This is a genomic window from Rhizobium sp. 268, from assembly GCF_036571585.1.
Classification (GTDB): Bacteria; Pseudomonadota; Alphaproteobacteria; order Rhizobiales; family Rhizobiaceae; genus Rhizobium; species Rhizobium redzepovicii.
In genome coordinates this window covers 1-115,343 of sequence record NZ_JAPPSO010000009.1, presented here as the reverse complement: position 1 = coordinate 115,343, position 115,343 = coordinate 1, and the positions used below count along the sequence as shown (strand labels likewise).

Annotated in this window: 102 protein-coding genes, 2 tRNA genes and 1 pseudogene (1 of these 105 running past the window's edge); 55 read left to right on the top strand and 50 right to left on the bottom strand. The window is 60.0% G+C overall.

Translation table 11 applies throughout. The features are described from left to right. From scpB to OS035_RS18720, 6 genes are all read right to left on the bottom strand, one after another. Nucleotides 1-143 carry the 5' end (the start) of an SMC-Scp complex subunit ScpB gene (scpB, locus tag OS035_RS18745; protein WP_097625284.1) on the bottom strand. 574 nt of this gene lie to the left of the window's left edge, so the window shows 143 of its 717 coding nt (coding positions 1-143); it begins with the start codon at nt 141-143; its stop codon lies beyond the left edge, outside the window. Further along, on the bottom strand, nt 140-997 hold the full coding sequence (locus OS035_RS18740; RefSeq protein ID WP_097625461.1) for a segregation and condensation protein A: 858 nt from the start codon (nt 995-997) through the stop codon (nt 140-142). Before OS035_RS18740 ends, scpB begins: the two co-directional genes overlap by 4 nt. A gap of 18 nt (nt 998-1,015) precedes the next feature. After that, nucleotides 1,016-2,029 carry a beta-N-acetylhexosaminidase gene (gene nagZ, locus OS035_RS18735; protein ID WP_310805366.1) on the bottom strand — a complete coding sequence of 338 codons (1,014 nt, stop codon included), beginning with the start codon at nt 2,027-2,029 and terminating at the stop codon, nt 1,016-1,018. A 114-nt stretch (nt 2,030-2,143) separates the two neighbouring features. Further along, nucleotides 2,144-5,458 (bottom strand): SPOR domain-containing protein, encoded by a 3,315-nt coding sequence (locus tag OS035_RS18730; protein ID WP_310805365.1) that lies wholly within the window; start codon nt 5,456-5,458, stop codon nt 2,144-2,146. 61 nt (nt 5,459-5,519) lie between these two features. Continuing rightward, on the bottom strand, nt 5,520-7,277 hold the full coding sequence (argS, locus tag OS035_RS18725) for an arginine--tRNA ligase (RefSeq protein ID WP_310805364.1): 1,758 nt from the start codon (nt 7,275-7,277) through the stop codon (nt 5,520-5,522). 64 nt (nt 7,278-7,341) lie between these two features. After that, a complete protein-coding gene (locus OS035_RS18720) occupies nt 7,342-8,559 on the bottom strand; it encodes a deoxyguanosinetriphosphate triphosphohydrolase (RefSeq protein ID WP_097625281.1) in 1,218 nt (405 codons plus the stop codon). Between the two features lie 222 nt (nt 8,560-8,781). Between OS035_RS18720 and erpA the strand changes: the two genes are divergently transcribed. Further along, nucleotides 8,782-9,114 (top strand): iron-sulfur cluster insertion protein ErpA, encoded by a 333-nt coding sequence (erpA, locus tag OS035_RS18715; protein WP_012557478.1) that lies wholly within the window; start codon nt 8,782-8,784, stop codon nt 9,112-9,114. Between the two features lie 124 nt (nt 9,115-9,238). Beyond that, the gene (gene xth / locus OS035_RS18710; RefSeq protein ID WP_331813972.1) at nt 9,239-10,030 is read left to right on the top strand and encodes an exodeoxyribonuclease III; all 792 of its coding nucleotides are present in this window, start codon (nt 9,239-9,241) and stop codon (nt 10,028-10,030) included. A gap of 179 nt (nt 10,031-10,209) precedes the next feature. On the opposite strand, the gene exoR is transcribed toward xth, so the two are convergent. The 7 genes from exoR to OS035_RS18675 all read right to left on the bottom strand — a co-directional run bounded on the left by exoR (nt 10,210) and on the right by OS035_RS18675 (nt 18,697). Beyond that, a complete protein-coding gene (exoR, locus tag OS035_RS18705) occupies nt 10,210-11,013 on the bottom strand; it encodes an exopolysaccharide production regulator ExoR (protein WP_097625278.1) in 804 nt (267 codons plus the stop codon). A gap of 19 nt (nt 11,014-11,032) precedes the next feature. Further along, complete coding sequence (locus tag OS035_RS18700) at nt 11,033-11,503, bottom strand: hypothetical protein (RefSeq protein WP_097625277.1); 471 nt, start codon at nt 11,501-11,503, stop codon at nt 11,033-11,035. Between the two features lie 231 nt (nt 11,504-11,734). Next, a complete protein-coding gene (locus tag OS035_RS18695; protein ID WP_097625276.1) occupies nt 11,735-13,000 on the bottom strand; it encodes an OmpP1/FadL family transporter in 1,266 nt (421 codons plus the stop codon). A 399-nt stretch (nt 13,001-13,399) separates the two neighbouring features. Then, entirely contained in the window at nt 13,400-16,243 is a 2,844-nt protein-coding gene (locus OS035_RS18690) for a valine--tRNA ligase (RefSeq protein ID WP_331813971.1), read from the bottom strand. Between the two features lie 115 nt (nt 16,244-16,358). After that, entirely contained in the window at nt 16,359-17,252 is an 894-nt protein-coding gene (locus OS035_RS18685; protein ID WP_183777746.1) for a DUF2497 domain-containing protein, read from the bottom strand. Between the two features lie 306 nt (nt 17,253-17,558). Then, nucleotides 17,559-18,224, bottom strand: coding sequence for a protein-L-isoaspartate O-methyltransferase family protein (locus OS035_RS18680; protein WP_179867102.1), 666 nt, complete (start codon nt 18,222-18,224; stop codon nt 17,559-17,561). A gap of 399 nt (nt 18,225-18,623) precedes the next feature. Then, nucleotides 18,624-18,697: transfer RNA gene (locus OS035_RS18675), tRNA-Cys, on the bottom strand. 256 nt (nt 18,698-18,953) lie between these two features. Between OS035_RS18675 and OS035_RS18670 the strand changes: the two genes are divergently transcribed. Continuing rightward, nucleotides 18,954-19,286, top strand: a complete 333-nt coding sequence (locus tag OS035_RS18670) for a KTSC domain-containing protein (RefSeq protein WP_097625273.1) — start codon at nt 18,954-18,956, stop codon at nt 19,284-19,286. Between the two features lies 1 nt (nt 19,287). On the opposite strand, the gene OS035_RS18665 is transcribed toward OS035_RS18670, so the two are convergent. After that, complete coding sequence (locus tag OS035_RS18665; protein ID WP_097625272.1) at nt 19,288-19,626, bottom strand: hypothetical protein; 339 nt, start codon at nt 19,624-19,626, stop codon at nt 19,288-19,290. Nucleotides 19,627-19,637: 11 nt separating this feature from the next. Further along, on the bottom strand, nt 19,638-19,955 hold the full coding sequence (locus OS035_RS18660) for a hypothetical protein (protein ID WP_097625271.1): 318 nt from the start codon (nt 19,953-19,955) through the stop codon (nt 19,638-19,640). Here OS035_RS18660 and OS035_RS18655 point away from each other — a divergent pair. Both OS035_RS18655 and OS035_RS18650 read left to right on the top strand, forming a co-directional pair. Further along, nucleotides 19,875-20,072, top strand: coding sequence for a hypothetical protein (locus OS035_RS18655; RefSeq protein WP_165503884.1), 198 nt, complete (start codon nt 19,875-19,877; stop codon nt 20,070-20,072). The genes OS035_RS18660 and OS035_RS18655 overlap by 81 nt on opposite strands. Then, nucleotides 20,073-20,147: transfer RNA gene (locus OS035_RS18650), tRNA-Asn, on the top strand. A gap of 319 nt (nt 20,148-20,466) precedes the next feature. Here OS035_RS18650 and OS035_RS18645 read toward each other — a convergent pair. Further along, nucleotides 20,467-20,781 (bottom strand): hypothetical protein, encoded by a 315-nt coding sequence (locus tag OS035_RS18645; RefSeq protein ID WP_097625270.1) that lies wholly within the window; start codon nt 20,779-20,781, stop codon nt 20,467-20,469. A gap of 250 nt (nt 20,782-21,031) precedes the next feature. Here OS035_RS18645 and OS035_RS18640 point away from each other — a divergent pair, with 250 nt between their 5' ends. Beyond that, a complete protein-coding gene (locus OS035_RS18640) occupies nt 21,032-21,274 on the top strand; it encodes a hypothetical protein (protein ID WP_097625269.1) in 243 nt (80 codons plus the stop codon). A 463-nt stretch (nt 21,275-21,737) separates the two neighbouring features. Here OS035_RS18640 and OS035_RS18635 read toward each other — a convergent pair whose 3' ends face one another. Further along, nucleotides 21,738-21,917, bottom strand: coding sequence for a hypothetical protein (locus tag OS035_RS18635; RefSeq protein ID WP_003586986.1), 180 nt, complete (start codon nt 21,915-21,917; stop codon nt 21,738-21,740). A gap of 340 nt (nt 21,918-22,257) precedes the next feature. On the opposite strand from OS035_RS18635, the gene OS035_RS18630 reads away from it, so the two are divergent. From OS035_RS18630 to OS035_RS18620, 3 genes are all read left to right on the top strand, one after another. Beyond that, complete coding sequence (locus tag OS035_RS18630) at nt 22,258-23,169, top strand: hypothetical protein (RefSeq protein ID WP_183777748.1); 912 nt, start codon at nt 22,258-22,260, stop codon at nt 23,167-23,169. Nucleotides 23,170-23,326: 157 nt separating this feature from the next. Beyond that, nucleotides 23,327-25,441: a catalase gene (locus OS035_RS18625; RefSeq protein ID WP_097625267.1), complete on the top strand. Its 2,115-nt coding sequence runs from the start codon at nt 23,327-23,329 to the stop codon at nt 25,439-25,441. Nucleotides 25,442-25,582: 141 nt separating this feature from the next. Continuing rightward, nucleotides 25,583-25,933, top strand: coding sequence for a low affinity iron permease family protein (locus OS035_RS18620; protein ID WP_183777749.1), 351 nt, complete (start codon nt 25,583-25,585; stop codon nt 25,931-25,933). Between the two features lie 24 nt (nt 25,934-25,957). Here the strand turns inward: OS035_RS18620 and OS035_RS18615 are convergent, their stop codons facing one another. Beyond that, nucleotides 25,958-26,365: a low affinity iron permease family protein gene (locus OS035_RS18615; RefSeq protein ID WP_097625458.1), complete on the bottom strand. Its 408-nt coding sequence runs from the start codon at nt 26,363-26,365 to the stop codon at nt 25,958-25,960. 210 nt (nt 26,366-26,575) lie between these two features. Here OS035_RS18615 and OS035_RS18610 point away from each other — a divergent pair, with 210 nt between their 5' ends. Then, complete coding sequence (locus OS035_RS18610) at nt 26,576-27,667, top strand: extracellular catalytic domain type 1 short-chain-length polyhydroxyalkanoate depolymerase (protein ID WP_183777750.1); 1,092 nt, start codon at nt 26,576-26,578, stop codon at nt 27,665-27,667. Between the two features lie 72 nt (nt 27,668-27,739). On the opposite strand, the gene OS035_RS18605 is transcribed toward OS035_RS18610, so the two are convergent. Continuing rightward, nucleotides 27,740-28,039, bottom strand: coding sequence for a DUF6074 family protein (locus OS035_RS18605; RefSeq protein WP_003586992.1), 300 nt, complete (start codon nt 28,037-28,039; stop codon nt 27,740-27,742). A gap of 200 nt (nt 28,040-28,239) precedes the next feature. Here OS035_RS18605 and OS035_RS18600 point away from each other — a divergent pair, with 200 nt between their 5' ends. After that, a complete protein-coding gene (locus tag OS035_RS18600) occupies nt 28,240-29,505 on the top strand; it encodes a glycerate kinase type-2 family protein (protein WP_183777751.1) in 1,266 nt (421 codons plus the stop codon). Nucleotides 29,506-29,510: 5 nt separating this feature from the next. On the opposite strand, the gene OS035_RS18595 is transcribed toward OS035_RS18600, so the two are convergent. The 5 genes from OS035_RS18595 to OS035_RS18575 all read right to left on the bottom strand — a co-directional run bounded on the left by OS035_RS18595 (nt 29,511) and on the right by OS035_RS18575 (nt 35,450). Beyond that, nucleotides 29,511-30,458, bottom strand: coding sequence for an NAD-dependent epimerase/dehydratase family protein (locus tag OS035_RS18595; RefSeq protein WP_183777752.1), 948 nt, complete (start codon nt 30,456-30,458; stop codon nt 29,511-29,513). A 96-nt stretch (nt 30,459-30,554) separates the two neighbouring features. Beyond that, on the bottom strand, nt 30,555-31,511 hold the full coding sequence (locus OS035_RS18590; protein ID WP_097625261.1) for a lytic transglycosylase domain-containing protein: 957 nt from the start codon (nt 31,509-31,511) through the stop codon (nt 30,555-30,557). 149 nt (nt 31,512-31,660) lie between these two features. After that, entirely contained in the window at nt 31,661-32,320 is a 660-nt protein-coding gene (locus tag OS035_RS18585; protein WP_049734242.1) for a peroxiredoxin, read from the bottom strand. 289 nt (nt 32,321-32,609) lie between these two features. Next, nucleotides 32,610-33,608 carry a TRAP transporter substrate-binding protein gene (locus OS035_RS18580; protein ID WP_097625260.1) on the bottom strand — a complete coding sequence of 333 codons (999 nt, stop codon included), beginning with the start codon at nt 33,606-33,608 and terminating at the stop codon, nt 32,610-32,612. A 15-nt stretch (nt 33,609-33,623) separates the two neighbouring features. Further along, a complete protein-coding gene (locus OS035_RS18575) occupies nt 33,624-35,450 on the bottom strand; it encodes a TRAP transporter large permease (RefSeq protein WP_183777753.1) in 1,827 nt (608 codons plus the stop codon). Nucleotides 35,451-35,708: 258 nt separating this feature from the next. Here OS035_RS18575 and OS035_RS18570 point away from each other — a divergent pair, with 258 nt between their 5' ends. The 6 genes from OS035_RS18570 to OS035_RS18545 all read left to right on the top strand — a co-directional run bounded on the left by OS035_RS18570 (nt 35,709) and on the right by OS035_RS18545 (nt 44,717). Continuing rightward, the gene (locus tag OS035_RS18570) at nt 35,709-36,296 is read left to right on the top strand and encodes an ANTAR domain-containing response regulator (protein ID WP_037073146.1); all 588 of its coding nucleotides are present in this window, start codon (nt 35,709-35,711) and stop codon (nt 36,294-36,296) included. Between the two features lie 34 nt (nt 36,297-36,330). Beyond that, nucleotides 36,331-37,614 (top strand): CmpA/NrtA family ABC transporter substrate-binding protein, encoded by a 1,284-nt coding sequence (locus tag OS035_RS18565; RefSeq protein WP_183777754.1) that lies wholly within the window; start codon nt 36,331-36,333, stop codon nt 37,612-37,614. A 396-nt stretch (nt 37,615-38,010) separates the two neighbouring features. After that, nucleotides 38,011-39,252: an MFS transporter gene (locus tag OS035_RS18560; RefSeq protein ID WP_097625257.1), complete on the top strand. Its 1,242-nt coding sequence runs from the start codon at nt 38,011-38,013 to the stop codon at nt 39,250-39,252. A 17-nt stretch (nt 39,253-39,269) separates the two neighbouring features. Next, complete coding sequence (nirB, locus tag OS035_RS18555) at nt 39,270-41,720, top strand: nitrite reductase large subunit NirB (protein ID WP_097625256.1); 2,451 nt, start codon at nt 39,270-39,272, stop codon at nt 41,718-41,720. A gap of 4 nt (nt 41,721-41,724) precedes the next feature. Further along, nucleotides 41,725-42,060 (top strand): nitrite reductase small subunit NirD, encoded by a 336-nt coding sequence (gene nirD / locus OS035_RS18550; RefSeq protein WP_097625255.1) that lies wholly within the window; start codon nt 41,725-41,727, stop codon nt 42,058-42,060. Further along, on the top strand, nt 42,060-44,717 hold the full coding sequence (locus OS035_RS18545; RefSeq protein WP_097625254.1) for a nitrate reductase: 2,658 nt from the start codon (nt 42,060-42,062) through the stop codon (nt 44,715-44,717). Before nirD ends, OS035_RS18545 begins: the two co-directional genes overlap by 1 nt. Nucleotides 44,718-44,739: 22 nt before the next feature. Here OS035_RS18545 and OS035_RS18540 read toward each other — a convergent pair whose 3' ends face one another. Beyond that, complete coding sequence (locus tag OS035_RS18540; protein WP_183777755.1) at nt 44,740-45,417, bottom strand: HAD family hydrolase; 678 nt, start codon at nt 45,415-45,417, stop codon at nt 44,740-44,742. Between the two features lie 131 nt (nt 45,418-45,548). Further along, a complete protein-coding gene (locus tag OS035_RS18535; RefSeq protein ID WP_097625252.1) occupies nt 45,549-45,968 on the bottom strand; it encodes a DUF2000 domain-containing protein in 420 nt (139 codons plus the stop codon). A gap of 138 nt (nt 45,969-46,106) precedes the next feature. Between OS035_RS18535 and OS035_RS18530 the strand changes: the two genes are divergently transcribed. Next, the gene (locus OS035_RS18530) at nt 46,107-46,586 is read left to right on the top strand and encodes an Lrp/AsnC family transcriptional regulator (protein ID WP_183777756.1); all 480 of its coding nucleotides are present in this window, start codon (nt 46,107-46,109) and stop codon (nt 46,584-46,586) included. A 55-nt stretch (nt 46,587-46,641) separates the two neighbouring features. Here the strand turns inward: OS035_RS18530 and OS035_RS18525 are convergent, their stop codons facing one another. After that, nucleotides 46,642-46,956: a hypothetical protein gene (locus OS035_RS18525; RefSeq protein WP_097625250.1), complete on the bottom strand. Its 315-nt coding sequence runs from the start codon at nt 46,954-46,956 to the stop codon at nt 46,642-46,644. A 198-nt stretch (nt 46,957-47,154) separates the two neighbouring features. On the opposite strand from OS035_RS18525, the gene OS035_RS18520 reads away from it, so the two are divergent. From OS035_RS18520 to OS035_RS18500, 5 genes are all read left to right on the top strand, one after another. Continuing rightward, entirely contained in the window at nt 47,155-47,481 is a 327-nt protein-coding gene (locus OS035_RS18520) for a hypothetical protein (protein WP_097625249.1), read from the top strand. A 183-nt stretch (nt 47,482-47,664) separates the two neighbouring features. Beyond that, entirely contained in the window at nt 47,665-49,116 is a 1,452-nt protein-coding gene (locus tag OS035_RS18515; RefSeq protein WP_097625457.1) for a cryptochrome/photolyase family protein, read from the top strand. Beyond that, on the top strand, nt 49,113-50,444 hold the full coding sequence (locus OS035_RS18510) for an NAD(P)/FAD-dependent oxidoreductase (RefSeq protein ID WP_097625248.1): 1,332 nt from the start codon (nt 49,113-49,115) through the stop codon (nt 50,442-50,444). The genes OS035_RS18515 and OS035_RS18510 overlap by 4 nt, the downstream gene beginning before the upstream one ends. Next, nucleotides 50,441-51,292: a DUF1365 domain-containing protein gene (locus tag OS035_RS18505; protein ID WP_097625247.1), complete on the top strand. Its 852-nt coding sequence runs from the start codon at nt 50,441-50,443 to the stop codon at nt 51,290-51,292. The genes OS035_RS18510 and OS035_RS18505 overlap by 4 nt, the downstream gene beginning before the upstream one ends. 198 nt (nt 51,293-51,490) lie before the next feature. Next, nucleotides 51,491-52,750 carry an SAM-dependent methyltransferase gene (locus OS035_RS18500; RefSeq protein ID WP_003587031.1) on the top strand — a complete coding sequence of 420 codons (1,260 nt, stop codon included), beginning with the start codon at nt 51,491-51,493 and terminating at the stop codon, nt 52,748-52,750. On the opposite strand, the gene OS035_RS18495 is transcribed toward OS035_RS18500, so the two are convergent. Together OS035_RS18495 and OS035_RS18490 are read right to left on the bottom strand one after the other, a co-directional pair. Beyond that, the gene (locus OS035_RS18495; protein WP_097625246.1) at nt 52,751-53,584 is read right to left on the bottom strand and encodes an SDR family NAD(P)-dependent oxidoreductase; all 834 of its coding nucleotides are present in this window, start codon (nt 53,582-53,584) and stop codon (nt 52,751-52,753) included. Between the two features lie 99 nt (nt 53,585-53,683). Continuing rightward, nucleotides 53,684-54,343 (bottom strand): ChrR family anti-sigma-E factor, encoded by a 660-nt coding sequence (locus OS035_RS18490; RefSeq protein WP_179867100.1) that lies wholly within the window; start codon nt 54,341-54,343, stop codon nt 53,684-53,686. Between the two features lie 226 nt (nt 54,344-54,569). Between OS035_RS18490 and OS035_RS18485 the strand changes: the two genes are divergently transcribed. From OS035_RS18485 to OS035_RS18470, 4 genes are read left to right on the top strand one after another with little or no spacing between them, the layout of a single operon-like run. Then, entirely contained in the window at nt 54,570-55,607 is a 1,038-nt protein-coding gene (locus OS035_RS18485) for a cysteine synthase A (RefSeq protein WP_097625244.1), read from the top strand. 6 nt (nt 55,608-55,613) lie between these two features. Next, a complete protein-coding gene (locus tag OS035_RS18480) occupies nt 55,614-56,351 on the top strand; it encodes an alanyl-tRNA editing protein (protein ID WP_097625243.1) in 738 nt (245 codons plus the stop codon). An 18-nt stretch (nt 56,352-56,369) separates the two neighbouring features. Next, a complete protein-coding gene (sseA, locus tag OS035_RS18475) occupies nt 56,370-57,239 on the top strand; it encodes a 3-mercaptopyruvate sulfurtransferase (protein WP_097625242.1) in 870 nt (289 codons plus the stop codon). A gap of 5 nt (nt 57,240-57,244) precedes the next feature. Continuing rightward, the gene (locus OS035_RS18470) at nt 57,245-57,805 is read left to right on the top strand and encodes a GNAT family N-acetyltransferase (RefSeq protein WP_131711709.1); all 561 of its coding nucleotides are present in this window, start codon (nt 57,245-57,247) and stop codon (nt 57,803-57,805) included. Between the two features lie 30 nt (nt 57,806-57,835). Here the strand turns inward: OS035_RS18470 and OS035_RS18465 are convergent, their stop codons facing one another. Beyond that, on the bottom strand, nt 57,836-58,072 hold the full coding sequence (locus OS035_RS18465) for a hypothetical protein (protein ID WP_183777757.1): 237 nt from the start codon (nt 58,070-58,072) through the stop codon (nt 57,836-57,838). A gap of 78 nt (nt 58,073-58,150) precedes the next feature. Between OS035_RS18465 and OS035_RS18460 the strand changes: the two genes are divergently transcribed. Further along, entirely contained in the window at nt 58,151-58,654 is a 504-nt protein-coding gene (locus OS035_RS18460) for a DUF1203 domain-containing protein (protein WP_097625240.1), read from the top strand. 125 nt (nt 58,655-58,779) lie between these two features. On the opposite strand, the gene OS035_RS18455 is transcribed toward OS035_RS18460, so the two are convergent. The 5 genes from OS035_RS18455 to ald all read right to left on the bottom strand — a co-directional run bounded on the left by OS035_RS18455 (nt 58,780) and on the right by ald (nt 63,023). Beyond that, nucleotides 58,780-59,064 (bottom strand): DUF1330 domain-containing protein, encoded by a 285-nt coding sequence (locus tag OS035_RS18455; RefSeq protein WP_027684966.1) that lies wholly within the window; start codon nt 59,062-59,064, stop codon nt 58,780-58,782. Between the two features lie 61 nt (nt 59,065-59,125). Then, entirely contained in the window at nt 59,126-59,623 is a 498-nt protein-coding gene (locus tag OS035_RS18450) for a flavin reductase family protein (protein WP_239620416.1), read from the bottom strand. Between the two features lie 118 nt (nt 59,624-59,741). Beyond that, the gene (locus OS035_RS18445) at nt 59,742-60,491 is read right to left on the bottom strand and encodes an SDR family oxidoreductase (protein WP_097625239.1); all 750 of its coding nucleotides are present in this window, start codon (nt 60,489-60,491) and stop codon (nt 59,742-59,744) included. Nucleotides 60,492-60,747: 256 nt separating this feature from the next. After that, entirely contained in the window at nt 60,748-61,677 is a 930-nt protein-coding gene (locus OS035_RS18440; protein WP_097625238.1) for a helix-turn-helix domain-containing protein, read from the bottom strand. 227 nt (nt 61,678-61,904) lie between these two features. Next, complete coding sequence (gene ald / locus OS035_RS18435) at nt 61,905-63,023, bottom strand: alanine dehydrogenase (RefSeq protein ID WP_097625237.1); 1,119 nt, start codon at nt 63,021-63,023, stop codon at nt 61,905-61,907. A gap of 155 nt (nt 63,024-63,178) precedes the next feature. On the opposite strand from ald, the gene OS035_RS18430 reads away from it, so the two are divergent. The 4 genes from OS035_RS18430 (at nt 63,179) to OS035_RS18415 (ending at nt 67,355) form a co-directional block, all read left to right on the top strand. Next, entirely contained in the window at nt 63,179-63,640 is a 462-nt protein-coding gene (locus tag OS035_RS18430; RefSeq protein WP_003587050.1) for an Lrp/AsnC family transcriptional regulator, read from the top strand. 62 nt (nt 63,641-63,702) lie between these two features. Further along, nucleotides 63,703-64,584, top strand: a complete 882-nt coding sequence (locus OS035_RS18425) for a DMT family transporter (RefSeq protein WP_097625236.1) — start codon at nt 63,703-63,705, stop codon at nt 64,582-64,584. An 85-nt stretch (nt 64,585-64,669) separates the two neighbouring features. Further along, a complete protein-coding gene (locus OS035_RS18420) occupies nt 64,670-65,077 on the top strand; it encodes a PilZ domain-containing protein (RefSeq protein ID WP_097625235.1) in 408 nt (135 codons plus the stop codon). A 289-nt stretch (nt 65,078-65,366) separates the two neighbouring features. Next, complete coding sequence (locus OS035_RS18415) at nt 65,367-67,355, top strand: bifunctional 2',3'-cyclic-nucleotide 2'-phosphodiesterase/3'-nucleotidase (protein WP_097625234.1); 1,989 nt, start codon at nt 65,367-65,369, stop codon at nt 67,353-67,355. Nucleotides 67,356-67,392: 37 nt separating this feature from the next. Here the strand turns inward: OS035_RS18415 and OS035_RS18410 are convergent, their stop codons facing one another. After that, nucleotides 67,393-68,361, bottom strand: coding sequence for a LysR family transcriptional regulator (locus tag OS035_RS18410; protein WP_097625456.1), 969 nt, complete (start codon nt 68,359-68,361; stop codon nt 67,393-67,395). 137 nt (nt 68,362-68,498) lie between these two features. On the opposite strand from OS035_RS18410, the gene OS035_RS18405 reads away from it, so the two are divergent. After that, the gene (locus OS035_RS18405) at nt 68,499-69,113 is read left to right on the top strand and encodes an FMN-dependent NADH-azoreductase (protein WP_097625233.1); all 615 of its coding nucleotides are present in this window, start codon (nt 68,499-68,501) and stop codon (nt 69,111-69,113) included. Nucleotides 69,114-69,166: 53 nt separating this feature from the next. On the opposite strand, the gene OS035_RS18400 is transcribed toward OS035_RS18405, so the two are convergent. After that, nucleotides 69,167-69,739: a TetR/AcrR family transcriptional regulator gene (locus tag OS035_RS18400; RefSeq protein WP_331813970.1), complete on the bottom strand. Its 573-nt coding sequence runs from the start codon at nt 69,737-69,739 to the stop codon at nt 69,167-69,169. A gap of 160 nt (nt 69,740-69,899) precedes the next feature. Between OS035_RS18400 and OS035_RS18395 the strand changes: the two genes are divergently transcribed. Next, the gene (locus OS035_RS18395) at nt 69,900-70,676 is read left to right on the top strand and encodes a glucose 1-dehydrogenase (protein WP_012557430.1); all 777 of its coding nucleotides are present in this window, start codon (nt 69,900-69,902) and stop codon (nt 70,674-70,676) included. A gap of 40 nt (nt 70,677-70,716) precedes the next feature. Here the strand turns inward: OS035_RS18395 and OS035_RS18390 are convergent, their stop codons facing one another. The 4 genes from OS035_RS18390 to ilvA all read right to left on the bottom strand — a co-directional run bounded on the left by OS035_RS18390 (nt 70,717) and on the right by ilvA (nt 75,225). Further along, nucleotides 70,717-71,907 (bottom strand): MFS transporter, encoded by a 1,191-nt coding sequence (locus tag OS035_RS18390; RefSeq protein WP_097625231.1) that lies wholly within the window; start codon nt 71,905-71,907, stop codon nt 70,717-70,719. Between the two features lie 181 nt (nt 71,908-72,088). Further along, entirely contained in the window at nt 72,089-73,360 is a 1,272-nt protein-coding gene (locus OS035_RS18385; protein ID WP_097625455.1) for a GGDEF domain-containing protein, read from the bottom strand. Nucleotides 73,361-73,610: 250 nt separating this feature from the next. Continuing rightward, nucleotides 73,611-73,937, bottom strand: a complete 327-nt coding sequence (locus OS035_RS18380) for an HlyU family transcriptional regulator (protein ID WP_003587069.1) — start codon at nt 73,935-73,937, stop codon at nt 73,611-73,613. Nucleotides 73,938-73,974: 37 nt separating this feature from the next. Beyond that, nucleotides 73,975-75,225, bottom strand: a complete 1,251-nt coding sequence (gene ilvA / locus OS035_RS18375; protein WP_097625230.1) for a threonine ammonia-lyase — start codon at nt 75,223-75,225, stop codon at nt 73,975-73,977. Between the two features lie 192 nt (nt 75,226-75,417). Between ilvA and OS035_RS18370 the strand changes: the two genes are divergently transcribed. Then, on the top strand, nt 75,418-75,774 hold the full coding sequence (locus OS035_RS18370; RefSeq protein WP_097625229.1) for a VanZ family protein: 357 nt from the start codon (nt 75,418-75,420) through the stop codon (nt 75,772-75,774). 486 nt (nt 75,775-76,260) lie between these two features. Here the strand turns inward: OS035_RS18370 and OS035_RS18365 are convergent, their stop codons facing one another. The 3 genes from OS035_RS18365 to OS035_RS18355 all read right to left on the bottom strand — a co-directional run bounded on the left by OS035_RS18365 (nt 76,261) and on the right by OS035_RS18355 (nt 81,194). Then, nucleotides 76,261-76,479 (bottom strand): hypothetical protein, encoded by a 219-nt coding sequence (locus OS035_RS18365; RefSeq protein ID WP_097625228.1) that lies wholly within the window; start codon nt 76,477-76,479, stop codon nt 76,261-76,263. Between the two features lie 27 nt (nt 76,480-76,506). Further along, nucleotides 76,507-78,438, bottom strand: coding sequence for a hypothetical protein (locus OS035_RS18360; RefSeq protein ID WP_331813969.1), 1,932 nt, complete (start codon nt 78,436-78,438; stop codon nt 76,507-76,509). Between the two features lie 761 nt (nt 78,439-79,199). Continuing rightward, the gene (locus tag OS035_RS18355; protein ID WP_183777759.1) at nt 79,200-81,194 is read right to left on the bottom strand and encodes a hypothetical protein; all 1,995 of its coding nucleotides are present in this window, start codon (nt 81,192-81,194) and stop codon (nt 79,200-79,202) included. Nucleotides 81,195-81,604: 410 nt separating this feature from the next. Between OS035_RS18355 and OS035_RS18350 the strand changes: the two genes are divergently transcribed. The 9 genes and pseudogenes from OS035_RS18350 to OS035_RS18310 form a co-directional block, all read left to right on the top strand. Further along, nucleotides 81,605-82,381, top strand: a complete 777-nt coding sequence (locus tag OS035_RS18350; protein WP_097625225.1) for a competence/damage-inducible protein A — start codon at nt 81,605-81,607, stop codon at nt 82,379-82,381. A 108-nt stretch (nt 82,382-82,489) separates the two neighbouring features. Further along, on the top strand, nt 82,490-83,332 hold the full coding sequence (locus OS035_RS18345) for a universal stress protein (protein ID WP_097625224.1): 843 nt from the start codon (nt 82,490-82,492) through the stop codon (nt 83,330-83,332). A gap of 204 nt (nt 83,333-83,536) precedes the next feature. After that, on the top strand, nt 83,537-84,031 hold the full coding sequence (gpt, locus tag OS035_RS18340; protein WP_097625223.1) for a xanthine phosphoribosyltransferase: 495 nt from the start codon (nt 83,537-83,539) through the stop codon (nt 84,029-84,031). Nucleotides 84,032-84,224: 193 nt separating this feature from the next. Further along, the gene (locus OS035_RS18335) at nt 84,225-84,812 is read left to right on the top strand and encodes a hypothetical protein (RefSeq protein WP_097625222.1); all 588 of its coding nucleotides are present in this window, start codon (nt 84,225-84,227) and stop codon (nt 84,810-84,812) included. 590 nt (nt 84,813-85,402) lie between these two features. Then, entirely contained in the window at nt 85,403-89,218 is a 3,816-nt protein-coding gene (locus OS035_RS18330) for a vitamin B12-dependent ribonucleotide reductase (RefSeq protein ID WP_097625221.1), read from the top strand. A 225-nt stretch (nt 89,219-89,443) separates the two neighbouring features. Next, a complete protein-coding gene (locus OS035_RS18325; protein ID WP_331813968.1) occupies nt 89,444-90,700 on the top strand; it encodes an SMODS domain-containing nucleotidyltransferase in 1,257 nt (418 codons plus the stop codon). After that, nucleotides 90,681-91,172: a hypothetical protein gene (locus OS035_RS18320; RefSeq protein WP_331813967.1), complete on the top strand. Its 492-nt coding sequence runs from the start codon at nt 90,681-90,683 to the stop codon at nt 91,170-91,172. Before OS035_RS18325 ends, OS035_RS18320 begins: the two co-directional genes overlap by 20 nt. 49 nt (nt 91,173-91,221) lie before the next feature. Beyond that, nucleotides 91,222-92,214, top strand: a complete 993-nt coding sequence (locus tag OS035_RS18315; protein ID WP_331813966.1) for a CBASS cGAMP-activated phospholipase — start codon at nt 91,222-91,224, stop codon at nt 92,212-92,214. 159 nt (nt 92,215-92,373) lie between these two features. Further along, a pseudogene (locus OS035_RS18310) lies at nt 92,374-92,572 on the top strand (transposase domain-containing protein); the annotation flags it as partial. Here the strand turns inward: OS035_RS18310 and OS035_RS18305 are convergent. Both OS035_RS18305 and OS035_RS18300 read right to left on the bottom strand, forming a co-directional pair. Then, on the bottom strand, nt 92,511-93,497 hold the full coding sequence (locus OS035_RS18305) for a recombinase family protein (protein ID WP_331813965.1): 987 nt from the start codon (nt 93,495-93,497) through the stop codon (nt 92,511-92,513). The pseudogene OS035_RS18310 and the gene OS035_RS18305 overlap by 62 nt on opposite strands. Before the next feature lie 131 nt (nt 93,498-93,628). Further along, nucleotides 93,629-94,492 carry a hypothetical protein gene (locus tag OS035_RS18300; RefSeq protein ID WP_331813964.1) on the bottom strand — a complete coding sequence of 288 codons (864 nt, stop codon included), beginning with the start codon at nt 94,490-94,492 and terminating at the stop codon, nt 93,629-93,631. Between the two features lie 183 nt (nt 94,493-94,675). Between OS035_RS18300 and OS035_RS18295 the strand changes: the two genes are divergently transcribed. After that, nucleotides 94,676-95,485 carry a metallophosphoesterase gene (locus OS035_RS18295; RefSeq protein ID WP_331813963.1) on the top strand — a complete coding sequence of 270 codons (810 nt, stop codon included), beginning with the start codon at nt 94,676-94,678 and terminating at the stop codon, nt 95,483-95,485. Between the two features lie 63 nt (nt 95,486-95,548). On the opposite strand, the gene OS035_RS18290 is transcribed toward OS035_RS18295, so the two are convergent. Next, nucleotides 95,549-96,004, bottom strand: coding sequence for a very short patch repair endonuclease (locus OS035_RS18290; RefSeq protein ID WP_331813962.1), 456 nt, complete (start codon nt 96,002-96,004; stop codon nt 95,549-95,551). Nucleotides 96,005-96,072: 68 nt separating this feature from the next. Here OS035_RS18290 and OS035_RS18285 point away from each other — a divergent pair, with 68 nt between their 5' ends. The 5 genes from OS035_RS18285 (at nt 96,073) to OS035_RS18265 (ending at nt 104,952) form a co-directional block, all read left to right on the top strand. Further along, a complete protein-coding gene (locus OS035_RS18285) occupies nt 96,073-97,602 on the top strand; it encodes a DNA cytosine methyltransferase (protein ID WP_331813961.1) in 1,530 nt (509 codons plus the stop codon). 74 nt (nt 97,603-97,676) lie between these two features. Next, complete coding sequence (locus OS035_RS18280; protein WP_331813960.1) at nt 97,677-99,170, top strand: ATP-binding protein; 1,494 nt, start codon at nt 97,677-97,679, stop codon at nt 99,168-99,170. Continuing rightward, the gene (locus OS035_RS18275) at nt 99,167-101,899 is read left to right on the top strand and encodes a Z1 domain-containing protein (protein WP_331813959.1); all 2,733 of its coding nucleotides are present in this window, start codon (nt 99,167-99,169) and stop codon (nt 101,897-101,899) included. The genes OS035_RS18280 and OS035_RS18275 overlap by 4 nt, the downstream gene beginning before the upstream one ends. Further along, nucleotides 101,886-102,869: a PD-(D/E)XK motif protein gene (locus tag OS035_RS18270; protein WP_331813991.1), complete on the top strand. Its 984-nt coding sequence runs from the start codon at nt 101,886-101,888 to the stop codon at nt 102,867-102,869. Before OS035_RS18275 ends, OS035_RS18270 begins: the two co-directional genes overlap by 14 nt. Continuing rightward, a complete protein-coding gene (locus OS035_RS18265) occupies nt 102,856-104,952 on the top strand; it encodes an AIPR family protein (protein ID WP_331813958.1) in 2,097 nt (698 codons plus the stop codon). Before OS035_RS18270 ends, OS035_RS18265 begins: the two co-directional genes overlap by 14 nt. Before the next feature lie 54 nt (nt 104,953-105,006). Here the strand turns inward: OS035_RS18265 and OS035_RS18260 are convergent, their stop codons facing one another. From OS035_RS18260 to OS035_RS18250, 3 genes are all read right to left on the bottom strand, one after another. After that, nucleotides 105,007-105,996 (bottom strand): S1 family peptidase, encoded by a 990-nt coding sequence (locus tag OS035_RS18260; protein WP_331813957.1) that lies wholly within the window; start codon nt 105,994-105,996, stop codon nt 105,007-105,009. Nucleotides 105,997-106,231: 235 nt separating this feature from the next. Further along, the gene (locus OS035_RS18255; protein ID WP_331813956.1) at nt 106,232-107,347 is read right to left on the bottom strand and encodes a hypothetical protein; all 1,116 of its coding nucleotides are present in this window, start codon (nt 107,345-107,347) and stop codon (nt 106,232-106,234) included. Between the two features lies 1 nt (nt 107,348). Then, complete coding sequence (locus OS035_RS18250) at nt 107,349-107,903, bottom strand: DUF4365 domain-containing protein (protein WP_331813955.1); 555 nt, start codon at nt 107,901-107,903, stop codon at nt 107,349-107,351. A gap of 214 nt (nt 107,904-108,117) precedes the next feature. Between OS035_RS18250 and OS035_RS18245 the strand changes: the two genes are divergently transcribed. From OS035_RS18245 to OS035_RS18225, 5 genes are all read left to right on the top strand, one after another. After that, complete coding sequence (locus OS035_RS18245; protein ID WP_331813954.1) at nt 108,118-110,052, top strand: DNA cytosine methyltransferase; 1,935 nt, start codon at nt 108,118-108,120, stop codon at nt 110,050-110,052. Nucleotides 110,053-110,271: 219 nt separating this feature from the next. Then, entirely contained in the window at nt 110,272-110,862 is a 591-nt protein-coding gene (locus OS035_RS18240; RefSeq protein WP_331813953.1) for a hypothetical protein, read from the top strand. After that, nucleotides 110,859-113,129 carry a hypothetical protein gene (locus OS035_RS18235; protein WP_331813952.1) on the top strand — a complete coding sequence of 757 codons (2,271 nt, stop codon included), beginning with the start codon at nt 110,859-110,861 and terminating at the stop codon, nt 113,127-113,129. Before OS035_RS18240 ends, OS035_RS18235 begins: the two co-directional genes overlap by 4 nt. Before the next feature lie 9 nt (nt 113,130-113,138). Beyond that, nucleotides 113,139-114,176 (top strand): TniB family NTP-binding protein, encoded by a 1,038-nt coding sequence (locus OS035_RS18230; protein WP_331813951.1) that lies wholly within the window; start codon nt 113,139-113,141, stop codon nt 114,174-114,176. Then, a partial coding sequence (locus tag OS035_RS18225; RefSeq protein ID WP_331813950.1) for a TniQ family protein occupies nt 114,173-115,343 on the top strand: 1,171 nt, incomplete at its 3' end. The genes OS035_RS18230 and OS035_RS18225, both read left to right, overlap by 4 nt.

Genomic DNA, 115,343 nt, shown 5'->3' with positions numbered 1-115,343 from the left:
GCGAGGAAGCCTTCGGACACCGGTTGCGAGGAGGCAAAAACCAACGCCTCGGCAATGCGTTCTGCCTCGATCTCGGCCTGCAGGTCGCGGCTCCTGCCTTCGAAATCGTCCTCGAAATCCTCGTCGCTCTTCGGATCGATCAAGCCGGCTGCTCCTGCTCCACCACCTGCAGCGTGGCGTGTTTTGGTCCGCGGCGCATGTATATCGGTTGAAAGGCGCCGTCCTGGCGGATTTCCAGCTTGCCCTCGCGCACCAGCTCCAGCGAGGCGGCAAAAGCGCTGGCAATCGCCGTGACGCGTTCCTCGGGCGCAGCGAGATAACGCAGCAGATAATGCTCCATCGCCGTCCAGTCGCCGATCTCGCCGATCATTTGGGTCAGCAACTCACGCGCATCGGTCAGTGACCAGACGTTGCGCCTCTCGATCGTCACCTGGGTAACGGCATTGCGCTGGCGCAGCGCCGCATAGGCGGTCAAAAGATCATAGAGGCTTGCCGCGTAGGCGGATTGCTGCCGGTCGGGAATATGCTCGGGCGCACCGCGCACGAAGATGTCGCGGCCGAGGCGGTTGCGGTTGACGAGGCCTTCGGCGGCCTGGCGCATGGCTTCGAGGCGCTTCAGCCGGAAAGCGAGCGTTGCCGCCATCTCTTCGCCCGACGGACCGTCATCCTTGATCTGCTGGGGTATCAGCAGCCGCGATTTGAGATAGGCAAGCCAGGCTGCCATGACGAGATAATCGGCGGCAAGCTCGATGCGGATACGCCGGGCGCTTTCGACGAACTGCAGATATTGCTCGGCCAGTGCCAGCACCGAAATGCGCGACAGATCGACCTTCTGGTTGCGGGCGAGATAGAGCAACAGATCGAGCGGCCCTTCGAAGCCGGCGACATCGATCACCAGCGCCGGCTCGTGGCTGGCGCGCTCGGCGCCGTTCTCCTGCCACAACTTGTCCATCGGCGTTGCCGCCTGCGGACGCTCCGTGCCCTTGACCGTGATCACCACCCTGCTCCTCTTCGATCACACGATCGCAAACATCGCCTCGAATTCCGCCCGCAACTCCGCCTCATCGGCGGCATCCGGCGCGGCAAAACCTGCTTCCACCGCTTTTGCACGGACAAGCGATTGACCGGCGAGCGGCGGAACATTTGCCACGACATCCAGCATCTCGTCCATATGGCCATTGCAATGCAGCACGATATCGCATCCGCCTGCAATAATATTCGCCGCACGTTCGCCGATCGTGCCGGAAAGAGCATTCATGGAGCTGTCGTCGGATAGAAGCAGACCGGTAAAGCCGATTTGCTCGCGGATGACGCCATCGATCACCTTTCGCGAGGTCGTCGCCGGATTGTCGGGGTCGATGGCGGTGAAGACGACGTGGCAGGTCATCGCCATCAGCTCGTCCTTCATGGCGATAAAGGGCGGGAAATCATGAGCCTCCAGCTCATCGCGCGAGACGGTGACGACAGGCAGTTCCAGGTGTGAATCCGCGAAGCCGCGGCCGTGCCCGGGCATATGCTTCATCACCGGCAAGAGGCCGCCGGCCTTCAACCCTTCGGCAGCCGCCCGGCCCATGGCGATGACTGTCTGAGGGTCGTCGCCATAGGCGCGGTCGCCGATGACGCTGCTGCTGCCCTCGACCGGCACGTCGAGCACCGGCAGGCAATCGACATCAATGCCGAGGCTCGAAAGGTCGAAAGCGTGCAGCCGCGACATCGCCCAGGCAGCGCGCAGCCCAAGCGCCGGGTCTCGGCGATAGAGATCTCCGAGCGCCTGGCCGGAGGGATAACGTGCGAAAACCGGCGGACGAATGCGCTGAACGCGGCCACCCTCCTGGTCGATCAGCACCGGCGCATGCCAGCCGACGCTGTCGCGCAGTTCGGCGACAAGATCGGCGATCTGCCCTGCTTCGGAGATGTTGCGCCCGAAGAGGATGAAGCCCCAGGGCCGTTCGCCCCGGTAGAAGGCTTTCTCTTCGGATGTGAGGGCAAGGCCGCTGCAGCCAAGGATCATCGCTTTTGATTCGGTCATATCGGAATCATAGACGGCGCCCGGCCAAATGCGAGCAAGCTCGGGCGCCATGCACAAAAAAGAGCGGCGGGCCGATCCGGCCCGCCGCTCCTGTTATTTCGTTGAAAACCGATCCTACTTGGAGATCAGGCAGCTTCCGCCCGCCGCGCGATACTGTTCGCAGAGCGCTGCGGCCTCGTCCTTGGAACCGGCCGGAATACGGACACGGTAGAAAGTGCCCTTGCCGGCGATATCGGCCCTGCGGATTTCATGAGCGCGGCCACCAAGCACACCGGCGAATTTCTTCGACAGGTTGGCATAGGACTTGGTCGCCTCGTCCTGCGATGGCAGCGAGGCGATCTGGATGCCGTAGCCGCCGGCGGAGGCGGCCTGCGACTGCGGCTGGGCGGCGGCGGGTGCTGCAGCAGCGACTTCAGTCGTCTTCGGCTGCTGCGCGGGCTTCGGCTGCTGTGCGGGAGCGCGAACGTTGCCCTTTTCGGTCACCGTGCCGACGACGTTGACGGGCTGATCGACCGGGCGCGCGATCGGAACCGGAGCGGTATCGGTGAGCGCCGTGGTCTTGACCGGGCGCACCGGCGTATCGACCGGGGCGGGATTTGCGGCCTGCGCATCGGCGTCGGCTGCAAGCGGCGGCTTTGCCGGCGCGGTTTCGGCAGGCGTTGCGGAGCCAGCATCGGCTGAAGCAACCTCAGCGCTCGCCGGGAAGCTTGCAGCCGTTCCGACGACCGGCGGCACGGGTGAAGCCGATTGGGCCGACGGGGCCGTCAATGCCGGCATTGGCTGAGCGGCTTGTACAGACTGCGTCGCTGGCACAGAGGGTGTCGCCTGAGCAGCCGGCTGATCGACGGGTGCTGGTTCCTCGCGGGCGACCAGCGTGCCGTCAGGCTTGACGATCATCGTGCGGACCTTGCGCGGTGAAACCGATGGCGTCTTCTCGGCATCGCCGGCGGCAGCGTTGTCGGCGCTGTCCTGGTTCGGCAGCAAACGCGGATCTTCCGTCTCACCGACTGCGGTCGGCGAGACCTGACCACTGGCGTTGGCGTTCTCGTCGTCCTCGGGCAACGATTCCGGTGTCAGCGTCCGCTGGACGACATCGACCGGTGCCTCATCCGAAGAAACCAGCGCCTTCTGCTTCGGATCCTCGGCAGAACCGGCAACACGATCGTAGACGGCCTTGTCCTGGTTCGGCACGGTCTTGCCGCCGGGATTTTCCGGAACGACCTTGACCGGCTCCTTGTCGGCCGTGATCACGCGCGGCTCGCCGGATGCGACGATGCCAAGCCCCTCGCCGTTCCAGACGGAGGAATAGACACCATAAGCGACACCGGCGAAGACCACGAGCACGACGGCTCCGGCCAGCAGCCGGCGCATCGACCGGGCACGGCTGAAATCAGCCGCCTGGCTTGCCGATTCGATGCGGACCTCAGAGGTCTCACGGCGCTCGACCGGCTCGCGCACGCTGCGGCGGAAATCTTCTTCCAGCGCTCGTTCGAAATCATCGAGGCCGTCGGCGATGGTCGGCTTGACCGGCTTTGCCGCTGCGGCAGCAGTATCGCGAACCGGGGCCGACGTTTCCCGCGGCTTGGCCGGTTCAAAGAAGCTGGCAATCTCCGCATCGAGATCGAAATCGAAATCCTGCGTTTTCGCGACCGGCGCGGGCTGCTCGACCGGCGGCAGCGTCGGCACGTGCATATCCTCGACCGTCTCGGGACGATCCTCCGGATCGGAGATCATCGCCGGATCAAACGGCAGGTCTTCGGTCGAGTCGGCGACAGAAGACCAGTTGACGGCCGGAGTCGGAGTTGGAGCCTGGGGCTCTACGAAGGCCGGAGCAGGCCGCGCATCGGCCGATGTCGCCTGCAGGAAAGCAGGATTTTGCGGCTCAGGCGCAAGACCGGAGGCAGATCGGGGAGAGACGGCAGCGGCCGGCTGGGCGGCACGGATTGGCGGCTCCGGCTGCGGCGCGGGCTCAGCCGGAGCCAGCTCGGATTCGGAGAAATCGAGATCGGCAAGTTCCAGCTCGATACCGGCAAGATCCAGCTCGAAATCATGACCGGCGAAGGGATCGTCGGCTTCCGGCACAGGCTGCGGCGCCCGCGAATATGCCATTGCGCCGGGCTGGGGTGCAACAACCTCGGCAGGCTGCGGTACGACCGGCCTTGCGGCTTCGGCAGCATAGACCGGCGCCGGTTCGACCGGAGCAGGCTGAACGGGGGCTGCGGCGAGCGGCGCTGGCGCGATCACCTGCGGCCCGGCAAATGCGGCGACCATAGGCGCGACAGCAAGGGGAGCGGCAGCAACGGGCGCAGCCTCGATCGATGCGGCCTGCGGCGAAACGGGCGCCGTATTGGGACGTTGCGGCACCGGATAACGCGAGACGTCGGCGAGCAGATCGTCCAGATCGAAAGTGCCGACAGTGTGCGGAACTTCAGGCACGACCTCGGTCAGCGCTGCATCGGCCTGGATCTCGCCTTCGACGGCAGCGGCGATGAGATCGAAACCGGCGTCGGATCCGAAATCTTCGAGTTCGTCTTCGATTTCGACGAAGTCGTCGGCCTCGGCAATCTCTTCCGACGCCACTACCTCGTCATGGCGATCGTGCTCGGCGGGAAAGCCAAGCGACGGAGACGCGGATTCGAATTCTTCGGACGGCTCGACAGTGACGGCCGGAGCCAATTGCTCGACGACCGGGGCGGACGGCTCGATCGTGGGCTGCTGCTCTGCCGAGGCAAGATCGGCAGACGGCACTTCAGCCGCCGGCGCCTCGACCGCTTCGGCCACAGGCGCTTCTGCCACCGGCGCTGGCGGAACAACCGTTTCCTCGCGTTTGGAGGCGTGGAAATTGGCAAGCGGCAGCCTGATGCTGGCGGCCGACCATTGCGGCGCCTTGGCGGGCTGCGGCAGCGAAGAGACCGGAGCAGAGCCGATCGACAGTTCAAGCTCCTCGATTAAGTCACGTGCGCCACCGAAGGCCGATTGCACCGGCTCCTCGGAAGCGGGCTCGACGGAAAGCTGCTGCGGCCAGGCGGCCTCACCGGCGGGCGCATCCCAGTTGCTTACAGCCGGTCCAGCTTCTTCCTCAGCCTCAACGGAGGCAACGGAAACCGGCTCGGGCACTTCGGCCCTCTCGGCGGCGGTAGACACATCGAGAACGGGCTCGATGTAATCTTCAAGCGTGTCGTCATCGGAGATCGGTTCGGCGGGCCGGTCGAGCTCTGCGAGCGGACGTGGCGAATCGTAACGGTCGAACTCGCGTCCCAACTCGTCCTCGAGATCAAGGGCGGGCTCGTGCCGCATGGACTCGGTTATCGTGTTTGCTGCAACACGCGGTTCGAAGCCGACGATACGGGCAAGTTCGGCCAACGGATCATCGTCGGCAAACAGGTCATCTTTTCCGCGCGTATCATACGCAAGTTGTTTATCAGCCATGCCTATCCCACTCGCAAACGCCAACTCTGAAATGCCAGCGCATTGTGGGGAAATGGTGACGTTATCGCATTTCGTCCGGTGCGGCAGTGCCTGTAATGGCAAGTCCCGACTTCAAAACCGACGCGACGGCGTACACCAGCCCAAGTCTGGCAATAGTTGATTCTCGGTTTTTATCATTAACAAATCGTAATTCCGGCTGATCTTTACCTTTGTTCCAGTGGGCGTGGAAAGAACTAGCGAGGTCGTAGAGGTAAAAAGCGAGCCGATGCGGCTCCTGCGACTGGGCCGCCGCCTCGACGATCCGCGGGAATTCGGCGAGCTTGGCAACGAGCTGCAATTCGGCCGGATCGCCAATGCCTGCAACGGTTTGCGCGAGTTCCTTAGTGGAAACATCGAGGTCGCCGAAAGCCTCCCTCGCCTGCCGGAAGACCGACATGCAGCGGGCATGCGCATATTGCACGTAAAAGACCGGATTATCTTTCGACTGTTCCGTCACCTTGGCGAAATCGAAGTCGAGCGGCTCGGAATTCTTGCGGTAAAGCATCATGAACCGGACCGAATCACTGCCGACTTCCTCGACGACGTCCCGAAGCGTGACGAAATCGCCCGAGCGTTTCGACATCTTCACCGGCTCGCCGTTGCGATAGAGCTTGACGAGCTGGCAGAGCAGCACCGTCAGCTTCGCCTTACCGTCCGAAACGCCGCGTGCAACCGCTTCCAGACGCTTGACGTAGCCGCCATGGTCGGCGCCGAGCACATAGATCATCTCGTCGAAACCGCGATCGAACTTGTTCTTGAAATAGGCGACGTCGGCGGCGAAATAGGTGTAGGAGCCGTCCGACTTGATCAGCGGCCTGTCCATGTCGTCGCCCACTTCGGTCGAGCGGAACAGCGTCTGTTCACGGTCTTCCCAATCCTCAGGCAGCTGGCCTTTCGGCGGCGGCAAGGTGCCCTTGTAGACATAGCCCTTGAAGGTCAGATCGTTGATCGCCGTGCGGATCGCGGCCGCGCCATTGGCATGCAGGGTGCGCTCGGAAAAGAAGATATCGTGATGGACGTTCAGCGCCGCCAGGTCTTCGCGGATCATCACCATCATCGCATCGATGGTGCGGTCCTTGACGATCGGCATCCATTGGTCTTCCGGCATGTTGTGCAGCCGCACGCCATAATCGGCGGCAAGCGACTGTCCCACAGGTACGAGATAGTCGCCCGGATAGAGACCCGAGGGAATTTCGCCGATCTTTTCGCCGAGCGCTTCGCGATAACGCAGGAAGACGGAACGGGCGAGCACGTCGATCTGCGAGCCGGCATCGTTGATGTAATATTCCTTCTCGACGTTGTAGCCGGCAAAGGCGAGCAGGTTGGCGAGCGCGTCGCCGACGACGGCGCCGCGGCAATGGCCGACATGCATCGGCCCGGTCGGATTGGCCGAGACATATTCGACATTGACCTTCCGGCCCTCGCCGAGCGTCGAGCGGCCGTAATCGGTGCCGGCGCCGATCATCGCGGCGAGCAGCCGCTGCCAGTAGCCGACGGAGAGACGGATATTGATGAAACCAGGACCGGCGACCGAAACATCGGCAACGTCGGCATCCTCCCTGAGCTTGGCGATGATGATGTCGGCCAGCGCGCGGGGATTGGTTCCAAGCGGTTTTGCCAGCACCATCGCGGCATTGGTCGCGACGTCGCCGTGGCTCGCGTCACGCGGCGGCTCGACGGCAATGCGGCCGAAATCGAGCTCGGATCGCTTTTCCCTGACCAGATCGATCTGTTCAAGGGCGGTTTTGATCCTGGCTTCGAAGTCGGTAAAAAGGTTCATCGCACTCTTCCATGCATAGGCTGTGCCAAAGGCCCAAATCGGCCCTTGGCGGGGCGACCGCTGCCTATCGCAAATCCGGAGTGTGGTCAAACAATCGCCTGTGGGCGCTGATCGCATAGGTGTCGGTCATGCCGGCCAGATAATCGCCGACATGGCGGGCCTTCGGCGCATCGGCGAGGCCGGCGATATGATCGACCCAGTAATGGCTCTGCATCTCCTTGGGATTGGCCATATAGGCGGCAAAGAGATCGGTGACGATCTGGGCGGCGCCGGCGCGGATGCGCATGATATCGGGATTGCGATAGATGCGCTTGAACAACATCGCCTTGATCTGGCTATCGGTTTCGGCCATGCGGCCCGAGAACGTGGCGATGACCCGGTCGGCAGCGCGGACGTCGGCGGCGCTCTCCGGACGCAGCAGCGAAAGGCGCTCCTGCGCAACGGCGATCACGTCTTCGACCATGCGGGTGATCTGCCGCCGCATGATCTCATGGGTGAAGCGGCTCGGCTCCAGGTGCGGATATCGCCCCCTCACCTCGGCCATCAGCCCGGCAAGGAACGGGATTTCCTCCAGCATGTCGAAAGTCAGGTAGCCGGAACGCAGGCCGTCGTCGATATCGTGGGTGTTATAGGCGATGTCGTCAGCGATCGCCGCGACCTGGGCCTCGAGGCTGGCATAGGTAGCCAGTTCGAGATCGTGCAGTTCGCAATAATCGAGGATCGGCTGCGGAACCGGGCCGCGTGTGCCCACACCATCCGGCGTCAGCAGCGGACCATTGTGCTTGACCAGGCCTTCGAGGCTTTCCCATGTCAGGTTGATGCCGTCGAATTCGGCATACCGCCGCTCCAGCTTGGTCACGATGCGCAGCGATTGGGCATTGTGGTCGAAGCCGCCATAGGGCAACAGCACCTCGTGCAGCGCGTCCTCGCCGGTGTGACCGAACGGCGTATGGCCGAAATCGTGCACCAGCGCCACGCCCTCGGCCAGATCCTCGTCGAGCTTCAGGGCGCGGGCAAGCGCGCGGGCAATCTGCGCCACCTCGATCGTGTGCGTCAGCCGGGTGCGGTAATGATCGCCGTCCTGGGCGATGAAGACCTGGGTCTTGTGCTTCAGCCGGCGGAAGGCGGTGGTATGGACGATGCGGTCGCGGTCGCGCTGGAAATCGGAGCGCGTCGGGCTGCCTTCCTCCGGATAGAGCCTCCCGTGGCTCGTCCATGGGTCTGCCGCATAGACCGCTCTTTCACTGCTGCCGAAACCTAAAGCACGCGTATCGATTGTCATTCTTCACCGTCATCCTGCATGTTGCCGCATCTGCCCATTGACGCCGCTTTGCGCTCTTCATACCTATAGCCCGAAGAAACGGCAAAGAGGCGCTTTCTCAACCACCTCGGCGCATCATGGCCTTTTTCCGAGGATCATGATAAGTTTGTTTGATATCAGGCATTTGAACATTCAAGTGCCAAAACCCATTCTCTCCGGATCTTGACCCCGGCAGGAGGAAACATGACGGATACGAGTGTAACCCTTTCAGATGCCGCCGCAAAGCGTATCGCTGCGATCGTCGGCGCCGAGGCCGGCAAGAGCGCGCTGCGCGTCTCCGTTGAAGGCGGCGGCTGTTCGGGCTTTTCCTATAAGTTCGATCTTGCCGACAGCGCCGGCGATGACGACGTCGTCGTCGAGAAGAACGATGCCAAGGTGCTGATCGACAGCCTTTCGCTCGTCTACATGGCGGGTTCGGAGATCGACTTCGTCGACAATCTGCTCGGTCAATCCTTCCAGATCAAGAACCCGAACGCAGTGGCAAGCTGCGGCTGCGGCACCAGCTTCTCGATCTGAATATTCAGACGCATCGCACTGTCCTCATGAACTGGCCGACGAAGTGCCTCCGGCCAGTTTATCGTCTTGTCCTGTTATGGAAGACCACGATAAAAGAAGCGCACGAAGCGAACAGGATAGAGAGATGAAGATCGCGACCTGGAACATCAACGGCGTCAAGGCGCGCATCGACAATCTCACGCAATGGCTCAAGGATTCCGATCCGGATATCGTCTGCCTGCAGGAGATCAAGACGGTCGACGAAGGTTTTCCCAGGCTGGAGATCGAGGCGCTCGGCTATCACGTCGAAACACACGGCCAGAAGGGCTTCAATGGTGTGGCGATCCTCTCCAAGACTTCGCCGTCGGAAGTGAACCGCGGCCTGCCGGGCGATCCGCTGGACGAACAGTCGCGTTTCCTCGAAGCCGTATTCACGCTGCCCGACACACGCATCCTGCGCGTCTGCTGCATCTACCTACCGAACGGCAATCCTGTCGACACGGAGAAATATCCCTACAAGCTCGCCTGGATGGAGCGCCTGCGGAGCTTTGCCGCCGAGCGGCTGGCCTATGAGGAGATGCTGGTGCTTGCCGGCGATTACAATGTCATCCCGGAACCGCACGACTGCTTCGATCCCAAAGTCTGGGAAAGTGATGCGCTGTTTCTGCCGCAGACGCGGGAGGCGTTCCGCCGGCTGGAAAATCTCGGGCTGACGGATGCTGTGCGCGCGACCACGGATGCGACGCAGTTCTATTCCTTCTGGGATTATCAGGCCGGCGCCTGGCCGAAGAACAACGGCATCCGCATCGATCATCTGCTGCTGTCGCCTGAGGCCGTCGACCAGATGACGTCGGCTGCGATCGAAAAACATGTGCGGGCCTGGGAAAAGCCTTCCGACCACGTGCCTGTGATCGCCTATTTCGATTTCGCTGCCTGATTTTTCCCTGTCTTAAAGCGCGTCGCGATCTTTCAGATTCGCTGCTCGCGCTTTAACTCCTTGTTTTGCGCATGTCGTTATCCCGGAACCGCTGCACACTTCCGGGCGACATGCTTTAGCTCTCTGTTTTGATGCATGTCGTTATCCCGGAACCGCTGCACACTTCCGGGCGACATGCATTAGTCGTCGGAGCCGCTGGCGATGCTATGCGAGAGGGATACAGCCGTGCGGCGGTCGGCCTCGTTGGCAACCGAAAAGGCCTGCTCCTGCAACGCTTCCATCCAGCCGCAATCCTTGGGCTTGCAGCGGTCGAGTGCGGCCGTCATCATCGCCAGGCCGCGGGCCGACTGGCCTTCGTCGAAAAGAATATTGCCGAAGACCGCCATGGCGCCGGGATGACCGCTCTTGCGGGCCTGGTTCAGCCATTTCTTCGCCTGCTGCGGGCTGGCATTGCCGCCCTCGCCGGCCAGCATCATCTGCGCTAGCTGGAACTGCGCCTCGGGGACGCCAAAGGTTGATGCCACCTGAAAATAAAGCTGGCGCGCCTGGGTGAGGTCGATCCGGACCGGACTGCCTGATATGCCGTGTTTGTAATAATTGGCGAGCGACAGCAGCGCGTTGACGAAGAAGCCGGTATCTTCCGAGCCGGGCTCGACGCCCTGCTGGGCGATCTCGCTGTAAATCTTGAAGGCTTCGAAATCGTCCTGCGTTACGCCGTCGCCGTCGGCATACATGTTGGCAAGCGCCCAGCGCGAGCCGGTGTGGCCCTTTTCGGCAGCGTATTTATAGGCTTCGACCGCCTCTTCCTTCTGCCCGTTCTTATAGGCTTTGAAGCCGAACTTGAAGAGATCGAAGGGGCCGGATTCCTTGCTGACGCCCGCCTTGATGTCGAATGCGCGGACCGGGCCGGACAGCGACAGCGCTACGGCCATAGACATGCCCATCAGCATGAATTTGAACAGTTTGAACTCGGACGTCACCATTTCAACCGATTTCTTTCGCTCATCGCAGGCAGGAAGCAGCAGGGCTCGCGCCGTGCATTCCGCGGATGTATTTCGTCGAGGCGAGCGATCCCGCGGCGAGCTCCATGGCTCCTTTGCCCGCGTCGCATCCAGCCCAGTGGCCTTCTCTCGAAGGCCTAATTCTCAGCGCATCATTCAGAACCACCCGGCTCCCGGCATGGTCCGACTGCAATCTCCGTGGCACTCTTTCGGCAGGCGCGGCATCCGCCTTCCCGCCTTCACCATATTCGTAAACAGCAAATGTGACGAAAGCGGTATCGACATCTCCGGCAAAGCCGGGCCGCGCATCCGAGCGGGCCGAAAACGACAACAACCAACGGTTCGACGGCGCCGCCGCGAAGTCGGATTGGCGGCCGGAACAGCCTTGTCCAGAAAGCGAAACGACCACAATCAAACGACTGCCGCCAATCGTCCTGCGCGATCTCGTGTTACCGGAAAAAAATCGACCCATGCTACTATTTACACGCACCGTAAGCCTGCCCATCTCCTCGCCTGCCAATAGCGCTGCGCTCTCTTTGTGGCGGGAAATGGACAATTTCACCCCGCTGCCATCTTACGCCAATCGTCGTAAAAAAGTGTTGCGGAATCGTCACAAAACGGGATCAGAAAATGGCATGATTAACGGCCGTGAATAAAGAAGAGCCCGGCGGTGCCGGGCTCCTCAATTCTTCACATCGGGGAATTAGAACTTGATCTTTAGGCTCGTCGACAGTGCCGCGACCAGATCGTTGCCAAACGAATAGGAGACATCGTCGCCATAGGTCTGGCCATTATACTCGAAGGTGCCGGACGAACCGCTCGTCAATACGCCAACGGCTCCGGCAAAACGCCATTCGATATGTTCAGTCGGCGTGTAGGCGGCGCCGAGACCGAGCGTCCAGCTGTCGGTCTGTGCGCCATAACCCTGACTGGTGCCGCGGTCCCACGTGACGCTGACTGCGCCGGCCCACTGATCGTTGAACTTGTGGCCCACGCCGCCGGAGATGGTCCAGCCGTCACGATAGAGAAGGTCGAGCGAAGTGAGTTCCGTAGCGCCGCCCGCTGTGCAGGCAGCCACGCCCTTCGTCGACGTCGGGCAGAAAGGCACGGATTGCAGAACACTCCAGTTCGTCCACTTGACCGATCCGAAGGCAAGCCAATCCGGAGCGATGCCGCTTTGCAGCTTCATCTCCAGCGAATCCGGTGCTTCTGCGGAGCCGAAGACGTTGGTGATTTTGCCGCCATATATCGGCACAACTGGAACCTGACGGAGATCAACAGTCCCCGTCAGGTTGTCGTACTTGACGCGGCTGTTGTAGACGAGGCTCGCGCGCATCGCATATTCCGGAATCTCGTAAGCCAGACCGGCGCGCCAGCCCCAGCCGCTGTCTTCGAGATCGAGGCGGCCAACGCCGGTGCCGGTGCCGAGCAAAAGTGGGAGCGTTGAAACCAGACGCTCTTTGAAACCTTCAACTTCCTGATAGAAAGCGCCGCCAATGAAGCGAAGCTGTCCAGGGCCCATATCAAAACGATAGGAGCAAGTGCCGCCATAGTTGCGGGTTTTGATTTCCGTCTCGATATTGTTGTTGGCGCCAGCCCAATTCGAACCCGGGTCGGTATGCCCGCCAAAGGGTTCGGAATAGTCGACAAGGCAGTCGACTGCATCGGCGAAACCGGCCTTAAAGCCGATGTAAGGAATGGTGTAATTCGAGGTGTCGTCGGCACTGTTTGGGCGGGTGTTGAGATTGCCACCCCCCGTTAAGACGGAGGTATTCGTGTCACGGACATCCTTCAGCTTGCGCTGCGGCGTGACATAGGTAACGCCCGACTGAAACGAGAAAGGCGAGGTATCGAACAGCTGATCGATATTGTAGCCGCCGCGCTCCAGGCCGCCGGCGAAGGCCGGCGATGCAAGCGACGAAAGAAGGACGAGCGACGTTACGCCCTTGGAAAACCTACGTGATGCCATTGTGTCTCCCCCACTCCAGCAATTGATGTGACGCCACTCTAGTAAGTGTTCGCTCGACATGGCAACGCGCCCCACGGCGGCATTCCCAGGCATTACATTGGCCAACTTACGTAAAGAAATTGACGGACACGTCAAAAAATCTGGTTAATAAAATTTTATTCCAGAGTTACCGGTTTTGAGATGGGCTTTTGGGTTTTCATTCCACACATTGTGGAAGCTGTATCAATCCGACAACAGTGACAGTTTTCGCCCGCGGGAGGCCATTGGAGCCACAATCCACAGGCTCAGCGCCGGCAATCAGCCGCTTTTCAAGACCGAATCACGCGTGCCCAAAACGACAAAGACGCGCCCTTCTTGGAGCGCGTCTTTGAAATAACTTACCAAAACGGGCGATGAAACTTATCCGGCTTCGCTCACTCTGGAGAGTGCGGTCTTCAAGCTGGCGATCTGCCCCTTCAGTTCCTCGAGGCGCTCGCGTTCGGCCTCGACCACCTCGGGATTGGCATTGGCGACGAACTTCTCGTTGGAGAGCTTGCCGTCGATGCGCGAGATCTCCCCTTCCATTTTTCCGATCGCCTTTTCAAGCCGAGCCTTTTCAGCGGAAAGGTCGATCAGATTGCCGAGCGGCAGGCAGATGGTGGCCTCGTCGACGACGATCTGAGCGGCCCCCTTCGGCGCATCGTCGGCCAGCGATATCGCCTCGACACGCGCAAGCCGCTTGATGGCGGCGTCGTGGCGGAACAGCCTTTCGCGCGTCAGGTTGTTGGCCTTGACGACGACGAGCGGCGCTGTCGCCGACGGCGGCACGTTCATTTCGGCGCGCACTGAGCGGATGCCGGAGACGAGGTCGATCAGCCAGTTGATCTCGTCGGCGGCGCCGTTATCGGCATAGGAGGGAGACGGCCATTCGGCATGGCAGACCAGCGTATCGCGCTCTTTGCCTTCGCCCGCCGTATGCGCCCAGAGCTCTTCGGTCATGAAGGGCATGAAGGGATGCAGCAGCTTGTAGATCTCTTCGAGGATATAGGCGCTGCAGGCCTGAGCCTCGGCCTTGGCGCCCTGGTCCTCGCCGTTGAAGACCGGCTTCAAAAGCTCGAGATACCAGTCGCAGACCTCGTTCCAGACGAAGCGATAGAGCGCGCCGGCGGCATCGTTGAAGCGGAAGGCTTCGAGTGCTTCCGTAACGTCACGTTCCGTACGGGCAAGCTCCGTCAGGATCCAGCGGTTGATGGTGAGTTCAGCGGCCTCCGGCACGAAATGCCGATCGCTTTTCGCCCCGTTCATCTCGGCGAAACGCGTGGCGTTCCAGAGCTTGGTGCCGAAATTGCGGTAGCCGGCGATGCGGGCCGGATCGAGCTTTACGTCACGGCCCTGCGCCGCCATGATCGCCAGCGTGAAGCGCAGCGCATCGGCGCCGTATTCGTCGATCAGCTCAAGGGGATCGATGACGTTGCCCTTCGACTTCGACATCTTCTGCCCATTCTTGTCGCGCACCAGCGCGTGAATGTAGATCGTGTGGAAGGGTTCGACGGGATCGCCATTCTCGTTCTTCATGAAATGCAGGCCCATCTGCATCATGCGAACGACCCAGAACGGGATGATATCGAAACCGGTGACCAGAACACTCGTCGGATAATAGCGCGCGAGTTCCGGCGTCTGGTCGGGCCAGCCGAGCGTCGAGAAGGGCCAGAGCGCGGAGGAGAACCATGTGTCGAGCACGTCCTCGTCCCGCGTCAGGATCTCGCCCGGCTTGAAGTTTTCGAGCAGGTCCTCGACATAGGCCTTCATCGGCCCCTCATGCGACAGGTAATGCTGAATCGCCGCCTGCAGCGCCTCTTCCTCGGTCTGTTCGACGAAGACCTGACCGTCCGGGCCATACCAGGCGGGAATCTGGTGCCCCCACCAGAGCTGGCGGGAAATGCACCACGGCTCGATGTTCTCCAGCCAGTTGAAATAGGTGTTTTCCCAGTTCCTCGGAATGAACCTGGTTTTTCCCTCGCGTACGGATTCCAGCGCGGGCTGTCCCAATGTCTTGTTGTCGACAAACCATTGTTCGGTCAGCCGCGGCTCGATCGGCACGCCGCCGCGGTCTCCGTGCGGCACCATATGCTTGTGCGGCTCGATCTTGTCGAGGAGCCCGGCCTCTTCGAAAATCTCGACGATGACCTTGCGCGCAAAGAAACGGTCCTGCCCTTCCAGACGGTCCCACGCGCCATGCAGTGCGGCAGGATTGTCGAGGCCTTCGAGGAAGTCCTCGTTGTCCTTGATGGTAATCGTGGCATCGACGTTCATGACGTTGATGGCCCGCAGCTTCGCGCGCTTGCCGACCTCGAAGTCGTTGAAGTCATGCGCAGGGGTGATCTTCACCGCACCCGTGCCGGCCGTCGGATCGGCATAAGAATCGGCGACGATCGGAACCTTGCGGCCGACGATCGGCAGAATGACATGCTTGCCGACGATCGATTTGTACCGCTCGTCTTCGGGGTTCACGGCAATGCCGGTATCGCCGAGCATCGTCTCCGGCCGCGTCGTCGCGACGACGATATAGTCGCGCGTCTCGAATTCGGTCGGCTTGCCCTCCTCATCGAAGGCGATCGGATATTGATAGGTGACGCCCGGCTCGAGCGGATAGCGCAGATGCCAGAGATGGCCCTTCACCTCGTGCTGCTCGACTTCCATGTCGGAGATAGCCGTCAGGAGCTTGGGGTCCCAGTTGACGAGGCGCTTGTCCTTGTAGATCAGGCCTTCCTTGTAGAGCGTGACGAAAACTTCGAGAACGGCCTTCGACAGGCCTTCGTCCATGGTGAAGCGTTCGCGCGACCAGTCGCAGGAGGCGCCCAGGCGCTTCAGCTGGTTGAAGATCAGGCCGCCCGATTCAGCCTTCCATTCCCAGATCTTGTCGATGAAGGCGTCGCGACCCATTTCGCGGCGGCCGGGCAGCTGCTGTTCCATCAGCTTGCGCTCGACGACCATCTGCGTGGCGATGCCGGCATGGTCCATGCCGGGTTGCCAGAGCACATCCTTGCCGCGCATGCGCTCGAAGCGCACCATGATGTCCTGCAGCGTGTTATTCAGCGCATGGCCCATGTGCAGCGAACCGGTGACATTCGGCGGCGGGATCACGATAGTGAAGGTCTCGGCGCCGGGCTTGGCGTTCGCGCCGGCGCGGAAAGCGTCCTCCTCATCCCATTTCGCGGCGATTTTGGGTTCGACGGCAGCAGAATCATAGGTCTTGTCGAGCATTTTTTGACCAATTTCGAGGTTCGAGGATGGCGTTTGTAAATAGGATGGGCACGGGCAAGTCAATAAAAAAGCCGCCCCGGAGACCGGAGCGGCTTTTCAGGAAAAAGCAATCCGATCAGCGGCGCGGGCCGCGCGCCACGCGCTCGATTTCCTCGCGCACCAACCGCTCGACCAGCGTCGGCAGATTATCGTCAAGCCACTCGCGCAACATCGGACGCAGCATATCCTCGGCGATCTCGTCCAGCGAGCGGCGCTCCGCACCGTCGATGGCGGCGGCGAGTTCCTCGAAGGAGCGGCTGATCTGCAGGCCGGCATTCTCCGAAAGCAGGGTCGGCTGGACCTCATCCACAAGGCTCGGCAGGAAAGCTTCGGCCGAGGACTGAGCGGGTTCCAAAGGCGGCAACGTCGTTTCGACCGCGGCGGCGGGTTCGGCGACTGAAAGCGCCGATGCGGCGACTTGGACCCGCGGTGCTTCCGCAAATACCGGCTCGGCCAGCTGCTCGATCACGGCCTGCGGAACCGGCGCTACAGCAGCCGGAGGGAAAACAGGCTGTGTCGGCTGCGGCTGCGGTGCAGCCGCGCGCGGCGGCTCCGGCATAACCGCCGGCTGCGGTTCGGGCTGACGGAAGCCGCTCGGAATTTCACGCAACGCCTGACCGGCCTGCACGGCGCTGCGCTCGGAAGCGGCGCGGACGCGGGCGGCGACATCGGCAAGCGACAGGGCGCGGGCCGGTACTTCAGCTTCGGGGGCAGTGCCAGCCGAGTTGGCGGCGACGAAACGCGGATCGGAGGAGCGCATGGCCGGTTCGGGGAACTCCACGCCGGCATAAGTGTCATCCACGGTCAGATGGATTTCGGAACCGTTCTCATCCTCATCGGCGCCGTAAACCGGCGGCAGGGATGCGGAAATCGCCTTGCCGGCGCCGGGCTCATTGCTTTCGATGATCTGGCGGATGGAGGCCAGAATTTCTTCCATGGACGGTTCACGCGCTACACTTGGCTGAGCCATTTCTATCCCCGTTATCCAAAAACAACGACCGGACGATGTGGAGCGGTCATCCGAATCACCGCGACCTTAGAATACCTCAGACGGGAAAAAAATCATCGCGAATCAAATGAATGCGGCCATGCACAGTTTTGTTACCCGATGTTTTCGACCTGGCAGCCTCAGGATAAATGATGTTTGTGAAGGCTTTCCGGCGATGCTTGGATTTCAAACTGTTGCAGCGTCCTTTGGGCGTCGGAGAAGACGCGGCTGCGCTGTTATAAAAATGGGCGCCAGTGGCGCCCGTTGCTGATTCATCGACAAACGGCGTCAGAAAACGAATTCGCGCGCCTTGGCGAAGCCCGGCAGGGGCTTGACGGAGGCATTGAAGAAGACGTTTTCCGAAACGGCGCCCCGCTCGGCGACGAACACCTTGGCGCGGGCGGCATTGCCGTAACCTTCGACCGTGATCAAACGACCGCCATCGCGCAATTGATCGAGAAGGGCCGCGGGCACCTCCTCCACTGCGCCGTTGACAAAGATCAGATCATAGGGAGCGCCGGCAGCGTAGCCCTTTTCGAGCGGTCCGGTGACCACCTCGACCTTGGCGTAGCCGGCGAGCTGCGTCTTCGCCTCGGCGGCCAGCGCCTCGTCGCATTCGAGCGCGATGACCGAGCCGGCAATGATCGACAGCAGCGCCGATGTGTAACCGGTGCCGCAACCGACTTCGAGGACGAAATCATCCTTGGTGATTGCGGCCAGCTGCAGCAGCTTGGCGAGCGGCGATGCCTCCATCAGGAAGCGCGCCGGCTTTCCGGGTGCGGCGGCCGATATCTCGACATCGTTGTCGATGTAAGCCAGCAGCTTCGCCTTCTCCGGCACGAATGCCTCACGCGGGACCGTGAGAAACGCCGTCAGCACGGAATGCGAGGTAACGTCCGTCGTGCGAACCTGGGTGTCGACCATCTTTACGCGCGCTGCTTCGAAATCCATCATGTCCTCTCGCTCTTGAAAGCGGTTCCTGTCTCTCGTCTCTTAATCCCCGCCACCGATGCTTTCAAGGCTTGGCAGCCGCCGGCGAAAAGAATCCGGCAGGCGCTTCTTCCGCGCAACAGAGGCAATGAGGCTCTGCACGCAAACGTGGAATTCCCTGCCCCTTCATGTTATGATCTTCAACGGAGGAAATAGGAGGAGCAGGCCATGTCTGCGATTTTCGAATATCTGACGCTGTTCGATTTTTTCATCGTCGCAGCGCTCATCGGCATCTTCTGCTGCGGGCTGCTGGACGGCGAAACGACCCTGAAGTGATAAGGGCGCGGAAGCGTGCAGACCACTCATGGGGTCTGCGACGATCTTATGCCGACGGACGGCAGGGCATGCGATGGTGGGAGATGTTGGAGGCCTCGCCCGGAATTGAACCGGGGTACAAGGATTTGCAGTCCTCTGCGTCACCACTCCGCCACGAGGCCTCACAAGCTCGTTATCTGAGCCGTGGCGAGCGTTTAGAATGATCGTAAGGAAATCGCAAGAGGGCATTTCGGAAAAACGCCATTCCGCGGCAGCCGAAAAGTCCATTTTTCAGTGCCGGCCGGCACGAGCGCAGGCTCGAATTCCCTCATCGTAGCGGTGCCCTTCCCGGCAGTGATCGCATTTGAAACAAATTGTTAGCTTGACGATCGTCCTGCGGGCTTCATATTGGCCCTGGGAGGGCGATAGGAGCTGCAAATGGAGTGGGCTGCCCTCAAATCGAAGCACGTGCATGCGGCCTATGATGCCGACAGCCGCGATCTTCATGTTAAATTTCCGGGTTCTCCACCGATGAAGCATGTGGACATTCCGCCGCATGTCTACGAGAACCTGCTGGAAACGACTGATCCATACTTCTACTACAACTATTATATCGCGCCTTCCCGCGTCTCACAGAGCAGCCGACATGTCTCCCTATCCTACGCGCTGAAGCTCGTCCTCCTCCTTGCCGTCAGCAGCTTGTTGATGGTGACCAGCCTCGATCAGGGTCCCAACGGCGTTTTTGAAGAAAGCGAACTCAGGTCCAACTAGATTAGGTTCGCGTGGGCGATACACCCGGCTCAACGGCGATAAGACCTGCCGCCACACGGTTGGTCAGGCCATCGAAATTGTCGCTTCTGTTCTGATTGCGAGAGCGGCGATCGTTCCGGTCGCGATCGTTATTGCCGTCACGCTCATTGCGGCCGTTGAAGTTGCGGTAGTTGCGAGGCCCGTTATAGCTGCCGCCCTGGCCGTGATCGACCACGCAGCCTTCAGGACGGCGGCAGATGCCGCGAGCGTCAAAACCCCGGCTGTCGACAGCCTGGGCTTCAGCGGGAACGCCTGAGAGAATCGTCGCCACTGACAGGGCGACAACAAAAAATGCCTTCATGTCCTCACCTCTCAGCCAGCCGGTTTCCCACGTCTGTGCCACCAGACCGCTAGGCGGCGGCGGAGCCGGCGCGCGACAGGAAGATCGTGCGAGAGCACAAGGAAGCCGAGCGGCAACATCCAGAAGCCCAGTATCGGCAGGAAGCCCAGGAAACCGCATAGAATGAGGGCGACGCCGATCGCCATCCGCGCGATGCGGGAGCGCGGCATACCGATGCTGAAAGAGCCGAGCATGAGCCTGCCGCTTGCATGATCGATGCCGAAGCGCCCTGCCCGCTTCCTGGGCTTTTCGCCGCCCCTCGTCTCTTCTCGCTCATTCCGGTTCGTCATTCCCCAGAGATGGGCACAGACAACCCAAATACAAGTTCATTTCATTTTTTTGAAAAAACTGCTTGGCAAATCGAACAAGCATTTGTATTAGCCCACTCACACCGCGCCAAGCAGTGATCCCTGGTAGCTCAGCGGTAGAGCATTCGACTGTTAATCGACAGGTCGCCGGTTCGAATCCGGCCCGGGGAGCCATTTTCAAGTTAATCGCCTGTTTCGTTGAGAAATCCGAAGACAGGCGTTTTCTTCTCACTTTTAGCCCTAAATCAGCATCCCCTAATCCTTGCGAAAATTCACAAGGCGCTTAAATTCGATCCATCGGATAGCTTTTGCCGGTGACCACGGATGTACTGGCACCGAGCTGATGCAATCAAAGAAGGTCGGCGCGAGCGTTCGCCCCGACCTTTTTCTTTGTTCAGGCGCCAGACACAAAACGCTCGCCGAGTTGGAGCTTGGCGGGCTGCTGTGGTTGTGGGGTGAGGTCGACGGCTTCAAGAGATCGGAGCGATGCCGACTAAAAATTGAAATACACGGTCACGCCTGATCGACGACGATAGGGGTAATCGTCGCGATAGCCGTAATAGTCGCGATAGCCGTAGTGCCGAGGACGGTAGCACGAGCCGTAATACCGGCAGTCGCGGTAAGCGTACCGGCTTTTCTTCCAGTGGCCATACGCATGTCCATTGCCGTGGCGACGGTCTTTGACCTGCTCGAAGTCGGCGGTGTGCATTGCTACCGGTTTCGGCACGAAAATCGGCGTGGCGTTTAGCGGCAGAGCGAAACATGCAGTCAAGACTGTGGCTGCGACTACGGGAAAAAGCTTTTTCATCGGCGCATCCTTTCAGGCCCCGAGTCTCGGTTAATACGCATTAACCTGGCATGAACGGCTCTCCTCTGTGGAATTTCCAGAAAGACCCGCCGCCGCGCCCCAGTGTCGGAAGGGGTGGTGATCGCGCCGGTCATCGGTGTTGGAGGAGCGGAGGTCACGTCAATGTGGCGCGGATTGCGCGACTCGAAAACAGCGGCGGCGCTTCACGTGCGGTAGCCAAAGAACCACCAAAGGTGTAGAGCCCATCGACATGGCCCTAGACCCGCTCAAAGCACTCTCCGACTATTCCGAAGCCGATTGTACCGTGCAGTTCTGGATCGCCGGCGCGCCCGCAGTTGAATTCAAATCTCTACAGGCCGCCGTGAGTTACGCTAGAAATAATGGCGGACGATGGCAGGAGATCGAAATCACGGTGCATTTGCCGCGCGAGGATATCGTCTACGCAACCGACAAGGTGCACCAGTTGATCGATGCGTTGCCCCGCGGCCAGTGACATTGTTGGAATCGGCCCAAAGATCCACCTCGCAAGAGAATCAGCGTCGCCGCGGTCGTGTGCGCCCACGGGGCGCCCGGCCTTTATCGATGGTGATTGCTCAGGGCCTGTGTCCTGGCGTTCGCCTTTAACGAAAGCAACAAGCGACGAACCGGTCATCTTTGCGTTGCCGGTCTGATGGTATAGAGACTGCGGCAGGACGCGACCGCCATTAAATTAAGAATGGGGTCGGGCGGCAGATTGACGTCACGTCGCTGCCACGAGATCACGTGGCCGTTCTTTCTTGATCGTTAGAGCGTGGGAACCGTGCCCTCGGCTCCCTTCAAACATATACTATCGCCAAAACCATCAAACGGGAATGACGCCAGGAGCGGATCACGAATCCTGCCGGCCGACCTGCGCGACCGCTCACGAAGCACCTCCGCCCGCAAGCTGCCGTTATAATCGGACGAGCCGACCGCTTCTAATAGCTGCACGAACGGCCATCGCCGGGTCGGAAGCCATCGGCGCAGGCCGGATTCAAGGAATCTCCCGGTTGATATCCCGACGCCGAGCCGTATGAATTCGGCGCCGTCGAGCAGGCGGAAGTGATAAAGGCAAGACTGATTGCTCCGGCCGCTACAAATGCCCGAAATCTGTTCATCGATGCTTCTCCGATTCACGCTGTGATGCAGCCATGAGTTTCTGCCTTTGGGAGTAACGGGAGAATTTCCCCACCTTGAACCCAAGATATAGGTGCGCTCCCCGGCTGGCGTTAGCGCGAGCGCCCTAGATTTCGTCAATCTTATAATCTGCGTCTGAAGATCGTCGATGATCAAGCGGGCCGGGAACAAACACCGCGGTTAAAAGTTGAGTGGCATCAACAACGTAACGTCAGCTTTGACAGGAGGTCTCTCATGGGTCGCGGTATTCTACTTTGGCTGCTCGGTGTTCCACTGCCTATCATCATCCTTCTTGCTCTGTTTATGCGGTAGGAACAGATCATGTCGGTTTCAATGACAGGTTCCGGAGAGGTTGCCACTCCGGTTGAATCCTCCAAATCGGCCATGACATGGGGGCCCATCTTCGGGGGCGCCGCCGCGGCCATTGGCGTCACCCTCATTCTACTGCTGCTTGGATCCGGGCTCGGGCTGACCATGGTGTCGCCCTGGTCGGGGCAAAGCAGTTCGCTCGGGACACTCGGCGTGACGGCGGCAATCTGGCTCGTTCTCGTGCAATGGCTCTCTTCGGCGCTCGGAGGCTACATTACCGGCCGGCTGCGGACGAAATGGGCGGCTGTTCACACGGACGAGGTTTTCTTCCGTGACACGGCTCATGGTTTCCTAAGCTGGGCGCTGGCGACCGTCTTCGTCGCCGGGTTTCTCGCATCATCGTTGACCTCGCTGGCCGGCGCGGGTGCACAAGCCGCGGGATCGGTCGTGGGATCGACCGCCACGGCCGCCGGCACGGCAGCAGCTTCGTCGGCAACCTCGCCGGTGGATCTGTCCACGTCCTATTTTACCGACGCATTGCTGCGCCCTGACCAGGCTCGCGCCGCGGCGACGTCCAATGATGCCGCGGCAACGTCCGAGGTGTCCCGCATCCTCCTCAACGGCGCTGCCCAGGGCCAGGTTCCCGATGACGACAAGGCCTATCTTGCCACCATCGTATCGTCCCGAACGGGTCTTTCCGAAGCCGATGCACGCACCCGCGTCGATACGGTGCTGAAGCGGATCGACGACGCCAAGGTCGCCGCCCAGAAAGCTGCCGATGAGGCACGCAAGGCGGCCTCCACGACGGCCCTGCTCGGCTCGCTGTCGCTTCTGATCGGGGCTTTCATCGCCTCTGCTGCCGCAGCGTTTGGCGGATCGCAACGCGACGAAGAGGAAGATCTCATCGTTGCACGCCGGCTCTGAAAACCGCCGGAAACCGGGGGCGCGGGGTCGAAGGGCCCCGCGCCCTATTTTACGTTTGAACGCAACCCTTCGCCAGGTTGCAGTTTATTTCGCGGCGAGCGGAACATGTCGCCATTTTTGAGCTTCGGTTAGGTCACACCCTTTCCGGAGAAGATAGATGGCCAAGAAGACGAAGACCTCGCCCTCGGACAACGCGACGATTCATGATCAGAAACTGCACCGCGGTGCAGGCGGTGAGTTGCATCAGTTTGCCGAGCACGGCATGCCGGTGCTGACCACAGCACAAGGCGGCCCCGTTTCCGACGATCAGAATACGCTTCGTCTCGGCGCCCGCGGCCCCGCCCTCATCGATGACTTCCATTTTCGCGAGAAGATCTTCCATTTCGACCACGAGCGCATCCCCGAGCGGGTCGTGCATGCGCGGGGTTATGGCGCCCATGGCTATTTCGAAACCTATGAATCGCTGGCCGCCTACACCCGGGCCGATCTGTTCCAACGGCCCGGGGAAAAGACGCCGGCCTTCGTGCGGTTTTCGACAGTCGCCGGCAGCAAGGGGTCCTTCGATCTGGCGCGCGACGTGCGCGGTTTCGCGGTGAAGCTCTACACGCAGCAGGGTAATTGGGATCTGGTCGGCAATAACATTCCCGTCTTCTTCATTCAGGACGCGATCAAATTTCCGGACATCATCCATTCCGTAAAGCCGGAACCCGACAGGCAATTTCCGCAGGCGCAGTCGGCGCATGACAATTTCTGGGACTTCATCTCGCTCACCCCGGAAAGCATGCATATGATCATGTGGGTCATGTCGGACCGCGCCATCCCGCGCTCCTTCCGTTTCATGGAGGGGTTTGGCGTTCACACCTTCCGCTTCGTCAACGCGGCCGATGAATCGACCTTCGTCAAATTCCACTGGAAACCGAAACTCGGCCTGCAGTCCGTCGCCTGGAACGAGGCGGTCAAGATTAATGGTGCGGATCCGGATTTCCATCGCCGCGACCTTTGGCAGTCGATCCAGTCAGGAAACTTCCCGGAGTGGGAACTCTGTGTCCAGCTTTTCGATCAGGATTTCGCCGACACGTTCGACTTCGACATCCTCGATCCGACAAAGATCATTCCCGAGGAGATCCTGCCGGTCAAACCGATCGGCCGTCTGGTGCTCGACCGAATGCCCGAGAACTTTTTCGCCGAGACCGAGCAAGTCGCGTTCATGACGCAGAACGTTCCGCCCGGCATCGATTTCAGCAACGACCCGCTTCTGCAGGGACGGAACTTCTCCTATCTCGACACGCAGCTAAAACGTCTGGGCGGCCCGAATTTCACCCATCTGCCGATCAACGCGCCGAAATGTCCCTTCCACAATTTCCAGCAGGATGGCCACATGGCGATGCGCAATCCTGTCGGACGGGTCAATTACCAGCCGAACTCCTGGAATCAGGGACCGCGAGAATCGCCGGTTCAGGGCTATCGTCACCTGCCGGCCGAGGAGCAGGGTGCCAAGGTCCGGTTGCGGCCGGAAAGCTTTGCCGACCATTACAGCCAGGCCAGGCAGTTCTTCATCAGTCAGACTCCGCCGGAGCAACGCCATATTGCAGCAGCGCTGATCTTCGAATTGAGCAAAGTCGAAACACCGGTCATTCGCGAGCGGATGGTCTCGCATCTTATGAACATCGATGAGACTTTGGCCAGCAAGGTCGGCCACGCACTCGGCTTCAAATCGATGCCGAAGCCTGCCGATGCCGCCATGCCGACGCGCCAGGATCTCGAGCCGTCGCCGGCGCTCAGCATTATCGAGCGCGGTCCGAAGCGGTTCGAAGGACGCAAGCTCGGTATTCTTGTCACCGATGGCAGCGACGCCGCGATCTTCAAGGCGCTGCTTGCCGAGGTCACCGAGCAGAAGGCAACATTCGAAGTGATCGCGCCAAAGATTGGCGGCGTGACGCTCTCGGACGGCAATTGGATCGAGGCGCATCAGATGATCGACGGCGGACCTTCGGTGCTTTACGACGCCGTCGCGCTGCTGCCCTCGTCGGCGGGAAGCAGTGATCTGCTAAAGGAGGCAACGGCCCATGATTTCGTTTCGGATGCCTTCGTGCACTGCAAGTTCATCGGCTATGTGGAAACAGCGCTGCCCCTCATGCAAAGGGCCGGAATTGCCGATTCCCTGGATGAGGGCGTGCTTGCGCTTAGAGCGGCCGGGGATGTCGCGGCCTTTGTTAAAGCGCTTGGCAAACTGCGTGTCTGGGGCCGCGAACCGTCGGTCAAACTGAATTGAACATAGGGTGGCCATAAGAATGGCTCGTCGTCTAAAACCCGCGGAAACGCGGGTTTTAAACTGTTCGCAGCACTTAATGTATTGAGCTTGGATGATGGAAACATCTGCTCCCTCTTTCGTTTATGCGCTGTGGAGAGCCGTATGCGCTGGCGTTTTCGACAGATTTCCGACTTGGCCGTCTTGTGGGCGGGGCATCGCGTGGTCCCTGTCACGCTGGTCGCGTTGGTCGCCATATGGGCGGCGGCGGGCGTCACTTTTTCTTTCCCACGGCAATGGTTTCTGCTGACCAACATGATGGGGACACTCATCATATTTTTTATTCTTCTGCTGGTGCAGCACTCCCAAAATCGGGACATGGTGGCACTCCAAACCAAGCTCGACGAACTGATCCGATCAAGCAAGGCCGGAAATCACTGGATTGCGGCTGAGAAGAAGGAGGTCGAGGCCATCGAGGAAATGCGCCAGCAACACCATGACAAGATGACAAACTGAAAAGTCGCATCGAGGCGATATGCATCAGGTGGAGGCTGCCTCCGCGGCAGATTTCTCATCCGCTTTTTCCTCGACGCATTCGGCTTGCGCGGCAAGCGTCTTGCTCATTTCTCTGAGTTCACCCTCGTCCAACTTTTCGATGCCGACGAACTTGTTGGCGGCCTGGCTCGTCAGGATGAGTTCGTCCAGCTTGGCCTGGACCGCTTTGCCGTCACGGTTCTGGCTGTTCTGCAACACGAAGACCATCAGGAAAGTGATAATGGTCGTGGTCGTATTGATCACAAGCTGCCAGGTTTCAGAATAGCCGAAAAAGGGTCCCGATACCGCCCAGGCAATCACGAGCGTCAGAGCCGCGACAAAGGTGAACGGCTTTCCCGAGAAATCGGCGACGATGGTTGCAAAGGAAGAGAAGAAGTTGGGTTTGTTCGACATCTGAAAGGCCTCGCTAATTGCAGCGACAATGCTGTCAATCGACAACATCAACGTCATTTCCGGACCGAAGTTCCTCGCCCGGCGAGCCTACCCGCGCTACCGGAAATCCAGCCTGCTCAGAAAATATTGTGCAGCGCAGCAACTTTCCGCCGACTGACGCGTTTACGCAGGCATCACCGCCATCCCGGCTGCTGATTGGCGGAGACTTTCATGAGATCTATGTCCGACACGCTCGCACGCCTTGCTGCGTTGCGAGGAACGCTTCGCCCCCGCCCCACGCAGGAAAATCCCGATCTGATTGCCCTGGGCACATTTGGTGCAAACCCGGGTGCTTTGGGAGGTTACATCTTCCTGCCGTCGAAGCGCGCAAAGAACATGGCGCTGGTCACCGTCCTGCACGGCTGCACTCAGACCGCCGCCGGCTATGACATCGGGTCGGGGTGGTCGCGATTGGCAGAGGATTATGGTTTCGCGCTGTTGTTTCCCGAGCAGCGAAGGGCAAACAATCCCAACCTCTGCTTCAACTGGTTCAACCCGGAGGATATAGGCCGGGATCATGGCGAGGTCTTTTCCATTCGCCAGATGATCGCAAAGGTCGTTGCGGAACACAGCATCGACAGCAGGCGCGTATTCGTGACCGGGCTTTCGGCCGGTGGCGCCATGACCGCCGCCATGCTTGCCACCTATCCGGAGATTTTTGCCGGAGGCGCCATCATTGCAGGCCTGCCCTATGCCAGCGCCGCGACCATTCCCGAGGCGTTCGACCGAATGCGCGGTCATGGCGGCCCGACCGCCAAAGAACTGCAACTGCGGTTGAGAAACGCCTCAACCCACAAAGGCCCGTGGCCGACTTTGTCGCTCTGGCAGGGAAGCGCGGACAGAACCGTCGTGCCATCGAATGCAAATGCAATCGTCGACCAATGGAGAAATATCCACGGCATCGACGTATCGCCGTCGCGCGTGGAAAATATCGGACGCCATCAGCGAAGGGTCTGGACCGACGCTCACGGGGTGGAGGTGATCGAGCTCTATACGATTGCCGGAATGGATCACGGCACGCCGCTCGACGTCGGCACCGGCTACGGGGCGAGCGGCCCCTTCATGCTTGAAATCGGAATTTCCTCGACCGTCGAAATCGCCAGGTCCTGGGGCCTGGTTCCCTCGTTTGAAAAGCGGCGCAATGTAAAACCCGCTACTGCGCAACCGGAAAACGTCGCAGGTTCATCTGCCATAGGGGATGATCGCGGCGGCATCCAGAAGGTCATTGAAGACGCCCTTCGATCTGCCGGGCTGCTGCGGTAAAGCGACAGAACGGGAGCAAACTGGTTGCCACGCCATTCGCCTGGGGACCGTCCAGATTCAGCGAGAGCGCCGCTATCGGTTCTGAGACTTGGGCAGCGGACCGTTTTGATGGCTGAGGACGAGTTCGATCTGGACATCCTGCTGAAACTGCAGCACCCGCTCGCCGACGTCGCTCTCCGGCATTCCGGCTGCCAGAAGCTGATCTGCGAGCCTGCGGCATTCAGCCCTCCAGAATGCAATCGCATCCGCGCCATGTCTGCGGCCGAGTTCACGGGCGCAGCGCTCGATATTGGCGGTTCCGGTTCCGGAGGGAAAAGCAATCACCACGCCTTCACTCTGGGCGGCGGGGCGGCAGGTCATTTCAGTAGCCATCGAACACAGGTTCCTTTGATCCTGTTCGTTGTCTACGGGACTATGGTTAATGCTTTCTATCGTTCGTATCCGTTCCTTTCGATGAAGCAGAATTTGCAGTCCACAACCGTCACACTGCCTCGTCTTCGACCTTGACGCCGGCACGGGGATGCGTCGACAGTCGGTGTGATGATCGACACTCCAGGCAGCAGAGACCACCGATGACGATAAGCGCGCCCCGCGATTTCCTGAAAAGCCTGTTCGACGCGGCTGTTCGCGCCGCCGATCCGATGACCGGCATCAAGGCAAACCTGCCTGACAGGCCGCAGGGAAAGACCGTGGTGATCGGCGCCGGCAAGGGTGCCGCGCAGATGGCGCGAGCGCTCGAAAGCGTGTGGGACGGGCCGCTTACGGGTCTGGTGGTCACGCGCTACGGCTATGGCTGCGACACACGCGACATCGAGATCATCGAGGCTGCCCATCCTGTTCCCGATGCGGCGGGACTTGCAGCGGCAAGACGGCTGACGGAGACGGTGAGCGGACTGACGGAAGACGATCTGGTGATCGCGCTGATCTGCGGCGGCGGCTCGGCGCTGCTGCCCGCCCCGCCGGTGGGGCTGACACTCGAAGACGAGATTGCGCTCAACGAAATCCTGCTCGCCTCGGGGGCGCCGATCTCGGCGATGAACGTCGTGCGCAAGCATCTCTCGACCATCAAAGGCGGGAGACTTGCGGCAGCAACCAGAGCAAGGGTCGTCAGCCTGATCATCTCCGACATTCCCGGCGACAACCCGGCTCATGTCGCCTCCGGACCGACAGTGCCTGATGGTTCGACGCGGCACGACGCGCTTGAGATCGTCAAGCAATATGGATTACAGCTGCCGCAGGCAGCCCTCGACCATCTGAACTCACCCAAGGCCGATGCGCCGCGGCCCGACGATCCGGTCTTCCGACGCCACGCGCATCACATCATTGCCTCTGCCGGCGTCTCGCTGGAGGCAGCCGCCGCCCTGGCGAAGTCGCAGGGGATAGTGCCGGCGGTCCTTTCGGATGCGATCGAGGGAGAATCGCGTGACGTGGCGCTGGTGCATGCGGCGATCGCCCGCGAGGTGCTCGGCCGGAACAGGCCGTTTTCGAAGCCGGTTGTCATCCTGTCCGGCGGCGAAACGACGGTGACGCTTCGCGCCAAGGGCGGCAAGGGCGGGCGCAACGGCGAATTCGCGCTCGCCATGGCGCTAGCGATCGACGGACAGGAGGGCATTCATCTCCTTGCTGCAGACACGGACGGGATCGACGGCTCCGAGGATAATGCGGGTGCCTTCGCCGATGGCGGCACGGTCAAGCGCCTGCGCGCTGCCCGGCTCGATCCGCGCCGGCTGCTCGACGGCAATGACAGCTATTCGGGCTTTGCCGCCGTCGGCGATCTCTTCGAAACCGGCCCGACCGGTACCAACGTCAATGATTTCAGAGCTATCCTGATCCGTTAGTGGGTCTAGATCCTTCCCTGCCCGATCAGCCAGTCCACAGCCTCCTGCACTGCCTGCAGAGACGTGTATCTCGGGGAGTAACCGAGCAGGCGCCGGGCTTTGGCGATCGAGCAATTCGGGCTGCGGGCGATATGCTCCCATGTCGCCTCCGTATCTTCGGCCGTCTGGCTTTCGGCCCAGACTTCGAATGGGGCGAAGCTGAGTTTCGGCTCCCGCCCAAACCAGTGCGACATGGCTTCGGCATAACCGCAAAGCGTCAGCGCCTGCTCCGAAACCGCGTGGAAGCTCTCGCCGGTCGACGCATTCCAGTTGGCGATCGCATCCATGAACATCGCCGCCACGTCATCGGCATGGACGTGATGGACCGTCTCCAGGCCGAAGTTGGGCAGCGCAAGGGCGTCTCCGCGGGCGAGGGTCGAAAAGACCTGCAGGTTGAAATTGCCTGCAGGGTTGAGCGGCGCCCATCCGCGACCGACGATGTGGCCGGGATGAATGATGGTGGCCGGAAAGCCGCGAAGCCTTGCCTGCTGCAGCATATAGGTTTCGATCGCCGCCTTCTGGATGCCGTAGTCACCGAAGGGAGACTTCGGCGCCTCTTCGAGTGTCGGCACGGTGCGGGGGTAGCCATGGGTCCAGATGGTGCCGGTGTGCAGGAAATGACCGACATGCCCGGATAGCGCGGTCACCAGTTGCTCGGCACTCTCGAGCGTGAAGCAGATCATGTCGATGACGATATCGGCTTTCACTTCACGCACGGCCGGGCCGAATTCGCCGGTCCGTTCCATCTCGGCCCGATCCATCTGGCGCTGGTCGACGGAGGCCCAGGCGCGATTTTCGGTGTAGGGCTTTGCCGCGCCGCGGCTGATGGTAACGACGTCGTGCCCCGCCTCGACCAGACGAGGAACGAGATAGGTTCCGACATGGCCCGTCGCTCCGATGACCAAAACCCGCATTGTCGTTCCTCCCTTTGCATGATCCGCGCCGACTATGCTGCGCCGTGTCGCGATCCTGCAAGCGGAGTTTTCGCCGCGAATGGGAAAGCGGCCCCGTTATCGATTCTTGAAAACAAGGCAGGTGCCGCCGTGAGTGCGGATCTGGTTGCAGAGGCTGTTGGCTTCCAGGCGCGTCTGCCGGCCGATGCGGGCGGCATAACGCGGGCGAAAGCCGAAGCTGCGATCGCGCTGGCGCAGGATCAGCGGCTGTTCCGCATTGAGCGGCGCAGGCAGATCCTGCACCGCATCGAGAAACATGCGCCGGGCCACCGCGACATCCGCGTTCGCGGCAAGCTGGACACCCCAGGGCGCCCAGTCGCCCTCCTGACGCCACGGCGTGTCCTTCAACGTCCGGCGTTCGGCAAGCGCCACGCAGCCGTCGAAAAAGGGCTTGTCCTTATCGAGCGGGGCTGCCGCAGTTTCCGGTGGCTTTTCCTTCCACTCCTCCACCGTATGGGCGGTGATCGCCATCACGTAGCTGCGCGTCTCGTAAGGCAATCTTCCTGACGCCAGGTAAGAAGCAAGACCGTTTTCGCCGGCATTATAGGCGGCGGCGGCAAGGCCGAGATTGCCGAAACGATTGCGCAATTCGTCGAGATACTGCGCCGATTTCCGGAGCGCCTCCAGCACCTGATAGCTGTCTTCAAGACCGCGCAGTTTCGCCGTTCCGGGCATGAACTGGGCAATACCCTGCGCGCCTTTGAAACTGACCGCGTCGGGGCGAAAGGTGCTTTCGCGCCAGATGAGGCGGGCGAAATATTCCGGCGGCAACTGATTGGCCTCGGCGAAATGCTCGATCGCGGCGCAGAGATCGCGATTGAAACTGTCCTTGCGGATGCAGAGCGTCTCATCCGATCCCGACGCAGAAGGCCCGGAATAGAGACAGGCCGGCTCGGCAGCGCTTACTTCCGGCTGGGCCTTTGGCGTGTCTATGACGGTAAACAGAAAGCAGAGCGAAAGCAGGGCCTTCGCCGCTCTCTTCCCCATGCCGGACTGACGCTTTCGCCCTCTCATCGGATCTCAGCAGGTTCGACTACCATCGCGACGCTGATCATAGATAGCATCGTTCACGGCGCGACGCTTCCCCATTTCGGCAATGGCGCATGAAAAAGCCGCCGGGGGCAATGGCCGCGGCGGCTTCCAGAACGGCTTGAAAGCAGCGGTCAGGCCGTCGGCTGCTTGGTCTTCCGGAGATAGGGCAGAACCGTATCGAAGGAGCCGAAACGCGTGATCGCGTCTTCATTGGAAACCGCGGCGGTGATGATGACGTCTTCGCCCTGGTTCCAGTTCGCCGGTGTCGCCACCTGGTGCTTGGCCGTCAGCTGGATGGAATCGATGGCACGCAGGATCTCGTTGAAATTCCGGCCCGTCGTCATCGGATAGGTGAGGATCAGCTTGATCTTCTTATCGGGACCAATGATGAAAACCGAACGCACCGTGGCGTTGTCGGCGGGCGTGCGGCCTTCCGAGCTCTCGCCGGCGCCGGCCGGCAGCATATCGTAGAGCTTGGCGACCTTGAGATCCTTGTCGCCGATCAGCGGATATTCGACATCGAAGCCGGTGGCGGTCTTGATGTCGTTCTTCCACTTGGCATGGCTTTCCACGGGATCGACGGAGATGCCGATGATCTTGGCGCCACGCTTGGAAAAATCGCCCGCCAGGCCGGCCATCGCGCCGAGCTCGGTCGTGCAGACCGGCGTGAAATTCTTCGGATGCGAGAACAGCACGGCCCAGCCATTGCCGATCCACTCATGGAAGCTGATCGGTCCCTGGGTGGTGTCGGCGGTAAAATCGGGGGCAATATCGTTGATGCGTAAGCTCATGGTCGGCCCTCCAAAGCCTTGTGTTTAATGTTGTTTGTTTCAAATCGAGGCCATGGGATCCGTCCGCCGGAAGCGGTCGCGAGATTGCGGTCAACAGGATCGCACCGGCCGAAGGTTAAGAACTTCCCATTCCAGGATTTTAAGTAAGTCATATACCACGATCGCCGAAGGCATGCTCTTTCGATTTCAGGCCTGCGGCGGCATTATTTTTCCGATACATCCGAGCGATGATAAGGCCGATTTTTCAGTCGCCCCTATAGGACCGTCAGCGGTCCGCCCTTCCCCCGCTTCAGGCCGCCTGAACGGTTTTGATCCTGTCGATGCCACCGACGACAGGCGCGAAATCGGCCCAGACACCCTGCGCGCCCTTCTGCCATTCCTCCAAGGCTTCCGGCTTCAACAGCTTTCCGCCATGGCCAAGCGCCGTCTCGACGGACTTCGCCTCGTCGTCGACGATCAGTTGGTTGAAGTAAGCGGCCCCTTCGCTGGAGGCCTGCTCGAATACCGCCTTCTGATCGCCGTTGAGGCCGGCCCAGAAGGCAGAGGAATAATAGATGACGCCTGATGCCCAGATATGGCCGGTCTCGGTCATATCGGGCACGACCTCATAGAGCTTGAAACCTGAGTAGGCCGATTTGGTCAGGTCCATCGCGTCGGCGACGCCGGTTGCGAGCGCATTATAGGTCTCGGTGATCGGAATGCCGATCGGCGTGGTGCCGAATGCGCTCCAGAGCTTGGTGTGCAGCGGGCTCTGGATCACACGGATGCGCTTGCCTTTGAGCTGCTCGGGCCGGGTCACCGGTTCCTTGGTCAGGAGATGGCGCGCGCCGTAATTGATGAAATCGCCGACGACGAAATTCTGCGCCTGCAGCTTCTGTTTGAGATCGGCGCCGACATCGCCGCCGACGGTCCTGCGGACATGGTCGGCATCGCGAAAGAGGAAGGGCAGATCGAGGATCTGCAGCTCCGGTGCCCAGCCGGAAAGCGACGAGGCCGTCGAGAGGCTCGCCTGGATCGAACCGAGGCGCACGCCCTCGGCCACTTCCTTCTCGCCGCCGAGCGCACCGTTCCTGACGATATTGAACTTGAACTGGCCTGGAAGCCTGGCTTCGACCAGCTCGCCGATTTTCACCCAGATCTTGGTTTCCGGCTTGTCGTCGCCGAGCAGCGAGGCGATCGTGATCGTCGTCGTGCGGGCGGCGGCCGTGCGGACGAAAGCGGGCGCTGCGAGCGCCGTTCCGGCGAGCGCTGCGAACTTCAGGAGATTGCGTCGGTTGAGATTGTCCATGGATTGTCCTGTTCGTTAGACAATGATGGCCCAGCCGCAGAGGATTGCGAGCGAGACCAGGAGAGCGAGCAGATAGGGAACCACCGCCCGGAAGAGTTCCGAGGCGGGAATGCGGGTGACGCCGCTGACGACGAAGATCAGCATGCCGAGCGGCGGCGTCAGCCCGTGGATCATCAGGTTGACGACGATGATGACGCCGAACTGGATGGGATCGATGCCGGCGGCGATCGCTGCCGGCAGCAGGATCGGACCGAAGAGCAGGATCGCGGCCCCGATGTCGAGAACGAGACCGACGGCGAGCAGAATGACGTTCGACAAAAGGATGACGGCCAGCGCGCTGCCGCCGAGCGCCGTCGTCAGATAGGCGATCAGCGAAGACACGTCGTCGACCGCCAGCAGGAAGGCGAAAGGGCCGGCCGTGCCGATCAGCAGACCGATCGCCGCCGCTTCGACCGCCGCCTGGCGGAAGATGGCATAGAGCGAGAGGATACCGAGACGGGCGCCGATGCCGAGCAGCACCGTATAGAAAGCGGCGAGCGCTGCCGCTTCCGTCGTCGTGACGATGCCGATGCGGATGCCGACGACGACAATGACACCCAGCCCGAAGGCCGGGATCGCCTGGACCGCCGATTGCCAGCGCTGCCTCGCGGTTGCGCGCGGCAAGGGCACCTGCTCACGCACGGTCAGATGGATGGCGACCGCCAGGCATATGGCCATCAGCCCGCCGGCGAAAAAGCCGCCGACCAGCAGTGCACCGACGGAAAGATTGGTCGCCGAGGCGAGGATGAGAAAGGCAATCGACGGCGGGATGATGTTGTCGAGAACCGATGTCGAGGCGATGATCGCCGCAGCCTGCGCCGGGTGATAACCGTGCTTGACCAATTCCGGTTGGAAGGTCGATGCGCCGAAGGCGGCATTTGCGACCGAGGAACCGGAAGCGCCGGAAAAGAGAACGCTGGTCAGAAGCGTCGTCTGCGCCAGTCCGGCCCGGCGATGACCGACCATGGCGGCGGCAAAGCGCACGAGCTGATTGGCGACGCCTGATGCCGTCAGCAGGCCGCCGGCGAGCAGGAAGAAAGGAATGGCGAGCAGCAGGAATTTCGAGATACCGGTGACGGTCGCAGAAACGATCGCCGGCTCGGGCAGGCTGCTGCCGAAGGCGATGGCGGCATAGGCTGCGGCGAGAAAGGCGTGCGGCAGCGGTGCGGCAAGTACCAGGCCGATCGCCGCGATCAATCCGAGGAAGATGCTCGGCGGCCAGTCGAGATCGAGCAAGATATGCGGGATGCCAGCATAGAGCGCGATGCCGAGGGCCAGCGAAAGAGCAACCGGCAGGACCCGGCGGTCGGCGATGCGCTGCAGAAGCAGCACGATGAGGATCAGCGCGCCGCCGGCACCGAGGAAGCTGAAGCGGATCCATTCCGGCAGGCCGAGCGTCGGCGAGACGCCGCCAAGCATCGTCATGATCTCGCGGCCGCCGAAAGCGAGGATCAGCGCCGAAAGCACGGTGAAGACATCGGCGCCGATCCGCGTCAGCTTCTGCAGGCCTTCCGGCAGCATCCTGACGAAAACGTCGAGACGCATGGCAAGGGCGCTATTGAGGCTGAGCGGCGCGCCGAGCGCGACCAGCGCCACATTCAGCCAGATGCCGAAATCCTCGGTGCCGATGAAGCCGGTACCGAAGAAATAGCGCAGGCAGACAGTGACTAGCACCATGACGAGCAGCACGGCGAGAACGAGCGCTGCGGCAACGCCGAGAACGGCCTCAATTACCCGCAGTGCCCGCGCCGCAAGCCCGTCATCCCCTGCCCGTTGGATCGGATGAAATTCACTGGTGGCCAATAAAACCTGCCTTCTGCCCCGAGGATCAGGCGCTGCCGACACTCGAAAAGATCGAGGTCGAAAGCGCCACGCCTTTTCGCCCAAACGGAGCGCTTCCTCAAGCGTCAATGGGCTAGAAAAGTTCGCTATCGATATCGGTCTCGCGCTGTAGACGCCTGAAAGTGCGGCAGTATGATCAATTTTTAAGCACGATAGCTTCTGCACATTTATGAGGCGCAAACCTTGCCAAAATTGCTGCGCTGCGTCATAAATATAATCATGAAGCATCTCGATCTGACGATTCTGGTGATCGACGAAAATGCCATCCGCGCCTCCATCATTGAAGAAGGGCTGCGCGAGGCAGGGCATGCGCGCGTCACCGTCGTGCATGAGGTCAACGGCATCGCGCGAACGATCGAAACGCTGATGCCCGATGTGATCATCATCGATATCGAAAACCCGAACCGCGATATGATGGAGCATCTGTTCCAGCTGACTCGTACAGTCAGCCGTCCGATCGCCATGTTCGTCGATCGCTCCGACACGGCCTCCATCGAGGCTGCGGTCGATGCCGGCGTCTCGGCCTATATCGTCGACGGATTGAAGAAGGAACGCGTCAAACCTATTCTCGACATGGCCGTCAGCCGCTTTAATGCCTTTAGCCGGCTGCGGCGGGAGCTTGCCGATGCCCGCTCGGCGCTGGAGGAACGCAAGCTTATCGAGCGCGCCAAGGGCATCTTGATGAAAATGCGCGGACTGTCCGAGGAAGAGGCCTTCGCCCTGTTGCGCCAGACGGCGATGAACGAAAAGAAGAAGATGTCGGAAATCGCCCAGAGCGTTGTCACCGCCGCGGGACTTTTGATGTGATCGCGGGCCTCCTCAATTTCCGGAGGAAACCGGAGTGGATATGATGACGAACACCGCCAGTTCCAGCGGAGGGCTGCCCTCGCCCGCGCATGTCAACAGTGAAGGGCCGAAGGTGCTACGGGCCGGTTATATTCCGCTCGTCGATGCATCGGTACTGATAGCGGCGGCGGAATTCGGCTTCGCGCAGAAGGAAGGCTTGACGCTCGATCTCGTCAAGGATGTCTCCTGGGCGAATGTGCGCGACCGCCTAGCATTCCGCCAGTTCGACATCGCCCATATGCTGTCGCCGATGCCGGTCGCCTCCATGCTCGGTCTCGGCTCCAATCCCTCGCCGACGATCACACCGTTTTCCCTTGGGCGCGGTGGCAATGCGATCACGCTGTCGACGCGGCTCTTCGACAGGATGCGGGATGACGCCCGATTGCCGGAGATGGCAAGCGCGCTGGATAACGCCCATGCCCTGGCCCAAACGATCGCGGCGATAAAGGCGCGCGGCGCGCCGCTGCCGACGTTCGGGGTTACCTATCCCTTCTCCTCCCACAATTACGAATTTCGCTACTGGCTAGCGGCCGGCGGCATCGATCCCGACAGGGACGTCAAGCTCGTCGTCGTGCCGCCGCCGCTCACCTCGGACGCACTGGCAGCCGGCGCGATAGATGGCTTCTGCGTCGGCGCGCCGTGGAACATGGTCGCCTCGGAGCGCGGTGTCGGCCGCATCGTCGCCGCCAAACAGGACATCTGGCCCTCGGCCCCGGAGAAGGTGATCGGCATGCGGCCGGATTGGGCGGAGAGCCATCCGGAGACCGTTTCCCGGCTAATCGTGGCGCTCGACGCGGCAGCCCGTTGGTGCGACATGCCGGACAATCACGACGCGTTGGCGGCGGTCCTCGCCGATCCGCGCTATATCGCCGCCCCTGTCGGCATCATTCGCCGAGTTCTCGCCGGCGAATTCAACCTCGATGCGAAGGGCAACCGGCGCATTATCGCCGATTATTTCCAGTTTCATTCCGGCTTCGCCAATTACCCGAGACCAAGCCATGCGCTGTGGATCTACAGCCAGATGATCCGCTGGGGACAGGCCGAGACCAGCCTCAACGAGGCGCGGGCCGCCGCCTCCGCCTACCGTCCCGATCTCTATCGCAGAGCGCTCGGCGACGCCAATGCACCTGATGACGCCGACATCCGCATCGAGGGCAATGATGAAGGCGATTGCTTCATGGACGGCCACGTCTTCGATCCGGCGGAACTGCCGGACTATGTTGCGAGCTTTGCCGTCAAAAGCGCCCTGCCCTTCGCCCCCCACAGCGATGAGACCTGATCCATGCCGACCTGCACAAAACGCCAGCAATGTTCGATGCCCACCATCACCGCAACGCACAAAAGATTTGCACGTTTTTTGGCAGCCGCAAAAACGTACAGACGACCAGTTTTTAGAAATTCCATTTCTATTCAGTCACTTAAAGAAACAACACTAAACTGGCACGCAGTTTGCAAGGATACTGGTGCACAGATCAATGGCGATCAGCGCAGTATGAGGGCGCAATAGTCGCTCCGAGAAGACCATGAATTCGGCGTCCAACGGCGGGCGCCACCAGCAAAGCCGCTGATCAGGATATTTCGCGCGCCTCGTGCATGCGCAGCCTGACCAGCGGCTTTTTGTTTTTAACCCCCCCAGCAATGGATCGGCACGACCTTGTCGCGCCACGGAGAAGCCATGTCTGTCATCGAGAAAGCGCAGCCCATGTCCGCCGGCGAACCAGCCAAAGCATTGTGGATTTCCACGGTCGCCTTCACGCTCTGTTTCGCCGTCTGGACGATCTTTGCGATCATCGGCATCCGCATCAAACAGGACCTCGGCTTGAACGAGGCGGAGTTCGGATTGCTGATCGGCACCCCTGTTCTGACCGGTTCGCTTGTGCGCATCGTCCTCGGCATCTGGACGGGGCGTTACGGCGGCCGTCTCGTTTACACCCTCACCATGCTTGCCGCCGCAGTGGCGACCTTCCTGCTCTCCTACGCCCAGACTTATACGCAGATGCTGATCGCCGGCCTCGGCGTCGGGCTTGCCGGCGGCTCCTTCGCGGTCGGCGTTGCCTATGTCTCGCCTTTCTTCCCGGCGGAAAAGCAGGGCACGGCGCTCGGCATCTTCGGCGCCGGCAATGTCGGCGCGGCTGTGACCAAATTCGCTGCTCCCTTCGTGCTGCTCGCTTGGGGCTGGCAGGCGGTTGCCGAGATCTGGGCCGTCTGTCTGGCGCTGATGGCCATCGTCTTCTGGTTCACCACGTCAGATGATCCGGCCTTTCGTCTTCGCCGCGAGCGCGGCGTCGCCTCCAAGAGCCTCGCTCAGGAATTCGCGCCGCTGCAGAACGTCCAGGTCTGGCGTTTCTCGCTCTACTATTTCTTCGCCTTCGGGGGCTTCGTAGCCCTGTCCTTGTGGCTGCCGCGCTATCTGGTCGGCGTCTACGGCTTCAACCTGGAAACTGCCGGCATGATTGCGGCCGCCTACTCCATCCCGGGCAGCATCTTCCGCGCTTTCGGCGGCGTGCTGTCGGACAAGAAGGGGGCGCGCAGCGTGATGTATGCGATGTTGGCCGTCTCGGCCGTAGCCACTCTCATCCTGTCGCTGCCGGCTACGACCATCACGCCTGTTATCTTCATCGTCGTCATCTTCGTGCTCGGCTTCTTCATGAGCCTCGGCAAGGCCGCCGTCTACAAGCACATTCCGGCCTATTACCCTGAAAGCGTCGGCGCCGTCGGCGGCATCGTCGGGATGATGGGCGGTCTCGGCGGCTTCATCCTTCCGATCGCCTTCGGCCTCCTCAAGGACATGACCGGCCTTTGGTCCAGCTGCTTCCTGCTGCTCTTCGCAATCGTCGCGATCTCGCTCGTCTGGATGCACCTGTCCGTCAAGCAATTGTCGCGCCAGGGGGCCTCGGCGCCCGTGGCTGCAACCTGATCTAAGGACTAGGAAACATGACAGAAAAACTCGTCATCATCGGCAATGGCATGGCGCCCGGGCGCATGCTGGAGCACCTCCTCGAACGGGCGCCCGGACGCTATGAAGTTACGATCTTCAATGCCGAGCCGCGCGTCAATTACGACCGCATCATGCTGTCGCCGGTTCTCTCGGGAGAAAAGGACTACGAGCAGATCATCATTCACGGTGACGGCTGGTACATCAAGCACGGCATCATGCTCTACAAGGGCCACAAGATCGTCAACATCGACCGCGATGCCAAGACGGTCACCTCTGACCACGGCGTAACCGAAAGCTACGACAAGCTGGTGATCGCCACCGGCTCCGTGCCCTTCATCATCCCGGTTCCCGGCAAGGATCTGCCCGGCGTCATTACCTATCGCGATCTCGACGACGTGCAGGCCATGCTGCTTGCCGCCCAGTCGCGCGAAAAGGCGGTCGTCATCGGCGGCGGTCTTTTGGGCCTCGAAGCGGCAGCTGGCCTCGCCCAGCGCGGCATGGACGTCACCGTCCTGCACGTCATGCCGACGCTGATGGAGCGCCAGCTCGATCCCGCCGCCGGCTATCTGTTACAGAAGGCGGTCGAGGAACGCGGCATCAAGGTCATCTGCAAGGCCAATACCAAGGCGATCATCGGCAATGGCAAGGTCGAAGGCATCGAACTCGACGACGGCCGCATCATCCCGGCAACCCTCGTCGTCATGGCCGTCGGCATTCGTCCGAGTGTCGGCCTGGCGAAGGACGCCGGCCTTGCGGTCAATCGCGGCATCGTCGTCGATGCCGGCATGCAGACTTCGGATGGCGATATCTTTGCGCTCGGCGAATGCGCCGAGGTGGGCGGCATGGTCTACGGCCTCGTCGCCCCGCTTTACGAGATGGCCCGCATTGCCGCAGCACATCTCTCGGACGACCATTCGCCGGCTTTCGTGCATGCGGACACGCCGACCAAGCTGAAGGTCACCGGCATCGAACTCTATTCGCTCGGTGATTTCGCCGATGGTGACGACCGCGAGGAGATCGTGCTGCGCGATGCCAGCGCCGGCGTCTACAAGCGCCTGGTGCTGAAGGACAACAAGATTATCGGCACCGTGCTTTACGGCGAGACCGCCGACGGCGCCTGGTTCAACGATCTGAAGAAGAAGGCGACCGATATTTCGGAGATGCGCGAGACGCTGATCTTCGGTCAGGCCTATCAGGGAGGGTCGCCGCTGGACCCTATGGCGGCCGTTGCAGCCTTGCCGGATGACGCGGAGATTTGTGGCTGCAACGGCGTATGCAAGGGCAAGATTACCTCGACGATCACCAGCAAAGGGCTGACGTCGCTCGACGACGTGCGTGCTCATACCAAGGCATCCGCCTCTTGCGGCTCCTGCACCGGCCTCGTCGAACAACTGATGGCGCTGACGCTTGGCGACGGCTACAATCCGGCCGCCGTGCAGCCGATGTGCACCTGCACCGAACTCGGCCATGACGATGTTCGCCGCCTGATCAAGGCGAAAGGCCTGAAGAGCATTCCTGCCGTCATGCAGGAACTGGAATGGAAGACCTCCTGCGGCTGCGCCAAGTGTCGGCCGGCGCTCAATTATTACCTCGTCTGCGATTGGCCGGACGAATATGCCGACGACTACCAGTCGCGCTTCATCAACGAGCGCGTCCACGCCAACATCCAGAAGGACGGCACCTATTCCGTCGTTCCCCGCATGTGGGGCGGCGTCACCAATGCGAACGAGCTGCGCGCCATCGCCGATGTCGTCGACAAGTTCGAGATTCCGATGGTCAAGGTCACGGGCGGCCAGCGCATCGATCTGCTCGGCATCGAGAAGGAAGATCTGCCCGCCGTCTGGGCCGATCTCGGCAAGGCCGGCTTCGTCTCCGGCCAAGCCTATGCCAAGGGCCTGCGTACAGTGAAGACCTGCGTCGGTTCGGACTGGTGTCGCTTCGGCACCCAGGACTCCACCGGTCTCGGCATCCGCATCGAGAAATTCATGTGGGGCTCGTGGACGCCGGCCAAGCTGAAAATGGCCGTGTCCGGCTGCCCGCGCAATTGCGCCGAAGCAACCTGCAAGGATATCGGCGTGATCTGCGTGGATTCCGGTTTCGAGATCCATTTCGCTGGCGCAGCCGGTCTCGACATCAAGGGCACCGAGGTGCTCGGCCTGGTGAAGACCGAGGACGAGGCGCTGGAGCATATCGTGGCGCTGACGCAGATGTACCGCGAGCAGGCCCGCTATCTCGAGCGCATCTACAAATGGGCCAAACGCATCGGCCTGGATGAAATCCGCCGCCAGATCATGGACGATGCCGAAAAGCGCAAGGCCTATTACGACCGCTTTGTCTTCTCCCAGAAATTTGCCCAGGTCGATCCCTGGTCGGAGCGTGTTTCCGGCAAGGACAAGCACGAATTCAAGCCGATGGCGACGATCGGCTATCCGCAGGCAGCCGAATAAGGAGATGGACATGAACTGGATCGCAATCGGTGACATCTCCGATATTCCCCTGCGCGGCGCGCGCTGCGTGAAGACGCCGCAGGGCAAGATCGCCGTCTTCCGCACGGCCGAAAACGAGGTCTTCGCCATCGAGGATCACTGCCCGCACAAGGGCGGCCCGCTCTCCCAGGGCATCGTGCATGCCAAGGCGGTCACCTGCCCGCTGCACAATTGGGTGATCTCTCTGGAAACTGGCAAGGCGCTCGGCGCCGACCAGGGCGAGGTGCGGACCCTACCGGTCCGCAATGAGGACGGCGCCCTGTTCATCGCGCTGGAAAGCCTGTTGATGGCGGCTGAATAATGGCGGCTGAGGTCAAGACCACCTGCCCCTATTGCGGCGTCGGCTGCGGCGTCATCGCCACGGTCGACGAGGCCGGCGCCGTCACCGTCAAAGGAGATCCCGAGCATCCGTCGAATTTCGGCCGGCTGTGCTCGAAGGGTTCGGCGCTTGCCGAAACCATCGATCTCGACGGCCGGCTGCTTTACCCCGAAATCGCAGGCGCGCGCAGCGGCTGGGACGAGGCGCTCGATCTGGTTGCCCGGCGTTTTTCCGATACGATCGCCGAATACGGGCCCGATTCCGTCGCCTTCTATGTCTCCGGCCAGTTGCTGACCGAAGATTACTACCTCGCCAACAAGCTGATGAAGGGTTTCATCGGCTCGGCCAATATCGACACCAATTCCAGGCTCTGCATGTCCTCATCCGTGGCCGGGCATCGCCGCGCCTTCGGCGCCGATACCGTGCCTGGGACCTATGAAGATATCGAACTTGCGGATCTGGTGGTGCTCACCGGCTCCAACCTCGCCTGGTGTCATCCCGTCATCTACCAGCGGCTGGCCGCCGCAAAAGCGGCGCGGCCCAACATGCGCATCGTCGTCATCGATCCGCGCCGGACGATGACGTGCGATATCGCCGACCTGCATCTGGCCATCCGTCCGGACGGCGATGTCGCGCTGTTCATGGGACTGCTTGCCCACCTCGCGACAAGCCCTGCGATTGACCAGAATTATATCGCCTCCCATACGGAAGGCTTCGCCAGCGCCTTTGCTTCAGCCGCAGCACTCGATATCAACGATCTGCTGGAACGAACCGGCCTGCCGGCCATGCAGATCCGGGAATTCTTCCGCCTTTTCGAAACGACGTCGAAGGTTGTGACCTGCTACAGCCAGGGCGTCAACCAATCCTCGTCCGGCACCGACAAGGTCAATGCCATCCTCAACTGCCATCTGGCGACCGGCCGCGTCGGCCGCCCCGGCATGGGCCCCTTCTCGCTGACCGGCCAGCCGAACGCTATGGGGGGGCGCGAAGTCGGCGGTCTCGCCAACATGCTTGCCGCCCATATGGCGATCGAAAATCCTGAAGACCGCGACCGCGTTCAGCGTTTTTGGGAATCGCCAGTAATCGCCGCCAAGCCCGGCCTGAAGGCGGTCGACATGTTCCGCGCGGTGGCCGACGGGCGCATCAAGGCGCTCTGGATCATGGCCACCAATCCTGTTGTCTCGATGCCGGACGCCGATAGCGTCGAAAGCGCGATCGCCGCCTGTCCCTTCGTCGTCGTCTCCGACATTCTGAGAGAGACGGATACGGCCCGGCACGCGCAGGTGCTTCTGCCCTCGCTCGGCTGGGGCGAGAAGGACGGCACCGTCACCAATTCCGAACGGCGCATTTCCAGACAGCGGCCGTTTCTCGACATGCCCGGTGATGCCAAGGCCGACTGGTGGCAGCTTGCGGAAGTCGGACGCCGCATGGGATTTGCCGCCGCCTTCGATTTCGACGCACCGGCCGAGATTTTCGCCGAACACGCCGCCCTGTCCGCCTTCGAAAACAACGGCAGCCGCGACTTCGACATCGGCGCCCGCGCCGGTATCTCGGGCAACGCTTACGAGGAGCTGTCGCCCTTCCAGTGGCCGCAGGCGGCAGGGACAGAACCCGGCATCACCCGCTTCTTCGCCGATGGCGGTTTCTACCATGCCGACGGCAAGGCGCGCTTCGTCGCGGTGGAACCGCCGGCAACGGATCGCACCAATGCCGACTTCCCCTTCACGCTGAATACCGGGCGCATCCGCGACCAGTGGCACACGATGACGCGAACCGGAAAGAGCGCCCGGCTGTCCGCCCATATCGCCGAACCCTTTGCCGAGATCCATCCGCGCGACGCGATCGAGACCGGCATATCGAGCGCCGGCCTCGTCGAGATCGACAGCCCCCACGGCAAGGCGATCGTCCGGGCGCTGGTGACCGATCGCCAGGCCCGCGGCGGCATTTTCGCGCCGATGCACTGGAACGACCAGTTCGCGGCAAAAGCGCGGATCGACGCCGTGGTCGCGCCGATCACCGATCCCTTTTCCGGCCAGCCGGCGTCGAAGAACGTCGCTGTCGCCGTCCGGCCCTTCCCCGCCAGCCATTACGGTTTCGCCGTCTCGGCGACAAAACCCGTAACACCTGACGCGGCCTATTGGGCGCTGGCGAAAGCCGAGGGCGGCTGGCGGCTGGAGCTTGCCTTCGACCGGACCGTCGAAGACTGGACGGCCTGGTGCCGGGCGGTTTTCGCCATTCCTGATGAGATCGAACCGCTGGGTTATGCCGACCGGCAAACCGGCGACCTCCGGCTCGCCTTCTTCGATGGCGAGACGCTGCTCGCCGCATTGTTCCTTGCTCGCGAGCCGGTCGCCGTGGCGCGCAACTGGGCGATCTCGCAGCTCTCCGCCGCACATGATGATCTGAGGAAACGTTTTGCACTCGTGGCAGGCCGTCCCGGCGCCGGCAGGCCGGATCCGGGAGCCACCGTCTGCTCCTGCTTCAGCGTCGGGGTCAACCAGATCGCCGCCGCCGTGCGCGGCGGATGCCACAGCGTCGAGGCGGTCGGCAAGGAAACGAGTGCCGGAACCAATTGCGGCTCGTGCCGCGGCGAAATCGGCAGGATCATCGATCGCTGTCTTGCCGCCGCCGCGGAGTGAGAGGCCGGAAACGCGGCTGATGTCAGGCCGCGTTCGGCACGATAAACATCTTGTGGTCAGCTGAGATGCGGACCGAGATCTCGTCATAGGATGCGAAGGTCGGGTGCGGCGTTTCCATCTTGTCATGATGGGTTGCCGTGACGACCATGACATCGGCGCCCGCCGCCTCGCCGGCAGTAATGCCGGCGGCGACATCCTCGAACACCAGGCAGTCCTGGGTGCTGACGCCGAGGCGTTCGGCGCCGAGAATATAACATTGCGGATCGGGTTTTCCGACCTTCACATCCTCAGCCGTCACCATGAATTTCGGCAGCGACAGGCCCGCCGCCTCCAGCCGCCGGTGGGCAAGACGCAAGGGCGAAGAGGTGACGATCGCCCAGCGATCCGGCGGCAGCGAGCTCAGGAATGCCGCGGCACCCGAAATGGCAACGACATCGCCGACATCGGCGATCTCGGCCTCGGTCACCAGCCTGGCTTCATGTTCGGGATCGACGCCCGGCAGGTTCAGCCGGGCGATCGTGTCGACGCCGCGCGATCCATGCATCTTCGGCAGAAAGTCGGCGACATCGAGCCCCTGACGCCTTGCCCAGTCGCTCCAGACACGTTCGGCAGCACGGATGGAATTGAGGATGGTGCCGTCCATATCGAACAGGAAGGCGGCATAAGGCTTCTCGAAGCCGCGGGGCATCGGTTGGGACAAAAGGCTGAATCCTTCAGGAAAAGAGTCGGACGGTGGTCGCTATCGCCCGATGAAGCGGCAAATCATCGCCTTTTGCAAGCTTTCGCCGGGACAGGTCAGCTATACCAGGCGGCAAGCCCTGCCTGCACGCATCAACGCAGCAGCTTCAGCGAGCCAGTCAGCGAACGGATCCACTTCGTCGGGCCGGCGAGCCCGATGCCGTCGATGATTTCCGAGGAGAGGTCGCGCGCTGGTATCGAAGCCTCATAATCGGCATAGACATGCAGGGCGCGGGCAAAACGCGGGAATGGCACGACCAGTGCGCCATCGGGCGCCGGCAACGCCTTGTGCAACAGCGATCTCAGATCGGCGGCCGCCGCCTGCAGCACCGGGACCGGCTTGTTGGCACTGACATGAAATATCCGGCCGGTCAGGTCGGTCAATTGCGCGCCGGCAAGCGCCGGCGCCGCAGCGCCGAGGCCGATCGACAGCACTGCGATTGTATTGGCGAGTTCGCCGGTCGGCAGCGCCGGCTCGACAATCACTGCGACACGCCAATCCTCACCCGTCATCCCTCATTCTCCACGCTTGGTTCGGTTTTCCCAACCTATCGTAAGGCATAGAAATATCCTGCCTATTCCTGTCGCGACCCGGGCGATTTTGGTAGGATCTTCCTATCTATCGATGAAGCTAGAAAGGATTTACCGATCATGGAATTCGAGCCGGGAGATATCCGAATTTTGAAGGCGCTCCAGAGCGAGGGACGGCTGACGAACCAGGAACTTGCGGAACGCGTGGGGATGTCGACCTCGCCCTGCTGGCGCAGAGTAAAACGGCTTGAAGAGGCCGGTGTCATCCGCGGCTATCAGGCTCTCGTCGATCGTCGCGCCGTCGGCCTCGGCGTCCTCGCCTTCGTGCGTGTGCAGATCGACACGCATTCCCATGACGAGGCCCAGCGCTTCGAGCGCGAGGTCGGCGAACTGGAGGCGGTCATCGCCTGCTATTCCGTTGCCGGTGAGGCCGATTTCCTGCTGCAGGTGGTCGCTGCCGATCTCGACAATTATGCCGAATTCGCCATGACGGTGATCCGTCGCCTGCCCGGCATCAAGGAGATGCATACGATGTTCGTGCTGAAGGACATCAAGGCATCGACGATCCTGCCCGTGCAGCTATCGAGCGCCAGCCGTTAGCGGTGAAGCGCAGAGATCGTCGCCAAAACCGCTACACAGTTTTGCTGGAATTGCTCTAAAAGGCTGTGCTGCTGGTGGCAATCAAATTGCAGGAGAGGCGCAGGCCAATCGGGTCATGGCAGGGCTGTTCGGCGCTGGCGGCAAGTTCCGGCCCGGCCCGCGCGTCGGCGCGCAGATAGGCCTGTGTCGTCGGATCGATACGCGTCGGAATGGCAGTCCACAACGAGGGGCGGCCGACGTCGATCGCTGATATGCCGGCCTTCTCGCGGCCCATGGCAGAGGACGCGATTGCCATGCCACTGGCCGTCAGGGCGAGTGCAAGGGCAATCTGCAGACCGAGATCTGCGGCCTCGCGCGGGGAAACGAACATTGCGGCCTCATGCTGCGGATTGGCGTTTCGTCATGCACTAAGGCAGGTGGCAGAGGCGATCCAGCAGCTTCCGCCGTTAAGGTTTATGCGTAACCATGCAAGGCCTGCGTGCAGATTTTTCGCAATTTTCGGAACAATGATTCCGGCAGGCGGTTACCCCAGGGTCATCCAAGATGAAAATCAAAGGAGGATATCCTCATGAACAAATCCCTTATCGCCGCTTCGCTGCTTGCGATCGGCATGGCATCGTCAGCCTTTGCCCAGTCGAATCCCGATCCGATCGGGCCGACCAACGGCGGCTCGACCGATCCGAGTTCGGGTAGCTATTCATCCGATTACACCAACAGTAACAACGGCATGTATCCGGTGCGCGTCGCGCCGGTTGATCCGATGACAACACAGAGCATCGGCCAGCCGCAAACGATGGAATGCGCCGGCATGCCGCAGCAGAGGTCGGGCGTCGATACACGCGGCGGCGAAAGCGGCGCCTCGATCAGCGAAGCCTGCCGCGAATACGACAACTGACAGGCACTTTCGCTCCCTACATGTCGCGCGAACGCGCGCCACATTTGGAAAAGGCCGGTTCACGCCGGCCTTTTTCATGTCGTCGCCACCACGATGAAAAGCTTTCCCTCCGATGAAACTTTTGATCCGAGCGTTCCGTACATCCGTAGCAGGGTGCAAAGACAAGAGCAGGGAATGGCTTCATTGGCAAAGGACGCGATAAAACCTGTCATTTTATGGTTTCGCAGGGATTTGCGCCTTGACGACAATCAGGCGCTGAATGCCGCCCATCTCTCCGGGCGACCGATCATCCCCCTTTATATCAACGAGCCGGCGTCAGCCGGCACGGGTCCGCTCGGCGCTGCGCAGGCCTGGTGGCTGCATCATTCGCTGGAAGCGCTTGATCGATCATTGCACGAGCGGCAGGGCAGGCTGGTGCTTGCCAGCGGAGAAGCGCTGGAGGTGCTCCGCGCCGTCATCAAAAAGAGCGGTGCCAAAGCCGTTTTCTGGAACCGGCGATACGATCCCTCGGGCATTTCGGTCGACACCCACATCAAGCAGGAATTGGAAAAACAGGCGATCGAGGCGAGAAGTTTCGGCGGCCAGCTGCTGCACGAACCGTCCAGGCTGATGACCGGCAGTGGCACGCCCTATCGGGTCTATACGCCGTTCTGGCGCGCGCTGGAGGGTGCGGGCGAAGCCGAGCCGCCGCTAGAGGCGCCGGCGAAGCTGCGGCTGGCATCGCAGCGTCCGGCATCGGAAACATTGAAGAGCTGGAAACTGCTGCCGACAAAGCCGGACTGGGCGAAGGACTTTACCGATCTCTGGACGCCGGGCGAGCAAGGCGCAAGAGAGAGGCTCAGCGCCTTCGTCGAGGAAGAACTCAAGGGCTACAAGGAAAACCGCGACTATCCTGCGAAACCGGCGACCTCGATGCTGTCGCCGCATCTGGCGCTCGGCGAAATCTCCCCTGCCCGCATCTGGGATGCTACGCGCGGTCTGTCGAACCGGGTGCCGGCGGCCGACATCGTGCATTTCCGCAAGGAGATCGCCTGGCGGGAATTCTCCTACCACCTGCTTTTCCATTTCCCGCGTCTTGCCTCGGAGAACTGGAACGATCGTTTCGACGGCTTCAAATGGCGCTACGACGACGGCGATTTCGAGGCGTGGCGCCGTGGCATGACCGGCTACCCGATCGTCGATGCCGGCATGCGCCAGCTCTGGCGTCACGGCTGGATGCACAATCGGGTGCGCATGATCGTCGCCTCCTTTCTCATCAAGGATCTGATGATCGACTGGCGCGACGGCGAGGCCTGGTTCCGCGATACGCTGGTCGATGCCGATCCCGCCAACAACGCGGCAAGCTGGCAATGGGTGGCGGGCTCGGGAGCCGACGCTTCACCCTTCTTCCGCATCTTCAATCCGATGCTGCAGGGCGAGACTTTCGATCCCGACGGCGACTATGTCAGAGCTCATGTGCCGGAACTTCAACGGCTCGGGGTAAAATACATTCACCGGCCGTTCGAGGCGCCGAAGAGCGCGCTCGACGAGGCCGGCATCATCCTCGGGCAGACCTATCCGAAACCGATCGTCGACCATGCCAGCGCCCGCGACCGAGCGCTCGCCGCTTACAAAGCCACAAAGGACGCCGCATGAACGCGCATTTCCGCCCCGCCTCGCGCCGGCTGAAGATCGCCGTCATCGGCTCCGGCATCTCCGGCGCCTCGGCGGCCTGGGCGCTCGACCCCGTGCACGACGTAACGCTCTACGAGAGCCAGGCGCGGGCGGGCGGCCATACGGCGACGGTCGACGTCGATTATGACGGTGTTCGGATTGCGGTCGATACCGGCTTCATCGTCTATAACGAACCGAATTATCCGAACCTGACGGCCCTCTTTGCCGAACTCGGCATCGCCACCCATGCAAGCGACATGAGTTTTTCGCTCTCGCTCGACCGCGGCAGGCTGGAATGGAGCGGCGGCGGGCTGTCCTCGATCTTCGCGCAGAAGCGCAACCTGCTGCGGCCGTCGTTCCTGTGGATGATCCGCGAGATCCTGCGCTTCAACCGCACCTGCCTCGAAGACCGGGCCGCCGGTCACCTCGCCTCGCGCTCGATCGGCAATTATCTCGACTGGCGCGGCTTCTCGCCCGGCTTTACCAACAATTATCTCGTGCCGATGGCGGCGGCGATCTGGTCGACACCGTCGGCCCGCATGCTGCAGTTCCCGGCCGAATATTTCGTCAATTTCTTCGACAATCACCGGCTGATCTATCACCGCCAGCACCAATGGCGGACGGTGACCGGCGGCAGCCGCAGCTATCTCGACCGGCTGCTGCAGCCGCTCGGCGGACGGGTGAAACTGTCCTGCGGCATACGCGGGGTGATCCGTTCGGAGAACGGCGTCACGCTTATCGACGAGACCGGCAGCCAGCGTGCCTTCGACAAGGTGATCCTTGCCTGCCACAGCGATCAGACGGCACGCCTGCTCATCGATGCCACCGACCGGGAACGGCTGCTGCTTGCCGCCATTCCCTACCAGCCGAACCGCGTCGTCCTGCACCGCGACCAAAGGCTGATGCCGCAGCGGCGCAAGGTCTGGGCCTCGTGGAACTATCTGCGCTCCAGCCGGGAGGATGGCAAGGCGGGTGTCGCCGTCACCTATTGGATGAACCGGCTGCAGGGCATCGACGATGGTTTGCCGTTGTTCGTCACGCTCAATCCCGACCGCGAGCCGGATCCCCGCATGGTATTTGCGGAATTCACCTATGAGCATCCGCAATTTTCGGCTGATGCCATGGCGGCGCAGCGGGCGCTCGCCGCCATCCAGGGTGAGAACCATTGCCATTTCGCCGGCGCCTGGATGGGATATGGATTTCATGAGGATGGCCTGGTTTCCGGCCTGGCGGCAGCCGAGGCGCTGGGTGGCATCATTCCCTGGCGAACGGCGCGAAGCCGGCAACCGCAACCGGATGCAGCGGCATGAGCGGACGAGGCAAAAAGCGCGGCGTCAGCATGAGCGGCAACGGCGCTGCGCCGGATGCGGCGGCCGCGCTCTATGTCGGCGACATCATGCATCAACGCCTGAAACCCTTCGGTCATCGTTTCCGCTACCGCGTCTTCTCCCTGCTCGTCGATCTCGATCGGCTTGAAGCAGCCGATCGGCTGTCGGCGCTGTTTTCCGTCAACGGTCGCAATCTCGTCTCGTTTCATGAAAATGACCATGCCGACACGGCGAACACGCCGCTGCGCGCCTATGCCGACCGGCTGCTCGCTGAGGCCGGGCTCGATCGCGCGGCAAGGATATTGCTTGTCTGCTATCCCCGCATTCTCGGCTATGTCTTCAACCCGATCTCCGTCTATCACGCCTATGATGGCGGCGGCGCCCTCGTCGCGATGATCTACGAGGTGCGCAACACTTTCGGCGAGCGACACAGTTACGTCTGTCCCCTCAGTGATGGTGAAATGTCGGACGGCGGGCTCCGTCAGAGCTGCGACAAGCTCTTCCACGTCTCGCCCTTCATCGGCATAGCGGCGCGCTATCACTTCCGCATGCTGCCGCCTGGCGCGGAAATCCGCTGGCGCATCCTCGAAACCGACGGCGAAGGGCCGCTGCTTGCGGCGACATTCTCAGGACGGCGGCTGCAGTTGACAAGCGCCGCGCTGCTTCGGCTGACGGCGCTCATCCCTTTCCTCCCCTTCAAGATCGTGGCCGGCATCCATTGGGAAGCGCTGAAACTGTGGCTGAAGGGCGCGCGTTATATCAGCCGTCCGGCGCCTCCGCCTGCCGTCAGCATTCACCGGCCCCGGCCGCTTGCGGACACCGCGGAATGACCTTGCAGCGCCGGGCGTTCCGACACGACGCGCAAAAGCGCTGCAGCGCTTTGAACGGCTGCATAATTTTTCCTTAATTCGATTTCCGATTGAGGAAATTATGCAGTAGCCTTGCCGAATAATGGCCGGAGGCCGCCCGAACATCGTCACGGATGTATCGTCGTCCCTAACCGGCAAGAAAATGCTGGAGGAGGAAAGATGAGCAAGGCGCAGGATTGGAATGTACTGGCCCGTGACGCGGTGACGCTGACGGCCGAAAATATATCCCGTCTGGTGAAGGGGCTGCCGTTCAAGGCGAAGCTGGCGCTGCGCGGACTTCTGCGCATGCAGCACGGCTCGCTTGCAGTCACCCTGCCCGACGGCCGCAGGCTGCTGATCGAGGGCAAGCAGGCCGGGCCGAAGGCGGCTCTCAGCCTCAACAACTGGAACCTTGCCTATCGGGCCCTGACGAGTGGCACGATCGGGGTTGCCGAAACCTATATGGACGGCGACTGGGACAGCCCCGACATCGCCGCCTTCCTCGAACTTTTCCTCGTCAACGGCGAAGCCGTCTACAGCTATGCCAATGGCAAGGGCGGCATTGGCCGCCTCGTCGAGCGCGTCCGCCATTGGATGAACACCAATACCAAGACGGGATCGAAGCGTAACATTTCCGCCCATTACGATCTCGGCAACGATTTCTACAGGCAGTGGCTCGATCCGAGCATGACCTATTCCTCCGCGCTCTATTCGACAGGGGCCAACGACCTGCAATCGGCGCAGAATGCCAAATACCGCGCGCTTGCCGAGGCGACCGGCATCAGGCCCGGCGATCACGTGCTGGAGATCGGCTGCGGCTGGGGCGGGTTTGCCGAATTTGCAGCAGGCGAACTGAACTGCAAGGTGACCGGGCTGACGATCAGCCGCGAGCAGTTGGCCTTTGCCGAGGAGCGCATCCGCAAGGCCGGTCTCGGCGACCGTGTCGAATTCCGTTTCCAGGATTACCGCGACGAGACCGGGCTTTACGACCGGATCGTCTCGATCGAGATGTTCGAAGCGGTCGGCGAGAAATACTGGCCGTCCTATTTCTCCAAGCTCCGGCAATGTCTGAAGCCGGGCGGCAAGGCCGGCCTGCAGATCATCACGATCCGGCCGGAGGCCTTCGACCAGTATCGCAGCAACCCCGACTTCATACAGAAATATGTCTTTCCCGGCGGCATGCTGCCGACGCGCAACCATCTGGCGGAACTTGCCGGCAAGGTCGACTTGTCACTGGTCAGGGACTTCGGCTTCGGGCTCGACTATGCCCGCACGCTTGCCGAATGGCGCGAACGCTTCTGGTCGGTCTGGGAGCGCATCCGCCCGATGGGCTTCGACGAGCGTTTCAAGCGGCTCTGGGAATTCTATCTGTTCTATTGCGAGGCCGGCTTCCGCGCCCGCAATATCGATGTGCGCCAAGTGGTGTTCTCGCGCAGCTGATCATTCCGCCGGATGCGGTGTCGCCGGATGGTGACCAGCCGATGACGGCCGCTCGCGCCAGCCGGTCACGCGGTTCACCAGCATGAAATAGACGCTGTAGGGAAGCATGCGCGCAAGCTTCAGCATCATGGTGAAGCGCCTGGGGAAGGAGATCTCGAAGGCCTGCGATTTCAGCCCGGCGGCAATCTGCCGGGCGGCTTCGTCGGTCGACACCAGGGACGGCATGGGAAAGGCGTTCTTCCGCGTCGCCGGTGTGTCGACGAAGCCCGGGCAGATGAGCTGGATGCGGATGCCCATCTTGTCGAGATCGAATTTCAGGCTTTCGGCCATATTGATCAGCGCCGCTTTGGTGGCACCGTAGGCAGCGCCCGTCGGCAGGCCGCCATAGCCGGTGACGGAGGAGACGATGGCGATCTGTCCCTGCCCTTTCGCCTTCATATGGCGGACTGCCGGCAACAGACAGTTGACGACGCCGGAGAGATTGACGGCGAAGCTCTTTTCGAAATCGGCGCGGTTCAGGTCCTCAGCATGAACAGGCAGATAGACGCCGGCATTGAGGATCGCCATGCCGAGCGTGCCGTGCTCATATTCGATGGAGGCCATGATATGCTCCATGTCCTCGGCATCGGTGACGTCGCCATCGAGAACGACGATGCTGCCCGCAAGGCCGCTGGCCTCGGCCTGCAGTTCGACCAGCTTTTCATGGCTTCGGGCGGTGACGGCGACCTTGTATCCTTCGTCGGCAAGCTTCAGTGCAAGCGCGCGGCCGATGCCGGAACTCGCACCCGAGATCCAGACGAGTCCATCTTCGGGACGGGCGGTGAAATCACGCATGACATGTTCCTCCGGTTCTGCCTGACCAACCGAAAACAGGTCCGGAAAGTTCCCTTCTCTTCCCGGATTTACGGCTCTATCACACCATTGTGGCTGCTTTCAGCCGATCAGGTCGCCGATCATCTGACGAAGGGATCCGGTGAGCTTCACCGGCCCGTCCGAAACGGCAAAGGCGATGCAGGGCCTATCCTTTTCGGCGACCGGCCGATGGTCGACCGTCTCGTCGGCAATGGAGATGTCGCCGGGGCCGAAACGGCCGCGTTCATCGTTGAAGGCGCCGTCTAGGATGAGGATCAGTTCCATGCCTTTGTGGGTGTGCGCCGGCAAAGCGCGGCCCGGGCGGATCCACATCAGGTTGACCTCGCAGCCGTCGAATTCGAGGGAATATTCCTTGAAACCCGGCAACCGCTTGCGCCACGGCACGTCCTCGACCTCGAAGCCGACGAAATCGCGCAGCGCTTGTGGAAAGAGCGCATTTTCCGGCCGTTTGGCCGCCTGCTGCGCTGCGACCGGAGCGGCAGAGGAAAAGATTGCCTGAAGCTGCCGGTCGCGGTCGGCAATGGCGGTTTCACCAGCGCTTTCCAGCGCCTCCCCAGCCAGCAATTCGAGGCTGTCCACCAGGCTGTGATTGTCGGGCTTCATTTCGAGATGGGATCGTACCAGCACCCGCGCCGGCTCGGGCAAGGAACCGGCGACATAATGCGCCATCAATGCATCGATCGTGTCGATCTGCTCGTGAATCATACCGGTTTCGGTCACGCCCTGTTGCCGCGCTCCGTTTTCGCTTTGTCGTCATCCGTACGGGGAAAGTCAATCTTCGGATCACCCCACGCATGGCGGGATTGCGGGCCATTCATCATTTCGGGGGAGGAAGGCCAAATTTTATCGTGCCCGACAGGGGCGTGGAATAGCATTTCTTGCCAACGCAGCCTTGTGAAGGGAAAAGACCGTTCCTAAAGTAAGAGTTCGAATAGAGGCAGATTCCATGACCTTCCACCCTTCCGTCCTCGAAGCCATCGGCAATACGCCCCTGATCAAACTCAAGGGCGCGTCGGTGGCGACCGGCTGCACCATTCTCGGCAAGGCGGAGTTCCTGAACCCCGGCCAGTCAGTGAAGGATCGTGCCGCGCTCTACATCATCCGCGACGCGGAACGGAAAGGGTTGCTTCGGCCCGGCGGCCTCATCGTCGAAGGCACGGCCGGCAATACCGGCATCGGGCTGACGCTGGTCGCCAAGGCGCTCGGCTACCGCACCGTCATCGTCATTCCGGAAACGCAGAGCCAGGAAAAGAAGGATGCGCTGAAACTGCTCGGCGCTGAACTCGTCGAAGTGCCCGCCGTTCCCTACAAGAACCCGAACAACTACGTGAAGGTCTCGGGGCGGCTCGCCGAGCAGCTGGCGAAAACAGAGCCGAACGGGGCGATCTGGGCGAACCAATTCGACAATGTCGCCAACCGCCAGGCGCATATCGAAACCACCGCTCGGGAAATCTGGAACGATACCGACGGCAAGGTCGACGGCTTCATCTGCTCCGTTGGTTCCGGCGGCACGCTGGCCGGCGTCGCTGCCGGCCTCAAGGCTTTCAATGCGGACGTCAAGATCGGCATTGCCGATCCCGACGGCGCTGCTCTTTATGAGTTCTATCAGAACGGTGCGCTGAAATCCGAGGGCTCTTCGATCACCGAGGGCATCGGCCAGGGCCGCATCACCGCCAATCTCGAAGGCTTCACGCCTGATTTCTCTTATCGGGTCTCCGATGCCGAAGCGCTGCCCTATCTCTTCGACCTCGTCGAAAACGAAGGCCTGTGCCTCGGTGGCTCGACGGCGATCAACATTGCCGGCGCGGTCAAGCTCGCCCGGGATCTCGGACCCGGCCACACGGTGGTGACGATCCTCTGCGACTACGGCAACCGCTACCAGTCGAAGCTCTTCAATCCGGATTTCCTGACCTCGAAGGGACTGCCCGTTCCGGGCTGGATGGCCAACTCGCCCGATATAAACGTTCCCTACGAGCCCGCGTGAGACCCCATGCCCGTCAATGCCCTCTATCGTGACGACTTCTATCTCTCGACATGCGAGGCGGTCGTCACCGCCGTCCACGAAGACGGGGGCATCGAACTCGACCAGACCTGCTTCTATGCGACATCAGGCGGCCAGCCGGGTGATACGGGCGAGCTTGAACGCGCCGACGGCACCAAGATCGTGTTGGGCCAGACGAAGCACGGCCCGAGCAAGGACATCGTCATCCACGTGCCGCTCGAAAACGAGCCGAGGCCTCTGGTTGGCGAGACGCTGGTGCTGCACGTCGACTGGCAGCGCCGTTACAGGCTGATGCGCATGCACACGGCCTGCCATCTGCTGTCCGTCGTCTGCTCGTATCCGATCACCGGCGCTGCCGTCGGCGAGGAGGAAAGCCGTGTCGACTTCGACATGGCCGAGACGATCGACAAGGACGAAGTGACGGCCAAGCTGATGGAACTGGTCGGCGAGAACCATCCGGTCTATCTGCAATGGATTACCGACGAGGAGCTTGCAGCCACTCCCGACATCGTCAAATCGAAGAATGTGCGCCCGCCGATCGGGCTCGGGCGCGTCAGCCTCGTCTGCATCGGCGAGAACTCCTCGATTGACAGCCAGCCCTGCGGCGGCACACATGTTTCGGAAACACAGGAAGTCGGCCAGATCCATATCGCCAAGATCGAAAAGAAGGGCAAAGAAAATCGGCGCTTCCGCATCCGATTCGGCACGCCCGGCGACGAAGCCTGACCATCAAGGGAGAGCATCATGAGTGAGACCAAAAGCCGTTTCGTCGTATCGGCCGACTGGCTGCAGGCCGAACTCGGCAAGCCGGATCTGCGCGTCGTGGACGCCTCCTTCTATCTGCCGGCGCAGAAACGCGATGCCGATGCCGAATATGCGGCCGGCCATATTCCCGGCGCCATCCGCTTCGACCAGGACAAGATCGCCGACCATTCGACGTCACTGCCGCACACGATCCCCTCGGCCGATTATTTTGCCGCCGAAGTCGGCCGGCTCGGCATCAGCGAGAACGATCGCATCGTCGTCTATGACGGCATCGGCCTGTTCGCCTCGCCGCGCGTCTGGTGGCTGTTCCGGGTGATGGGCGCAAAGAACGTCTTCGTGCTCGATGGCGGTCTCGACGGCTGGAAGGCCGAGGGCCGCCCGCTCGAAACCACCCTGCCCAGCTATTCGTCGGCGCGTTTCACGCCCGATTTCGACGAGAGCCGCGTGGTGACGCTCGATACGATGCGCGACATCGTCTCCAGCGGCGCGATGCAGATCGCCGATGCCCGCAGCGCCGGCCGCTTTGCAGCCGCCGAACCCGAACCGCGTGCCGGCATGCGCTCCGGCCATATGCCCGGCGCTCGCAGCCTGCCATCCAGCGTCTTCGCCAACCAGGGCCGGTTAAAGTCGCTGCCCGAACTCAGGCAGACGATCGAGGACGCCGGCATTGATCTTTCAAAGCCTGTCGTCACGTCCTGCGGCTCGGGAATCACCGCCGCCATCATCACGCTGGCGCTGGAATCGCTCGGCCATCACGACAACAAGCTTTATGACGGCTCGTGGAGCGAATGGGGAAGCCGTGACGATACGCCCATCGTCACCGGTCCGCCGACGCCGGTCAAAGTCTGATCGCCATGGGAAAGGCATCCGCTTCGCTGAAAGCTCACATCACCCGGCTCGAAATGACGGCGCCGCCAAAGGCAAGCATGCCGGTGCCCGTCAACATCCAGACGGCGATCATGCGCGCTCCCGAGATCCCATTGCCCTTCTACCGCTATCTCTACCGGCAGGTGGGTGCGCGTTGGCAATGGGTGGACCGGTTGCGCATGAGCGACGAGCAGCTTGCCGAGACGCTGAACGACAAGCGCAACAATATCAGCGTTCTCTATGTGAACGGCGCACCCGCCGGCTTCTACGAATATTTCTGCGAAGACGAGGATATGATCGAGCTCAGCCATTTCGGCCTGATCGAACATGCGCTCGGTCTCGGCATCGGCAAATGGTTCCTGCTGCAGGCGCTCTATGCCATCTGGTCGCTCAATCCGAAGCGGGTCACCACCACCACCAACAATCTCGACCATCCGCGTGCGCTGCAGCTCTACCAGATGTACGGCTTCTCCCCCGTTTCGACCGGTACCGGCATCGTCCGGCCGCTCAGCGACAAGGAGCTTCTGGAGCTTGCGCGGAAAAGCTGACGGATGCTTTCCTGACGTAGGCAGAACTGGTTAACGCTGCGTCAGGCTGTTCGGGCGGCGCGGGTCGTTGCGGCGCTCGAAATCGAGCGTGCGGCCCGACTGTTCCTTCAGTTCCGCCACTTCCCGCCGCAGGGCTCTCAGCTCTTCCAGTATTTCTGCATTCTGTTGCGCCAGCAGCGCCAGATCGACGTCGGCCAAGGCCTTCTCCTTTCGCCTGACAACGTACGTCCAGAAGATACTCCGCTTTTCACTCTCCGGCGATCTCATATGCAGACGCAGGCAAGAATCGGGTGGCTTGCCCGCTCGTACAGGTGCATTTCATGGCGATCACAAAGGAGATCTGCCATGACCGCCATTCGTTTTGTTGCCATGCCGACGACCGACGCCGAACGCCTCTGGAACGGCGGCCGCGACGCCTATGACAGGCTGCCCGAGACGATCGTCTCCGATGGTCCCGGCCATCCCTGCCGCCATTGCCTTCAGAATATCGATGCGGGCCAGGCGTTGCTGGTCTTTGCCTACCGGCCCTTCCCCGAGCTGCAGCCCTATGCCGAAACCGGCCCTGTCTTCCTGCACAAGCAGCCTTGCGCACGTTATGCCGCCGAAGAGATCATGCCGCCGATGCTGACGACGAGCCGTGACTTCATCGTCCGCGGCTACAGCGAGAACGACCGCATCGTCTACGGTACCGGCGCGGTGACTGAGATCGGCGATATTCCGGCCTATGGCAAAGAGCTGCTGGGACGATCTGATATCGCCTATGTGCATGTGCGTTCCGCGCGCAACAACTGCTTCCAATGCCGGATCGATAAGGTAAAGGCGCCGGTCCTGGCGGAAACCGGCGCCTGATAGGCGGAGGGCGAAGCGCAACAGGAAGTCGTCAACTCGCCCGCGCGCTCCTTCTGCCGTGATCGCCGAGGCGGTTTCTGTTTCCCCTGACGAATGCTGTCGGGATCGCGCACCCTCGAATCCTATTAAACGCCACGCAAGGCAATGATCCGCGAACCTGCGGCCGCCTGCCGTTGGTGTGCGAGCGGCGCATATTCGGGCGATGCAAAGAGACCACGGATGGCATCCATATCGTGAAACTCGATGATCAGCATATTCGTCGCCTGCCAGCCTTCGAGTTCGAGCGGCGCGTCATCGAGCGCAATGAGGCGGCCGCCGGCCTTTGCCACCAGAGGCAGGGCCTTGGAGCGGTAATCGGCAATGGCTTCGGGGTCGTGGATATCGAGATCGACAACGAGATAGGCGGACATGTTCATATCCTTTCAATCAATGTGAAGTTTAGGGATGTTTTTTTGCGTGCAGCGGCGCGCTTTATGGCAAGTGCCGCCACTTGACCATGCGCTTCCGGAGATCGAGTGTGCTGCCATCCACGGTGAAGCTGCCGTCACCGCGATGATGCATGGTCCGTCGTTCCTTGCGGCTCTCGTCAATCCGGATCCTCTTTGCTTCGAGGATGAAGAGATTGTATCGCTCGACGAAGCTCGGATCGGCAACACGGCATTCGATATTGGCAAGGCAGTCCACCAGCAACGGCGCCGCGACATCCTTTGCTGGACGAGTCCTCAGGCTGAACCGCTCGAACTTGTCCACCGTGTCACCGGAGCAATTACCGATGTCCACCACGGTTTCGGCAAGATCGACGGCTGGAATCGCGATCACGCATTCGCCGGTCTTTTTCAAGGTCTGGTGGCTGAAGTCCCAAGGGCCGATGACGCAACCGATCAGCGGCGGTGCATGCTGGATCATCATGTGAAAACCCATCGTCATCACATTGGGCGTTCCCTCAAGGCTCGTCGTCACAAGAACGATCGGACCGGGTTAGAGCAGGCGATAGGTCTGGGAAGCGGAAATCTCATTCATCGTCCGGCTCCTTCGCGAGTCTCTTCCCCGCATGTATGCGGGGAAGCTGAAAGACCTTCTGGTGTGGTTACCAGCCCTGTTCGACCGGCAGAACGAAGAGTTCCGCGACATTCACATGGGCAGGCGCCTGCGCCGCGAAGACGATGGTGTCGCCGATATCTGCGCCCTGCAGGAACGTCATCTGCTTGGCAAGGTCGTCCATCTGCTTGATATAGCCAGGCTCCGTGATGTGATCATACAGCTCGGTCGCCACGGCGCCTGGCTGGATGCAAGTCACCCGAATGTTGTGCTTCTGGCCCACTTCCATGCGCAGGCCATCGGAGAACGCGGCCACCGCATGTTTGGTGGCGCAATAAACCGACAGGCCTTTGAAGACCTTGCGGCCAGCAATCGACGACATGTTGAAGATGTGGCCCGAATGTTGATTGATCATCTGCGGCAGAACTGCAGCAGTGGTGTTCAGCAGGCCTTTCACATTGACGTCGACCATCCGGTGCCATTCGTCGACTTTGAACTGATCCACATCCGAAAGCGGCATCAGGCCAGCATTGTTGACGAGAATGTCGATCGAACCATAGGCACCCACCAGCTTTTTGACGCCGGCTTCGACGGAGGCTGGATCGACCACGTCCATTTCGATGACGAGGGCTTCACCGCCCCCAGAAGCGATCTCCTTTTGGAGGCCTTCAAGTTTGTCGGTGCGACGGGCGGCGATACCGACCTTTGCGCCGGCCTCGGCGAGCTTCAACGCGGTAGCGGCACCGATGCCGCTCGAGGCGCCGGTGACCAGCGCGATTTTTCCATTGATATTCGTCATGGTTTATCTCCTTGACTAGGCGCCCTTCCAACCGAAAGGACGGTCATGTTCGACAAGGAGGAACATAAAGAGGAGTGATCGATCCCTCTCTCGGGACCTTGCGAGACCTGTCGGGATCTTGCTCAAATCCGCAAGGACCAAGCTGAAATGCTAAAGCATGTCGCACAAAAGTGTGCAGCGGTTTTGCGACAACGACATGCGTAGAAACTGAGACCTAAAGCGCAATGAGCGAATCTGAAAAAGATCGCGACGCGCTTTAGCTGCGACGGTAGTCGCTGGGGGAGACGCCAGCCTCCCGGCGGAAAATCTGAGCAAAATGGCTAGGGCTCGAATACCCCACGGACATGCCGATCTCGATGATGCTGGTGCTGGTTTCCTGCAGAAGTTGCTGGGCTTTGGCTATGCGTTGGCGAATGAAATAATGGGATGGAGAGAGGCCGGTGGCCTTCTTGAAGAGGCGGCTGAAGTGAAAAGCGCTCATGCCGGCCGTTTGCGCCAGACGTGCGAGATCAAACGGCTCTTCAAGGTTGGCTTCCATGAATGCGATCGCCCGCCGTAGCTTGGCGCCCGGGAGGGCATTTGACGGCCGTGCCTCTGCGTCGAATGTTGCATATTGTCGGATAAGGTGAACAGCGAGCGTCTGCGCCAATCCCTGCACGAAGAGCCGACTTCCCTGCCCTTCTGCCGTCAGTTCAGCATGGATCAGTTCCAGCATGCTGGAGAGATGTTGGTCGCGGCCACCCGATATGTCGCGCAGGCGCATGGCGCTGGCAGCCTTGCCGAGAACCCCTTCCGCCACCCGGTCAAACAACGGAACGGAGAGATAGAGATGCATTACCTGGAAAGGTTCGTCTCCCTCGGCGTGCCAGCGCATTTCGTATGGCGTAGGCGACCGCGTCAGAAAAAAGTCCCCGACTCTGACTGTATTGGCCTCCCACTCCCCGCCCAGATCGCGTTCCTCGACACATGCCTGACCTGAGATCACCCAAACAACGAGAGGCTCGGCGACCGCTGGGACAAGAAAGGGATGTTGCACCTTCAGGCGGGAAAACACCTGCACGAATATATCAGTCCAGGCTGGTCCATCCCCGCTGACAAGTGTCCTGCCGGCAATATATGTTTCGAGGCCGATAGGTGATGTTCGAAGCGGAACCGGCGATGTTTGCTCTCGACTATCAACCGTCATTGCTGCTCCGTTTGGATGGCGACTGCCCATCGGCATGATACGATGGCAACTGATCGGGCGGGACACAACTCGTCGCGCTGCGTGACGAGGAAAAGCATAGCCCCAACGCCGCCAACGGTCGCGGTTCGATTACAGGTGCGCCGTCATACAAAGAAGGCGGCATCCCTTCGGATACCGCCCTGCCGGCCGAAAATAGCGCAGTAAGTCGTCACCTAGAGTCAGCTAGCTTACGCTACGTTCAGCACGCTCTCCGGCGCAAAGGCTTCGTAGCCAAGTGCGTCGGCGACCGGCTTGTTGGTGATGCGGCCCTTGTGGACGTTGAGGCCGTTCCTCAGATGCTTGTCTTCGGCGACGGCACGCAGGCCGCGATCGGCAAGCGCCAGGCCGTGGACGAGCGTGGCATTGTTCAGCGCATGCGCCGAGGTGACGGGAACAGCACCCGGCATGTTGGCGACGCAATAATGCACCACGCCATCGACCTCATAGGTCGGGTCGGAATGGGTGGTTGCATGTGAGGTCTCGAAGCAGCCGCCCTGGTCGATGGCGACGTCAACAATGACGGAGCCTTTCTTCATGCCGGACAGCATCTCGCGAGTGACGAGCTTCGGCGCAGCCGCACCGGGGATCAGCACGGCGCCGATGATGAGATCGGCCGAGAAGACCTCCTCCTCCAATGCCTGGATGCTGGAATAACGGGTGTGAACGCGGCCTGAGAAGATGTCGTCGAGCTGGCGAAGGCGCGGCAGCGACCTGTCGAGGATGCTGACATCGGCGCCGAGGCCGGCGGCCATCCTGGCGGCATGCAGACCGACGACGCCGCCTCCGATAACCGCGACCTTGCCCGGCAGCACGCCCGGCACGCCGCCGAGCAGGACGCCGAGGCCGCCATTGGCTTTCTGCAGGGCGGTCGCGCCCGCCTGGATCGACAGGCGACCGGCGACCTCCGACATCGGTGCCAGCAGCGGCAGGCCGCCGCGCTCGTCGGTAACCGTTTCATAGGCGATTGCGGTGACGCCGGAGGCGATCAGACCCTTGGTCTGTTCAGGATCGGGCGCCAGATGCAGATAGGTATAGAGAAGCTGACCGTCGCGCAGCTGCGCCCATTCTGAGGGTTGCGGCTCCTTCACCTTGACGATCATGTCGCATTTTTCGAAGATATCCTTGGCGGAGGCGGCAATCTTCGCGCCAGCCGCGGCATAGGCGGCGTCATCGGCGCCGATCCCGGCGCCCGCCTTGGTTTCCACCCAGACCTCGTGGCCATGGGCGACGTATTCGCGCACCGAAGCCGGCGTCAGGCCGACGCGATATTCATGATTCTTGATTTCCTTCGGGCAACCGACACGCATTGGCGTTCCTCTCCTGTCATCCCGCAACCGCGGATCTCCTCGGATGATGAATCCAACCACCAAGGCGATGAAATGTCCTTGCAAAGACGATTTGCCGAAACGCGATTTTTCGGAGATTATTGCGTTGTCATCGTTATTTTTCGAAAGTTCTTCGAATGGCCGATCTCGATACCATCGATCTTGCGATTCTTAAGGTGCTGCAGGCCAATGCACGCATCACCAACGCCGAGCTTGCCGAAAAGATCGGACTGTCGCCTTCGGCCTGTTCGCGCCGGCTCGACATTCTGGAGAGAAGCGGCGTCATCGGCGGCTATCACGCGCGGCTTTCGCATAAGGCGCTCGACTATAAGATGATCGCCATCGTGCATATCTCGCTCTCCGGCCAGTTCGCCAAGACCCTGGCGGAATTCGAGGCGGCGGTGAAGCTCTGCCCCAACGTGCTCGTCTGCTACCTGATGTCGGGCGAATATGATTATATCCTCAGGGTCGCCGCCCGCGATCTCGAGGATTATGAGCGCATCCATCGCGACTGGCTGTCGGCCCTTCCCCATGTGGTCAAAATCAATTCGAGCTTTGCCCTCAGAGAAATCATCGACAGGCCGAATGTCGGGCTTTGAGACCTTGCATCTTCGCTGAAAGCCTGACCAGACTCTCGGTGTTTCCCGCTCAACGGCATGTCATGACATCGAAGACCCACGGTTATATTTTCGCTCTGCTGGCGATTACCATCTTCTCTCTCCAGGACGCCATCTCGAAACATCTGGCGTCTGCTTACCCGCCGATCTTCGTGACGATGATCCGCTACTGGGCCTTTGCGCTGTTCACGATCATCCTCGCTTCGAAGATGCGCGGCGGCCTCAAGGCAACGGCCCACACCAAACGCCCGCTTCTTCAGGTGGTGCGCGGCGTGCTGCTTGCGGTCCAGGTGGTTCTGGCCATCACTTGTTTTGCCATAATCGGCCTTGCCCGTTCACAAGCGATCTTCTCAGCGACGCCGATCCTCATCGCGCTGCTGTCAATGCCGATCCTTGGCGAGCGGGTCGGCTGGCGGCGGTGGGTGGCGATCGGCGCCGGACTTTTCGGGGTGCTGCTGATCCTGAAGCCGGAAGGCGAGTTTTTCGATGTGAAACTGCTTCTGGCTATCACTTCCTGCTTCAACTTCGCCTTCTATGTCATCGCGACCCGTCTCGTCAGCCGCGACGATTCGGCGATGACCAGCTTCTTCTATACCGGCGTCATCGGCGGCATCACCATGACCATCATCGGCCCGTTCTACTGGAGCTGGATGTCGCCCGGAGACTGGGGCTGGATGGCGCTCGTCTGCATGACCAGCATTTCCAGCCACTATTTCCTGATCCGCGCCTATGATCTTCTCGATGCCGCTGCCGTCCAGCCGCTGACGTATCTGTCACTGGTCTACGCCTCGATCATCGGCGTGACGATCTATGACGAAACGCTCAGCCTCAACACGATTATCGGCTCGATCGTCGTCGTTGCCGCCGGCATCTTCACCGTCTGGCGCGAGCATGTCGTGGGGCGCAGAGCCGCCATGGCCAACTGAAGTTTCATTGCAATTTTAGCCAAGCCACTAAAACCATTTCAATTTTCGGGCGCTATGCTCCCCTGACGTATCCAAGGGAGACCGTATGACCCGCAACTTGAAAATCACGGCGCGAAAAGCCGACCGGCAAAACTGCCGGGTCTTCGGCAGCGTCAAACATCTGAACAGTGAAGTGGATGCCCGCATTCTCAATCTGTCGGTGACCGGCGCTGCCCTGGAGACGAAGACGCCGCTCCATGCAGCCTCCGGCAGCAAGGTGCGCATCGAAGCTGAAAACCTCGGTCTGCTCGAAGGCATCATCCGCTGGAAGCACAACGGCCGTGTCGGCATCCAGTTCGACGTGAATTCGAATGCGCGGGCACAGGTCTCCTCCTATTTCCGCTTTTTCCATAAGGAAATTCGGCCGGTCCTGGCGGTGCGTCAGCTTAGAGCCGCGACCAACGCCGACCGCCCACCTCACTTGGCAACGTCGACGCCGAAACCGTTACGCTGAACCGCCTTCGCGCCGAAGATCCGGCTGAGATCGTCCAGTCGCAGCGGCCGACGTTGACGTCCAGATTGACCGCGCCCTGGCTGCGGCAGTTGGCTGCGGCAGTCAGGCGCTGAGCCTATAATTGATCCTGTCCCCGTCGGCCCCGTCTGCACCATAAATTGCATTTCAAAACCACATCGCCCTTGCTACTCATTGTTTTGCCGTCCTGTCATTTTTGCAGTGTACTCCTCGCCAAATCGTCCTAATTCTGACGGGCCGGACGATGCATGATCCTTCAAGGAGAGTTTCGATGTCTTCCATTTTCGATGTCGGCGTGATGAGCCGCCGTTCCCTGCTTGGCGGCCTTGCCGCCACCTCCGCCCTGGTGCTGCTGCATCCCTTCAGCGCGCGAGCCAGCGCCAACCAGGCGCATCTCCGGCTGATGGAAACGACGGATATTCACGTCAACGTCTTTCCCTATGATTATTATGCCGACAAGCCGAACGACACGATGGGGCTTTCCCGCACCGGCACGATCATCGACAAGATCCGCGCCGAGGCCGTCAACTCGCTGCTGATCGATAATGGCGACGTGCTGCAGGGCAATCCGATGGGCGATTACATGGCCTATCAGCACGGCATGAAGGACGGCGACGTCCATCCCGTGATCAAGGCGATGAACACGCTCGGCTACACGGTAGGAACGCTCGGCAATCACGAGTTCAATTACGGGCTCGACTTCATGTTCAAAGTGCTGTCAGGCGCGAACTTTCCCTTCGTCTGCGCCAATCTGACCAAAGGCCAGCTCGCCTCGGACCCGAAGCAGGACGATCTGTTCTTCAAGCCCTACATGATCGTGGAAAAACAGATCAAAGACGGCGCCGGCAATGAGAGCCCGGTCAAGATCGGCTTCATCGGCTTCGTGCCGCCGCAGATCATGCTCTGGGACATCAAGAACCTCGAAGGCAAGGCGCAGACGCGTGATATCGTCGAGGCCGCCAAGGCCTGGGTTCCGGCCATGAAGGAAGCCGGCGCCGATATCGTCATCGCGCTTTCCCATTCCGGCATCGACGGAGCCGCGCCGTCCGAAAAGATGGAAAACGCCTCGCTGCATCTCGCCGCCGTCGAGGGGATCGACGCCATCTTCACCGGCCATCAGCATCTCGTCTTCCCCGGGCCGAAGAGCTGGGACGGCATCGCCAATGCCGATCCGGTCAAGGGCACGCTGCATGGCAAACCTGCCGTGATGGCAGGATTCTGGGGCTCGCATCTCGGCCTTATTGACCTGCTCCTCGAAAAGGACGGCAACAGCTGGAAGATCGTTGATTTCACCTCGGAAGCACGGCCGATCTATCATCGCGACGACAAGAAGAAGGTGGTTGCCGATTACGCCGACAAGAAGGACGTGGTCGAAGCCGCCAAGGCCGAACACGAGGCCACCCTTGCCTATGTCCGCACCCCCGTCGGCAAGACGTCGGCACCGCTCTACTCCTACTTCGCGCTCGTCGCCGACGATCCCTCCGTGCAGGTCGTCAGCCAGGCCCAGACCTGGTACATCAAGCAGATGCTGGCCGATACCAAGTACAAGGATCTGCCGGTGCTTTCGGCGGCGGCCCCCTTCAAGGCCGGCGGCCGTGGCGGCGCCGATTACTATACCGACGTCCCGGCCGGCGATATCGCCATCAAGAATGTCGCCGACCTCTATCTCTACCCGAATACGGTGCAGGCCGTTGCCATCACCGGCGCCCAGGTGAAAAACTGGCTGGAAATGTCGGCCGGCATGTTCAATCACATCGACGCCGGCGCGAAGGATGCGCCGCTGCTCAACAACGATTTCCCGTCCTATAATTTCGACGTCATCGACGGCGTGACCTACCAGATCGACCTGTCGCAGCCGCCGAAATATGATTCCTCCGGCAAGGCGATCAATCCGGATGCCAACCGCATCCAGAACCTCGCCTTCGACGGCAAGCCGATCGATCCCGCCCAGAAATTCGTCGTCGTCACCAACAACTACCGCGCCGGCGGCGGCGGCAGTTTCCCGGAGATCGCCACTGATAAGGTGATCTTCCAGGCGCCGGACACCAACCGCGATGTCATTGTCCGCTATGTCCACGACCAGGGCACGATCAATCCGTCGGCCGATGCGAACTGGACCTTCAAGCCGCTGCCGGGCACGACGGCAACCTTCGAGAGCGGCCCGAAGGCAAAGCAGTTCCTCGCTGCGGTCAAGAGCGTCAAGATCGAGGATGCCGGCGACGGTGCGGACGGCTTCTCGAAGTTCAGGCTGGTTCTCTAACCAAAAGAAATACGAAGGCGCGTCGGCTGCGCCTTCCCTATTCGGCCGCGAGCGGGATTGCGGGTTCACGCAGTTCCGCGATCTGGGCGTGGAAATCCGCCTGGCTCGGGCAATGGGTAAGCCGGGTGCGGAACGCGTCGATCATCCAGGTGGCGGCAGGTCCGGGCGGGTTGGCGAGCCGGCGCATCGAATAGATGGGATACTCCCCCTGTTCGTAGGCATCGAGATCGAGATGGATGAGCACGCCGCTCAGGAGATCGTCATGGATGAGCGATGCCGGAAGTCCGCCCCAGCCAAGGCCGGCCTTGATCAGCTGATGCTTCGTCGAAATATCGCTGACGCGCCATGTTTTGTAGGACAAAACGTTGAAATCGCGCCCCTTCGTCAGGCCCGACGCATCGGTGACGACGAGCTGCACCTCATCGCGCACGTCGCCGAGCGTCAGCGGCCGGTCGAGCCCGGCAAGCGGGTGGTTAGGCGCGGCGACAGGCATCATGAAGGAGTGACCGATCCGTTCGGTGACGACCGAATCGTCCTGCTTCAGAACTGCTCCGCCGATGCCGATCGTCGCCTTGCCGCCCATGACCAGATCCATGACCATTCCGAGCTCGCCGACGTTGAGGTTCAGCGAAACCGATGGGAACATCTCGCGGAATTCGTGGAGCACATCAACCACGGCCTTTGAGGGCACCATGACGCTAATGGCAACGGAAACCTCCGCTTCGAGCCCTTCCTTCAGGCTCTTGACGCGCGCCCGCATGACCTGCAGGTCGCCGAGGATACGGCGCGCATCCTCCAGCATCGCCCTGCCCGCCTCCGTCAGCTTTGGCTGGCGGGCGCCGGAGCGCTCGAAAAGCGGCACTTCAAGCTGCGCCTCGAGATTGGCGATCGTATAGCTGACGACCGACTGAGCCCGGTTCAGCGCCCGCGACGCAGCCGAGAAGCTGCCGGTCTCGGCAACGGTCAAAAACACCTGCAATTGGTCCAGGGTCGGGTTCGGAAGCATATCCATCCATTCCATCGATAGTTTCGATCGACATTATCACCGTTTTTTCGATAGCAAGCCAGACCTATTTTCCGCTTCGAGACTGCGGCTCACCTCCCAAAACGGGCCGACAAATCCAATTCGAAAGGAAATGCACCATGTCGTCCATCCTTCTTCTGACGTCCAGCCCGCGTGCCGAATCGCTCTCGACGCCGATCGCCGTTGAACTCGCCGAGAAGCTGAAGAACCAGAATCCAGGCAGCGTCCTCGTTCGCCGCGACCTTGCCGCCAGCCCGCTGCCGCATATCGACGACCTCTTCACCGGCGCGATCCGCAAGCCGGCCGAGGCCCGCACTGCCGAGGAAGTCGCCGCCGTCAAGACGTCTGACGAACTCGTCAACGAACTCTTTGCCGCCGACACGATCGTCATCAGCACCGGCCTCATCAACTTCAACATCTACTCCTCGCTGAAGACCTGGATCGACAACGTCGCCCGTGCCGGCCTGACGTTCAAGTACACGGAAAGCGGCCCGGTCGGCCTGCTCACCGGTAAGAAGGTTTACGTGGTGCTTACCTCGGGCGGCGTCTACTCGCAGGGACCGGCTGCCCCCTTGAACCACGCCGTGCCGTATCTGAAGTCGGTTCTCGGCTTCCTCGGCATCACCGACATCGAGACCATCTACGTCGAAGGCCTCGCCTTCGGTCCTGAAGCTGCCGAAAAGGCCATCGACGCTGCCAAGACGCGCGTCCAGGAAATCGCGCTGGCCGCTTAATCGGCTCTTCAACGCTTACCATAGTGCAGCGGCCGGCATTCGCCGGCCGTTTGTCATTTGTCGATAGCAGCGACAAAATCCCGGACCGTCTCGAGAATTTCGGCCGACAGAGCCTCATCGGAGGAAATCCTGGCAAGGCCGACGCCGCCGGCCATCATCGCGAAGGCGATGACCGCCTTGCGCCGTCTTTCCGCGTGGGCTCCCGACGCCTTGCTCGCCAAAGCCTCGAAATTAAGCCGGAGCCGTTCCGTCGCAATCCCCCGCGCCTTGTCGTCGCCACGGGAGATATCGGAGGTCAGGGCGGCGAAGGGGCAGCCCTCGCCGGGATTGTCGCGATGATAGGCGCTCAGATAGCGGTCGGCAACATCGGCGGCCGTCATCTTCGCCGGGTCTATCCCGTCGGCCTCCAGCTTGCGTCCCCATGAATCGAAAGCCGACTGGATCGCCTCGGCGACAAGATCGTCGCGGGAGGCGAAGTGCTTGTAGAAGCCGCCAACGGTCAATCCGGCCTCCTTCATCAGGTCGGCGACGCCGACACCTTCCAGCCCCTCCTCTCGCAGCCGCCTCGACGCAGTCTCCACGATCTTTTCGTGCGTCTTCTGTTTTTCCAGCTGCGAACGACCCATCCGAATCTCCCCGTATCAATTTCGAACGAGCATGATGTCGGTCGAAAACCGCTTATACTTTTCGGCATCATGCTGCTTGACTCATGTAGATTACAATCATAATCCTTGTAGATAACGATCATAATCCAGATCGTTGCCATTTCCAAGAGGAGCATGAATCATGCGTCTAAGAAACAAGGTCGCGCTGATCACCGGCGGCAACAGTGGTATCGGTCTTGCGACCGCCAAGGTCTTCATCGACGAGGGTGCAAAGGTCGTCATCACCGGCCGCAATCCCGAAACGCTCGCCGCCGCCGAAAAGGCGCTTGGGGCCGGCGTCGTCGCGCTGAAGGTCGATGTCACCGATGCCGCCGCCACCGAGAAGGCCTTTGCGGAAGCCGCCGCAAAGGTCGGCAAGTTCGACATCGTCTTCGCCAATGCCGGCATCGGCGGCGCGACACCGCTCGGTGACACGTCGCCGGAGCAATTCAATCAGATCATCAGCACCAATCTCACGGCCGTCTTCTTCACCGTGCAATCGGCGCTGCCGCATCTCAGCGACGGCGGTTCGGTCATTCTCAACGGTTCGGTGCACGCCGTGCTCGGCGCTCCCGGCTGGTCGGCCTATGCGGCGACCAAGGCCGCGGTCCGGGCGATGACGCGCAATATGGCCTCCGAACTCGCGCCGCGCGGCATCCGCGTCAATCAGGTGACACCCGGCGGCACGAAGACGCCGATCTGGTCGCCGATGGCCCAGACGGAAGATGCGATGTCGGCGCTCGAGGCGCGCATCGGCGGCATGAGCCCGCTCGGCCGCATGAGCGAGGCCGACGAAATCGCCAAGGCGGCGCTCTACCTGGCTTCGGATGATTCTGCCAATGTCACCGGCATCGAGATCACCGTCGACGGCGGCATGACGAGTGCCCCCTCCGGCGCCAAGATCTTCCGCGCCGCATGAGCCAGCGAGGGTCGGGCAAATCGGACTTGCCCGCCCTCGATCAGCGGTTCCTTGCGCGGTCGACCACACGAAGCAGGACGATTGCCAGATTGGCGACGGCAAGCAGCAGCAGGACATGGAGCATGGCCTGGATCCCGGAGGAAACGATGAGGTTGCCGGCGATCAGCGGAAAGCCGAAGACGCCGATGAAATAGGACAGCGAGAACAAGAGAAGCGATTGCGGCATGAGACCTGCGGGCGCTTCATTTGCTGCCAGTCCGTTGATGACGGAATAGGTCAGCCCATAGCCCAGGCCCAGCATTGCCGCGGCTCCGAGATAGGCCAGCTGACTTGATGTCACCACCAGGAACAGCAGGATGGATGCCAGCGTCACGCTCGTCAGCACCAGAAGCGAATAGAATGGATCCCTCTTCACCACATATCCCGCCACGAACAGCCGGCTCAGGATGGCGGCGGACATGAAGCCGATGAAGAACAGCGAATAATCGAAACCGTGCGCCTTGGCGTAGCTTGTCTGAAAGCTGGAGAGCCCGCCGAAAATCGCCCCGCCGATGCCGACCATGGCGATGGAATAGATCGCCCGCGAACCTATCACCTGACGCGCTGCGGCAAAGGAGATCTTGTTGACATGCGGCAAAATCTTGCCGGCATTGGTCAGCCTGAGATGCAGCAGGAAATAAAGCGCGCCGCCGGCGAGACTGGAGAGGAAAGCAAAGGCGAAGGCCGTTTCGATCGGAAGGGCCCAGCCGGTGGCAATACGGCCGATGATCGGTCCGGCGCCGATGCCCGACATCATCGATCCCGACAGCAGGGCGAAGAACCTGATCCGGTGCTCGGGTTCGGTGATCGCCGCCACCAGAATAGGCCCGAGCGCATAGAAAGTGCCCCAGCCGATGCCGAGGACGAAACCGACGGTCATCAGGCTAAGCCCGGCTGCCGGGACCGTGGCAAATCCCAACCCGGATGCCGCCAGAAAGAGCGCTGAAACCGCCACCGCCCGCGCCGAGCCGATGGCATCGGCGATGTGGCCGGACAGGATCACGAGAATGACGGTGCTGACGGTCGCGGCCGAAATGATCAGGCCGGCGAGCGCCTCGTTGCCGCCGCGCTGACCGACCAGCACCGGGATCAGAAAGGTCACGCCATAGGCGATCGACAGAAGAAACCCGCCGATGCACAAAACGGCAAATTCGCCGCCATCGACCTTCCTTCGCACAGCTGCATCACTCATATCTCCAAGCCCCTTGCAGGAAAGCTGATCCGTTGCGGCAATGGAGATCACGTTTGCATTGTGCTAACAAGCCGTTTTTATTGTTATTATAACCCATTGAAAAGGCATGATATCGCTGTCAGGCGTTTCGGTTTATGCAACATCACAAACACCGGCAGCGGACGCACTGCGTTTGATCGGGTCAACCGAGTTGCACGACACCGGAACGGCCGACGACACAGTTGCGGCCGCTCTTCTTTGCCGCGTAGAGCCTGCCGTCGGCAGCCGTCAGCACGGCGGTAAAATCGACGCCGTCCTCGTCGGCGGTCGCAACACCGATGCTGACCGTGACCGGCTTGTCATCCGGCGTCTTGACGCTGGTGGCGATCGTCCAGCGCAGGCGTTCGGCAAGCAGCAAAGCTTCCTCGTGATCGGTGCCGGGGCAGACGGCGACGAATTCCTCGCCGCCGAAGCGGAAGATGCGGTCGCTCGAGCGCAGCGTCGTACCGAGGCGGGCGGCGATCGCCTTCAGCACCTCGTCACCCTGGAGATGCCCATAGCCGTCGTTGACATCCTTGAAGTGATCGGCATCGATAATCAGGACCGTGGCGTAGAGACCCTGTCTCAGCGCCTCACGCATCATCAGCGGCGCCTCCACCTCCATGCGCGTCCGGTCATAGACGCCGGTCAGCATGTCGCGACCGGTACGCTCCAGAAGATCGTTGTAGCGCTCGCGGAACGTCAGGTCGCCGAACACGTCGCTGATCGAACGCGCGGAGCCGGCCTTGCCGCCGCGGCGAATACGATATTCATAGATTGCAAACATTGCCGCATAGAGGCAGACGGCAAGCATTTTCGCCTTCCAACCTGCCCAGAATGCGGCGATCGGCACATCCAGGAAATAATTCAGCGCTGCAAAAAAGCCGATCTGGTCGAAGGTCAGCAGCACGAAGCCCGAAATCAGGAAACGCAGGACGACGCGCCGGCGGAAGAAATCGCCGAGTTTTTCGTAAAGCAGAATGATGCCGAGCGAATCGACATAAAGCAGCGCCGTGCCCCAGACCATCAGCCAGCCCATCTCCTGGAGGAAATCGACATCCGGCGTGTGGGCGGGCGACATCTGCAGCGGCAGGTGCAGTTGCAGCACCCAGGCAATGCCGACGGTGAGCAGGTTGCCGAGGAACAGGCCATAGATCGGCTGGCGCACCGTCGCGGCATCTTCCTGTAGGTAAAGCATCAGGATCATCATCAGCTTGCCGGAGAAGAAGACCGACGAGCCCGGCGACACATCCCCGAACGGCAGCGAGACATAGAAGACCGCCGCCAGGTAGGTTTCCATGAAATGCATGACGCCGAGCGCCGTCAGGAAAACCCCGAGACCGAGCCGATGACGGAAGTGCAGAAGCGTCACCATCAGCACGAAATAGGCGACGGCTTCGACGACGAAAAGGGCGAGGTTGAGCGTCTCCATCACCATACCCCGGCTTCAGGCCGGCGCCCTGGACGGAACGCGGGCGCAACGGTCGCGACAGCGGATCCTTTGGTCGATTGTCCGAAAAAGTCAAACACGAGGGCGGCCCTGCACATGCTGCAGGCGACACCTTTGACTGCAACCCTTTAAGATTGCGTGAGCGAGATGCCGATCCGCGACGGTGTCGCCGCGTCACAGGATTGAAAAAGAAGAATAATTGCGGCCACGCATGGATGCGACGGATATCCCGGTCTCAGACCTGACGAAGCTTCTCACCGTCACCAAAGAGTGACGAACCGTGCTGATCGATAATCTGCTGCGCCTTGCGCACCGTGCATTCGAGCGCATCGTCGGAGGACGAGAACAGATCGGCGCGGATAAAATTGCGCACCAGAACCTCGTCGCCGACCTTCTTTTCGATGCGACCGGCAAGGCGATATTGGCTGCCTTCCCTGCGCGGCTCCGCGTAGATCGTGCAATCGTTATAAAGCTGCGGCTCGCCGGAAGGGCCTGCCGCCTCGGAAGCCGGTTTGCCGCCGCCGGAGAACATCGAAAAGAGATTTGAAAGGAACGAAGCCATGATCCGCCTTTAGCACGATGGCATTGCTGTCGCCAAGTCAAATGATCAGGTTGGCGAGGATCTCGTTTTCGGTGATATCCTCGTAACCCATGCCGGCGGCTTCGAAATTTCCGATCAGCCGGGCGAAATTCTCCGGCGCCTTGGTTTCGATGCCGATCAGGATCGAGCCGAAATTGCGCGCCGATTTCTTCAGATATTCGAAGCGGGCAATATCGTCGTCAGGGCCGAGCAGATTGAGGAAATCCCGAAGCGCGCCGGGGCGCTGGGCGAGCCTGAGGATGAAATATTTCTTCAGCCCTGCGTAACGCATGGCTCTTTCCTTCACGTCAGGCAGGCGCTCGAAATCGAAATTGCCGCCGGAGACGACGGCAACGATGGTCTTGCCGCGGATCGCCTGAGCGTCCATCGCAGCGATCGCCGTCAGCGACAGAGCGCCTGCCGGCTCCAGCACGACGCCTTCGACATTCAGCATCTCCTGGATGGTGACGCAGATGGCGTTCTCCGGCATCAGCTGCACTTGGCTTGCCGGGAAATCGCGCAGCGCGGCGAAATTCAGGTCGCCGATGCGGGCGACGGCAGCGCCGTCGACGAAGTTGTCGACCTTGGCAAGCGTCGTCACCTCACCTGCCTCGATGCTGCGCCTCAGACTCGGTGCGCCGGCGGGCTCGGTGAAGACGAAGGCCGATTTCGGCACGATGCCGTCAAGATAACCGGTGATGCCGGCGGCAAGCCCGCCGCCGCCGACCGGCAGCACGACCATATCGGGGACCGTTCCCTCAGGCAGCTGCTGCATGATCTCGGCGGCGACCGTCGCTTGCCCTTCGATAATATCGGCATGGTCGAAGGGCGGCACCATGACGCCGCCGACCGCTTCGACATGGTCGCGCGCGGCCTGGTAGCACTGGTCGAAGAAGTCCCCGAACAGCCGGATGGTAATGAATTCGGCGCCGAACATGCGGGTCTTGTCGATCTTCTGCTGCGGTGTCGTTACCGGCATGAAGACGACGCCCGGCACGCCGAAATGGCGGCAGACGAAGGCGAAGCCCTGGGCGTGATTGCCGGCCGAGGCGCAGACGAAGGTCTTGCCGGCAGCACCCTGCCCGATCGCCTTGCGGAAGAAGTTGAAGGCGCCGCGGATCTTGTAGGAGCGCACCGGCGATAGATCCTCGCGCTTCAGCCAGATATCGGCCCCGTAACGCGCCGAGAGATGATCGTTGAGCTGCAGCGGCGTTGCCGGAAAAAGGCTGCGCATTGCCTCTTCGGCGCTTTCGACATCAAGTCTCGTCACGGGCGTGATCCATTCTCATAATGATACCGCCGCTATGGCACAGGCCGGCCGGCATAGGAAAGGCCGCTTCGGCCGTTTACGGTTCGGTCCAAGCCCTGTTTGCGAAAGCTTTTCTTAAGCCCACCGCGAAATAGCCGGCACATGAACTGATTTTAACTGTCAATGAAAAGACGAGCCACTAAATATGAAGCCATGATCATGTTCAAATTCGCAAGGCCGCTCGCCTGGCTGCTGCTCGCCTTAATCATCTTTGTGACGGTTTCGCCGATCGGGCTGAGGCCGGAGACCGTTACGACTGTCGATACCGACCGCGCGAGCGCCTATATTCTTGTCGGCCTCGCCTTTGCGCTCGCCTATCCGAAACAGTGGAAATTGGTGGCCGTGCTGCTGATCGCTGGTACCGTCGCCATCGAATATCTGCAGTACCTCTCGCCGACGCGCCATCCGCGCCTGCATGATGCCGGCATCAAGGCCATGGGCGCCGCCATCGGACTGCTGGCCGGCTGGGTGATCAACAGGTGGCGCGAGACGCTGATTATCTCCGGTTAAAAACCGCGAAACTCCACGGCCCAGAAGAACAGCGGTATTGCAGCAATCGCGGTTCCCAGAACAAGCGCGATACTGGTCTTGAATATCCGGATGCGCCGAACCCTGGCACCAGTCCAATCGTAAACCATCGCCTTACTCCCACAAGACAACACTTACTCAACCGCCGCGGCGCAATCCTTACACCGAAAACGCTCTTGTCAAGCAATAACACGCTTATATCCACAATATACATGTATATTCAACCGGTATTAAGCAGGTGCGTGGGCAAGCAGAACCGAACCCCGCATTACCAGGGCCGATAGACTGTCGCTGAGATCCGTTACACTTGATCGGCGCTGGGGACGACTATGATCCCATCAGTGCAGCGCCGGATTGGTGCTCGGCGGCGAGGAGGTCAAATGCCCCTCGCCGTCTCTCGCGCCTGTGCACGAATTCCTAAGATCGCAATCCGGAACGCAACGGCGCTATGGCGCCAATCATTCAACCCTAGCCGTCATAATGGCCAGAGAATGCCGCTTCCGCTGACTTGACCGTGACAGCCACATTCACGCCCTTTGTCACCGTCGCGCCGGTGGCGCGAAGATCGGTCACGACTTTCAGGCCGCCCGCCTTCGGGACCGGGAGCGGCAGTACTGTGCCGGCGTCCAGATCAGCGACCCATAGCCCGTCTTGACCATCAACACTAATAACAACAACTGTAGCCATGTTTTTGCCCTCTCTAACGATTGATGTTTAAAATCCAGCTTTCTTCAGGCCTTCACGATAAAGATCTTTATGCCATTGCTCTTTACTTGGTACTGCGGACAACCACTTGTCCACATCGAAGTGCGGATTGCCTTCACGAAACCTTCGTACGAAGATCCGCGCCTTGTCCTGATGACCCAACATGGCCCAATTTGCAGCGGACAACCTATCCGCTAAATGAGGATCGGCCATCTGCCCGATATAGTCCAGCGAAGCTTCGAATTCGCCGAGGGCATAGTTTGCTCCCGCAGCAGTCCAGAAATAGGTGTCGGGACCGAGCGGGTTCAGCTCGATTGCCCGCTCGATCTTTCGCAAGGCCATGGCCGGGAGCGAACAATGAACCAGCGTGTCCGCGTAGTCGGCAATCACGTCGGCGTAGTGCGGGGCGAGGCTTTCCGCCACTTCCATGGCTTCGGCGCTTTCATCGAAGGCACCCTGCAACAACTTGGCGACACCGAGCTCGCGATAGCCATCGGCGAAGTCCGAACGCATCTCGGTGACCTGCTTGGCGAAGGTCTCCGCCAACTGCAAAAGATCGATATCTCCCCGAGCCGTCAGCAACCATTCCTTGGAGTAGGTCCGCGCCATCGAACTTAGCGCCGGTGCGAAATCGGGGCTGACGCTGAGTGCGGCTTTCATCTCCTTGCGGACGCGCCGCAGGTTCGGAAGCGTCAACCGCGCCAGATGCCGCCTGCCGACAAGATATCTGTGGTAGGCAACCGGGTTCAGATCTTCGCGCAACGCCTCATGACGCTCGATTTCGCTGGATACGGAGAGAGCGATCTGCCGGGCAACAACTCGCCTGTCTCTGGCGAGATCCATACGATCGAGGCTGAACCTTTCGGCCCAGACGATCTGATTCTGATCGAAAAAGATCAGTTGGGCAAAGAGCGTCACCTCATCGCCCATATTGCTGATCCGGGTGTCGAGGATATAGTTGACGCAATGGCGTTCGAAGAAAGCCTTCTGCGTCTCCACCTGGTGGCCGATTTGAACCGCCGAATACGGGGCTATGACCTCCAGGCTGTTGAAGACACAAAATCCGATCGTTATATCCTCCACCAAAGACGCAGCTAAAAAACCGGCTTGCGGCCGAGCGGATTGATTTTTAGGGGGAAGCAGCACCAGGCGGGGAATGGAAATCCGGATATCTTCGGGCTCCAGGGGAAGAGAAGCCTCAAGTTTCGCCTTTGACGACGCGGATGGCGGGCGCAGGTATTTCGTGTCACCGTCGTCGGATCCGGTACGCGCGGAACTGCCTCTCGATGTCGCACTGCGCCGCTGTTCGAAATAGCTCCGAAGTAATTCGACTTCCCCTTCCGCCTTGAGGATCTTTATGAGCAGTTGCAGCGTCTCGGGATCCTTCGGCTCGGTCCGAAACAAGATAACCGCCGCCTTCCTCAGGAGTTCGGCGTTCTTTCGCGACGGGGCCAGCTGCGACGCCGTTCTCAAAGTATTGGCGAGAAGCTCGTTATGGTAATTTTCACGTTCGGCGAGCCAATACTGAAACTGGCGGCTCTGGCTGTGAACCGGCTCGAGAAAAGGCTGGTTCATCAGCGTCACCAGCTGTCTCAGCCGGGAGAACGGCTCAACCTCTTCCTCCTTGTCGGCCAGGAGCATGTCAGACGATAGTGCCCCCCGGTCGAGAGTGAGCACGTTGCCCTGAGATGAAAGGATGTTTACCCCAAGATCGATTTGACGGGCCTTAATTCTCGAAATCACCTTCCGCAAAGTCGACAGTGCAACCTCCCGGTCGGCCTCGCCCCAAAGGAAGCGAGCCAAGGTCGTTCGATCCGCCGAACCTTGATCGGTTGTAAACAAATAGGCGAGAAGCAGCAGGCCTTTCTCGGGAAACGCGACAGCGTTCCCCTCCTCGTCGACGAGCTGCAACCTCCCGAAGGTCTTCAGAACAAAAGCCATTTTGCCTTTTAAGTCACCACATGTCCCGGCGCTCACAATGAAAAGTGAAGTGCACGTATTGCAACAGTAAAAATCGCGAACTCTACCCCAGCCAGCACTTTGTCCCAATGTCCTGCGAAATTCAACAAGCTTCTGTCGCAGGGGTTGTGTTAAGTTTTCTACGCTGACTGGCATGAAATTTCGCAATCGACTGTCGCGCCCGGCATGGGGACAGCGTCAATTTAAAACTTCCTAATGTTCAGTTGCTTGTCGGAGCTTTGATCGGCGCACCGGATTGTCGCTTTACTGCCGAATGCAGCCGGACATTCGAGCGACCGGGTATGGAGGGCTTCCAGCGTTTGAAACGGAATCGCACCTCGCCACTGAATATCGGTTGAGAATGCCGCCTCTCTTTGTTAGCAGGGAGAACCACGCGGACGTGGTGGAATCGGTAGACACAAGGGACTTAAAGCAAAATTGAGTGCACTGGCGGAAACGCCTGATGTAGAACTGCTCAAAGTCGGGGAAACCTGTCAGATGGCAATCCCGAGCCAAGCCCCGCAAGGGGAAGGTGTAGAGACTAGACGGGCAGCACCTAAGGCAGACGCTAGGGTGAAGGTATAGTCCAGACCACAAACGCCGGAAGGCGGCGGCGAAAGCCGTAGCGGTAAGAAAATCCCTCGGCCTTAGGCTATGCGGGTTCGACCCCCGCCGTCCGCACCATATGCCATACAAATCAGGCCACCCATGAGAAGATGGGCGTCACCGCAGCCCTGCGGGTTTCATTGCGAGGGAAAACCGTTGAACCGGTACAGTTCCCACCCAAATCCGTCTTTCAGCAACAAAGTCGATTCCGGCAACATTCGCGATATGGTTATTTGCGCCAACCCAAACTTGGCGGCGCCAACGCGTTCGGCCAACAATTCCTGTTTCTCCGTCACCCGGATAAAGTACCGGATGTTGTTACGTTTGACGAAGGCGTCCACATCATTTTCGGAGTCGGGAAATATATAAGGGGGCAGCAACCATCCCCTATCTCTGCCTCCCGTGTAGGCGGCCGCAAATAAAATGCTGCCCGTGTCGAACGGTTGAAATACAGTCCTCAAATCATTTGCCGCAACATAGCGATAAATGATGTAACCTTCACGCTGGGCCCCAAGAAAGCCATCGAGTTTTTGCCGGCCGATCAGGACTTCCATGACTCCCTGCTCCATCCAGGAATAGGGTTGGCGGCTGGGCCGATAAACGAATTTGACTGCAGGAAGACAGAACACCACAAGAGCGATAACCACCACTGCAAGCGTAAACAAATGGCCATTGATGGCCCTACGTCCTGCCAGCAGGCGTGCAGACATGTCGAACACAAAGCCGCCCGGTTGAGCGGTTTTGCTGACTGCAATTTTTTCCACGATCAGACTCGCGCCAATATAAGCGGTCGAAAAATATAGCAAATAGGCCGGCGTCGCCCATCGGATATGGTTGAACATGACGGCGTACCAGATGATGAACATCGCAGCAGTTGTCGCTACAAGCACAAATATCCTTCTGAACGACGCGAGCAATGCGCCGATGATCAGGATGAGAGCGACGATCGCATATCGCCGGCGATCCAGAAACCAATCATGCAAGATAAAGAAGAAGTCGTGCCAACCCTGGCGGGTCGTAAGATCGATCACGAAAACCCGGTTTGCCGGATCGAAAGCACGGCCGAGCTCAAGTCTGTAGTCCGCCATCCACTGATCCGAAAGTCCGGGATGCCCAAAAATGAAAGGATAGATAGGGTTACCGAGCACGATGAGATTTTTGATGTACCAGTAGCCCGCAAGGGATAGAAACGCGGCCAGGCAGGTCAAAAAAAGCGAAAATGGCATTTTGCCGCGATAGATCGACGGCAAGAGCGCCAAACCGATCAAGCCAACCATCTGAAGCTCGGTGTATTTGCCGCCGACTGCGCCACCCACGAGCAAAGCACAAGAGACGATCTCAGAGGGCCTGCCGGTCTCAAGATAGCGCCAGAGATAAAGGACGGCGGCAACCGAAAAACAGGATCTGGGAAGATCAGTTAAAGGGACTGCCACGCCTGGCGTAAAAAAGGGCTGAAACACGATCAGGAAGAAAACCAGCAACAATCCAGCCGCCCGCCAGCGGTGTGCGCAGCTTGTGAGCAATAACAAAAATCCGAGGAAAATCGCCGCGTTCATCAGGCCCGCCCCGAGCCAGTGATCGACGAATAGCAATGTGCTGGCAAAAAGCACATTGAAGAAAAGCGGTATGTTTCCGTAAAAATTGCTGCCTATCTGCGGCGTGACAAACCCACCATGGGAAACGATGCTTTGCGCGAGCGGAATCTGAAATGCCCAAACATCCGCCGATCCTGCCGGGAAGAGCGCTGTTACCGAAATCACCCCAATCAAGACAATAAATGCGCCCGATGCCAAAAGAGGAAAGGGATTGCCGTTGGCAGTCGCCCGCACGCCCACCCCCGCCAGATTGCGCAAATCAACAAAAGTCGCCAGAACATCATTCCGTCGCCAGATCATCAAAATCGCGGCAAGAGGCAACACGATTTCTATGCGCAACAGATGAATGACTCCGAGGGCCGTTGCCAAACCACCGACGAGAGCAATCCCCGGCAAGATACCGCTCAAGAGCAGATCCGTGCCGTCACGAACAGGCGGATGAAAGCCGCGGTTTAGCCAAAGCACAAGAGCGCGATTGAGGGTCAGGCCAAACAGTAAAATCGCGGCAACGACAAGCCACACCGCAAGGACAGTCATGATCTTATGTTCCTCTCCCCCACTACGATTGCTTACTGCGAAGACAGCGTAGATTCCGGCGCGCGAACTGCCGGATCGTGTGCAAATCTGGAAGGCAGCGATCCATCGCCAGGTAGGGAAATGCTGAAAAGGTTTGGGGGCTTTGCACTTCGATCTAATTGCCTTGTCGCCGACAGACCCGCCATAGCTTGTAAACCGTTTGCCTGCAATCCGAGAGACGCAGTGATTACCTGGGAACTATAGCTCGTCGGCGTCTAGCGCTTTCGCCACGCCCGCTGGAGGTGCCGTGGAGCGAGCCGCACTTGAATTCTTCGTTGTTTTAGTTTCGGTAAAAGTGACGCATCGGCGAGTGTTTGCAAAGCGGCCGAAGGGCGCTACCTATTCACCAGCCTCACATCACGGAACATCCCATGAGCCACGCCACCGTTGTTACCGCCGCCATGCTCGCCATTGGCGACGAACTTCTTTCCGGCCGCACCAAGGACAAAAATATCGGCCACCTCGCCGATCTGCTCACGCTTTCCGGTATCGATCTCAAGGAGGTGCGCATCGTCGCTGACGATGAGGAGGCGATCGTCGAGGCGTTGAACGCGCTTCGCGGCAAATATGATTACGTCTTCACATCAGGGGGCATCGGGCCGACGCATGACGACATCACCGCCGATGCCATCGCCAAGGCCTTCGGGGTGCCGTGCGAATATGACGAAACGGCGATGACGCTGCTGGCCGATATGTACCGTCGCCGCGAGATGGAATTCACCGAGGCGCGCCAGCGCATGGCGCGCATGCCGCGCGGATCTGTCCATATTGCCAATCCGGTGTCGACGGCGCCGGGTTTCATCATCGGCAACGTCCACGTGATGGCTGGCGTGCCGCAGGTCTTCCAGGCGATGGTCGACAATGTGCTGCCGATGCTTCGAACCGGAACGCCGGTGCTCTCGCTCGCCATCGCTTGCCCTTACGGCGAAGGCGAGATCGGTACGCCCCTGACGGCGATCCAGAAAGCCCATCCGGAAACCAGCATCGGCTCCTACCCCCGCTATATCGGCCAGAAATTCTCGACCGAGATCGTCGTGCGTGGCCGCGCGCAGGCAGCAATCGATGCGGCCGGCGCCGCGGTGCAAGACATGATCGACGTCATCCGCCAGAGGAAGGACATCGCCGATAACCATTCCGCCGAGGCTTGAGGGCATAACCGGAAGCGGGGATCAGGCTTAATCCCCGTCAAGGAACGGAAGAACGGTCCGGTGCATTCCTTCCCTCGCGCACGCCATTTCAGCGCAAGGAGAATTGATATGTCTTACAAAACCATTCTCGCCATTCTCGATACAGCAGACAATAGCGCCGCCGTCGCCGATTTCGCCTTTGCCATTGCCGCCGAAAGCGGCGCCCATGTGATCGGCCTGCATGCCGAAAACATCTCCGCCGTACCGCTGGTGGCGCCGATGGAAATCCCCGATCCCGTCGCCGTGCAGGCGCTGCAGGATATGGCGCATGGCGAAACGATCGCGGTAGAGCGGATTTTTCGCGCCAAGGCTGAGGCCTCAGGCGGTTCCTCGGAGTGGCGCAGCTTTGCCACCTCCATCGGCTACGGCTCCGCACCGCTGATCGAAAGCGCCCGCAGCGCCGATCTGCTGATCGCCTCGCAGGCCGATCCGGCCAAATCCTCCGACAGCCATGTCGACGTCGACAGCTTTCTCTTCGAAACCGGCCGGCCGGTGCTGATAATCCCCTACATCATCCGTCAGCCAAAGCCGATCAAGCGCGTGCTGATCGCCTGGAACGGCTCGAAGGAGGCAGCGCGCGCGACCTTCGACGCGCTGCCTATCCTGAAGGCGGCCGACGCGGTGGAGATCTTGTCGGTCGATCCGGCCGACACCGCACTGCAGTCGCCGCTGACGGCAGGCACCGATATCGCCGCCACGCTCGCCCGCCACGGCGTGAAGACGACGCTTTCGACGGCTCGAAGCGTGGATAAAAACACCTCGCACGTCATCGAGAACCGGCTTTCGGACAACAGCATCGATCTTCTCGTGATGGGCGCCTATACCCATTCCTGGCTCTGGCAGATGATCTTCGGCGGCACGACGAGGACCTTGCTGCAATCGATGACGGCGCTGACGCTTCTGTCGCGTTGATCGGCTGCTCTTGCCTTTTGCCGGCAAATTCCGTTAATTGCGCCGACCGATGACGGCTTCGGGCCTCGGCACAACTCGCGCAGTGCAGCGCGCGATCTCGCGCAGTTCCGGCTCGCGCGATTTCTTGTTTTGCCGATCGCCGCCTCAAGCCCCTCCGGTCGCCGGCAAACGGCGTGTTGATTTTTCATGCCGCGGAGCAGCCCGATGTCCCTTCCCGATAAAGCCTTTCCCGTCTCCTGGGATCAGTTCCACCGCGATGCGCGCGCCCTTGCCTGGCGGCTTGCCGGCCTCGATCAAACGTTCAAGGCGATCGTCTGCATCACCCGCGGCGGCCTCGTTCCGGCCGCGATCATCTCGCGCGAACTGAACATCCGGCTGATCGAGACCGTCTGCGTCGCCTCCTATCATGACTACGTCAACCAGGGCGACATGACGCTGCTCAAGGGAATAGCGCCCGAGCTCGCCGAAAACGGCGGCGAAGGCGTGCTCGTCGTCGACGATCTGACGGACACCGGCAAGACCGCCGACCAGGTGCGCACCATGCTGCCGCGGGCGCATTTCGCTTGCGTCTATGCAAAGCCGAAGGGTGTTCCGACGGTCGATACCTTCATCACCGAGGTGAGCCAGGATACGTGGATCTACTTCCCTTGGGACATGGGCTTCACCTACCAGGAGCCGATCGCCAAGGGGCCGCGCTGAGCCCATAGGTCGCAGCGCGCACCCCTCGTATTTACCACTTGAAATTGTTCCAGTTTTTGTCGGCGAGGTTTCCTGAATCCGCTATCGGGATCTGCACATCTATTTTAACTTATTCGCATAAACTCGGCAGCTGCGAATCGTATCAAACTGCGCTTAAAGCGTGCAGCAAACGATGCGGTAGAAGGAAACGACGATGGCGCGGTGGGGACATGTTGCGGTGGTTGCCGTCGGGCTGGCGGCATGTCTGCTTCCCCTCACGCCTGCCCGCGCCGAGCCTGCCTATGTTCCCCTGGTGCGCGACTATGTCGAGACGCGGATCCGGCCGATGGTGGAAACGCCGTTGGTGCTGAAAGCCATCGCCGAGCAGAATGCCAAATTCACCGATGTCAGCGAAATCGACATGCGGGTCCTCGATGAGACCTATCGGTCGGAGGTCGATCGGCACCATCTGCAGATGGTCCAGCTGCTGCTCGACAAATCCGTGTCGAACTACCTGAAAACCAGGCAGGACGCCTCGCAGGGGGCGATCGTCGAATTTTTCGTCACCGACAGTCATGGACTGAATGTGGGGCAAAGCACCATCACCGCCGACTACTGGCAGGGCGACGAGGAGAAATACCTCAGAACCTTCGCCGACGGCTCGCGAGAGATCTTCATCGACCGGGCGGAACGCAACCAATCCACCCAGATGCTCGAAACGCAGGCGAGCTTCGTCGTCATTGACGAAGAGGACAAGGCGATCGGCGTCGCCACCGTCACCATCGCCATCGACGCGCTCTGAAGAGGGCTGAATTCGGCGCCGAATCGGCATGCGCATTTGCACGGGAAATGCCATCACAAGATTTGCCGCAGGACGCTTTTTTGTGGTTCCGGCATTTTCCTTGGCCGGCAGCGCCTGCAAGCCATTGTAATTTCAGGGCTCCCCGGCTTTCCCCAATCTCCACAGGCGCATCCACAAGATGTTGTGGTTAGCAATCAATTAACGGCCAGCCCTTGACGGAATCACCCGTTTCAAACTTACTGTCCCTGATGTTGCGGCGGCGACAGGACCGGAGGTAACGAGCCCGGTTCCCTATTGAAAATTAGGACGCGGAATCAGGGCGACTGGCCGGGAACGGTGTCAGGCCTGACAGGATCTCTGCGCGATTTTCAGCCTCCAAAAAAAGTGACGTCGGGACTGGCGATAATAAGCTGTTAATACTATATTTAGCGTTTGCAGCCACCATCACCACAAGATACAGGAAGGACATCTCCGGATGACACCCCTGTGACAATACGGAAACGAGACTGGCTGCACGACGACAATGTGCCGCCGGATAGGAATTTTGCGCCCCGGTCGTGGGGACTGGGCGCCAACACGAGGTCAAGACCATGCGCATCGAACGTCGTTTCACGAAGGCCGGCCAAGGCGCCTATGCGGATATCGAATTCCGCAAGGCGACCAGCGAGATCAAGAACCCCGATGGTTCGATCGTGTTCCGCCTCGAGAATATCGACGTTCCCGCCCAGTTCTCCCAGGTCGCGACCGATGTTCTGGCGCAGAAGTATTTCCGCAAGGCCGGCGTCCCCACCCGGCTGAAGAAGGTGGAGGAAAACGACGTTCCTTCCTTCCTGTGGCGCTCCGTTCCCGACGATGCGGCGCTGAAGACCCTGTCCAAGGATGAGCAGACCGGCTCCGAGATCGATGCGCGCCAGGTCTTCGACCGCCTTGCCGGCACCTGGACCTATTGGGGTTGGAAGGGCGGCTATTTCTCGTCCGAAGAAGATGCGGCGGCCTTCAAGGACGAGCTTGCCTATATGCTCGCCACCCAGCGCGTTGCGCCGAACTCGCCGCAGTGGTTCAACACCGGCCTGCATTGGGCCTACGGCATTGACGGTCCCGGCCAGGGCCATTTCTATGTCGACCCCTTCACCGGCAAGCTGACCAAGTCCAAGTCGGCCTACGAACATCCGCAGCCCCATGCCTGCTTCATCCAGTCGGTCGAGGACGATCTCGTCAACGAAGGCGGTATCATGGATCTGTGGGTGCGTGAGGCGCGCCTGTTCAAATACGGCTCCGGCACCGGCTCCAACTTCTCGATGCTGCGCGGCGAAGGCGAAAAGCTTTCCGGCGGCGGCCGCTCCTCCGGCCTGATGAGCTTCCTGAAGATCGGCGACCGCGCCGCCGGCGCCATCAAATCGGGCGGCACGACGCGCCGCGCCGCCAAGATGGTGGTCGTCGATATCGACCATCCCGATATCGAGGAATACATCAACTGGAAGGTCAAGGAAGAACAGAAGGTCGCAGCCCTCGTCACCGGCTCGAAGGTCGTCGCCCGGCACCTGAAGACGATCATGAAAGCCTGCTTCAATTGCGAAGGTGGCGACAACGGCGACTGCTTCGATCCGGCCAAGAACCCTGCCCTGAAGCGCGAAATCCGCGCCGCCAAGAAGGACCAGGTTCCGGAGAACTACGTCCAGCGCGTCATCCAGTTCGCCCGCCAGGGCTACAAGGATCTTCAATTCAAGACCTACGACACGGATTGGGATTCGGAAGCCTATCTCACGGTCTCCGGCCAGAACTCCAACAACTCCGTCTCGATCAAGGACGACTTCCTGCGCGCCGTGGAAAATGACGGCGAATGGAAGCTGACCGCCCGCAAGGACGGCCGGGTGATGAAGACGCTGAAGGCGCGCGATCTCTGGGAAACGATTTCCTACGCCGCCTGGGCCTCGGCCGATCCTGGCATCCACTTCAACACGACGATGAACGACTGGCACACCTCGCCCGCCGGCGGCCCGATCCGCGGCTCGAACCCGTGCTCGGAATACATGTTCCTCGACGACACCGCCTGCAACCTTGCCTCGCTGAACCTGCTGCAGTTCAAGGATAAGGCCACCAAGCGCATCAATATCGCCGATTACGAACACGCCGTTCGCCTGTGGACTGTCGTGCTCGAAGTCTCGGTCATGATGGCGCAGTTCCCGTCGAAGCGCATTGCCGAACTCTCCTATGAATACCGCACGCTCGGGCTCGGCTACGCCAATATCGGCGGCCTGCTGATGTCGTCGGGCATTCCCTATGACTCCACTGAGGCCCGCGCCATTGCCGGTTCGCTGACCGCGATCATGACCGGCATATGCTATGCGACCTCGGCCGAAATGGCTGCCGAGCTCGGCCCCTTCCCGAACTTCGCGCCGAACCGCGACAGCATGCTCAGGGTCATTCGCAACCATCGCCGCGCCGCTTACGGCGAAACCTCCGGCTATGAGGCGCTGTCGATCGACCCGGTCGCGCTGATCCATTCGGAAAACCCGGATCAGGATCTTGCCGCCCACGCCAAATCGGCCTGGGACAAGGCGCTCGCGCTCGGCGAACAGCATGGCTACCGCAATGCCCAGGTCTCGGTCATCGCCCCCACAGGCACGATCGGTCTCGTCATGGATTGCGACACGACAGGCATCGAGCCCGACTTCGCCCTCGTCAAGTTCAAGAAGCTCGCCGGCGGCGGCTACTTCAAGATCATCAACCGCGCCGTGCCCGACGCGCTGCGTACGCTCGGCTATTCCGAGAGCCAGATCGCCGAAATCGAGGCCTATGCCGTCGGCCACGGCAACCTGAACCAAGCACCGGCGATCAACCCGTCGACGCTGAAGGCCAAGGGCTTGACCGACGAGAAGGTGGAAGCCGTCAATGCGGCGCTGAAGAGCGCCTTCGACATCAAGTTCGTCTTCAACCAGTGGACGCTCGGCGCCGACTTCCTCAAGGAGAAGCTGAAGGTTTCCGACGAACAGCTCGCCGACATGAGCTTCAACCTGCTCGACCATATGGGCTTCTCGAAGAAGGACATCGAAGCCGCCAACATCCATGTCTGCGGCGCGATGACGCTGGAAGGCGCGCCCTTCCTGAAGGCCGAGCATCTGCCGGTCTTCGATTGCGCCAATCCCTGCGGCAAAATCGGCAAGCGCTACCTCTCGGTGGAAAGCCATATCCGGATGATGGCTGCTGCCCAGCCCTTCATCTCGGGTGCGATTTCCAAGACGATCAACATGCCGAATGAGGCGACCGTCGAGGATTGCAAGAACGCCTATCTGCTCTCCTGGAAACTCGGCCTCAAGGCGAACGCGCTCTATCGCGACGGCTCGAAGCTGTCGCAGCCGCTCAATGCCTCGCTGATCGAGGACGAGGACGACGAGGATGCGCTGGAGGACCTGCTGCAGGCGCCCGTCGCCGCCCAGGCCGTCACCATCACCGAAAAGATCATCGAGCGGGTGATCGAACGCGTTTCGCGTGAACGCGAGAAGCTGCCGAACCGCCGCCAGGGCTATACCCAGAAGGCCGCCGTCGGCGGACACAAGGTCTATCTGCGCACCGGTGAATTCGGCGACGGCCGCCTCGGCGAGATCTTCATCGACATGCACAAGGAAGGCGCTGCCTTCCGGGCGATGATGAACAATTTCGCCATCGCCATCTCGCTCGGCCTGCAATATGGCGTGCCGCTCGAAGAATATGTCGAGGCCTTCACCTTCACCAAGTTCGAGCCGGCCGGCATGGTCATCGGCAACGACGCGATCAAGAACGCTACCTCGATCCTCGACTATGTCTTCCGCGAGCTTGCCGTCTCCTATCTCGGCCGTCATGACCTCGCCCATGTCGATACGTCGGATTTCTCCAACACCGCACTCGGCAAGGGCATCCAGGAAGGCAAGACCAACCTGCTGTCGACCGGCTGGACCCGCGGCTACAAGCCGACGCTGGTGTCCGGCACCGGCGGCGAACGCCAGGCCGGCGAACCCAAGGGTGCTGCCACTGCAGCCCCTGCCCGCGCCGCTTCCACCGGCACGGTCACCGCCTTTGCCGGCAGTGCTGCCCGCAAACTGGAACCGACCGCAGCCATCTCCACTTCCGAAATCGTCGCCTTCAAGCGCGACTACGAGGAGCGCGCCAAGGAATTGGCCGAAGAGATCGCCGAAGAGGTAACTGAGGAAATCACCAGCGACGCCACCGCCCTTTTCTCCGACAAGGCGGCAGCGGACGCGGCAACGGCGAAGACCGAAGCCAAAAAGGTGGAAGCCGAACGCCGCCAGCGCTCGATTATGCAGGGTTATACCGGCAACATGTGCTCGGAGTGCCAGAACTTCACGATGGTGCGGAATGGGACCTGCGAGAAGTGCGACACGTGCGGTGCGACGAGCGGGTGCAGCTGAAGACTCTCGGAGTTCCTCTGTGTGCCGCGCCACTAGGTTTGTCACTGCGCCATTGGAATGTCATTGAATCAACGATTTAGACCGCTGAAAAAGAAGTCTCCCGGCAGCTTCGGTTGCCGGGAAAAGCTCAGAAAAGCTAGAATTGACGCATCGGGGGATGATCAATAGCGGAGGCGGCCGCAACGACCAGTAGAGCGTCAGCGCTCGATCGAAGGAGACAATGGCATGGGAATTCTCATCAACCTCGATCTCGCAGCCAGCATCGATCCCCTTGATGGGATACTGATCGACATCGCCAGACGCATCCAAGTCCCCAAGACAAAGCATGAGGAAGCCGCCGACCACTTCCTCGGGCTCTGCGCCCACGTAGACCGCGAGGGCAGCCCACTCGAGGGCAGGGTTCGCGAATGTTACCCCTCCGGATCGTTTTCGATCGCGGCCGCCATCTATTCCCACGTCAGATCCATGCAGCACGACGTCGACGTCGTCGTGGAAGTCGACTTTCCTATCGGGACCGATCCCGCATGGATGCTGGATCAACTTTACAAGGCCGTGAAGGGCGATCCGGGGAGCCGCTACTATGACTTCAAGGTGACTCGGAACACGCGTTGCGTGACCGTCACCTACCCTGACGGCGTCACAGTAGACCTTATGCCTGTTGCGAGGATACCCGGTGGCCCGGAACGATCAGGCTTGCTTTTCCATCACAACGTCAAGCGCGATGAGAAGTACACGAAGGAGGTCAACCCGAAGGCCTTCACGCTCCACTTCAACGCCCGCATCAAATCCAGTGACGTTTTCGCCTCCCGCTACCGCGCGCGCCGGCTCCTTGCAGATGGCCTTCTGCAGGAGCGGGCCGAGACACAGCCGATGCCGGAGCACGTCCCCATCGAGGAGAAGTCCCCTCGCCTCGTTGCGATCCAGTTGCTGAAGCGCTTCCGCGACGTCCAGTTCCGCGGGCGCGACGGCCGTCGCCCTCCGTCGGTGGTGATGGCCGCGATGGCACTGGATGCTGGTCAGATGAGTGATAGCCTGTGCGACGAGCTGATCACTATCGCCACCCACATGCAGCGGGAGATCGAGAGCGCGGAGCGCGAACTTCGGAAGCTCGTCGTTGCGAACCCGGCGCACCCGGCAGACTTATTCACGGACCGCTGGCCGGAGGACAGGAGCGCTCAGAGACTGTGGCGGGATGAACTGATCCGGCTTGTCCGGCATCTGAGGATGCTTCGTGGCCGCGAATGGGATCCGCAGCAGCTAAAGAATATCCTGCGGGAGCTGTTCGGAGAGACTCCGGCTGATCGCGCCTTCGAGGACCACTACCGGGGCCAGGGCACGCTGTCGAGGCAGAACATGCTGGGGATCACTAGGTCTGGCGCTGTGAAGAGCGCACTGGCGGCGCCGGCTCTTTCGACGGGCCTAATCGTGCCGGCGAGGGCGAATACCGACATGGGTGGCTTCATTGAAGATCCTGTCGATTGACGATCAGATCGCTCACATGGGCGCGGTGCTGCCGGACTGGAAGGTCACGAAGGAGGATGATCGGACGGCGGTGTGGCTCGGAAGCCTGCGGCCTAACAAGATCAGCTACCGAGTCCGGATCTTCTATCGGGTCCCGAGGCTGCTCGACTACACGACCGTGAAGCAGGTCCAGCCCCGGGTCTTCGTCGACAGCCCCAAGCTGAGGCCGAACGCGGACGGCAAGCTGCCCCACGTGTATTGGCCCCAAGGGGATCCCACCGCAGGCGACCCCTGCCTGTGTCTGTTCGATCCGGATCACGAGTGGTCGATCTGCGACTATCTCGCCGACACCACAGTGCCTTGGTCGAGCACATGGCTCTACTGGTATGAAGCCTGGAGGGTGAGCAACATCTGGTTCGGCCCTGCCCGGCACGAAGGAGAAGAAGGCGATGCAGGAGGAAGCTCCCGTGAAGCCGAGATCGCGAAGGTCTGAGGGTACAAGGCCGGATCTTCGCCCTCCGCTTCCGTGGCACTCCGGCGACATGCGCATACTGTCGATCGATGGCGGCGGGATCCGCGGAATCCTTCCGGCTGCCGTGCTCAAACACTGCGAAGAACGCTTCTGCAACGGACGGACTGCAGGCGAGTTCTTCGACTACATCGCCGGAACCTCCACTGGAGGCATCATCGCGCTCGGACTCTCGATCGGCCTCTCGGCGAAAGACATCCTTGCGATCTACATGGAGCACGGCGCGGAGATCTTCCCTCCCCGCCGCCAGTATCGAAACCGGACAATGCACAGACTTCAGTCGGCATGGCACTTTCTCCGCAATCTGAACCAGTACAAGTACGAGCGCGAGGCGTTAAGACGGAATCTTGCAGCGACCTTCGGAGAGAGACTGCTCGGTGACGCTGAGCGGCGGCTGGTGATCCCATCCTTTGACGAATACAACGAGGTACACCTCTTCAAGACTCCCCATCACCGTGACTATCAGCGCGACTGGAAGGAGAGGATGATCGACGTGGCGCTGTCGACCTCGGCAGCCCCGACTTTCTATTCGACCTACCGAAACGGTGATCGGCATTTTGCAGATGGCGGCGTCTGGGCTAACAACCCCGTCATGACCGCACTCGTCGATGCGATGGCCTGCTACGACATCGACCGCAGGAACATCCGAATACTGTCGCTCGGATGCGTAGAATCCGATTTTGCTTTTTCAGAAGACCAGATGACGAAAGGCGGCATCTGGCACTGGAAGGAGATCATCTCATCGGCGATGAGGCTTCAGAGCCAGAATGCACTCGGCCAAGCAGGGCTCCTGATCGGTCGCGACCATCTGCTGAGGGTCGATGGGGAGCCCATGCTTGATGCGATTGAACTGGATGATTATTATCGGGCGGCGGCAGAACTGCCGGCGATAGCGGAACGCTTGGTGGATCTGCATAGTGAGCGGCTCACTAATTTCTTCGGGGAGCAGCGACCACCGTTCAACGCGTTCCATGGACCGCGGCACACAGCAAACACCGAGCTGTAAAGTAAAGCGAATCGGCGTGATTTCCAAATCTAGGCCCGCAAAGCTACAGTTCCGATGAGCCCCCCTTTGTTCCGAGATAATTGCGCTTTCGGATTCCGGGATGATCTCGCACCCTATGACGGGGTCTGCAGGCCTTCGGCTAGGTGCTTTGGTGAACGAAACCAGAAGAATGCCCACTTCCCAAGGCACGACGCGGGAGCCGAGAATCGGGCGACCATCGCGTCGCTCATCGAGACCTGCAAGCTCAATGCTGTCGATCCGTTTTGGGTATCTGGTCAGCACGCTCTCTGCCATCGTCAACGGCCATAAGCAGAGTGAGATCGCGCGTCTCCTTTCTTGGAACTACGAGGCGGCATAGACGCGACCAATAGCTTCATTCGTTTCGACGTCTTGTTCTGATGGCGCGGCGAGGCTTGCCTATGTTTCACTCTTTTCCAGAGGGAATCCTCGATAATGCGAAGCATCGGAATCTCCTGAATGACGTGCTGATCCGGAGAGTTAAGGCGAGACACCCGACGTTCGCTCACCGGGTTCTTTCGGTACGCAAGTCTATTGAACACCAGGCGACCGATGTACATCTGGTTGTTCAGAATCCCGGTCCCTCTTCGGCGGTGTCCCCGGATCGCTGTTCCTCGCCAGGCCTGCCCACGAGGGCCTGGTATATTTTGAGAGTTGAGGATTTCAGCAATGGCGTCAGGGCTGAGGCCTTTAACATACTGTTTGAATATCCAGATGATGACAGCCGCTTCGTCGGGATTGATCTCCCTGAGGCCCCGGATCGGATCGCCGTCGGCTCCAATCATCTTTTTGATCGTGTAGCCGTAGCAGATGCCACCGGGTACTCGACCTTTCTTTGCGACTGTCTTCATACCCTCCCTGGTCCGGTATCGAACCTGCTCAAGCATCTCGTTGTTCAGGACTGCCCTCAGCCCAAGCTCCATGGATGACACTTGGGAGCTGCCGTGAACGGTCCAAAGCTCAATCTCGTGGAATTGGAGCAGCTTTAGAACTTTTGCGCTGTGTTCCAGGTCTCGCGAGAGGCGGTCTAGCGTAAGGCAAAGAAGGACATCATATGCTCCTTCTCTTGCTCCCGTCAGCGCAGCCTGAAGGCCTGGTCGTGTTTCAAAACTCGCGCCACTTACACCAGCGTCGACAAATGTTCCGCACAGTTTCCAACCGCGTTCTGAGATGAACGAGGCCCCCAGATCAAGCTGCGTTTCGATGGATGCGGGGTTCTGTTGATCTGTTGAATACCGCGCGTAGATAACCGCTCTTTTGCACATTTTGACCTCCCGACAACGATGGCAGGCCAAGGTATCACGAAGAAAAGCTGCTCGGGACAAGTCGACACCGCTGTCCTCGAGTCAAGGTGGAGGTGGAACACCGCTTACCCCTCTCATCCGCCTGTCGACGATCAACCAGCACCACTTACGCGCCCCACGGGCTGGAGCTTGGCATCGCGCTCGTAGGCTGCCCGCATCGTGTATTCGGGCCGGGGCTCGTAGGGGACGCCCAGCGCTTCCGGCTCTGTCCCGTCCATCCAGAGCTTCCCGATCTCGCGAGCTTGGTCATATGAGAGTCCCAGGCCATGCCCGAGATCGACTGCAGTGTCGAAGCGTCTGACCCTGGCGAGATTCGACCAGGGCTGCACGGTCTTTTCCGAGATCCGCACGATCCATTCGCCGACATCGTCTGCCTGAAAGAGATGAAGCTCCCTCTCCGGCAGGTCGTATCCGCATTCGGTGTCGGAGACAAACCTCCAGCGATAGTCCGGCCCGCAGTTGATCTCCCACCGCCGTGGCCCTTGCAGAGCCGGGAGTTTTTCCTGTGGCCCATCGGACCACCCTCCGAGCGGCTCGCCCGGCACAACGACTTGGGCAGGCCACTCTCCTGTCTCAGCCACGTCCTGAATGTGAGGCAAATGCGCCTCAAGGACCGCATGGAGATCGCCGTCATCTTCGGGCGCGCGAAAGACGTAGTGCTCGTTCTGTGCGAACCGGGTGGACAGCGCGTAATTGACCATGCCCGACACCATTGCACAGCGGCGAGTGCCTGCCTGGGGAAGCTCGAGAGTCCAGATCGCAGTCCACGGCTTCCGGTCGAAAAACCACCAGGCATCGTCCCGTCTGTTGATCTCGGTCACCAGTTCCCTCAGCTCTTCGGTCGTGTCGGCGTCGCTGCCGGAGGCGACCCAGTACCACCCGTGCACGCTGCGGAGTACCGTGACCCCGAACTTCTCTTCCGTGTGCCGCGCGTGCTCGCCCGTCTTGATCTTCATGTCCGCTCCACTGGTTTTCTCCTACCTATCCCGAAAGAACTAATGGACGCCAAAACGGAGCCCGCAAATGCATCCGGAAGGATTCACCTCCCGTCAACTGTCTCGAGACTCGACGGATTTCCGTAAAGGTTTCTCCAAGAACCTGCATGCGAGGTCTTACTCGCAACACGGGACCTCACGATCTTGACCAGCACTCATACCTTCGCGATCGGCGACGTTCACGGGCGCGCCGATCTCCTTCGCAACCTTCTCGACGGAATTTTGGACCGGGCCGGACGAACAGGATATGCGTTCCGTATCGTATTCCTTGGCGACATCATCGACCGTGGTCCCGACAGCCGCGAAGCGATGAACCTCGTCTCGTCGACACTCAAGCAGATCCCCGGTTCCCGGCTGGTTCTCGGAAACCATGACTCATTCGTCCTCCGCATTCTCGATGAACAGGATCCCAGCCGGAAACAGGCGCTTCTTCTGCACTGGATCTCCAAGATGGGAGGAGGAGCCACCCTTGCCTCCTACGGTTTCGATTTCTCTAATGCCGACCTGGATCGAATTCTTGACGTAGTTGACATCGACCACGTGGCCATCCTGCGTGGAGCCGAGAAGTACGTTGAACTTGATGACCACATTCTCGTCCACGCCGGTGTCGTGCCGGGAGTGCCACTTGCTCGGCAGGATCCGTACAAGCTCATGTGGATCCGGGAGCCCTTCCTGAGCTTCCCAGAATCCTTCGGAAAGACCGTTGTGCATGGACATACACCGACATCGTCATTGATGGTGGAGCGTTTCCACGACCGGATAGCGATCGACACGGGCGCATACGACAGGAGCATACTCTCTGCCCTTCACATTCCCCCTCGCGGCAGCGAGAAGGTTCTTCAGGCGCTCGCTCCTCGACAGGGGGCGGTCTCGGTGATCGATGGCGGGTTTCTGGATCTGGGCGGCGGGCAGATAACTGGCCACATGCACGGTGGGTTCGCGAAGAATGCGTGAGCGGTTCAGGTTCGTCAGCTCGGTATTCGATTGGATCAGCAGCCGCTGACGATCACGGATCGACTAGACCTCACCCTCCCCGATTTCTATCTCTTTTGAAGCGGTCGGAAGCCATTCCGTCAACTGGCTAGCTACCGCTTCAATTAGGTCCTGCTTTCGCAACGCACATTCCCAAACCGTCGCTACCCGCCAGCCTATATCGAGCAACACGCGCTTGACGGCGTCATCGCGGGCAACGTTGGCGGCAAACTTGGCTTGCCAAAACTCAGGTCGGGTGGACGGCGTTGTCGCATAACGGCAGCGAAAGTGCCGGTGCCAGAAACAGCCATGTACGAATACCGCCGCCTTGTATTTTGGAAGGACGATGTCAGGCGCACCTGTGATTTTCGTGCTGTGTAGGCGGAACCGCAGCCCTTGTGCATGAAGTGCACGACGGAGAACGAGCTCGGGTTTCGTGTTCTTTCCCTTGATTCCCGCCATCATTCGCGATCGTGTCGTAGGGTCGACAATATCAGTCATTTGTATCCTGGCAATTGCAGCTACACATAGTATACACCGACAAAAACATATTCGATCAGGAGTCGTTCTTGCCTGCCACTTTCGGTATCATTGATCTCTTCGCTGGGCCGGGTGGATTAGGTGAAGGGTTCTCATCTCTGTCGGTTGACCAACATGATCCATTTAGTATCGGCATCTCCGTAGAAAAGGATGCGTCCGCGCATAAAACCTTGCGGCTGCGCGCCTTCTTGAGAGCATTTCGCGCCGAGCATGGGAAACTCCCGGCCGAGTTCGTCAACTTTCATGCTTGCGCCGTGGGAGAGCCGGATTGGGCCCTGGTTGGCAACGGCGCCTGGGATCACGCATCGAGAGAGGCCAGACAGCTCGAACTCGGAACGACTGCCGCGTCCGAAGCGATAGATGAGGCGATCGCCGGACTTCAGAAGTTTGATGACACCATTCTCATTGGTGGGCCGCCTTGCCAAGCATATTCGCTGGTTGGACGAGCTCGAGCGAACGGCAAACGCGACTATGTACCGGAACAAGACGAGCGTCATTACCTTTTCCGGGAATACATACGGGTCCTGGAACGCCTGAGACCATCGGCGTTCGTGATGGAAAACGTTAAGGGCATGCTGTCGTCCACCGTAGAGAGTCGCCGCGTTTTCGAAATGCTGATGGAAGACCTGTCCTCGTTGGGTACGAGGCACGGCCATATCTACGAGCTCTTCGCCGTACATGTGGAGAACGGTCAAGCAACTCTTCGTCAAGCGAGGAAACCGTCCGACTTTGTAGTGAAAGCAGAGGAGTTTGGCGTACCACAGCGACGGCATCGAGTGATCATCATCGGCATCCGAGCTGACCTGGCTTCCCGCGCTTCGGCTGCGAGCGTTCCAGTCAGCGAAAAACGCAGAACGGTCGAGGACGCCATCAGCACCCTGGGGCGCCTTCGCAGTGGGATCAGCGGGTCCGGAGACAGCTTCGAGAGATGGAGCGACTACTTATTCGACTCCGCCAAGATCTTGGCCTCCAGTGCTGACGTTGCCCTGGAACAACCCCTCCGTGGTCTGATGGACCAATTCCAGCAGATGTTGCCGTTGGCTCGCTCGTCGGCCACTCTCCCAAGCGGCTACGGAAGATCCAACGATGAATTGCTCCAATGGCTTGAGCGTCCGGAACTTCTTTCTGTTGCTCAGCATGCCACGCGCGGTCACATGGCATCGGATCTTTGTCGATATCTGTTTGCCGCCGTATTCGGAAAGGTGCATGGTTACAGCCCGAAGGCCTCGAAATTCCCTGAGATCCTTCGGCCAAACCACCGCAATTGGGACAGCGGAATCTTCGCCGACCGTTTCCGAGTTCAGCTCTCCAACGAAGCATCGACGACGGTCACAAGCCACATTTCGAAAGACGGCCACTATTTCATCCATCCCGATCCAGCTCAGTGCCGCAGTCTGACGGTGCGGGAAGCAGCTCGCCTTCAGACGTTTCCAGACGACTATTTCTTTATGGGAAATCGCACGCAGCAATACGTTCAGGTTGGGAATGCCGTGCCGCCGTTCCTTGCCCGGCAAATCGCACATCTTGTTTACGCTTCGCTTACTCGCACGAACTCATAATCTTACCCTAAGTCTATATTGCGATCCCCCACTTTTCGCGCGAAGGTAGTTCAAGGACTCGTTAGGATTCGTGGATGCAGCAAGGATTCGTGGCTAGAAGGGCGGACGCGACACCGCATGCTGCAGCATTGATCGAAGGCTTGAGAGACATCGGCTATTCGCTTGAAACCGCGATCTCCGATATCGTTGACAACTCGATTACCGCCTGCGCCCGCCGGATCCAGATACTGACGGAGACATTTTCGGAAGATCCATTCATCGCGATTGCTGATGACGGCATCGGAATGACCGAGGACGAGTTGGTGGCAGCTATGCGTCCCGGTAGCCGGAATCCCCTCGATACTCGGGAAAAAGCCGATCTCGGTCGCTTTGGGCTCGGCCTCAAGAGTGCAAGTTTCTCGCAATGCCGTAGGTTGACGGTCGTTACGCGCACCAACGGGATCACGTCGGCTGCCGTTTGGGACCTGGATGATGTCGCTCGCCGCAACGAGTGGTCCGTTCAGCTTCTGGACGATATAGAGGCAATCCGATGTGCTGATCAGCTCGGCAAGAGCGGAACCCTAGTACTCTGGGAAAAGCTTGACCGTTTGAGCGGCGGCTACAAGCTGAACGCCGCGAAACGAGCAGAGACAATAAATCAACGTTTGACGGAAACCGAGCGCCACCTGCGATTGGTATTCCACCGTTTCCTGGAAGATCCAAAACCAATCAGGATACTTCTGAACGGTCGACAGCTTCGCCCACTGGATCCATTCGCACGCAAGAACTCTGCCACCATCGCCGATCCGGAGGAAATCATCAGCCTTCCGCAGGGCGATGTCGAGATCCAAAGCTTCACAATTCCTCACCACAAACAGATGAGCACCCCGGATTGGGATGACCTCGGCGGGCCTGAGGGACATCTGAAATCTCAGGGGTTCTACGTGTATCGAGGCGAACGCTTGATCTTGCATGGCACGTGGTTCGGGCTTTGCCGCCAGTCCGAACTAACGAAGTTGTCGCGGGTAAGGATCGACATTTCCAACAGCATGGACAGCGACTGGAAAATCGATGTCAAAAAGTCTTCGGCCCAGCTTCCTCCAGCGGTTCGCGACCGATTGAAGAAGGTGATCGAACGCATTCAGGAAGGGTCCAAACGCACCTACCGGAAACGCGGGCAGAAGCTGGTCGATCACGACCGATTACCTCTGTGGCACAGAATTCAGTCCGATGGACAGATCCGCTACAGGCCGAACACCGAACATCCAATCTTCGCCGAGTATGCCGAAAATCTCCCGGAACATCTTCGGCGAGGTTTCTTCAATTGCATCAGTCTCGTTGGTGCATCTTTGCCAGTTGAGACGCTACATGCGGATATGGCGGCTGTCGCCGAGGACGTCGTGCCGGACCGTGTGGATGAGGATACGCTCACTCAAGCAGTGCAGGCGACCCTTTCCGTCCTTCTGGCTGCCAAAAAGGAACTCAAAGATATCGTCGCCTTGATGAGAGATGTCGATCCATTTCGGACCGCGTGGTCCGACACCCAGCGAATCATAGACGCCATTATCGAGGCTAATCGAGCTAAATGAACCAGATACTGAGCAGCCTTGAAGGCATGACCGCAATGTTCATGGCTTCGCAACAGGGTCCCCATACGGCGCAATCGATCAGAGACATTATCGCGCAACTGCGCGATACCCCAATGTTTTCCGGGAAGGTGAGCGCCGACGAAGCTGAAGATCTTGCGCGCCTCATCGAAGAGAAGCACGGCATCAGCATGGGGCTGGGCGCGATCGTTGACGCGGAAGATTTCCGTCCGTGGCTTCATGATGCGAAGATCAACGGCGAGATCGGGAACTTCTACTGGGGCCGGTATCGGCAGCTACTCAGCCTACAGGGGCTGCCCAAATCTGTCATCGACGCCACCGATGAAGTCACGGATCGCGTGCTCGATAGGCTTGGAAATCCGCGGAACCTGAATCCTTGGGGCCGCCGGGGAATGGTGGTAGGCCATGTCCAGAGCGGGAAGACGGCGAACTACACCGGGCTCATCTGCAAGGCGGCTGATGCCGGATACCGGCTAATCGTGGTAATCGCCGGGATCCATAACAATCTTCGTAATCAGACGCAGATGCGGATCGACGAAGGATTCATTGGCCGGGACACCGGTCGCCTTGCGCATGCGAACAAGGCTCAGCGGCAGAAGATCATCGGTGTGGGCACCTTCGATCAGCGAGAATTCCCGGTCTCTCTCACCAACACCTTGCGCGACTTCAACAAGGCGACAGCGACGACCAATACCAGCCAGATAGGCCAGTACAATGTTCCCGTTGTGTTGGTAATCAAGAAGAATTCGAGCACGCTGAAAAACCTGCTGGAGTGGCTGAAGGAGCATTCAGTCAGCCAAGGCACGCAGATGGTGCAGCAGCCGATGCTGCTGATCGACGATGAAGCTGACAACGCTTCGATCAACACCGCCTACAGCAAGGAAGAGATTACGCGAATCAACGGTCAAATCCGCGAACTGCTGTCACTTTTCCACAGAAGCTGTTACGTTGGTTACACGGCGACCCCGTTTGCGAACATCCTGATCGATCCCGACACCGACGACGAGACATTCAAGCAGGACCTATTTCCCCGACACTTCATCATCGGCCTCGATGCGCCTTCGAACTACTTTGGCGCACAGAAGGTATTCATTGACGCACGTACTAAGCATGTTCGGCTCATTGCCGACAATGAGGACATCTTTCCTATAAAGCACAAGATCGACCATTCGGTCGATACTCTGCCCGAAAGCCTCATTGATGCGGTGCGGGCATTTCTGGTCGCGCGCGCCATCCGCAACATCAGAGGGCAGCAGGCATCCCATGCCTCGATGCTGGTGAATGTCTCGCGGTTCACAGACGTCCAGGGGAGATTGCGGTCGCGGATCAGTGACATTGTCGGTCGTATCCGGGATGCCGTGACAGTAGACGCCGGCAAAGGCAGGGCTGCACTCGCAAACCCGGAGATCGCCGCCCTTCATCGTATCTGGGAAACAGAGTACGCGGATCTGGAGAACGCGGACTGGCCTGCGATCCAAGCCCGACTACACGAAGTATTGATTGCTGCGCGCGTCATCGAGGTGAATGCTTCGAAGCGTTCGGAAGCGCTTGTTTATGAGAAGGGTGGCGAGCATGGCGTCACAGTGATCGCAGTTGGGGGATTCTCGCTTTCACGCGGCCTTACACTTGAAGGACTTACGACGAGCTATTTCCTTCGAAACTCCATGATGTACGACACGCTCATGCAAATGGGTCGGTGGTTTGGTTACAGGCCAGGGTACGAGGACCTTTGCAGGCTATGGATTCCAGCAGATGGGGTCGGCTGGTACTCGCACATCCAGGAGGCCATGGAAGATCTGCAGGCGCAGCTCAAGCGCATGGAACTGGTGAAGGCGACGCCCGAGCAATTCGGTCTAGCTGTCCGTAGCCATCCAGAGACCCTGATAGTCACCGCGCGCAACAAGATGGGCAGCGGCAAGCAAATCCCTGTCAGGGTCGGACTTGCGGGCAGGCTGGTCGAAACAACGCGCATTAAGAATGACGGCGATCAGCTTGCCAGAAACAGATCCGCGGGCATCGCGCTGGCAAAAGCAATCAAAGCCAGCGGGGCACATTTCGAGGAGCGGCCTCGAGGACATCTCTTCAAGGCCGTTCCTGTCGAACTGGTCCGCAATTTTCTGAACATATTCCGCGCAGATCCGGCCGATCCGCTGACCGATCCGCGGCTGATGGGAGATTACATAGAAGCTCGCTCGGAAGCCGAACTGAAGGATTGGGACGTTCTTTTCGCAAGCGCTCAGAAAGAGGATAGCGTCGACCCGCCAAACCTCGGTAGCCTTCAGATGAAGCCGTTCAACCGTGCTGTAGGACCGGATAATTTGAAGGCCGGGACACTTGCGATCAGCGGAGCAAGCCGTCGTGTCGGCTCACCGGGCGACGAGCGCGAGGGCTTGACAGAAGATCAGATCGGAATCGCCAAGAGCAATTACATTCGAGACCAAGGCAAGTCAGCGTCGGGCACACTGCCTCCACGTATTTTCATTGAGATCGAAGGGCGACGGCCCCTTATGATCCTCCGCTTCGTTCATCCCGAAATCGGCGATGAAGAGCTCAAGCAACGGCTTCCCGAGGATGTGCTCGCGTGGGGCATCTACTTCCCTCCTTCGAACATCCAGGGAGGGACGGTCGACTACGTCGTCAACACCATACGCATGCGGGAGATGTTCGGGGAAGAAGAAGTCGAGGAGGAGGCCTTTGGTGATCCTGAATAATACGCCTTGGGCCGGACTTGAGGCGGGCAAGGTCGATACAAGACGAGTGAATGCGTCGGGTCGCTGGAATTTTTTCTGGGCCGTTCTCACGCGATCAGACGCAGCTTTGGTGTTGCAGCTTTCCCAGTTGCCAAGTCCGCTACCCGACCTGCCGAAGCTCCGAAGCCTCGACATTCACTTCCAGACACTACCGGGCGGGCCAATCCTATACATCCGTCTCAACGATGCCGCCCAAGTGGAACTGTTCGAAACTCTCTGCCGGGACGTCGTTGCGGCTGCGGAAACGGCGGAAGACGAAGCGGCTGCACTCCAAAAGGCGATCGGACGTACATTTCGCTGGCATCACCTTCTTCGCGGAGGAAAGGATGACCTCCTCCCTGAAGAAGCGCAGAAAGGCCTCATCGGCGAATTGAAGATACTCAAGCTCCTCGTTGAGAATATGGGAGCAAAGGCCGCAATCGAGACGTGGACAGGTCCTTCGGGGGCGCCGAAAGATTTCGAACTGAGGTCTGATTGTATCGAGGTAAAGGCGCGGCGTGGTGCCTCGCAGCCTTTCGTCAAGATCTCAAACGAATATCAACTTGCCGAGGTTGAAGGCCGCAGGCTCTGGCTCGCCGTTCTGACGGTCGACAAGGTTCAATCACCGAACGGTTTGACGCTTGCCGACCATGTGGCCGCGTTGGCGAGAACACTGGAGCGCACTGCACCATCCGCTATCCCGCAGTTCGATCTTCGACTGGCAGATGCCGGATATGATCCGATGCATGACTACTCAGCTTGGCATTGGCAGGCATCCGAGGCCGAATTTTTCGCGGTGGAGGATCCCTTCCCCAGGCTGGCGGCGCCAGTACCCCTTGGAGTGTCGAACTTGAGCTATTCCCTCTCTCTTGATGCCTGTGCGCCCTTCAATACGGACTGGGCAACTGTACGTGCAACGCTGTTTGAGGAAGGGCCTGATGAGCGAGCTTGAGGAATATCATCAGAACCTGATGGCAGACGTCCGTCGCGAAGCCGACACAAGCGGCATCCTCATGATCGAGGCATTCTTCGACAGAATGGCTGAAAGGCTGACGGAAGCTGGCGAACTGGAAGCTGCCGACCGGGCCTTTTTTCAGGATACCGACGGCGGGAAAAAGATCCGCATTGATGGCTATTCCGGCGACCCGCGAGACAATGACGGCACCCTTGGGCTCATAGTATGCGATTTTGTCGATTCCGACGAGGTCCGGACATTTGGAAAAAGCGAACTCGCGCCTCTCCTCAATCCATTGATCCGGTTCCTTGGCAAAGCGCGCTCCGAAAAATTCCGGGATGGTCTCAACGAGGTCAATCCAGCCTTCCAAGTATCCGATCTGATAATTGCCACGTGGCAGCATGTGTCGAAAGTCAAGCTTATCCTTGTCTCGAACAGGCAATATGTAGGGCGTGATGACACGGTAAAGCTGGATAACAAGGAACAGGTTCCGGTAACCTACTCGGTATGGGACCTTGCCCGCTTTGAACGTTACGAGCGCTTGGGTCAGTCCCGCGCCGACATGCTTATCGATTTCGAAAAGGATTTTGGTGGCGCCCTCCCCGCGTTGAAAGCTTCCCAGGACAATGCTGCCCTCGAAAGCTATCTCATGATCGTTCCTGGCCACCAGCTCGCGAGCATCTACGATAGATGGGGTGCCCGCCTGCTGGAGGCGAACGTCCGATCCTTCCTCCAAGCGCGCGCGAAGACCAACAAGGGCATCCAGAAGACGATTAAGGACGCACCGGAACTGTTCTTCCCGTACAATAATGGCCTCTCTGCCACTGCCGATGGGGTGACTTGCGTCCGGACGTCTTCGGGCTTGGCGGTCTCATCGATCAACAATCTGCAAATCGTGAACGGAGCACAGACAACGGGATCGATACACGCTTCACTGAGGTTGGCGAAGGAACAGCTCGACCGGGTATTCGTGCAAATGAAGCTGACCGTAGTCCCGCCAGATAGATCGGAAGAGATTGTCCCGAAAATTTCCGAATTCGCCAACACCCAGAACAAGGTCAACGCAGCGGACTTCTTCTCCAATCATCCGTTCCATGTACGCATGGAACAGATTTCGCGCGGTACAATCTTCGCCGCCCCCGATAACGAGCGGCATGACAGCAAATGGTTTTACGAGCGGTCGCGCGGCCAGTACATCAATGAGCGCGCGAAGCTCAAACCGACACAGCAGAAGAAGTTCGACCTCGAATTTCCCAAGACCAAGCTCTTCTCGAAAACAGACTTGGCCAAATTCGTGTTCTCTGCATCGGGGTACCCCCATATTGTCTCGCGCGGCGCACAGAAGAACTTCGCCGAATTCGCGAAGGAGATCGGTGACAGTTGGTCAAAAAGCGACGCAAAATACGATGACCTCTGGTACAAGCGCCTGATCTCGAAGGCTTTGATTTTCAGGAAACTCGAGACCGAAGTCCCCAAGCAGCCATGGTATGAGGGAGGGTATCGCGCTAACGTCGTGACGTACGCGATGGCCAAGCTGTTCCATGATGCGAATGGCGAGAAGGAGGTGCTCGATCTGGATACGATCTGGCGTCGCCAGACCGTTCCGGATGCACTGGTTGATGCCCTTCTGGTCGCGGCTGCTGCGGCCCATCATGTGATCACTCACCCACCTGCAGGCGTACGCAACATGTCGGAATGGGCGAAGCAGCAGGCTTGCTGGAACCGTTTGAAGTCCGAAGAACTTCAGTATGGCGACAGCCTCGAAAGTTGCCTCGTCCTGATCGAAAGCGCGCGATCCAATGTACGTGATGCTCGTTCAGAAAGAGCCTTGACCGATGGCATCAATGCACAGAGCGAAGCGGTTACGCTTGGTGGCGCCTATTGGTCCAAAGTACTCGAATGGGGACGGGCGAAGAAGCGATTGACGCCCAAGGATCTGCAGATCGTTCAGATATGTGCGACTATACCCCAGCGCCTACCTACAGATTCACAGGCACTCCATGCAATGAAGCTTCTTGCCCGGTTGAAAGACGAAGGCTTCGTTGTTGCCGGAGCACCAGAGGCGGCGATCACGCGGTGACGTCTGTGATCGTTGAGCAAGCGGCTTGGATCTAGCGGCCTTCAATTTCATACCTCAGCGCAATGTCGGAATCGGAAGGCTGATGTAATCCCCCGAGACAGGGTTGAAGGAAGCGAACAACGTTTCCGCCACCGGAGCATTTATCGTGCCTTGCCGCAAATCGCTCTCAGTTGCAGCGAACGCGATTAGGTTTTCATCGGCATCGAAAGCGACCCAGCACCTGAGCCTTCCCGGGTTGATGAGATCGACAGTGAGGAATGTCCTTTCCGCCACATCCCATCCTGAGAACGGTGTGGCGGTGCCAACTCCGCCGCCAACGATCCCTGTGCTGACCAGCCCGACGACGTTGCCAGCCTCGCTGAAGACAGGGCCGCCGCTCATGCCGCCTGGCCATTCTGCTTCAACCCTGAAGGTCGGCCATGGTCTGCTACTTGCAGGATTCACCGGTGTGGCCTCGAAAATCGTACCGATCGATCCATACAAGTATTGCCGGATAGCGCGGTCGGGACCCTCCTCACGATCGTCGAGATCGAGGCCGGCAAAACCGAGGGCCATCACCCTTTCCCCGATGCGGGGTGTCCAACGGGCATCCAGCGGCAGGAACGATCGCGCATACTCCGGGTCATTGGGGGGATCGATCTGGATAGCCGCCAGCTCGGTCATGTTCATTACTCGCGGCTGCCCAAACGGGGGACTGAGGATGCCACCCAGCGATGCCATCCCCTTGAAAGGCTTCCAGCAGTCCGGTGTTACTGGCATCGACCCGTAGGTTATCGGCGGCACCTCCAATGCCACAAGACGAATGTCCTTGCGGAGAACCAGAGCGCCGTCCTGCGCTTTCAGCAGGTCTTCGATGACGTGAAATGCCGTGGCACATCCGCGCCACGGATCAACCCGGAATGTTGTTCCGTGACCTTGAGGTCGGTGTTGCGGGTCGCCGGGATCGAAAGAGAACAGAGGCAGGATAGTCGAACGAAGGAAAGTGTCCTGCACGACGAATAGCCCTCGTTCATCGACGAATTCAGGTTCGACGGGGAAAGGCATGGTCCATACTCTGATGTTGCGACAGAACTATTGCCATCAATAGCTGAGTCGCGCTTCATCAGAGATGACATCGCTGGTTAATCGACAAAATCCTTCAAGTTCGGAGAGCGAGATCCCGCCTATCGAGAAACACCTGCTTTGCGCTCCTGCCTCCGGGATCGGTCAGCTTGGGTGTGGTCACAGCACTGCGACAGTCCATGCCGGCAACCGGGCTGCGGTGCCTGCATCACTCCGCTCAGGATGAGGCTGGCCGCAGCACTTCCAGTTTTTTCACTCGCTCCAGGCGCCAGGTATGCTTCTGGGACAGCATCCCCTCTACGCTGATCAGGTCGCCGCGGCCGTGCGCCTCGTAGGCGGTGCGGTACAGCTTCATATCCAACCGCACCAGTACCTTTCTGACGCCGTACTCGGGTGAATCCCAGCGGACCTGAATTGATTGCTTGCCATCATCTTCATCATCGGCTGGATTTCCGGAGGAGTGAAGGTCAACCACCCTGCCTACGACAGTCGCAGGAATTGCATCGTCGTCCTTTAACAGGTGTTCACGCGCACGTTCCAGAACTGGTATCTGCCGCGTCTCGAGGACGAGCGAACTCGTATCAAGGGACGGCGGAGATACTTCGGGCGACCATGTGATGGCGAGATCTATCCTCGGAAGACCAGACTGCTCGATGATCGCGAGCATGTCCTTGCACATGCCTGCATTTAAACCGTCGGGACGTTCAAGGATGGGTTCTGGATCATCGACACGAACTGCTTCCTGCAGGCTTGCCAAGCCGAACGCGATACGTTGCACGACACGGCGGCCGAGCGGAACCTTATCCGAGCCGAATTCCATTGCGGTCTGCACATGACCGCGGAGCGGTGCTTCGATCGCCAGCCCGAAGCTGCTCTTGAAGGTGTGCTCGAAGGCACATCGATCAGCGTAGTCCAAGGCTTGCTTAATCGATTTCGAAAACGCACGTCGACCTGTGAGCTCTGTTGTTCCGGCGCTTGCGATGACGCCTCTCATGCCGTTGAGGTAGGAACGAACCGCTCGTAGCTCGATCGCGTCGTTTCGCAGAAACTCGTCCGGCACCTTCCCAATCAGTAGATCATGTGTGAGAGCCAGAATGCTCTTCTCGATCTCGCCCCTAGGCTTACCGTAGGTGTCCTGGATAATGTCGATGGCGAGGCTCGCCTCACGTGCGGCCCCCTCGGGTTGCGCGCTGTGGGAGAAGAAGATGCTCTTAGCGCCAAAGGGGCTCACCTCAGGCGGATCCACCCGAAATATGGCGCTGTCCGAAGACGCGATACGCCGCCATCCCAAGTTCACCAGATACCGCACGACTAGATCGCGGGTGATTTGCATTTCAACCTCCACCCGCTGGCGCTGGAAAAAGAGCACTGTGCGATTCCAGCATGCGCCGAAGGCTCGCTTCATTCAACACATGGGTCCTGGGAATGCGTATCTGCCTCGTCGTATCCACCTGAGCCGGGAGATCGCCCTTTACGGTCGTATAGTAGCAGCACCGCTTCAGCAGCAAGGACTCCTCATTGAAAGTCGCCCATTCGGCCTGCTCGGTTGGCAGGCAGAGGAGGATAAGCACCGCCGGGACCACGGGAGTCCCTGCGGCTACGAGTTTGATGTAGTCCGTAGCAGCCATCGACCATAGGATTTCGTCGCCCGACATTTTCCATGTAGTCGTGCTCTTGAGCTGGAAATAAATCGGCCGTCTCGTTGGCCGATGAAGATTGTGAATCTTTCCGTGGCTGTCGGGATGTTGAAGTACCTCGATCGTGTCGAAGCTTCCGTCGAGGCCGTAATCATAGACGTTGGTAACATTGAGCAAGACGCGTGCCGCGGCCGCAACTGCATACATATAGGCCTGACTAAGGCTCTCCTGCGCATGACTCTGTGTAAGCAATCCTATCCCCACCAATCCCGACGTCAGACTAGATCGGGTTGCGCCTACGGTGCAACTTAAAGATTGCCTTTTCGTCAACACTGCATTCATTTCGACGCCCCGTTGATGCAAACGGGGCGAACTGTAGTTTCATTAGAATTTTATCCATCCGCTTACCGGCGCCGCAACAACTGCTCGGATATTACATCCCGCAATGAGACAACGGGAGACAGAGATGGATCGGAGATCCGAGGCACTTGCGGCAGCAAAACAGAGAATCCTCGAGCTGCAGTCGCAGATGACAGATCGGATCCTCAAGATGGCGACCGAAGTGGCGAAACTCACCGAAGTCGTCTCCGAACGTGAGGCCCGGGAGTTCCTGCGCGTGACCTGTAACATGCCGCCATCGGAGCTTTCCACCTACGTCAAGTTCGCCGACAGGCTTGCAGGCAGTGAGGACGTACTTGAGAAGGCGCGGGTCTCGTTTCCCGTCATGCGGGCGTTGATCTCGGCTGATGATGAAGTCCGCACCGAGATCCTGGAGCGGATGGACATCGGAGCTCGGATCTCCACAAACGACATTTCCGCCATCAGGAAGCGCCTAAAGGAAGCCCGGCTCACACCATCTGAAGCAATGGCAATGCGCAATGGCAGGCTGACGGCTGCGGCCGGTCGTCGAAACGGCGCCGGCGCGGCATCCCTGTTCCAGTACCGCCTGTATGAGTTCGTCCATCGCATCATCGAGATCAGGGATGCGGATGACCTACTTTCCGATGACATCCGCAACGCCGCCGCGGACCTGAGAGACGAGTTCGAACACCTCTTTGGCTCGGACCACCAGCCACTCGACAGGCACAAGCAAAACTCGCCCGCTCGCCAAATCGCAATGGCTCGTCTGGCGCTGACCCACCTGTCCGAAGGCACGCTCGCCGTGGCTTCCGAGGTCGGCACATGGGAGCACGGTGCCCATCATCCATGGCTCGTGTCCCTCCAGTCTCTATCCGGACGCGCCGGCACCATTCCCGCGGCCTCGCGAACTCGCAAGGGGAGTGTAGCGCTGCCGCATCCGAGGCCTACGACCGTGGAGCTCTGCGCAGGCGGAGGTGGCATGGCTATCGGACTTGAGCGTGCAGGCTTTGATCATGTTGCTCTGGTCGAATCCGATCCGCACGCTGCGGCGACTCTCAGAAAAAACAGGCCGGGCTGGACCGTGATCGAGGACGATCTGAAGACGATCGATTTTAGGCCCTATAGAACGCTCGACATCGACCTCGTCGCCGGAGGTCTGCCCTGCCAGCCCTACTCGGCCGAGGGCTACTGCCTCGGCAAGGAAGATCCTCGCGACCTGCTGCTCGAGGGTGTGCGGGTTGTCGACGAGATCCGCCCGCGCGGGTTCCTGTTCGAGAACGTCGAAGGTCTGCTCCACCAGAAGCACTCCGATCATATCGCAAATGCACTCAGAGGATTCCGGAAGGCGGGATACCGCACCGAAATCCACCGCGTATCGGCGTCCGACTACGGGGTGGCGCAAGTTCGTCGCCGCGTGCTCATCATCGGTCTCAGGGACGACATCGCGGACGCGTTCCGCCTGCCACCGGCATTCCCGGGACGGAGGGCCAACATTGGCGACGTTCTGCTTGATCTGATGGCGGCGAACGGCTGGACAGGCGCGCACGAATGGGCGCGGCAGCGGCGCGAGCATCCTGTTGTGAACCGGCATGGCGACGTCATCGCTTACGGCGCACAGGCCACGACTGTTGTCACCGGACGGGGAAAACGTCGGCGAAACGAGCAGGAAGCCCAGATTGCAATGGGCTTCGATGCGACCGGGGTTCCGGAAAATGCGCCGACGCAGGAAGAAGCGTCGAAGGAAGGATTCATGCCGCCGCTGACCCTTCGCATGCGAGCGAGGATCCAGGACTTCCCGGACGACTGGGAGTTTGTCGGGGGCAAGCAGGCAACCGCCCGACAGATTGGAAATGCCGTTCCGGCGAAGCTCGCGCAGGCCGTCGGCCTGTCGCTGGTCGCTGCGATGAGAGGTCTGCCGCTAGATTACGAGGCGTTAATTTGGCCCGACAATATTGAGCGTCTCGTGATCGAAGCTCCTCCGCTTGTGCCGAAGAATCTGTGGGTGAACCGTGAGAAGACACCTGAGCTGGATGACGCCTGAGGAGCAATCCAGACTGTCACGACCAATCGGGCACCCGGGAGACCCGGGCTCTCGCCGACCCGGCCGTTCCAAAGGGATATCCTCCAGCGGACTCACTCCTTAGGTTTGTCCCCAGACGCTTCATCGGCGGCATTCTTTTCCCCGGTCTTATCCGTCTGAAAAGGCCGCTTCTTCAAGGTTTCCCTTGGTCGTCCTTGGCCAAGAATCCTGCGCCCTTTCTTGGAAGGCGTAAAGCGTCGCAACACGTACCTCTACTTCGAGAGCCTCTTTGAATTCGAATGTGCCCAGTACTTCTGGTCACGCCTCGATGTCGTGGACGTGCAGACGCAGTACAGGGTGACGTACGTCGATGAACGCGGCGTGCAAGAGCATTTCTTCGATCTTCGCGTCGTATTCGCGAATGGAGAGGTCGTGCTCTTCGCCTGCCGACCGAAGGATCGCGATCGGTCGGGAGAACTCGACCGCACCCTTAAGAACATTCGTAACCAAACTCTGCTTTTCCATGCGGATCGTTGCGAAATGCTCACGGAGGAGACGATCACTGAAGCACTTGTTTACCGGGCGCGTGAAATTCTCCGCGCGCGGAAGTTTCGCAACACGCGCAACTACACGCAGCTCTACAAGCTCTTGAAGGAGATTGGAAAGCCCATGCGGGTCTTCCGCCTCCTTGAGGAGTTTGGCGATGAAGGCGCAGGCTGGAACGCGATGTGGAACCTGATCGGTGACGGTCTGATCGAGCATCTCGCTCCCGATAACAACAGTATTCTGACCCATACTTCGTGGATCAGGCATGTGGAGTACCACGCGTGAGCGAGGATGAAGCCTACTACACGACGTTCGGGTTCAACGAGACCGATCGCGTTCTGATCTACGGGAAGCCCCACCGCGTGAAGCCGAGGCCCGACGGCCTTGGCTACATCTTCACCAGGGTCGATGAGAACGGACGGTTCGTCCGCGGTGTGGATGTGTTCCAACCCGAGCACCTGCAGATCTCCCGAATGGTGCACGACCGGACACTGAAGAGCGATCCGGACTGGTTCGCAGAGGACGATGGGTTCAAACGGGCGCAGGCAGCAGACAAGGGGGATCTGCCGCCCTATGCCGCCAGTCGCTACCTGATGGTCACAAAGTTCCTTGAGGGCTATCGCGCCGACACATGGAAGAAGACAGAGGATGGAGCCGCCCAATTCTATACGGATTGGGACGCTATGTGGAAACCGAAGCGCGGCGGCACGCCCAAGGATGACTGGGATCCTTTGACGCGGGTCTCGCCGCGCCAGTTCCTCCGGCTTGTGAAACGCTTCGAGGAGTGCGGCGGGAATCCGTACTCTCTGATCCGGAACTACCGCGGCAAGTCGCTCCACAAGTCGACATTCGCCAAAGACGTAATCGAGATCGCCTACGACTACATCGCTCAGGTCCCCAGCGCTAAACGACCGGAGGCATCGGACTACTTTGAGAAATTCGTTCAGGACCTACGCATTGCCCCGTTGCCCGAGGGAGACAGGCCATCGCTGCGCACGTTTCAGAGATGGGCGGAGAAACGCCTCTCGGACCTGCACCTTTCACTCGCCCACAAGGGATTGGACGCCGCGAAAGACGAGTTCCAGATCACCGGAGCAGGCCAGCGACTATACAAGCCTTTGGAGCGCATCGAGATCGACGAGACCAAGCTCGACGTGATGAACCTTCTCGAGGGCACTGGCCTCGATGGCCTGCTGGACGAGAAGACGAAAAAGAAGATCAGGGCCATGCGGTTCTGGGCCTCTATCGCCATCGACGTGGGAACCAAGAGTATCCTGGCGCTCCGCCTGCTGAGATCCGATCCCGGAGGTCGCTCGGGGGTCGAAACCCTTGCCATGGCTGTATCCCCGAAGGAAGGCGTAGCATTGTTCGCGGGTAGCGAGTCTCCGTGGCCCCAGGAGGGGCTGCCCGAAACAGTGGCGACGGACTCCGGCTCTGCCTTCAACCAACGCGACTTCCAGATGGCTGTGGTAAACCTCTGCGGCACCCATCTGATCCCACCAGTCCGCAACGCCAAGATGCGCGGATCGATCGAACGGTACTTTCGCACTCAGAACCAGAAGTTCATGCACCTCTTCAGCGGACGAACCTTCGGAAATCCTATCGTGCGTGGGGCCTACGATTCCGAGGGGACCGCATCATTGAATTTCGAGGAGTTCGCCCGTTTGCTCGTCAGGCTCATCGTGGACGCCTACCATCACACCCCGCACGAGGGCATCAACAACATGACGCCGCTGCAGGCATGGACGGTGATGACCAGGAAGTACCAGGTTCGGCGGCTGGATAAAAAGGAGGAGCGCATCTTCGACGTAAGAGTTCGCGACCAGAAGATCGGACGGCATGGCTTGAAGTTTCTCGGGATTCCCTACTTCGACAGGCGACTCCAGAAGATCTTTGCCAACTACAAGGATGGCAAGGTCAGCTTCCGGGTCAACATCTGGGATATCAGCGCCATCAGTCTCGATACGGCCGACGGCGCGGGGTCCTACTCCGTGAGGACTCCCATTCCCGGATTCGAGGGCGTGTCGGTCGCCCATTGGAAGGCCGCGAAACGGTGGATGGACGCGCGATTCTCCGCGGAAAAGCAGAAGGATCTCGCCAGCATCCGAAGGGCCCTCAGGGAGACTGAGCACGACATCAAGGTTGCGGAGGAGAGGCATAACGTGGCCGCGCATGCGGTCACGGAAGCCGATCTCCTTGATGCCAACCGGACCTTGTTCAAGAACGTCCTCTTCCAGCCGAACGCCAATCGGGACTGGGGAGACTATGTTCCAGCAGAGTTTGACGACACCCCGCCCGAGCTGCCGCCCACGTCTGTTCCCCACAGCGCCAGGGATGTCGTGGGACCCAGCATCTCGACTCCCCTTGATCCTGACCGTTTCGCCAAAGCGCGGCAGGAGGCCAATGCGGAGGACGGCGAGACGCCGTCTGCTCGACGGCGAACTCCAAGCCCACGCAGGATCGCCAATGACGAGGATGCCGGGCGCGTCGAGGCAAAGCCATCTCAGCGCAAGCGACTGTTCAATCCGGACTGGAAAGTAGACGAGAAGTGAGGACCCCACGTGGATGAGCTGAGCAGCGGCGGCGGACGGAGCCATGGCAGGAAGACGCTGGATTCCAATAACCAGCGCATCTTCGACCTCATGGCGAGCGTTCGCAGCACATACTTCAAGACGAAGAACGACGAAGAACTCCTGGTGAAGCTCCGACGCCTCGAGCGTGGCATCCAAGACGAGCGCGCGCCCGGCCACGCCCTTATCATTATGGGCGAATCCGGCACTGGCAAGAGCGCGATCGTGGAGAAGGCGCTCAAGTCGCTCGACACCCTCCAGGACTATGACGACGGCTACGGCAATCTGATGCGCCCGATCCTCTACGTGATCGCGCCACCTGGATGCACCATGACCGACCTCGCGGTAGAGATCCTGGAGCGCCTCGGGTACGAGAGCACCGTCATCGGTCGGGGGGCTTCCGTGTACAACAAACTCCGCCGAAGCCTACAGAACTACGGCGTTCGGCTCCTCGTGATCGATGAGTTCCAGCATGTTTTGGAGGCACCCAAGATCAAGGGTCCTGCCTTTGTGGCCAATTCAATGAAGAATATGCTGCAGGACAAATCATGGCCAGTTCACCTCGCTCTGGTTGGGTTGCCGGAAATTGAAGCCGTGATCGAACGGGATCCCGCAGAGCAAATGGAGCGGCGCACGGACCCCTTGGTGGTGGCAAATCCCACGTTCGAAGAAGATGCTGCTTACGTGGAGTGGATCGTGAACACTCTTGTCGAGGATCGCGCGGGGCTGAGGATGTCGTCCGATCAGCCCCACGAGTTCATCGAGCGGCTCATGCACGGCGCGCGCAGCCGCTTTGGCATCATCATGCAGATCATCTACTATGCGATCGAAGACGCCCTCGAGATGGGACAGGACGAAGTCTGCACGGAGAACTGGATCGAAGCCTACGCGCGCATGGCGAAGAGCAGAGGAACCGATGACAACGTCTTCGCGGAACCCGCCTGGCGCAACATCATTCGTCCGGTCAACCGCGACGGCAGTCTGGGTCCAGTTGCGCCAATCAAATCATCGAAGAAGGGACGGAAGTGATACGGCTGTTCAACGTCCCGTTGATGGAGGACGAGAGCCTGACGAGCTTCACCTCTCGCTTTGCCTGGGCAAACGCCAGGACGGCGATGGAGTTCTGCCAAGACTTCGGTTTTTCCTTCAGGTCGGTTATCGCAGGGAACGATGACGCGGTCACGAGACTCTCCGAGCTTTCAGGCATCGCGCGCCATTTGCTCGATAACGCCGCAGTAAAGCGCTGCGGCGAGAAGACGGTATGGGTCGCGGGTGAAGAGACCCCTTTCATGTTCTACATGCGCGGAGTGCTGAAATTCTGCCCGGCGTGCTTTGCTGAAGACGAGCTGCGCCATGACATCAAGCCCCGGTCGAGAAAGTACATCAGGAAGTCGTGGTATTCGCGCTTCATCCGAACCTGCCCTGTTCATTGTCAGTCCTTGGCATCCGCGGGAACGCACGGTCAGCCGGATCATATCCATGATCTGTGCTGGTCGCTCGACTACCTCAGGCGCGATGTTGCGATGGCGAGCAGGGAAATCCGGGAACAGCCTTTCACAGCATTTGAGGAGTACGTCAGAACAAGGTTGCATGGAGGAAGACCAGGAAACGACCTGCTCGACCCGTTGCCCCTTTTCGTCGCCGGAGACGTCTGCGAGCTCGCGGGAATGGTCTTGCTCCACGGCAAAACCGTGACGATCTCGGATAAATCCGACCGTGATCGCTGGGAATCGGGAGCGAAGGGATTCGACATGTTCAAGACCGGGACCGTCGGACTGCACCGCTTCATCGATGATCTCTTTCGTCAGCACCACAGCGTCCGAGCCAGTCACGGTGGCAACGAGCTGTTCGGCAAGTTTCATGAAGTTCTGGCGAACAAGAAGGCCGACCCCGCCTACGAGCCTCTGAAGGATGCGATCAGATCCTATGCATTCGAAAACCTGCCGCTGACGGACACCACGGTCCTTTTCGGCAAAGGGGGCGAGGCAAAGTTCATCAGCTTGAATTCGGTTCAGAAGCGATATGGTGTTTCGGAACGGCTCCTCAAGAAATACCTGCAGACGGCCGGCGAACTCAGCACCCTGCCGGGGACCGACATACCAGTCGTTGCGGCCGCTGACGTCGAACGGCTAGCCCGAATCTCTCAAAGTAAGGGGTGCATCGGGGCTGCGAATCTGAGAAACTGCTTTTGCTACA

Coding starts and splice junctions, on each gene's coding strand:
- nagZ (WP_310805366.1), bottom strand. CDS start 2,029: ATGACCGAATCAAAAGCGATGATCCTTGGCTGCAGCGGCCTTGCCCTC.
- OS035_RS18730 (WP_310805365.1), bottom strand. CDS start 5,458: ATGGCTGATAAACAACTTGCGTATGATACGCGCGGAAAAGATGACCTG.
- argS (WP_310805364.1), bottom strand. CDS start 7,277: ATGAACCTTTTTACCGACTTCGAAGCCAGGATCAAAACCGCCCTTGAA.
- OS035_RS18720 (WP_097625281.1), bottom strand. CDS start 8,559: ATGACAATCGATACGCGTGCTTTAGGTTTCGGCAGCAGTGAAAGAGCG.
- erpA (WP_012557478.1), top strand. CDS start 8,782: ATGACGGATACGAGTGTAACCCTTTCAGATGCCGCCGCAAAGCGTATC.
- xth (WP_331813972.1), top strand. CDS start 9,239: ATGAAGATCGCGACCTGGAACATCAACGGCGTCAAGGCGCGCATCGAC.
- exoR (WP_097625278.1), bottom strand. CDS start 11,013: ATGGTGACGTCCGAGTTCAAACTGTTCAAATTCATGCTGATGGGCATG.
- OS035_RS18700 (WP_097625277.1), bottom strand. CDS start 11,503: ATGGGTCGATTTTTTTCCGGTAACACGAGATCGCGCAGGACGATTGGC.
- OS035_RS18695 (WP_097625276.1), bottom strand. CDS start 13,000: ATGGCATCACGTAGGTTTTCCAAGGGCGTAACGTCGCTCGTCCTTCTT.
- OS035_RS18690 (WP_331813971.1), bottom strand. CDS start 16,243: ATGCTCGACAAGACCTATGATTCTGCTGCCGTCGAACCCAAAATCGCC.
- OS035_RS18685 (WP_183777746.1), bottom strand. CDS start 17,252: ATGGCTCAGCCAAGTGTAGCGCGTGAACCGTCCATGGAAGAAATTCTG.
- OS035_RS18680 (WP_179867102.1), bottom strand. CDS start 18,224: ATGATGGATTTCGAAGCAGCGCGCGTAAAGATGGTCGACACCCAGGTT.
- OS035_RS18670 (WP_097625273.1), top strand. CDS start 18,954: ATGGAGTGGGCTGCCCTCAAATCGAAGCACGTGCATGCGGCCTATGAT.
- OS035_RS18665 (WP_097625272.1), bottom strand. CDS start 19,626: ATGAAGGCATTTTTTGTTGTCGCCCTGTCAGTGGCGACGATTCTCTCA.
- OS035_RS18655 (WP_165503884.1), top strand. CDS start 19,875: ATGATCGATGCCGAAGCGCCCTGCCCGCTTCCTGGGCTTTTCGCCGCC.
- OS035_RS18660 (WP_097625271.1), bottom strand. CDS start 19,955: ATGACGAACCGGAATGAGCGAGAAGAGACGAGGGGCGGCGAAAAGCCC.
- OS035_RS18645 (WP_097625270.1), bottom strand. CDS start 20,781: ATGAAAAAGCTTTTTCCCGTAGTCGCAGCCACAGTCTTGACTGCATGT.
- OS035_RS18640 (WP_097625269.1), top strand. CDS start 21,032: ATGGCCCTAGACCCGCTCAAAGCACTCTCCGACTATTCCGAAGCCGAT.
- OS035_RS18635 (WP_003586986.1), bottom strand. CDS start 21,917: ATGAACAGATTTCGGGCATTTGTAGCGGCCGGAGCAATCAGTCTTGCC.
- OS035_RS18630 (WP_183777748.1), top strand. CDS start 22,258: ATGTCGGTTTCAATGACAGGTTCCGGAGAGGTTGCCACTCCGGTTGAA.
- OS035_RS18625 (WP_097625267.1), top strand. CDS start 23,327: ATGGCCAAGAAGACGAAGACCTCGCCCTCGGACAACGCGACGATTCAT.
- OS035_RS18620 (WP_183777749.1), top strand. CDS start 25,583: ATGCGCTGGCGTTTTCGACAGATTTCCGACTTGGCCGTCTTGTGGGCG.
- OS035_RS18615 (WP_097625458.1), bottom strand. CDS start 26,365: ATGTCGAACAAACCCAACTTCTTCTCTTCCTTTGCAACCATCGTCGCC.
- OS035_RS18610 (WP_183777750.1), top strand. CDS start 26,576: ATGAGATCTATGTCCGACACGCTCGCACGCCTTGCTGCGTTGCGAGGA.
- OS035_RS18605 (WP_003586992.1), bottom strand. CDS start 28,039: ATGGCTACTGAAATGACCTGCCGCCCCGCCGCCCAGAGTGAAGGCGTG.
- OS035_RS18600 (WP_183777751.1), top strand. CDS start 28,240: ATGACGATAAGCGCGCCCCGCGATTTCCTGAAAAGCCTGTTCGACGCG.
- OS035_RS18595 (WP_183777752.1), bottom strand. CDS start 30,458: ATGCGGGTTTTGGTCATCGGAGCGACGGGCCATGTCGGAACCTATCTC.
- OS035_RS18590 (WP_097625261.1), bottom strand. CDS start 31,511: ATGAGAGGGCGAAAGCGTCAGTCCGGCATGGGGAAGAGAGCGGCGAAG.
- OS035_RS18585 (WP_049734242.1), bottom strand. CDS start 32,320: ATGAGCTTACGCATCAACGATATTGCCCCCGATTTTACCGCCGACACC.
- OS035_RS18580 (WP_097625260.1), bottom strand. CDS start 33,608: ATGGACAATCTCAACCGACGCAATCTCCTGAAGTTCGCAGCGCTCGCC.
- OS035_RS18570 (WP_037073146.1), top strand. CDS start 35,709: ATGAAGCATCTCGATCTGACGATTCTGGTGATCGACGAAAATGCCATC.
- OS035_RS18560 (WP_097625257.1), top strand. CDS start 38,011: ATGTCTGTCATCGAGAAAGCGCAGCCCATGTCCGCCGGCGAACCAGCC.
- nirB (WP_097625256.1), top strand. CDS start 39,270: ATGACAGAAAAACTCGTCATCATCGGCAATGGCATGGCGCCCGGGCGC.
- nirD (WP_097625255.1), top strand. CDS start 41,725: ATGGACATGAACTGGATCGCAATCGGTGACATCTCCGATATTCCCCTG.
- OS035_RS18545 (WP_097625254.1), top strand. CDS start 42,060: ATGGCGGCTGAGGTCAAGACCACCTGCCCCTATTGCGGCGTCGGCTGC.
- OS035_RS18535 (WP_097625252.1), bottom strand. CDS start 45,968: ATGACGGGTGAGGATTGGCGTGTCGCAGTGATTGTCGAGCCGGCGCTG.
- OS035_RS18530 (WP_183777756.1), top strand. CDS start 46,107: ATGGAATTCGAGCCGGGAGATATCCGAATTTTGAAGGCGCTCCAGAGC.
- OS035_RS18525 (WP_097625250.1), bottom strand. CDS start 46,956: ATGTTCGTTTCCCCGCGCGAGGCCGCAGATCTCGGTCTGCAGATTGCC.
- OS035_RS18520 (WP_097625249.1), top strand. CDS start 47,155: ATGAACAAATCCCTTATCGCCGCTTCGCTGCTTGCGATCGGCATGGCA.
- OS035_RS18510 (WP_097625248.1), top strand. CDS start 49,113: ATGAACGCGCATTTCCGCCCCGCCTCGCGCCGGCTGAAGATCGCCGTC.
- OS035_RS18505 (WP_097625247.1), top strand. CDS start 50,441: ATGAGCGGACGAGGCAAAAAGCGCGGCGTCAGCATGAGCGGCAACGGC.
- OS035_RS18500 (WP_003587031.1), top strand. CDS start 51,491: ATGAGCAAGGCGCAGGATTGGAATGTACTGGCCCGTGACGCGGTGACG.
- OS035_RS18495 (WP_097625246.1), bottom strand. CDS start 53,584: ATGCGTGATTTCACCGCCCGTCCCGAAGATGGACTCGTCTGGATCTCG.
- OS035_RS18485 (WP_097625244.1), top strand. CDS start 54,570: ATGACCTTCCACCCTTCCGTCCTCGAAGCCATCGGCAATACGCCCCTG.
- OS035_RS18480 (WP_097625243.1), top strand. CDS start 55,614: ATGCCCGTCAATGCCCTCTATCGTGACGACTTCTATCTCTCGACATGC.
- sseA (WP_097625242.1), top strand. CDS start 56,370: ATGAGTGAGACCAAAAGCCGTTTCGTCGTATCGGCCGACTGGCTGCAG.
- OS035_RS18470 (WP_131711709.1), top strand. CDS start 57,245: ATGGGAAAGGCATCCGCTTCGCTGAAAGCTCACATCACCCGGCTCGAA.
- OS035_RS18465 (WP_183777757.1), bottom strand. CDS start 58,072: ATGAGATCGCCGGAGAGTGAAAAGCGGAGTATCTTCTGGACGTACGTT.
- OS035_RS18460 (WP_097625240.1), top strand. CDS start 58,151: ATGACCGCCATTCGTTTTGTTGCCATGCCGACGACCGACGCCGAACGC.
- OS035_RS18455 (WP_027684966.1), bottom strand. CDS start 59,064: ATGTCCGCCTATCTCGTTGTCGATCTCGATATCCACGACCCCGAAGCC.
- OS035_RS18445 (WP_097625239.1), bottom strand. CDS start 60,491: ATGACGAATATCAATGGAAAAATCGCGCTGGTCACCGGCGCCTCGAGC.
- OS035_RS18440 (WP_097625238.1), bottom strand. CDS start 61,677: ATGACGGTTGATAGTCGAGAGCAAACATCGCCGGTTCCGCTTCGAACA.
- ald (WP_097625237.1), bottom strand. CDS start 63,023: ATGCGTGTCGGTTGCCCGAAGGAAATCAAGAATCATGAATATCGCGTC.
- OS035_RS18430 (WP_003587050.1), top strand. CDS start 63,179: ATGGCCGATCTCGATACCATCGATCTTGCGATTCTTAAGGTGCTGCAG.
- OS035_RS18425 (WP_097625236.1), top strand. CDS start 63,703: ATGACATCGAAGACCCACGGTTATATTTTCGCTCTGCTGGCGATTACC.
- OS035_RS18420 (WP_097625235.1), top strand. CDS start 64,670: ATGACCCGCAACTTGAAAATCACGGCGCGAAAAGCCGACCGGCAAAAC.
- OS035_RS18415 (WP_097625234.1), top strand. CDS start 65,367: ATGTCTTCCATTTTCGATGTCGGCGTGATGAGCCGCCGTTCCCTGCTT.
- OS035_RS18410 (WP_097625456.1), bottom strand. CDS start 68,361: ATGCTTCCGAACCCGACCCTGGACCAATTGCAGGTGTTTTTGACCGTT.
- OS035_RS18405 (WP_097625233.1), top strand. CDS start 68,499: ATGTCGTCCATCCTTCTTCTGACGTCCAGCCCGCGTGCCGAATCGCTC.
- OS035_RS18400 (WP_331813970.1), bottom strand. CDS start 69,739: ATGGGTCGTTCGCAGCTGGAAAAACAGAAGACGCACGAAAAGATCGTG.
- OS035_RS18395 (WP_012557430.1), top strand. CDS start 69,900: ATGCGTCTAAGAAACAAGGTCGCGCTGATCACCGGCGGCAACAGTGGT.
- OS035_RS18390 (WP_097625231.1), bottom strand. CDS start 71,907: ATGAGTGATGCAGCTGTGCGAAGGAAGGTCGATGGCGGCGAATTTGCC.
- OS035_RS18380 (WP_003587069.1), bottom strand. CDS start 73,937: ATGGCTTCGTTCCTTTCAAATCTCTTTTCGATGTTCTCCGGCGGCGGC.
- OS035_RS18370 (WP_097625229.1), top strand. CDS start 75,418: ATGATCATGTTCAAATTCGCAAGGCCGCTCGCCTGGCTGCTGCTCGCC.
- OS035_RS18365 (WP_097625228.1), bottom strand. CDS start 76,479: ATGGCTACAGTTGTTGTTATTAGTGTTGATGGTCAAGACGGGCTATGG.
- OS035_RS18360 (WP_331813969.1), bottom strand. CDS start 78,438: ATGGCTTTTGTTCTGAAGACCTTCGGGAGGTTGCAGCTCGTCGACGAG.
- OS035_RS18355 (WP_183777759.1), bottom strand. CDS start 81,194: ATGACTGTCCTTGCGGTGTGGCTTGTCGTTGCCGCGATTTTACTGTTT.
- OS035_RS18350 (WP_097625225.1), top strand. CDS start 81,605: ATGAGCCACGCCACCGTTGTTACCGCCGCCATGCTCGCCATTGGCGAC.
- OS035_RS18345 (WP_097625224.1), top strand. CDS start 82,490: ATGTCTTACAAAACCATTCTCGCCATTCTCGATACAGCAGACAATAGC.
- gpt (WP_097625223.1), top strand. CDS start 83,537: ATGTCCCTTCCCGATAAAGCCTTTCCCGTCTCCTGGGATCAGTTCCAC.
- OS035_RS18335 (WP_097625222.1), top strand. CDS start 84,225: ATGGCGCGGTGGGGACATGTTGCGGTGGTTGCCGTCGGGCTGGCGGCA.
- OS035_RS18330 (WP_097625221.1), top strand. CDS start 85,403: ATGCGCATCGAACGTCGTTTCACGAAGGCCGGCCAAGGCGCCTATGCG.
- OS035_RS18325 (WP_331813968.1), top strand. CDS start 89,444: ATGGGAATTCTCATCAACCTCGATCTCGCAGCCAGCATCGATCCCCTT.
- OS035_RS18315 (WP_331813966.1), top strand. CDS start 91,222: ATGCGCATACTGTCGATCGATGGCGGCGGGATCCGCGGAATCCTTCCG.
- OS035_RS18305 (WP_331813965.1), bottom strand. CDS start 93,497: ATGTGCAAAAGAGCGGTTATCTACGCGCGGTATTCAACAGATCAACAG.
- OS035_RS18300 (WP_331813964.1), bottom strand. CDS start 94,492: ATGAAGATCAAGACGGGCGAGCACGCGCGGCACACGGAAGAGAAGTTC.
- OS035_RS18290 (WP_331813962.1), bottom strand. CDS start 96,004: ATGACTGATATTGTCGACCCTACGACACGATCGCGAATGATGGCGGGA.
- OS035_RS18280 (WP_331813960.1), top strand. CDS start 97,677: ATGCAGCAAGGATTCGTGGCTAGAAGGGCGGACGCGACACCGCATGCT.
- OS035_RS18275 (WP_331813959.1), top strand. CDS start 99,167: ATGAACCAGATACTGAGCAGCCTTGAAGGCATGACCGCAATGTTCATG.
- OS035_RS18265 (WP_331813958.1), top strand. CDS start 102,856: ATGAGCGAGCTTGAGGAATATCATCAGAACCTGATGGCAGACGTCCGT.
- OS035_RS18260 (WP_331813957.1), bottom strand. CDS start 105,996: ATGCCTTTCCCCGTCGAACCTGAATTCGTCGATGAACGAGGGCTATTC.
- OS035_RS18255 (WP_331813956.1), bottom strand. CDS start 107,347: ATGCAAATCACCCGCGATCTAGTCGTGCGGTATCTGGTGAACTTGGGA.
- OS035_RS18245 (WP_331813954.1), top strand. CDS start 108,118: ATGGATCGGAGATCCGAGGCACTTGCGGCAGCAAAACAGAGAATCCTC.